We start from the raw sequence: 86,480 nt of genomic DNA, 5'->3' as shown, positions 1-86,480 counted from the left end.
CCACCCCCGTCCCCAGCATCAACGGCAAGGCCCCCAGCAAAGCCGCCAAGGTCGTCATCAGGATAGGCCGGAACCGCAGCAGGCAGGCCTGGTAGATGGCCTCGCGCGGCGTGTGCCCCTCCTCGCGCTGCGCCTCCAGCGCGAAGTCGATCATCATGATCGCGTTCTTCTTGACGATGCCGATCAGCAGCACGATGCCGATGATGGCGATGATGTCCAGGTCCAGCCCCGCCAGCAGCAGGGCCAGCAGCGCGCCCACGCCGGCCGAGGGCAGCGTGGACAGGATGGTCACCGGGTGGATGGTGCTCTCATAGAGCACGCCCAGCACGATGTACATGGTGATCACCGCCGCCAGCACCAGCAGCAGCGTGTTGGACAGCGAGGCCTGGAAGGCCAGGGCCGCGCCCTGGAAGGCGGCGTCCACCGACAGCGGCATATGGCCCTCGGTGCGCAGCTGGGCCATCAGGTCCTGCACGGCCTTGACCGCATGGCCCAGCGACACGCCGGGCGCAGTGTTGAACGAGATGGTGGCGGCCGGCAGCTGACCCACATGGTTCACGGCCAGGGCCATGGGCCGCTCGCTGACCGTGGCCACCGAGGACAGCGGCACGGGCGCGCCCGCGCTGGAGGCCACATAGATGGCCTGCAGCGACTCGGGCCCGATCTTGAACTGCGGCGCCACTTCCAGCACCACGCGGTACTGGTTGGACTGCGTGAAGATGGTGGAGATCAGCCGCTGGCCGAAGGCGTTGTACAGCGCCGTGTCGATGGCCGCGACCGTCACGCCCAGCCGGCTGGCCTGGGCCCGGTCGATCTGCACGAAGGCCTGCAGGCCCTGGTTCTGCAGGTCGCTGCCCACGTCCACCAGCTCGGGCAGGTCGTGCATGCGCTCGACCAGGGCCTGGGTGCTGGTGGTCAGCTGCGCCATGTCGGGCGAGGACATCAGCAGCTGGTACTGGGTGCGCGCCACGCGGTCCTCGATGGTCAGGTCCTGCACGGGCTGGGCGTACAGGCGTATGCCCGGGATCTGCAGCGCATCGTCGGACAGGCGGCGCAGCACGGCGGGCACGCCATCGCGCTGGCCATGGGGCTTGAGGTCGATCAGCAGCCGGCCCGTGTTCAGCGTGGTGTTGCTGCCATCGACGCCGATGAAGGACGAGATGCTCTGCACGGCCGGGTCCTTGAGCAGCAGCTCGGCCAGGGCCTGCTGGCGCTCGGCCATGGCGGCAAACGAGATGGACTGGTCGGCCTCGGTCGTGGCCTGGATGGTGCCCGTGTCCTGGTCGGGGAAGAAGCCCTTGGGCACGGCAAAGTACAGCAGCACGGTCACGGCCAGCGTGGCCAGGAAGACGATCCAGGTCAGGCCCCGGCGGTCCAGCACCCAGGTGAGGATGCGGCCGTAGCCGGCAATGGTGCGGTCGAAGAAACGGCCCGTGGCGTGGTACAGGCGGCCATGCCGCTCTTCCTCGGCCCCTTCGGGCTGGTGGCGCAGCAGCCGCGCGCACAGCATGGGCGTGAGCGTCAGCGAGACCACGGCCGAGATCAGGATGGCCACCGCCATGGTGATGGCGAACTCGTGGAAGAGCCGCCCCACCACGTCGCCCATGAACAGCAGCGGGATCAGCACGGCGATCAGCGAAATCGTCAGCGAGATGATGGTGAAGCCGATCTGCTTGGCGCCCTTGAGCGCGGCCTGCATGGGCGGCTCGCCCTTTTCCACGAAGCGCGCGATGTTCTCGATCATCACGATGGCATCGTCCACCACGAAGCCGGTGGAGATCGTCAGCGCCATCAGCGTGAGGTTGTTGATGGAAAAACCGGCCAGGTACATCACGCCGAAGGTGCCGATCAGCGACAGCGGCACGGCAAAGCTCGGTATCAGCGTGGCCGAGGCGCTGCGCAGGAAGACGAAGATCACCGCCACCACCAGGGCGATGGCCAGCATCAGCTCCAGCTGCATGTCGTTGACCGAGGCGCGGATGGTCACCGTGCGGTCGGTCAGCACCTGCACGTCCAGCGAGGCCGGCAGGGTCTCCTTGAGCTGGGGCAGCAGCGCCTTGATGCGGTCCACCGTCTCGATCACGTTGGCGCCGGGCTGGCGCCGGATGTTGAGGATCACGCCTGCGCGCGAGCCGCCTTCGGGCGTGCCGGCCCAGGCGGCCAGGCGCGTGTTCTCGGCATCGTCCACGGTCTGGGCGATGTCGGACAGGCGCACGGGCAGGCCGTTCTTGAAGGCGATGATGAGGTTGCGGTACTCGGCCGCCGACTGCAGCTGGTCGTTGGCATCGATGGTGGAGGCGCGCGCCGGGCCGTCGAAGCCGCCCTTGGCCTGCTTGACGTTGGCGGCGGCGATGGCGGTGCGCACATCGTCCAGCGTCATGCCCAGGCCGGCCAGCGCCGTCGGGTTGGCCTGGATGCGCACGGCAGGCCGGCGCCCACCGGCAATCGCCACCAGGCCCACGCCGTTGACCTGCGAGAGCTTGGGCGCCAGGCGGTTTTCCACCAGGTCGTTGACGCGGATCACCGGCAGCGAGGGCGAGGTGATGGCCAGCGTGAGGATGGGCGCATCCGCCGGGTTGACCTTGCTGTACAGCGGGGGCATGGGCAGGTCGCTGGGCAGCAGGTTGGAGCCCGCGTTGATGGCGGCCTGCACCTGCTGCTCGGCCACGTCCATGGCCATGTCCAGCGCAAAGCGCAGCGTGATCACCGAGGCGCCGCCCGAGCTGGTGGACGACATCTGCGACAGCCCCGGCATCTGGCCGAGCTGGCGCTCCAGCGGCGCCGTGACGTTGGAGGTCATCACGTCGGGGCTGGCACCGGGGTACAGCGTGGTGACCTGGATGGTGGGGTAGTCCACCTCGGGCAGGGCCGAAATCGGCAACAGCCGGTAGGCCAGCAGGCCGGCGATCAGCACCGCCACCATCAGCAGCGAGGTGGCGACGGGTCGCAGGATGAAGATGCGGGAAAGATTCATGGGGCCGCCTGGAAGGGCTTGCAGTCTTCAGGTGCCGGGGCGCTGCTCAGCGCCCGGCCGGAGCGGGAGCCGCCGGAGCAGCAGGCGCAGAAGGCGCGGCAGGCGTCGGGCCGGGCGAAGGCTGTGGCGATCCGGGCGACGGTGCCGGCGACTGGCCTGCGGGCGCGGAGCCTTCGGCCGCCGGCGCAGTCACGTTGCCGCCGTTGCCACCGTTACCGCCACTGCCACTGCCACCGTTACCCCCATTGCGCTGCCCACCGCGCTCGGCACGCAGCTTCTGCAGGTAGGCCTTGCGCTCGTCGGGGTTCATGGTCGCCAGCTTGGCGCGCACATCGGGCGGCAGGTTGCGCATTCCGCGCGGCTGGCCGGAGGCATCCTGCACGGCCTGGTCCACCTTCTGCACCTTGTCGGGCTCGATCACCGTGACCTTGGCGCCTTCGCGCAGGCGGTCAATGCCGTCCACCACCACCTGCTCGCCAGGCTTGAGTTCGCCCTTGACGCTCACCCGGTCGCCATCGGTCACGCCCACGGCGATGCGCCGCTGCGTCACCGTGCCATCCTCCTGGACCAGGTAGACGTAGTTGTTCTGCACGGCCGTGGTCGGCACGGTCAGCGCCTGCTCCAGCCGGTCCACTTCCAACTTGACGTTGACGAACTGGTTGGCGAACAGCCGGCCCTCGGCATTGTCGAAAGCGGCCTTGGCCTTGATGGTGCCGGTGGCGATGTCGATGCTGTTGTCCACCGCATTGAGGCGGCCGCGCCCCAGTTGCTGCTTCAGGTCCCGGTCCCACAGCTCCACGGGCAGCTCGCGGCCCTCGGCCAGGCGCCGTGCCAGCGTGCCCACATGGGCCTCGGGCACGGAGAACACCGCATCGATGGGCTTGACCTGGGTGATGGTGACGATGCCGTTGGTGTCCGAAGGGTTGACCACATTGCCCCGGTCGGCCTGGCGCAGGCCCAGCCGGCCCGCAATGGGCGCCGTGATGCGCGTGTAGCTCAGTTGCAGCTTGGCCGCATCGGCCTGGGCCTGGTCGGCGGCCACCGTGCCCTGGTACTGGCGCACCAGCGCAGCCTGGGTATCGACCTGCTGGCCGGCAATGGAATCCTGGGCCTGCAGCTCCTTGTAGCGCTGCAGGTCCAGCTGGGCGTTCTTGAGCAGCGCCTGGTCGCGCTGCAGCGTGCCCTGGATCTGGTTGAAGCTGGCCTGGAAGCTGCGCGGATCGATCTCGGCCAGCAGCTGGCCGGCCTTGACCTCGTCGCCTTCCTTGAAATGCAGGCGCAGCAACTCACCCGACACCTTGGCGCGCACCACGGCCGTGGCGCGCGGGTTCATGGTGCCGATGGCGCTGATCAGCACGCGCATGTCGCGCCGCTCCACCACGCCCACGGACACCGGCTGCGCCTGGGCACCCATGGCGCCGGGGCCGCCAGGCCCACCCGGCCCGCCGGGGCCGCGCCGGCCGCCTCCCGCACGCCCGCCACCCGGGCCGGGCGCACCGGCCGAGGCCTGCTCGCCCTGCGCCGGCGCCCGCTTGTTCCACCACCACAGCCCGCCCCCCGCCACCAGGGCCAGTGCCACCACGCCCCACATCAGGGCGGGCCGTACCCGGCCGCGCTGGCGTACGCCGTGGGCATCTGCAACAAAGGGGCTGCTTGACAGGCGTTTCATGGTCACTGCGGGAAGTCGTGGGAGGAAACCGTGGGTCCGGCCCCGGAACGGGGAACGGCGGCGGATGCGGCTATGGTAGCCAGTCCCATGCTCTCCAAAACGAGGCAGATCGCCGTTTTACGCAGGCATTACCCCCGCTTTACCCCGGCTTTACCCGCTCTGGCCAGAGCGTTTTTGGAACAGGTCGGGCACCCGTCGGCAGGGTCTCAGACAGGGCACGGCGCTCAAAACACTGTTGACCCAGGCACGGCCAATGCGGGGCGCATCAGCCCGAAAGTCCATAGAAAACAAGGCATTGCACCGCACCCCGGCGCGGCCCGCGCCTCGCCCCCCGTTGGACTGCCCCCCGCGCTTGTGGCTACGATGCGCGGCCGCTGGCCTGCAAGCGCAGGCCGCCATCCATCCGTCCCAGGAGAACACCATGACGACTGCCAACCCACGCCTGACCGACCACCCCGAAGAAGCCGCCGTGCGCGTGCCGCTGGAGCTGTACATGCGCGGCCATGCCGAGGACAACAGCGCCCACATGCGCGCCGCCTTCATGCCCACCGCCCGCATCGAAAGCGTGCGCGAAGGCCCGCTGACCTCCTGGGACATCGACACCTACTGCGCCCGCTTCAAGGGCCAGCCCGCCGCCGACGAGGCCACGCGCCGCCGCAGCATCGACGCCATCGACATCGGCGGCACGGCGGCCAGCGCCAAGATCACCCTGGTGCACGGCGCCATCACCTTCATCGACTACTTCGTGCTGCTCAAGACCGAGGCCGGCTGGAAGATTGCCAACAAGGCCTTCCATGCCCAGCCGCACTGACATCACCAGGGCTTGAAATGGGCCAGCAGGCCGTAGGTCAGCGCACCAGCCAAGGTCGGCATGGCAATGCCTCCACGCACCAGGCGTGCGAGGCAGATGGCCAGCAGCGCCAGGGCGATCACAGCCACCCGCCCCCAGTGGACATCGCTGACCAACAGCCCCCAGGTTGACACCACGAACAGGGCAGCGATGGCGGCGGGCCCGACACCCGCCAGCCACCTCTGCACCTTCCGAGACGCCCGTGCAGAGTGCCCTCTGCGGCGTGCCTGCCACAACGGCAACCAGCGCAGGCCAAAGGTGCCGGCACCGCACAACAGCAAGATCCAGAATGTGTACGACATGGTGGTCAGCCCCTGTCGGCCGTGGCCGCATGCGCCAGCGCACCGCACAGGATCGCCAGCGCCAGGGCGTGGTAGCCCGGAATGAAGCAAACCAGCACCGCAGCGACCACGGCGGCCGTGAGCACCGCACGCCACCAGCGCAGCACCCCCGCCTCCAGCAGCAGCGCAAAGAACAACGCCGGCAGAACGAAGGCCAGCCCCTCGCGGACGGCTGCCGGCCACCGATCCACCTCGCCCACCAGCGTCACCCCCATCACCGTACCTCCCACCCAGGCCGCGTAGGCGCCAAGTTGCAGGCCCAGAAACCAGTGCTCGCGCTCGGCCTCTGGCACGCCCTGCATCTTGCTCATGGCGGTGGCAAACACCTCGTCGGTCAGGCCAAAGGCCAACCAGGGCGTGGCCAGGCGCTGCCGCGGCCCCAGCACCACCTGCAGGGCCGGGCCATACAGCACATGCCGCGCATTCATCAACAGCACCGTGGGCAAAGCGGTCCACAGCCCGGCTCCCGAAGCCAGCAACGAAATCAGCAGGAACTGGCTGGCTCCGGCATAGACCAGCACGGAAGCCAGCACCGCAATGGATGGAGCAAGACCCGCCTGAACGGCCGCCACGCCAAAGGAAAAAGCAATCGGCAGATAGCCCGTCGCCACGGAGAGGCTGGCGGTCAGGCCGGCAGCCAGCGGACGAGCGCCGCTCACGCCGCGCCTCCGAACCATTTCGCCACAGGATTGCCGACAATCGTGCCGGGCAAGCCGGCCTCATTCCCAGCCAAACACATGATCGCCCCCCTCTATGAAAGAAGATCGATCAATATAGCGTCTCAACTCCCGTCACTGCAGGCCCGTGCCACCCGCCTGCGGCGCCCCGTCTACCCCACCCCGCACACCAAGGGCGTGATGCCTTCGGGCCCGTCATCCTCCAGCGGCTGCAGGGGCTGGGCGGCGGCAAGCTTGCCTTCTTCCACGGTCATGCCGCGCGGCAGGGCCACGCCGTTCTTGGCGGCCAGGACCTCGGCCATGATGCTGACGGCGATTTCGGGAGGCGTCTTGCTGCCTATGTACAGGCCGATGGGGCCGCGCAGGCGCGCCAGTTGCGCGTCGCCCAGGCCGAAGTGCTCGCTCAGGCGCTGCAGGCGCAGCGCGGTGTTGCGGCGCGAGCCGATGGCGCCCACGTAGAAGGCCGGGGATTCCAGGGCTTCCATGAGGGCCAGGTCGTCGAGCTTGGGGTCGTGCGTGAGGCCGATGATGCAGGTGCGCGCATCGGCGCGCATGGTGCGCACGAGGTCGTCGGGCATCTCGCGCGACAGCTGCACGCCGGCCACGCTCCAGTGGCGGCTGTATTCCTCGCGCGGGTCGCAGACGGTGACCGCAAAGCCGTTGAACAGCGCCATGGTGGCCAGGTATTCGGACAGCTGGCCTGCGCCGATGAGCAGCATGCGGTACTCGGGACCGAAGCTGTTGGCGACCTGCTGCCCGTCATGCACCAGCGGCTCGGGCGCATCGCTGACCTGCTGGACGACCTGGCCGGTGGCCTTGTCCACGGTGCGCCGCACCATGCGGCCTTCGTCCAGCCATTGGACGAGTTGCTGCAGCGCAGCAGCGTCGGGATTGAATTCGAGCAGCAGCTCCAGCGTGCCGCCGCAGGGCAGGCCGAAGCGGTGGGCCTCGTCGGCGCTGACGCCGTAGCGCAGCAGCCGGGGCGCGCCGTCTCGCAAGGCGTCGGCGTCCGAGGCGTGGCTGTAGCGGGCGATCAGGTCGTCCTCGATGCAGCCGCCGGACACGGAGCCGACCACGGCGCCCGAAGCCCCCAGCGCCATGATGGAGCCGATGGGCCGGGGCGACGAGCCCCAGGTGCGCACCACCGTGGCCAGCAGCGCGCGCTCGCCCTGAGCGCGCCATTGCGCGAGGTGGCGCAGAACATGAACATCCAGGTTTTCCATTGCAAATCTCCACGCCGGCACCTGGCTTGCCTGTGCAGCTGGGCGCCTGGCGTTTTTCGGCGGCTATTGTCTCTCTGCATCAAGAAGGGTGCAGCAGCATGTAAAAAGGGCTTGGTAGCGCAGGGCGAAGCATAGAAGCCACAACAAATCTGAGGCCAGAGACGCCGAGCAAGAGCCGCCTCGCGGCGAGGGCGTCGTCCCCCTCCCGCGAAGCGAGAGAGAGGGGGAAGCGGCGCAGCCGCTCAGGGGGAGCGCCCTAGTACCGCGAAAGCAGCCAGCCAGCCCCAAGGACGACGACGATGGCCAGCCCCCAGCACCACAGCGGGATGGCGCGGCGCGAGCGTTCCTCGGCCTCGGTGGCCGGTGCGGCATCCAGCGGCGTGGCCACGCCGGCTGCGGCGTCGTGCTCCCAGGCCTGGGCGTCCACGGTGGGCTCGATGTGGCCGGTTTCATCGGCCAGGCCGGCAGGCAGGTGGGACAGGTCGGCGGTGTCGCCTGCATCGGCAGGCGCTGCGGGCGCGCGCGGGTGGCGCTGCTGCATCAGCGTGTCGAATCGCGCGAAGAAGTCGTCGGCCATGTTGCGGGCGGCGCCGTCGATCAGCCGCTGGCCCAGCTGGGCGATCTTGCCGCCGACCTGGGCCTGCACGCTGTAGCTGAGCAGGCAACGCGGCTGGCCTGCGGCGTCAGCGGGCTCGGGGGTGAGGGTGACGTCGGCCTCGCCCTTGCCGAAGCCGGCCACGCCGCCCTGGCCTTCAAAGGCGATGCGGTAGCGCTCGGGCGGCGTGATGTCGGACAGCGTGACCTTGCCGCTGAACTTGGCCGATACCGGCCCCACCTTGACCGCCATGCCCACGGCGTACTGGTCATCGCCCAGGGGTTCGAAGCGGTCGCAGCCGGCCAGGCAGGCCTTGAGCGTTTCAGGATCGTTGAGCGCCTCCCAGGCCTGCTGCTGGCTGACGGCAAGGGAACGGCTGGCTTGCATTTCCATGGCAATTCCTTTCTGCGATGGGGGTGGCCGCAAGCGGCTCAGCGGCCTGGCGCCGCCAGCAGCCGCGCCAGGTGACCGGCCAGCTGCTGCAGCGATTCCAGGTTGTGTACCGCAAGCATGGCATGGGCATGACGATGCAGCACGGCTGCCCCCTGGGCCAGTGGGGCATACCCGTCAAAGCGCAGCAGCGGGTTGAGCCACAGCAGCCGCGCGCTGTGGCGGCGCAGCCAGGCCAGTTCGCGGTCCAGCTCGGCGGCATCGCCGGTGTCCAGGCCGTCGCTGATGATGAGCACCAGGGTGCGCCGGCCCACCAGGCCTGAAACCCGGTGGCGCGCATGCAGGCGGCGCAGTTCGCCCAGGCTGCTGCCCAGGCGCGTGCCGCCGCCAAAGTCGGCAATCGCGGCGTTGGCGCGCTCGAGCATGGCGTCGGTATCGGCCTGGGCAAAGGCCGGGCCCAGGTCGCGCAGCTCGGTGCCGAAGCTGAAGACCTGGCGGCGCAGGCCCGCATGGCGCTGCGTGCTGGTGGCCGCGTGCAGGAAGGCCAGCAGCAGCCGCGCATAGCGCTCCATGGAGCCCGAGACATCGACCAGGGCCAGCCAGGGCAGCGGCAGGCGCCGGCGTTCGCGCCGCAGCAGCTGCAGCATTTCGCCGCCATGGTGCGATGCCGCACGCAGGCTGGCAGCCCAGTCGGGCACCGCGCCGCGCTGGCCGGTGCGCGTGCGGCGGCTGCGGTAGCGGGGCAAGGGAAGGGCAATGTCCCGGGCCAGGCGCTGCACCAGCAGGTATTCGCTGGCGCTGAGCTGGTTGAAGTCGGCATGGCGCAGGCGGTGGCGCTCGCTGGCCGTCATGGCGGCGTCCAGCTTCAGCTCTTCATCGACGGTGGCCCTGCCCTCGCCGGCCTGGCGGGGCGACAGGGCTTCCTGCACGCGCGGGCGGTGGCGCGGCGCGGACGGCCGGGGCGCCTGCGGCAGCAACTGGGCCAGCAGTTGCCTGGCCACATCGGGATTGCGGAAGTAGGCGTCGAACAGTTCGCGGAACACGGCGCGGTCCTGGGCGTTGCTCACAAATACGGCCTCCAGCGCGGCGGCCATGTCCTCGCGCGCCAGGCCGACCAGGGACAGGGCCTGCTGGGCCAGCGCCATGCGCCCGCCATCCACGGGCACGCCCGCGCGGCGCAGCGCACGCGCAAAGCCGACCAGGTTGCCAGCCAGCTTGCCGCTGCGCGCATCGCCCAGCCAGCTGGTGCGCTCGCCCCCATCGGCGGCACCGGCGGCACCGGCTGCACCAGCCGTCACGGCGCGGGCTCCGGCGCCAGCAGTTGCTGCAGCCGCTCGGGCGTGAGCGCGGTCACGTCCTCGCGCTGCTTGAAGAGGATGCCGGCCGTGTCGTGCACGACTTCGGGATCGACCACCAGGGTGTCCAGAGCCACCAGGGCCTTGGCCCATTCCACGCTTTCGGCAATGCCGGGCACGCGCTGGAAGGCGTCGGCAAAGGGCTGGCTGCGCAGCCGTCCCACGAAGCTCGCCACCTGGGCCGTCAGGGCCTGCCCGGCCCCGGGCACCAGGGCGCGCACGATGGCCAGCTCGCGCTCGCGCCCGGGATAGTCCAGCCAGTGGTAGAGGCAGCGGCGCTTGACGGCGTCGTGCAGGTCGCGCGTGCGGTTGCTGGTGAGCACGGTCACGGGCGGCACGCGCGCCGCCACCGTGCCCAGCTCGGGAATGCTGACCTGGTACTCGCCCAGGTACTCCAGCAGGAAGGCCTCGAAGGGCTCGTCGGCGCGGTCGATCTCGTCGATCAGCAGCACGGCGCCGGGCTCGGGCTGCTGCAGGGCCTGCAGCAGCGGGCGGCTTACGAGGTAGCGCTCCTGGTAGACCTCCTGCTCTGCGCGCTGCAGTCGGTCCTGCTGCGGTGCGGCCGCGGGCTGCGCCGAGGCCAGCTCGGCCGCGCGCAGGTGCAGCAGCTGGGCCGCGTAGTTCCATTCATACAGCGCCTCGCGCTGCTCCATGCCGTCATAGCACTGCAGCCGGATCAGGCGGCGCGCCAGCACGCGTGCCAGCGCCTGGGCCAGCGCGGTCTTGCCCACGCCGGGCTCGCCCTCCAGCAGCAGCGGCCGCTGCAGCCGCAGGGCCAGGAAGACGGCCGTGGCCAGGCGCCGGTCGGCGAAATAGCCTTCGGCCTGCAGCGCGGCGACCAGGGCGTCTATGGAGGCAATGGCTTGCTCGGAAGGCATCCGCCGTGTCACCCCAGCATCTGCGATACCGCACGCTGCGTCTGCACGCTGATCAACTGCGCCCGGTAGCGCGCGCTGGCATGCAGGTCGCTGTTGAGGTCGGCATGGTCGATCAGCACCTGGGCGGCTGCGTCGGGCGTGAAGCTCTGGTTGAGCGCGGCCTCCAGCCCCGCATGGCGGAACACGCTGAGCCCGGCGCCCGTGATGGCCACGCGCACGCCGCTGTCGGTCTGGGCGACGAAGACGCCCACCAGGGCGAAGCGCGAGGCGGGCTGCTTGAACTTGAGGTACGCGGCCTTCTTCGGCACGGGAAAGCGCACGGCCGTGATCAGCTCGCCGCTGCCCAGCGCCGTGGTGTACATGCCCTGGAAGAAGTCGTCGGCCGCGATCTCGCGCCGGTCGGTGACGACGGTGGCGCCCAGGCCCAGCACGGCGCTGGGGTAGCAGGCAGCGGGGTCGTTGTTGGCCAGCGAGCCGCCGATGGTGCCGCGCGCACGCACCTGGCGGTCGCCGATGCCGCCGGCCAGCTCGGCCAGGGCCGGGATGGCGGCCTGGACCTGCGGGTTGGCGGCCACGTCGGCATGGCGCGTCATGGCGCGGATTTCCACGGTCTGGCCGTTGACGGCAATGCCGGCCAGGCCCTGGACGCGGTTCAGGTCCACGATCTGTTCGGGCCGCGCCAGGCGCAGGCGCATCGATGGCAGCAGGCTCTGGCCGCCGGCCAGGTACTGGCCGCCCTGCGCGGCCAGCGCGGCGGCGTCGGCCGTGGTGCCCGGGGCTTCATAGGTGAATGCGTACATGGCGCTCTCCTCAGGAGGTGGCTGCGGCGTCGATGGCCGACCAGACACGGTGCGGGCTGGCCGGCATGTCCAGGTCCCTGACACCCAGGGGATGCAGTGCGTCGAGCACGGCATTGATGACGGCGGGCGGCGAGCCGATGGCCCCCGCCTCGCCGCAGCCCTTGGTGCCCAGCGGGTTGTGCGTGCAGGGCGTGCAGACGGTGCCTAGCTTGAATTCGGGGAAGTCGTCGGCGCGCGGCATGGCGTAGTCCATGAAGCTGCCGGTGAGCAGCTGGCCGGTCTCGCGGTCGTAGACGCAGTTTTCCAGCAGCGCCTGGCCTATGCCCTGGGCCACGCCGCCGTGCACCTGGCCCTCGACGATCATGGGATTGATGATGGTGCCGAAGTCGTCCACGGCGCTGAAGCGGTCCACGCGCACCACGCCCGTGGCCGGGTCCACCTCGACCTCGCAGATGTAGGTGCCTGCGGGAAAGGTGAAGTTGGTGGGGTCGTAGAAGGCGGTTTCGTTGAGGCCCGGCTCCAGCTTGTCCAGCGGGTAGTTGTGCGGCACATAGGCGGTGAGCGCGATCTGGGCGAAGGGGATCTTCTTGTCCGTGCCACGCACCGTGAACTCGCCGCCCGCGAAGTCGATGTCGGCGTCGCTGGCCTCCATCAGGTGGGCCGCGATCTTCTTGGCCTTGGCCTCGATCTTGTCCAGCGCCTTCATGATGGCCGCGCCGCCCACGCTGATGGAGCGCGAGCCATAGGTGCCCATGCCGAAGGGCACACGGCCCGTGTCGCCGTGGACGATGTCCACGTTCTCCACGGGTATACCCAGGCGCGCGGCCACCACCTGGGCAAAGGTGGTCTCGTGCCCCTGGCCATGGCTGTGCGAGCCCGTGAACACGGTGACGCTGCCCGTGGGGTGCACGCGCACCTCGCCGCATTCGAACAGGCCGGCCCGCGCGCCCAGTGCGCCCGCGATGTTGCTGGGCGCCAGGCCGCAGGCTTCGATGTAGCTGCTGTAGCCCAGGCCGCGCCTGAGGCCCCGCGCCTCGCTGTCGGCACGGCGCGCGGCAAAGCCGGCCACGTCGGCCAGGGCCTCGGCCTTGTCCATGCAGGCGCCATAGTCGCCCACGTCGTACTGCAGGGCCACGGGCGTCTGGTAGGGGAAGCTGGTGACGAAGTTGCGCCGCCGGATCTCGGCCTGGGACAGGTTCAGCTGCCAGGCGCAGCGGCTGACCAGGCGCTCCAGCAGGTAGGTGGCCTCGGGCCGGCCCGCGCCCCGGTAGGCATCGACGGGGGCGGTGTTCGTGAACCAGGCATCGACCTCCACGTAGACCTGGGGCGTGGCGTACTGGCCGGCCAGCAAGGTGGCATAGAGGATGGTGGGCACGGCGCTGGCGAAGGTGCTCAGGTAGGCGCCCAGGTTGGCATCCGTGTGCACGCGCATGGCCAGGAACTTGCCGCTGGCGTCCATGGCCATCTCGGCATGGCTGACGTGGTCGCGGCCATGCGCGTCGGTGAGGAAGGATTCGCTGCGGTCGGCCGTCCATTTGATGGAACGATTGAGCTTGCGCGCGCCCCAGGTCAGGCAGACATCCTCGGCATACAGGAAGATCTTGGAGCCGAAGCCGCCGCCCACGTCGGGCGCGATCACGCGCACCTTGTGCTCGGGCAGGCCCATGACGAAGGCCGTCATCAACAGCCGCTCGACGTGCGGGTTCTGGTTGGCCACGTACAGCGTGTACTCGTCATTGGCGCGGCTGTAGCTGCCGATGGCCGCGCGCGGCTCCATGGCGTTGGGAATCAGCCGGTTGTTGACCAGGTCCAGCTGGGCGACGTGGGCGGCGCCGGCGAACACGGCATCCACGGCGGCCTTGTCGCCGATGGCCCATTTGTAGCAGTGGTTGTCGGGCGCGATGTCATGCACCACCGCGCCGGGCACGCTGCCGGCCGCCGCGTCGGCCACCAGCACCACGGCGGGCAGCGGGTCGTAGTCCACCTCCACCAGCTCGGCCGCGTCGCGCGCCTGCTCCAGCGTCTCGGCCACGACCATGGCGACCTGGTCGCCCACGTAGCGCACGGTGTCCAGCGCCAGGATGGGATGCGGCGGCTCCTTCATGGGCTCGCCGTTGGTGCTGGTGATCAGCCAGCCGCAGGGCAGGCCGTTGATCTTGTCGGCCGCCACATCGGCGCCCGTGAGCACGCCGATGACGCCGGGCGCGGCCTTGGCCGCATCGGTGGAAACGGAGCGCACACGCGCATGCGCGTGCGGCGAGCGCACGAACACCGCATGGGCCTGGGCGGCCAGCGCGATGTCGTCGGTGTACTGGCCCGCGCCCGTGAGGAAGCGGTAGTCCTCCTTGCGCTTGACGGGCTCGCCGATGTGGGGGAGCTTGGAAAAGTCGGATGCACCCATGGCTGTCTCCTTGTGGTGACCTGCGGCGCTCAGGCCGCAGGCCCTGCCATGGCTTGGCTGCCCTTTTTCACGGCGGCCACGATGTTCTGGTAGCCCGTGCAGCGGCACAGGTTGCCCTCCAGCGCCTCGCGGATCTCGCGATCGCCCGCGCACGGCTGGCGCTGGCACAGGTCCACGGCGCTCATGACCATGCCCGGCGTGCAAAAGCCGCATTGCAGGCCGTGGCACTCCTTGAAGGCCGCCTGCATGGGGTGCAGGCCGCCGTCGATATCCGCCAGCCCTTCGATGGTGCGCACCTCGCAGCCTTCGGCCTGCACGGCCAGCATGGCGCAGGACTTGACGGCGTGGCCGTCGACGATGACGGTGCAGGCCCCGCACTGGCTGGTGTCGCAGCCCACATGCGTGCCGGTCAGGCGCAGGTGCTCGCGCAGCGCATGCACGAGCAAGGTGTTGGGCGGAACGTCGATGCGCTGCGCGCGCCCGTTGACGGTGAGCTGGACATTCATCGTGCTGTCTCCTGCCTGTGATCGGCGGTGATCTGGAACGTGGGGGAACGCCGGGAACCTCGCCTGCCATGGTCGCCCTGCCCGCAGGCGCCCGTTCTAGGGTTGACCCGCAAGCCCGGGCCAGGCGGCGCGGATATTCTCAAAATGACACAGTCGTCACCGCAGCCGCAGCCGCAGCCCGCACCGCTTGCGCCTGCGCGCCCCGGCTTCGACCGTGCCAGCCTGCCAGCCCGTTCGCAATCCCTTGCCAGCCAGCCACAGGAGTTCCCGCCCCATGTTCGCCCTGAGCCCCGACGCCGCGCAGCCCTGCCCCGCCGATCCGCGCCACCAGCAGGTCGCCCGGGCCCGCAGCCTGGTTTTCGGCGATCAGGCGCTGGCCGGTTCACCGCCCGGCATCGCACCCTGGCTATGGCGCTCCTGGCAGCGCTGCCTGGCGGCAGGCCGCCGCCCGGACGAGCGCGTGGTCTACGAAGCATTGGGGCCGCATGCGCTGCGCCAGACCCGTGATGGCCATGAGGTGCTGCTGCAGGCCGCGCGCCCCGTGATGGCCCAGCTGGTGGGTGCCGTGGGCGCCATGCACTACTTCAGCCTGCTGACCGATGCACGCGGCACGGTGCTGGAGGTGCAGGGGCCGCTGGAGCGCAGCGACATCCGCGTGCAGGCCATCGCCCGCGTGGGCGTGGACCTGTCCGAGCAGGGCGTGGGCACCACGGCCATTGGCGCGGCCCTGGCCGAGCACAGCCCCGTCTGGCTGCACCGGGCAGAGCATTTCTTCGAGGCCAACCGCCACTACAGCTGCGCGGGTGCGCCGCTGTCCGGCCCGGACGGGAGCTGCCTGGGCATGCTGGACATCACGGGCGTGGATGTGCCGGAGCGGCCCGAACTCATGCACCTGGCGCTGCGCTGCGCCCGCGCCATCGAGGACCGGCTGCTGCGCGCCCTGCCCCATGCCCTGCTGCTGCACCTGAACTGGCCCGGCGGGCCGCTGGGCCAGGAGGGCGAAGGCCTGCTGGCCGTGGACGCCGAAGGGCATGTGGCGGGCAGCAATACCCTGGCCCGCCAGCTGGTGCCCCAGCCGCTGTCGCTGCCGGGCCAGCCGCTGCACTGCAGCGAACTGCTGGCCATGCCCTGGACGGCGCTGGTGGACCATGCGCGCCAGCGCCCCAACGAGCCGCTGCGCCTGCCGCTGTGGTCGGGCCTGCGGCTGCAGGCCCTGGTGCAGCCCGGCCCCCAGCTGCGCCAGCTGCTGCCTGCGCTGGGCACGGCGGCACTCGCTGCCGCCGCCCAGGCCAGCCCGCTGCGCGCCAGCGAGGGCGTGCTGATCGAGCAGGCCCTGCAGGACGCCCAGGGCAATGTGACCCGGGCCGCCCGCGCGCTGGGCATCAGCCGCGCCACGCTGTACCGCAAACTGGGGGCCCGCAAGCCTCACACCACCACTTGAACGGGACGTTTCCTCGGGTTCACACGGATTTCTTTTAGGGGGAGCAGGCCGCCTGCGACGGTCGGGTCTCCGTAGAATCGACGGCTTTGGTCCATGCGCCGACAAGAGCGCTGCGCGCCGGCCTACAGGCTGGCGTACGGCGACGGACCCAATACAGCCTACTTTTTGGAGACACCATGCAGGCTTTGCTCAAATTCTCAAGGGGGGTCGACTGGCTCAACAGCCTGGTCGGGCGATGGCTTATCTGGCTGATCCTGGCCTCCACGGTCATCAGCGGCATCAATGCCATCGTTCGCAAGGTGTTGCACACCAGCTCGAACGCCTACCTCGAAGTGCAGTGGTACCTGTTCGCGGCCTCCTTCCTGCTGGCCGCCGGCTACACGCTGCTGCAGGGCGAGCATGTGAAGGTGGATGTGATCGCCAGCCGCCTGTCCAAGCGCACGCAGATCTGGATCGACATCTTCGGCTTCGTCTTCTTCCTGACCCCCATGGCGCTGGCCATCCTGTGGTTCGGCACGCCGTTCGTGATCCAGGCCATGCAGACCGGCGAGATGTCGGGCAACGCAGGCGGCCTGGTGCGCTGGCCCGTCTACCTGATGATCCCCATCGGCTTCGGACTGCTGCTGCTGCAGGGCATGTCGGAGCTGATCAAGCGCATCGCCTTCCTGAAGGGCCTGATCGACGATCCCACGGCCAAGAAGGGCGAGAAGACCGCCGAGGAAGACCTGGCCGACGCCCTGCGCGGGCTGGCAGGTGCCAAGGACAAAAGCGGGCAAAGCGCCTGATCGGGGAAACAGACATCATGGAATTCGTAATCCACAACCTGGCCCCGATCATGTTCGCGGGGCTGATACTTTTCCTGCTCGTGGGTTTTCCCGTGGCATTCAGCCTGGGCGCCTGCGGCCTGTTCTTCGCCTTTGTCGGCATCGAACTGGGCGTGCTGCCCGAAGCCCTGCTGCAGGCCCTTCCGCTGCGCATCTTCGGCATCATGCAGAACGAGACGATGCTGGCCATACCGTTCTTCACCCTCATGGGGCTGATACTGGAGCGAAGCGGCATGGCCGAGGACCTGCTGGAGACCGTGGGCCAGCTCTTCGGCCCCGTGCGCGGCGGCGTGGCCTTTGCGGTGATCTTCGTGGGCGCGCTGCTGGCGGCGACCACGGGCGTGGTCGCGGCATCGGTGATCTCCATGGGCCTGATCTCCCTGCCCATCATGATGCGCTACGGCTATGACCGCCGGGTGGCCTCGGGCGTGATCGCGGCCTCGGGCACGCTGGCGCAGATCATTCCGCCGTCCCTGGTGCTGATCGTGCTGGCCGACCAGCTGGGCCGCAGTGTGGGCGACATGTACAAGGGCGCCTTCCTGCCGGGCCTGATGCTGACGGGCTGCTATGCGCTGTTCATCGTCGTGCTGGCCATCTTCAAGCCCGCCATGGTGCCCGCCCTGCCGCCCGAGGCGCGCACGCTGCGCGAGCCCAATGGCAATTCCGGCCTGCCTTCCACCCTGGTGCTGACCGTGCTGTGCGTGGCCGCCTCCATCGTGGTCGGACAGTACATGCCCCAGCTGCACACCTGGTGGTCCGGCGATGTGGTGGAGAAGGTCGCGCTGGACGAGACCATCGTGGTGTCCATGTGCTTCGGCGTGGCCCTGGCCTTCATCGCCGCCATGTTCAACAAGCTCACGGGCCTGCACCTGCTCAGCCGCATGGCCGAGCGCGTGACCTTCGTGCTGATCCCGCCGCTGCTGCTGATCTTCCTGGTGCTGGGCACCATCTTCCTGGGCGTTGCAACCCCCACCGAAGGCGGCGCCATGGGCGCGCTGGGCGCGGCCATCATGGCCTTCGCTCGCGGCCGCCTGAACATGGACCTGCTCAAGCAGGCGCTGATGTCCACCACCAAGCTGTCGTGCTTCGTGATGTTCATCCTGATCGGCGCGACCATGTTCGGCCTGACCTTCCAGGGCGTGGACGGCCCCAAGTGGGTGGAGGAACTGCTGGTGTCCCTGCCCGGCGGCGAGATCGGCTTCCTGATCGTGGTCAACATCATGATCTTCGTGCTGGCCTTCTTCCTGGACTTCTTCGAGCTGTCCTTCATCGTCGTGCCGCTGCTGGCCCCCGTGGCCGACAAGCTGGGCATCGACCTGGTCTGGTTCGGCGTGCTGCTGGCCGTGAACATGCAGACCTCGTTCATGCACCCGCCCTTCGGCTTCGCGCTGTTCTTCCTGCGCAGCGTGGCCCCGGCCAAGGCCTACGTGGACAAGGTCACCAAGAAGATGACCGAGCCCGTGACCACCATGCAGATCTATGCAGGTGCCATTCCCTTCGTGGTGCTGCAGCTGTTCATGGTGGCCCTGATCATCATCTTCCCCGGCATCGTCTCCAGCGGGCTGGACAAGAAGGTGGAGTACGACCTGGACAAGGTGCGCCAGGAGATGGAGGCATCCATGCCCGAGGCCATCGACTTCAACGACCCCATGTTCAACGGCGACGGCGCGAACCAGCCGCCTGCCCCCGGAGCAACGCCTGGCGAGCCTTCGGCCCCGGGCAGCGAGGACGATGCACTCAAGGCGCTGCAGGACCAGTTGCAGCGCGAGCAACCGGCCACGCCGGGCGAGAGCAAGTCCGGCAGCTGATCGCAGGCTTCCTCAAGGACAGCAAAGGCCCCGCAACCGCGGGGCCTTTTTTCGTTCGGGCCCCGGCGTGCGCCGGTCCCCTGCGCGCATGAAAAAAGCCGGGCAGTGCCCGGCTTTCCCGCATGACGCCCGAGGGCGCCGCGACTTCACAGCTTTTGCGCCGACATGAAGGCGTCGTAGCGCGCCTCGGCAAAGCGGAACCACAGCACCTCGTCGCGCTGGAAGTTGCGGTAGTCGCCGTAGATCTTCTTCCACGCAGGATTTTTCTCGGCCAGCTCCGCATAGACCGCCATGGTGGTCTTGTAGGAAGCATCGAGTACGGTCTGCGGGAAGGCCAGCACCTTGGCCTTGCTGGCCACCAGTTGCTTGAGCGCGCCGGGATTGCGCGCGTCGTAGCGGGCCTGGGTGACCACGTGGGCCTCGTGCGATGCAGCCTGCACCATGGCGCGCTGCTCGGGCGTCAGCGCGGCCAGCGCCTTCTGGTTCACGTAGAACTCGAGGTTCAGGCTGCCTTCCCACCAGCCGGGGTAGTAGTAGAACGGAGCGACCTTGTTGAAGCCCAGCTTGAGGTCGTCATAGGGGCCGATCCATTCGGCCGCATCGATGGTGCCCTTTTCCAGCGCCTGGTAGATTTCGCCGCCCGGGATGTTCTGGGGCACGCCGCCCATGCGCTCGATGATCCGGCCCGCGAAGCCGCCGATACGGAACTTCAGGCCCTTGATGTCCTCGGGTGTCTTGACCTCCTTGCGGAACCAGCCCCCCATCTGTGCGCCCGTGTTGCCGCCCAGGAAGTTGACGATGCCGTATTCGGCATAGAACTCGCGCATCAGCTTGCCGCCGTTGCCGTCCACGATCCACGCCGTGAGCTGGCGCGAGTTCATGCCGAACGGAATGGCGCCGCCAATGGCAAAGGCCTCATTCTTGCCAAAGAAGTAGTAAGGCGCCGTGTGCGCGATCTCCACCGTGCCGTTCTGCACGCCATCGACCACGCCGAAAGCGGGCATCAGCTCGCCGGCCGCATGGACCGAGACCTCGAACTTGCCGCCCGACATCTCCTTGATCGCCTTGGAGAACACCTCGGCCGAGCCGTAGATGGTGTCCAGCGAGCGCGGGAAGCTCGACGCCAGGCGCCAGCGTATTGCCGCCTGCGCGTGAACGGCCGGTGCCGCTGCGGCAGTCAACACACCGGCCAGACCGGCGTGCTTGAGTGCTTTTCTTCTGTCCATCACTGTCTCCTCCTGGTTCGCTCTGCTTGAGAGCATTCAAAAAAGGCCGGACTGCTCTTGGCAGCCCGGCCCACATACTTTCTCGGAACAACAAAAAAAGCCCGCTGTCCCCTGCTGCATTCAACAGAGGGGACGCGGGCTTGGCCTGCAGGCTTGGAAGGCATGGACCGTCCTTGTGCGTGCTGCTGGCTGGGGAGACCTGGCCTTACAGCTTGGCCGTGGTCATGTAGCTGTTGTAGCGGAACTCCGAGAAGCGCTCCCACAGCAGCTGGTCGCGCTGGAAGGTGCGCAGGCTCTGGTTGATCTTCTTGAACATGGGCGACTTGGCGTCATGCTCGGCCATGATCTCCATGACGGCCTTGTAGCCGGCATCCATGAAGTCCTTGGGGAAGGCCTTGAGCTGGGTCTTGTCGGCCACCAGCTTCTTGAGCGCCACGGGGTTGTTGGCGTCGTACTTGGCCGTCATGTCGCGTGCCGCCACGTTGCAGGCTGCATCGACCATGGCCTTGTACTCGGGCGACAGGGCCGCATACGCCTTGGTGTTGATGAAGAACTCCAGCTCGGCGCCGCCTTCCCACCAGCCGGGGTAGTAGTAGTAGGGAGCGACCTTGTTGAAGCCCAGCTTCTGGTCGTCGTAGGGGCCCACGAATTCCACGGCATCCAGCGTGCCCTTTTCGAGCGCCTGGTAGACCTCGCCCACGGGCATGTTCTGGGCGACCACGCCAAGCTTGAGCATAGCGTCGCCGAACAGGCCGCCGCCCAGGCGCATCTTCAGGCCCTTGAGATCGGCCACCGACTTGATTTCCTTGCGGAACCAGCCGCCCATCTGGGTGCCCGTGTTGCCTGCGCTCTGGCTCTTGATGTTGTACTGCGCATAGAACTCGTCCATGAGCTTGCGGCCGCCGCCGTGCTCCATCCAGGCATCCATCTGGCGGGCGGTCAGGCCGAAGGGCACGGCGCAGCCGAAGGCGAAGATGTAGTCCTTGCCGGTGAAGTAATAGGGCGCCGTCAGCGCCATCTCGATGGTGCCGTTCTGGATGCCATCGACCACGCCGAAGGCGGGCATCAGCTCACCGGCCGCATGCACCGAGACTTCGAACTTGCCGCCCGACATCGCCTTGAGCGTCTTGGAGAACATTTCGGCCGAGCCGAAGATGGTGTCCAGCGACTTGGGAAAGCTCGCGGCCAGACGCCAGCGGATCGCCTCCTGGGCATGGACTGCGGGTGCGGCTCCCACAGCCAGCACGCCAGCGATTCCCGCATGTTTGATGATCGAACGACGGTCCATGAATGTCTCTCCGCGATGTGTTGTGTCAGTCAGAAAAAGCCCCCGCGCCCCCTTGCTGCGCAAGGTCCGCGGCCACCCCGAGGGGGCCGCTTTTTGCCTTGGGGCGACCCGGCTGCAAAAAAAACGCACGTTCGCACGTGCATTCACACTGTATCAGGTGGTATCGATTCTAAAAACGCCGCAAAGCAAGCGCGGACGGGGTTTTCCCCCGCGTAGTTCTGCTCGGCTGGCCGGCTGCCCGGCGCCGCTCAGGCCACGGCGCGCTCGGGTGCCAGATGGGCGCGCACCGAGGCCTCGATGCCCGCCGCATCCAGGCCCTGCAGGGCCAGCAGCTTTGCGGGATCGCCGTGCTCGATGAACTCGTCGGGCAGGCCCAGCTGCAGCAGCTGGCGCGTGATGCCGGCGGCCTGCAGCGACTCGGCCACGGCGCTGCCTGCGCCGCCCATGATGCAGCCCTCTTCCACGGTGACGATGAGCTCGTGCGTGGAGGCCACCTGGCGCAGCAGTTCCTCGTCCAGCGGCTTGGCCCAGCGCATGTTGACCACGGTGGCGTCCAGCGCCTCGGCTGCGGCCAGGGCCGGGTACAGCAGGGTGCCGAAGGCCAGGATGGCGACCTGCTTCTTGGCAGACTCGCGGCGCACCTCGCCCTTGCCGAAGGGCAGGCCCTCCAGGCTCTCCAGCGGCGCCACACCCACGCCCGCGCCACGCGGGTAGCGCACGGCCACGGGATGGTCCTGCTCGTAGGCGGTGGTGAGCAGCTGGCGGCATTCGCGCTCGTCGGCCGGGCAGGCCATGCTCATGTGCGGAATGCAGCGCACGAAGGCGATGTCATACGCACCTGCGTGCGTGGCGCCATCGGCGCCGACCAGGCCCGCGCGGTCCAGCGCAAAGACCACGGGCAGCTTTTGCAGCGCCACGTCATGGATCAACTGGTCGTAGCCGCGCTGCAGGAAGGTGGAGTAGATGGCAACCACGGGCTTGAGGCCTTCGCAGGCCATGCCGGCCGCGAAGGTGACCGCATGCTGCTCGGCAATGCCCACGTCGTAGTAGCGGCCCGGAAAGCGCTTGTGGAATTCCACCATGCCCGAGCCCTCGCGCATGGCGGGGGTGATGCCCACCAGGCGCTGGTCCTTGTCCGCCATGTCGCACAGCCAATGGCCGAAGACCTGGGTGAAGGTCTGCTTCGGGGGCGTGGCCGGCTTGACCAGGCCCACGCTGGGGTCGAACTTGCCGGGGCCGTGGTAGGCCACGGGATCGGCCTCGGCCAGCTTGTAGCCCTGGCCCTTCTTGGTGACCACATGCAGGAACTGCGGGCCCTTGAGGCTCTTGATGTTCTCCAGAGTGGGGATCAGCGAATCGAGGTCATGCCCGTCGATGGGGCCGATGTAGTTGAAGCCGAAGTTCTCGAACAGCGTGGCCGGCACGACCATGCCCTTGGCCTGCTGCTCCAGCCGCTTGGCCAGCTCCAGCAGCGGCGGCACCTGCTTGAGCACGCTCTTGCCCATGTCGCGCGCCTTGGCGTAGAACTGCCCGCTCATAAGCTGGGCCAGGTAGCGGTTGAGCGCGCCCACGGGCGGGCTGATGCTCATGTCGTTGTCGTTGAGGATGACCAGCAGGTTGGCATCGGTCACGCCGGCGTTGTTCAGCGCCTCGAAAGCCATGCCAGCCGTCATGGCGCCGTCGCCGATGACGGCGATGGCGCGGCGGTCCTCGCCCTTTTGCTTGGCAGCCAGGGCCATGCCCAGGGCGGCCGAGATGCTGGTGGAGGAGTGCGCCGTGCCGAAGGTGTCGTACGGGCTCTCGGCGCGCTGCGGAAAGCCCGACAGGCCGCCGAACTGGCGCAGCGAGGCCATGCGCTCGCGCCGGCCCGTGAGGATCTTGTGCGGATAGGTCTGGTGGCCCACGTCCCAGACCACGCGGTCGTAGGGCGTGTCGAACACCGCATGCAGCGCCACCGTCAGCTCCACCGTCCCCAGGTTGGAACTCAGATGCCCGCCGGTCTTGGAGACGCTGTCGAGCACATAGGCACGCAGTTGCTGGGCCAGGGTCTTGAGTTCGGCACGCGACAGACGCCTCAGATCCGAGGGATCGTCGATGGTCTGCAGCAGGGAGTAGGTGTTCGTGGTCATGCTAGGTATCTTGGAGCGGCAAGGCCGCGGTCCGTATTGTCAGTGAGTGCGGCTCACGACCATGTCGGCCAGTGCCGCCAGGGCCCGCGTGTCCGGCAGGCCGCTGCGCGCAAGCGCCGCGTGCGCCAGGGCGCACAGCTCGTCGGCATGGGCGCGGGCCTGGTCCAGGCCCAGCAGCGAGACGTAGGTCGGCTTGTCGTTGGCCGCGTCCTTGCCGGCCGTCTTGCCCAGGGTGGCCGAGTCGGCCACCACGTCGAGGATGTCATCCACCACCTGGAAGGCCACGCCCAGCGCCTGCCCGTAGTCGGACAGCGCCTGCCAGGCCTGGGCATCCACGCCCTCATTGCAGGCTGCTCCCATGAGCACGCTGGCATGCAGCAGGGCGCCGGTCTTGAGGCGGTGCATCTCGCGCAGCTGGGCCTCGCTCAGTTGCAGGCCCACGCTGGCCAGGTCGATGGCCTGGCCACCGGCCATGCCCTGCGCGCCTGCGGCACGGCCCAGCAGCCGGCACAGCCGCGCCTGCAGGGCGTCCGGCATGCTGCCGGCCTGATCGGGCTCGGGAACGAGCAGCTCGAAGGCCAGCGCCTGCAGCGCATCGCCAGCCAGCAGGGCCGAGGCTTCGCCGAACTGCACATGCACCGTGGGCTTGCCACGGCGCAGCACGTCGTTGTCCATGCAGGGCATGTCGTCGTGCACCAGCGAATAGGCATGGATCAGCTCCACCGCGCAGCCGGCACGCACGGCGGCGGGCTGCAGGCCATCCACGGCCTCGGCGGCGGCCCAGACCAGCAGCGGGCGCAGGCGCTTGCCGCCATCGAGCACGGCGTAGCGCATGGCCTCGCCCAGGCCCGCAGGCGCATCCACGCCCACCCATTGCGACAGCGCGCTTTCGGTGCGCGCCAGGCGATCGGTCATCCAGCAGGGGAAATCCAGCGCGCCGGGGCCGGCCGGCTGGGAAACATCGGAAGCGCAAGTCATCACGGCACTCATGGCAATCTTCAATCCTGGCTCCACGGGGCCAGCGTCCCCTCGTCAAGCACCTTGACCTGTTCCTGCACCGCGTCGAGCTGGCCGCGGCAATAGCCGAGCAGCTGCGCCGCTCGCTGGTAGCCTGTCAGCATCTGCTCCAAAGGCAGCTGGCCCGACTCGATCTGCGCGATGAGCTGCTCCAGCTCCTGCAGCGCGGATTCGTAACTGGTGGGCTCGGCAAGAGCCTTGGGAGCAGCCTTGGGCATGGTGCGATGGCGGTGCGTTGTGGGGAACCGACGATTCTAGGCGCCCCTCCATGACCGTGCCGCCAATAACCGGACAGCCCTTGACAGGCGGCATCCGGCGCGCGCAATACACGTACCGGGCATCCGGAAATAACCCCACGGGCTATAATCCCATTCCCCGTCAAACCGGCCCCTTGCCTGGGCATACGGTCGGGCTCATCGACAAGAGACAGCGCCTCGGGCGCCGCGTCTTTTCACGTCGTGAAGCCTGCCTCCATGTCCAGGAACGGCCGGTTTTGCTTTTTCCAATCCCGTGCGCACGCGCACCCTCCCTGTGGGGAGTCTTTAGGTCAGGTCACCCATGTCTGATTTAAGTCTTCAACTGCAGCAGGCCGCAAGCCAACTACCAGTTTCCAGTTACTTCGACCCTGCGTTGTTCCAGCGCGAGTTGGAGACCATCTTTCAACGCGGCCCGCGCTACGTGGGCCACCAACTGGCCGTTCCCGAGATAGGCGACTACTACGCCCTGCCCCAGGAAAAGGAAGGCCGCGCTCTGGTGCGCAATGCCAGGGGGCAGGTGGAGTTGATCTCCAACGTCTGCCGCCACCGCCAGGCCGTGATGCTCAAGGGCCGGGGCAATCTGATGACCGAAGGCAAGGGCCATGCGGGGGGCAACATCGTCTGCCCGCTGCACCGCTGGACCTACAGCACCAGCGGCGAGCTGCTGGGCGCACCGCACTTCAGCCACGATCCCTGCCTGAACCTGAACAACTACCGGCTGCGCGAGTGGAACGGCCTGCTGTTCGAGGACAACGGCCGCGACATCGAGTCCGACCTGGCCGGCATGAAGCTGCGCGAGCAGCTGAGCTTCGAGGGCTTCGTGCTCGACCATGTCGAGATGCACGAGTGCAACTACAACTGGAAGACCTTCATCGAGGTCTACCTCGAGGACTACCACGTGGGCCCCTTCCACCCGGGCCTGGGCAACTTCGTGACCTGCGACGACCTGCAGTGGGAGTTTGCCAAGGAGTACTCGGTGCAGACCGTGGGCGTGGCACCCGGCTTTGCCCAGCCCGGCTCGGACACCTACAAGAAGTGGCACGACGTGCTGCTGGCCTACCGCAACGGCGAGCTGCCCGAACGCGGCGCGATCTGGCTGACCTACTACCCCCACATCATGGTGGAGTGGTATCCGCACGTGCTCACGGTCTCGACCCTGCACCCGCTGGCGGTTGACCGGACGCTGAACGTGGTCGAGTTCTACTACCCCGAAGAGATCGCGGCCTTCGAGCCTGAATTCGTGCAGGCGCAAAAGGCCGCCTACATGGAGACCTGCATCGAGGACGACGAGATCGGCGAGCGCATGGACGCCGGCCGCAGGGCGCTGTACGAGCGCGGCGACAACGAGGTCGGCCCCTACCAGAGCCCCATGGAAGACGGCATGCAGCACTTCCATGAGTGGTATCGCGGCGTGATGGGTGACGCAGTCCCCGCACGCTGATCGGCACCGGCTCTCCCGACGGCCCGCATTCGTGCGGGCCGTCTGCATTGGGTCGTCTGCATCGGGCCGCTTGCAGCGGGCCGTCTGTATTGAGCGGCAGGCCAACTGCACAGCTCCTCTGAATGCAAGCGCCCTGATGTGCCCAATGGGCAGGGCTGGCGGCGGCAATGCATCCCGAGGCAAGTCCAATGTCTTGGCTTATGCAATACAGTTCCTTGCGCGTGTCCCTGCCACGGCCCTGGGCCGTACGCAGCCAGGCGGCATGCGCCAAAAACAAAACCCAACCCTTTTCTCGTCCAGCGCCGCGGCCCTTGTGCGGCTCTATTCGGTCATTTATATGCAAGCCCTGTGGATGGTGGCGGCCGCATTCGTTTTTGCGGTCATGAGTGTGTGTGTGAAGTTCGCCTCCCAGGATTTCAACGCGGCGGAAATCGTCTTCTACCGCGGGCTGGTCAGCATGGTGGCGCTGTGGTGGCTGGCGCGCCACCAGGGCATCTCGCTGGCCACACGCTACCCGCGCGAGCATGCCTGGCGCAGCTTCGTGGGCGTGACGTCCATGGGCGCCTGGTTCTACTCCATCGGCCATCTGCCGCTGGCCACGGCCGCCACCTTCAACTCCATGAGCAGCATCTGGATGGCGGTGTTTCTGATCGGCCAGGGCCTGCTGCTGCGCCACCAGCTGCGTCGCCAGCCCGAATCGCATGCGCTGCGCGCGCTGCCGCCGTTTCCCTGGAGCCTGGTCGCCACCGTGGCCCTGGGCTTCGTGGGCGTGATCCTGGTGCTGCGCCCCAGCGCGGCGCCGCAGGAATTCGTGGCCAGCGCGGGCGGCCTGATCGGCGGGGTGTTCGCCGCCATGGCCTATATGCAGGTGGCCACGCTGTCGCGCATGGGCGAGCCCGAGGCGCGCGTGGTCTTCTACTTCGCACTGGGCTCGGCCGTCGCCGGTGCCCTGGCCATGTGCTTCACGGGCGTGTCCGCCTGGCCGGGCTGGCGCGCGCTGTGGCTGCTGCCCGTGGGCGTGCTGGCCGCCGTGGCCCAGGTCTGCATGACGGCGGCCTACGCCTCGGCCAGCAACAGCCGCAACACCCTGGTCGTGGCCAACCTGCAGTATTCGGGCATCGTCTTCGCGGCCCTGCTGAGCCTGGCGATGTTCGGCGAAAGCGTGCCGCTGATCGGCTGGGCCGGCATTGGCCTGATCGTGGCCAGCGGCGCCCTGGCCACGGCCCTGCGTTCGCGCGGCTGACGCCGCCGGCCCGCCTGGGGCCGTCGCATAATGGATCGGATCTTTTGCCGCAGGCGCACCACCGCCTGCACAGGCCTTCGGAGTTCCGCATCCATGACTTCCAACACCACCTACCAGACCCACCAGACCCTGATCTCCGTCCAGGAGCTGGCCGCGCTGCAGGCCAGCGGCCGTCCGCTGATGGTCTTCGACTGCAGCTTCGACCTGACCCAGCCTGCGGCCGGCAAGGCCCAGTACCTGCAGGCCCATGTTCCAGGCGCCGTCTTCGCCGATCTGGACCATGACCTCAGCGCAAAACACGGCGTGCCCGGCGCCCATGGCAGCGTGGCGGCCAGCGAGCAGGCCGCCTCGGGCGGCCGCCACCCGCTGCCCAACCGCGAACGCTTTGCCGTGTGGCTGTCCAGCATCGGTTTTTCCAACGACATGCAGGCCGTGGTCTATGACCGCAACGGCGCCAACTACTGCGGGCGCCTGTGGTGGATGCTGCAATGGGCCGGCCATGGCGATGTGGCCGTGCTCGACGGAGGTCTCCAGGCCTGGCAGGCCGCAGGCCAGCCCGTGGCATCGGGCGAGGAAAGCGCGCGTTTCCAGTCCAACTTCGAGCTGCGCGAGCCGCTGCAGCAACTGGCAACGGCGCAGCAGGTGCTCGATGCACTGGGCAGCGCAGGCCAGACCGTGGTCGATGCCCGCGCCCCGGCCCGCTACCGCGGGGAGGTCGAGCCGCTGGACCCTGTGGCCGGCCACATCCCGGGCGCGCTCAACCGGCCCTTCACCGAGAACATCGCTGCCGACGGCCGCTTCAAGCCTGCCGCCCTGCTGCGCGCGGAGTTCGACCAGCTGCTGGCAGGCCGCGATCCTTCCAGCGTGGTGCACCAGTGCGGCAGCGGCGTGAGCGCGCTGCCCAACCTGCTGGCCATGCGCATTGCGGGGCTGCCGCCTGCAAGGCTGTTCGCGGGCAGTTGGAGCGAGTGGTGCAGTGACCCGAAGAGGCCGGTGGAGCGCGGCTAATTCGGCTTATGCCTCCCCTTGGGGAGGCTGCACAATGACAGCACTGTGTCAAAAGGCCGACATGCAACAACACCACTGCAGCGGCCTGCTCCCAAGCCCCCAGACGGCGGGGCCCGAGCGAAATCGAGTCATCCAAACCTTGCTACAGGTGTAAGGTAAATCTTACAAACGCCGTCTCACAACCAGACATCCGGCGCAGACCTGCCCCGACTTCAACGGCGAAGGGCCCTCCTCCACAATCCATCTCAACAGATCGCAACAGGTTGAACATCTTGTTTCTACCCGGGCGTTGCGGCTGCCGAGATGCAAAGGATGGTCCTATGAACAATGAACAGCTGCTTGCCGAAATCCGCGAAGCCAACCTCACTTACCTGATGCTGGCCCAGACCCTGATCCGCCAGGACAAGGCCGAAGCGGTGTTCCGCCTGGGACTGAACGAAGAATCGTGCGACCTGCTGGCCGCACTGTCGGCAGCCCAGGTGCTGAAGCTGGCCTCGCGCAACACCTTGCTCGCCAGCTTCCGGGTGGACGACGAAATGGTCTGGAGCTTGCTGACCAACCACAGCAGCAACAAGATCGGCAACGGTGCGACCAACACGCTGCACGCCAACATCCTGATGGCCAGCCGCGTCTCCGAAGTCCTCTGATCCGCCTGAAGAACTCTGGAGCCCGCCATGTCCACCCCCGCCAAAAGTGTCCTGAACGAGTCCAAGCAGATCGAGCGCGCCGCCATGCTCATCGAGATGGGTGCACGCATGCAGGTGCTCGAATCCGAGACCACGCTGTCCTACGAGCGCCTGATCCGCCTGTACAAGGAGATCGCCGGCAAGTCGCCTTCCAAGGGCCAGCTGCCGTTCTCGACCGACTGGTTCCTGACCTGGCAGGAGAACATCCACAGTTCGCTGTTCCTGAATATCTACGAATACCTGTCCAAGGGCGCCGAGCTGGATGCCGTTGAACAATTGACCAAGGCCTACCGTCTCTATACCGAGCAGATCCAGGCCGCCGAGCTGGAAGCGCTGCTGTCCTTCACCCGCGCATGGCGCCTGGTGAAGTTCGTCGACGCGCAGATGCTGACCCGCACCCAGTGCACGGTGTGCAAGGGCCAGTTCGTGACCGAGCCCTACGAGAACGAGCGCCACTACCAGTGCGGCCTGTGCAATCCGCCCGCACGCGCCGGCAAGAGCAAGAGCGCCGGCTCGCTGATGCTGCACTGATGATCTGCACTGCGCATCGCACCCGCGATGCCGCCGCAGGAATCCAGGAATCTAGACCGTCCCGCCGCCTGCCCTGGCGGCGCAGTCCCTGGCGAACTGCGGCAGTTTCTCGCCCGGCAGGGCGCGGCTGAAGTACCAGCCCTGCACCAGCAGATCGCCCTCGAAGCCCAGGGCCTGCAACTGCGCCTCGGTCTCCACGCCCTCGGCCACCACGTTCAGCTGCAGCGCCTCGCAAAAGCGCAGCAGGCCGTCCAGCACCAGCTCGCCCTTGGCATGGCCGCTGGCCACGACGAAGCTGCGGTCGATCTTGATGGCATCCACATCGAACTGGTGCAGGTAGCTCATGGACGAGAAGCCGGTGCCGAAGTCATCGATGGACACCTTGGCGCCCAGCGCATGGATCTGCCCTATGGCGCGGCGGATCGCCTCCACGTCGCCCACCATTTCTTCCTCCGTGATCTCCACGCCGACCTGCCCCCTGGCCTGGGCCAGCAGCAGCATCAGGCGCGAGCAGTGCTCGGGCGAGGTCAACGTGGCACCCGACACATTGATGCTGATCGGCATGGCAAAGCCCTCCTGGCGCCAGTGCCGGCTCTGGCGCACGGCAGCGCCCGCCACCCACAGGTCCACCTCGCGCATCAGCCCCGCATCGGCCAGCCAGCGCAGGAAACTGCCGGGCTGCTGCAAGCGGCCCTGCGCGTCCCGCGCGCGCAGCAGGGCCTCGCAGCCCAGGCACAGGCCGCTGCGGTGCGAGACCTGGGGCTGGAATTCCAGGTGGAACTCGTACTCGCTGATGCGCCGGATATGCGCCAGCATGGTCTCGCGCCGGGCCTGCGCCTGGTGCGCCTGCACCAGCGGATCGCGCACGATCAGGCCGGCCTCTTCGGGCAGGCGCGAGAACGTGGTGTCCAGCGCATGCAGCACGATGGCACCGTCGTCCTGGCCCAGCCGGTCGATGGCCCGCACGTAGGGCGCATAGATCAGCGCTCCCAGGGCCGTCAATGCCAGTTGCAGCACCACGGCCGCCATGTCCCCGCCCGTGCTCACATAGGCATTGAAGACCACGGGCGCAGTCAGCGGCAGCACCATGGAGGCCGGTGCCACCCAGCCGGCCTGCACCACCGTGACGGCCACGACCAGGTTGATGGCGGGTACCGCGAGAAACGGCACGAGCAGGCGCAGGTTCAGGATGATCGGCAGCCCGAACAGCAGGATCTCGTTGACGTTGAGCAAGGAGATGGGCAGCGCCGCCAGCGCCAGAACGCGCAGGCCCCGCCCCCGGCAAAACAGCAGCACGGCCAGCGCCAGCGACAGCGTTGCACCGGAGCCGCCGATGAAGACGAAGGAGCCCATCAGCCCGCCGCTGAGCGCCCAGGGCGCCTGCAGCCCCTGCGCCATCGCGGCGGCATTGGCCACCACCGCCTGATCCAGCACCTGGAAGAAGGGCTGCATGGCGTAATACCCCTGGACGCCGAAGAACCAGAGCACGGAATTGAGCAGTGCCAGCGTCAGCCCGCTGCGGTAGGGGTTCTCGGGGCCCGCGATGGCCAGCGGCAGTTCGGCCCGCGTGATATCCGGCAGCACCTGCTGCAAGCCCAGCAGCAGCAGCACGAGCAGCACGGCGACAAGGGCACCGGGAACGACGAGGTTCATGACCTCGCGCACGTTCTCGCTCACGAAGCCGGTGCGCGCGATGCGCGTCCAGCGCAGCCGGCTCAGGCGCGCCATCAGGGGCACGGTGATCAGGGGGGAGGCGATGGAGATGAACAGCACCAGGGTGGCCGCCGCGCGCGGATGCTCGCTCAGCAGATAGATGGCCATCTGCACATGCGCGAAGCACAGAAAGGTCACCGGCAGGCGCGGCAGCCGGTGGCGTATGGAGAGCATGTAGCCGATGGACGCGGCCACCAGCAGCGGCAGGATGCTGCCGATCTCCGCGTGCAGGCCCGCAAGCACCCGCACCACGGGTTCGGGCTGGCCGGACATCTGCGCCAGCGCCGACAGAATGAGGAACAGGGCCGAGACCAGCAGACAGGGAACCAGCCAGAGCAGGCCCTCGCGTATGGCCCGCATGGAGTTGGCGCCGGCCAGCCTGGCCAGGCGCTGTGTCAGGAACAGTTGCACGTCCGGAAAGCCGGCCCGTGACGTCTTGTTGCCCATGGCTCCCACCCTTTTCTTCCCGGCAGAAGTCAGGCGCTCCTGTCCGGAGCACATCGTACAACGCCGGCCGCAAAGGGCTGTTGCGGCCTCCAGAGAGCAGGATCAGCCCGTGTTGCGCACCCCGGCCGCGATGCCGTTGATGGACAGGTGGATGCCGGTCTTGATGCGCTCATCGGTCTGACCTGCGCGCCAGCGGCGCACCAGCTCCACCTGCAGATGGTGCAGCGGATCGATGTAGGGGAAGCGATGGCGTATGGAGCGCGCCAGCGCTTCGTTGTGGGCCAGGCGCTGCTTGTCGCCCGTGATGCGCGCCAGCGCATCGACGGTGCTGTGCCACTCGGCCTCGATGGCGCTGAAGATGCGCCGGCGCAGGCGTGCGTCCGGCACCAGGTCGGCATAGCGCGAGGCCAGGTTCAGGTCGCTCTTGGCCAGCACCATGTCCATGTTGGACAGCAGGGTACGGAAGAACGGCCACTGGCGGTACATCTTCTGCAGCAGGGCCAGCTGGGCCTTGCCATCCTTGCCCGGCTGGTCGATGAAGGCCTTGACCGCGGCGCCAAAGCCGTACCAGCCCGGCAGCGTGAGCCGGCACTGGCCCCAGCTGAAGCCCCAGGGAATGGCGCGCAGGTCCTCGATCTTCTGCGAGGGCTTGCGCGAGGCCGGGCGCGAGCCGATGTTCAGCTCGGCAATCTCGCGGATGGGCGTGCTGCTGAAGAAGTAGCTGGTGAAGCCGGGGGTCTCGTACACCAGGGCGCGGTAGGCGCCCATGCTGGCGTCGGACAGGAAGGCCGCCGCATCCAGGAAGGCGCGCGTGGCCGGCTTGGTCGGCTGCAGCAGCGTGGCCTCCAGCGTGGCGGCCACCAGGGTCTCCAAGTTGCGCCGGCCGATCTCGGGGTTGGCGTACTTGGAGGCGATGACCTCGCCCTGCTCGGTGAGGCGGATCTGGCCGCGCACCGTGCCAGGGGGCTGGGCCAGGATGGCCTGGTAGCTGGGGCCGCCGCCCCGGCCCACCGTGCCGCCGCGGCCATGGAACATGCGCAGGCTGATGCCATGGCTGTCGGCCAGCTCGTCGAACAGCTCGACCAGCGAGATCTCCGCGCGGTACAGCTCCCAGTTGCTGGTGAAGATGCCGCCGTCCTTGTTGCTGTCGCTGTAGCCCAGCATGATGTCCTGCTCGCCGCCGCTGCGCTGCACCATGGCCGCCACGCCGGGCAGCTGGAAGTAGCGGCGCATGATGGGCGAGGCGCTGCGCAGGTCGCCAATGGTCTCGAACAGCGGCACGACGATCACATCGCAGATGGCGCCGTCGTCCAGCGTGCCGCGCAGCAGCCCGGCCTCCTTTTGCAGCAGCAGCACTTCCAGCAGGTCGCTGACCGATTCGGTGTGGCTGATGATGCAGTGGCGTATGGCCTCGGCGCCCAGGGCCGCTCGCAGGCGGCGCGCGGTCTCGAAGATGGCCAGTTCGCCGCGCGCATGCTCGGAATAGTCGGCGCCCACCACGCGCAGCGGCCGCGCCTCTTCCAGCAGGCGCACCAGCAGGGCGCACTTGGCGTCTTCCTGCAGGCCCGAGTAGTCGGGCTCCAGGCGCGCGGCAGCCAGCAGCTCGGCCACCACTTCCTCATGCTTGTCCGAGCTTTGGCGCAGGTCCACCGTGGCCAGGTGGAAACCGAAGACCTGCACGGCGCGCATCAGCGGGCGCAGACGCTGGGGCGCCAGCACCTCGCCGTGGTTGCGGCTCAGGGAATCATCGATGACGCGCAGGTCGGCCAGGAACTCCTCGGGCGAGGCATAGGCGTTCTGCGGCGCCACGGCATGGCGCGCGGCCTCGCCGCCGGTCAGCCCCTTGAGCGTGGCCGCCAGGCGCGCGTAGATGCCGGTGAGCGCGCGGCGGTAGGGCTCGTCGGAACGGTGCTCGTTGGTGTCGGGCGAGCGCTCTGCCAGCGCCTGCATCTCGGTGGACACATCGGTCAGGCGCTGTGACAGCGACAGCTCGCCGCCCAGGTAGTGCACCTCGCGAAGATAGTGGCGCAGCGCCACGTCGGCCTGGCGCGACAGCGCCAGCTCCAGGCTCTGGGCCGTGACATTGGGGTTGCCGTCACGGTCGCCACCGATCCAGTGGCCCATGCGCAGGAAGCTGTGCACGGGCAGGGTGTTGCCCAGCTCCTGCTCCAGTTGCGCATACAGCTTGGGGATCTCGCGCAGGAAGGTGGCTTCGTAGTAGGACAGCGCGTTTTCGATCTCGTCGGCCACGGTGAGCTTGGAGTAGCGCAGCAGGCGTGTCTGCCACAGCTGGCTGACGCGGGCGCGCAGCTGGGCCTCGTTGCGTTCCAGCTCGCGCGGGGTGAGCGCGTCCTTGGCGCTGTTGTACAGCTGGGCGCGGGCCACGATGTCCTCGCGCGCGGCCAGCAGTTGGGAGATGTCGCGCTCGGCCACCAGAATGCTCTGGCGCTGCACTTCCGTGGGGTGGGCCGTGAGCACGGGCGCCACATAGCTCTTGGCCAGCGTCTGCGCCACGGTACCGGCCGAGATGCCGGCCCAGCGCAGGCGCGCCAGCGCCACTTCGATGCTGCCTTCCTGGGTGTTGCCCGCGCGCTCGTGCACGGCGCGGCGGCGGATGTGGTGGCGGTCCTCGGCCAGGTTGGCCAGATGGCTGAAATAGGTGAAGGCGCGGATCACGCTCACCGTCTGGTCCGTCGTCAGGCCCTTGAGCAGGCGCTTGAGCGCGCGGTCGGCGGTCTCGTCGGCATCGCGGCGGAAGGTCACCGACAGCTGGCGCACCTGCTCGATCAGCTCGAAGGCCGCCACGCCTTCCTGCTCGCGGATCACATCGCCCAGAATGCGCCCCAGCAGGCGTATGTCCTCGATCAGCGGCAGGTCCTTGTCCGTCTTGCGGACAGGCTTGTCATCACGCCTGTCATCTCGCGCATTGCTCTTGCGGGGGGCGGTGGCCATCAACGAATCTCCTGGAATCGGTCAGCGTATCGGTTTGCTTGGGCTTCGGTCCTGGTGCCGGTTTTACTGCGGCGCAGCATGCTAGCATCCCGCGCTCCCCCCGAGGCACCTGATGAACACCAAACCACTTCTCCCCCACTCCATCGTGATCGCCACGCGCGAGAGCCAGCTGGCACTGTGGCAGGCCGAGCATGTCCAGGCGCTGCTGCGCGCCCGGGGGCATGAAGTGGAATTGCTGGGCATGACCACCAAGGGCGACCAGATCCTGGACCGCACGCTGTCCAAGGTCGGCGGCAAGGGCCTGTTCGTCAAGGAGCTGGAAGTGGCGCTGGAAGAAGGACGCGCCCACATCGCCGTGCACTCGCTCAAGGACGTGCCCATGGAGCTGCCCGAAGGCTTTGTGCTGGCCTGCGTGATGGAGCGCGAAGACCCGCGCGACGCTTTTGTCTCCAATCGCTACACCACGCTGGCCGAGCTGCCGCAGGGCGCCGTCGTCGGCACATCGAGCCTGCGCCGCCAGGCACTGCTGCAGGCCCTGCGCCCCGACCTGAAGATAGAGCCGCTGCGCGGCAACGTGAACACCCGCCTGCGCAAGCTGGACGAAGGCCACTACGACGCCATCGTGCTGGCCGCCGCAGGCCTGATGCGCCTGGGCCTGGCCGACCGCATCCGCGCCAGGTTCGAGCCCACCGGCATGCTGCCGGCCGCAGGCCAGGGCGCGCTGGGCATCGAGGTGCGCGCCGACCGCCAGGACCTGATCGACGCGCTGGCCCCGCTGGCCCACCAGACCACCTGGCTGACCGTGACCGCCGAGCGCGCCGTCAGCCGCTGCATGGGCGGCAGCTGCTCCATGCCGCTGGCGGCGCACGGCACATTCGACGGCCAGCAACTGCGCCTGGACGCAGCCTGGGGAGACCCGGAAGGCCGGCTGCCGCTGGTGCAAGTGCACGCCGATGCCACCGTCACCGACTTCGCCAGCGCCGACGCGTTGGGCCAGCACGTGGCTGCGCTGCTGCAGGCGGCAGGCGCCCAACCGGCCCCAAAGCTCTAGACGGCACACCCACATGCCACCGCGCATACTCGTCACCCGCCCGGCCCATGACGCAGCCGCGTGGGTGGATGCGCTGCAGGCCCGGGGCCTTCCGGCCCAGCCGCTGGCGCTGATGGCCATAGGCCCCTGCCGCGATGCGGCCACGCAACAGGCCTTGCAGGCCGCCCGCAACGCGCTGCGCGAAGGCCCGGGCTACCGCGCCGTGATGTTCGTCAGCGGCAATGCCGTCCAGCATTTCTTCGGCACCGCCCCCGCACGGCTTGCGGCCTCCACCCGCGCCTGGACGCCCGGCCCCGGCACCGCCCAGGCGCTGCTGGCCCTGGGCATTGCGCCAGCACAGATCGACGGGCCGCCACCGGACGCCGCCCAGTTCGAATCCGAAACGCTATGGCAGCGCGTGCATGACCAGATCCATGCGGGCGACCGCGTGCTCATCGTGCGCGGCGACAGCCAGGCAGGAGCGCCCAGGACCGTGCCGGCCACGGCAGGCGCCGGCCGCGATTGGCTGGCCGCCCGACTGCGCGAGGCGGGTGCCCAGGTCGAAATGCTGGCCGTCTACCAGCGCGAACTGCCTGCCTGGGATGCAGCCCAGACGGCACTGGCACGCCAGGCGGCCGAAGATGGCTCGCTCTGGCTGCTCAGCAGCGCCGAATCCGTTGCCAACCTGCAACAGCTCCTGCCGGGCCAATCGTGGCAAAAGGCGCGAGCGCTTGCTACGCACGAGCGAATCGCCGCCCAGGCCAAACAACTGGGATTCGGATATGTCAAGCAATGTCGGCCGGCTCTGGAGGACGTGGTTGCGTCGATAGAATCGACGCCATGAGTTCCGACGCAGCGCAAGACCGCCCCACCCCGCAGGACCTGACGCCCCCAGCCTCCGCCGCAGCATTCGCTGCCGGCTCCGCCCAAAGCAGCCCCGCTGCAGACCTGCGCAGCGGCTCCTCCGCCCTGGTCCTGGGCGTGGGCGCCGTGGCCGTGGCGGCGCTCATTGCCTGCGGCATGCTCTGGCAGCGCCTGGGCAATATCCAGGAACAGTTGGCCCGCCAGTCCGCGCAGTCCGGCTCCCAGTCGGTCGAGGCCCGCACCCTGGCGCGCGACGCCCAGGACCTGGCCCGCGACAGCGCGGCGCGCACCTCGGTCATGGAGGCGCGCATTGCCGAGCTGTCGCTGCAGCGCACGCAGCTCGACGAACTCCTGCAAAGCATGTCGCGCTCGCGTGACGAGAACCTGGTGGTGGACATAGATTCCTCCATCCGCCTGGCCCAGCAGCAGGCCGAGCTGTCCGGCAGCCTGCAGCCGCTGGTGGCCACGCTCAAGAACGCCCGCCAGCGCATAGAGCGCGCCGCACAGCCCCGTCTGGCTCCCGTGATGCGCGCGCTGGACCGCGACCTGGAGCGGCTGGCCCGCATGAGCGTGACCGACACGGCCGGCCTGCTCACCCGCATCGAGGACCTGGTGCGCCTGGTCGACGAGATGCCCCTGCTCAACGCCGTGGCCCAGCCACGCGCCAGCCGCCATCGCGGCGTGGCCGGCCAGACGGCCCGCCAGCCCGAACCCGCCCCCATCGAGGGCAGCCCCACCGAGTGGAGCTGGTGGCAGTCCTGGGGCGAGCGCGGCTGGACGGCCGTGCGCGAAGAGGCCCAGGACCTGCTGCGCGTCAGCCGCATCGACCACCCGGACGCCATCTTGCTGGCGCCCGAGCAGGCCTATTTCCTGCGCGAGAACCTCAAGCTCAAGCTGCTGAACTCGCGCCTGGCCCTGCTGTCGCGCCAGTGGGATGCGGCGCGTGCCGACCTGGCCGCCTCGGGCATGGCCGTGAACAAATACTTCGATCCTGCCGCGCGCCGCACCCAGATCGTGCAGGCCCAGCTGCAGCAGATCCAAGCCAATCTGCGCACCACCGAACAGCCGGCGCTGCAGGAAACCCTGGCGGCGCTGGCAACAGCCGCCGCAGGCCGCTGAGCAGCCGGGAGACAGACGAATGCGTGCTGCACTGTGGTTGATCGGTTTGTTCGGCATGGCCGTTGCGGCCGCCTTGTTCGCGGGCTCCAACCAGGGCACGGTGACCCTGTTCTGGGCGCCCTACCGGCTGGACCTGTCCCTGAACCTGGCCATTGCCATCATCGTGCTGGCCTTCGTGCTGCTGTACGCCGCGCTGCGCGCCCTGGCCGCGCTGCTGCAGATGCCGCACCAGGCGCGGCGCTGGCGCAGCCAGCAAAAAGAGCGCGCCATGCACCACAGCCTGCTGGAAGCCCTGTCGCACCAGCAGGCCGGCCGCTTCCTGCGCGCACGCAAGTCGGCACTGGCCGCCCTGGCGATGGAGGAATCCCTGGCCGAGGCCCATGCCGCCGTGCCACACGGCACGCGACTGCGTGCGGCCGCCCACATGGTGGCCGCCGATGCCTCCCACGCCCTGCAGGACAGCCCGCAGCGCGACCACCACTGGCGCGAAGTCCTGGCCAATGCACCGGCCCAGGGCAATGCCCAGGAGCAGGAAATGCGCGAAGGCGCCCAGATGCGCGCCGCGCGCTGGGCCCTGGACGACCGCGACGCAGCTGATGCGCTGCGCCGCCTGGCCGAACTGCCCCAGGGCGCGGCACGCCGCACGATTGCGCTGCGCATCCGCCTGAAGGCCTCGCGCCTGGCCGGCCAGACATCGACGGCGCTGGACACGGCGCGCCTGCTGGCCAAGCACCGCGCCTTCTCGCCAGCGGCCGCCGCCAGCGTGGTGCGCGGCCTGGTGCTGGAGAGCATCAACGAGGCACGCGACACCACGCAGCTGCAGCACTTCTGGCTGTCACTGGACACGGAAGAGCGCGCCATGCCCGAGATTGCGCTGCCGGCCGCATCGCGCCTCATGGCCCTGGGCGGCGAGGCCGCGCAGGCCCGCGCCTGGCTGCTGCCCGTGTGGGAACGCCTGCTGTCCCATGCCGGCCCGCGCAGCGAATCGCATCTGCCGCGCCTGGTCCAGGTGCTGGAGCCCTGCCTGGACGGCCTGGACGGCACCTGGCTGGCACGCATCGAGGCGGCCACCAACAGCCATCCGCGCGAACCCCGCCTGCAATACCTGGCCGGCATGGCCTGCGTGCAGCGTCAGCTCTGGGGCAAGGCCCAGCAACTGCTGCTGCGCGCTGCGCCCCATCTGCAGGAAAGCGCACTGCGCACCCGTGCCTGGCAGCGCCTGGCCCTGATGGCCGAGCACCGGGGCGATGCCGACGCAGCCGCCGCCGCCGGGAAGCAGGCGGCGCAGGCCGTGGTCATGCTGCCCGCCGATCCCGCCCGGCCCTGAACTCCTGCAGCCCGCGCGTAACGGTACTGCGGGCACGGGTGCTGCGGCCTTCATCTTTTTTGAATTGAGCCGTCAATACCGCTGAACTCTTTTGGATTTGCCGCTTCCTACACTGCACGTTGTCCGCAGTGCACGAAGTTCTCGCAGAGCGCACCGCACCCTTTTTGCCATCCAGGGCCCCTTCACAGGGGCCCTGAACGGTTCCAAAGCCTGCCGCCATCCATGACAGAGTCCTCAGCCCGCGCCAACGCGCCAGCAAAATCCTCCTCCAGAGCCACGCGCTATACCGGTGTGGCCATGGCCGCCCACTGGGTGCTGGCACTGGGCCTGATCGCCGCCCTGGGCCTGGGCTGGTACATGACCGGCCTGCCGTTCTCCCCCTCGCGCCTGAAGCTGTACAACTGGCACAAGTGGCTGGGCGTCACGCTTTTGTCGCTGAGCCTGCTGCGCCTGCTCTGGCGCGTCACCCACCGCCCGCCCGAGCTGCCGCCCGCCGTGGCCCGTGCCATGCCGCAATGGCAGCACTGGGCCCACAACGGCACCCACCACGCCATGTACCTGCTGTTCTTCGCCGTGCCCCTGCTGGGCTGGGCCTACAGCTCGGCGGCCGGCTTTCCCATCGTCTTCCTCGGCATGCTGCCCCTGCCTGACTTCGTGAGCGCCAGCCCCGAACTGGCGGAAACCCTCAAGCCCCTGCACGGCTGGGCGGCCTGGGCCCTGGTCGTGCTGATTGCCATGCATGTGGGCGCCGCCCTCAAGCACCAGTTCATCGACCGCGACGGCCTGATCTCCCGCATGCTGCCGGGCCGCGCCTGAACCTTTCGCCAACCTATCGCCAGCCAGGGCCGGTGTCCATCCGGCCCCAGCCACCCCTGACCGGACCTTCCCGACCCCTAGGAGTCTCGCCATGCGCTTTTCCTCCACGCTGACCACCATCGCCCTGGCCGCTGCGGCCCTGGCTTCCCAAGCGGCACTGGCCGAGCAAAAGCTCGTCCCCGCCCAGAGCGCCGTGAACTTCACGGCCAAGCAGATGGGCGTGCCCCTGCAGGGCCACTTCAAGAAGTTCGATGCCCAGGTCCAGTTCGACACGGCCAAGCCCGACACCAGCAAGATCCGCTTCACCGTGGACACCGGCAGCGCCACCATGGGCGCCAAGGAAACCGACGCCGAACTGCCCAAGGCGGACTGGTTCAACGTCGCCAAATTCCCGCAGGCCGTGTTCGACTCCACCGCCGTCAAGGCACTGGGCGGCGGCAAGTACCAGGTGGACGGCAAGCTCAGCATCAAGGGCCAGGTCCAGAACGTGAGCATTCCCGTGCAACTGGCCCAGTCCGGCACCACGACCACGGCCACCGGCACGCTGCCGCTCAAGCGCCTGCAATTCAAGATCGGCGAAGGCGAATGGGGCGATACCTCCATGGTGGCCGACGAGGTGCAGGTGCAGTTCAAGCTGGCACTGACCGGCGTGGGCAAGCTGTAAGCCGCGTCCCTGCCCAAGATCGGCCATTTTCTTTCCCGTTTCGTGCAACCCCAACCTAGGAGTTCTTTCATGCGCACTTCCGTGTTTGCCCTGGCCATTGCCGGCCTGTTCGCCACCGCTGTCCAGGCTGCTCCCGCAACCTACGCCATCGACCCGACGCACACCTTCGCCACGTTCGAGATCGACCACAACGGCGCCTCGACCAACCGCGTGCGCTTCGACAAGAAGAGCGGCACCGTGGAATTCGACCGTGACGCCAAGGCCGGCAAGGTCGAAGTCGTGCTGGAAATGGAATCGCTGAGCTCGGGCACCGCCGCCTTCGACAAGCACCTCAAGAGCGCCGACATCTTCAACGTGGCCAAGTTCCCCCAGGCCAAGTTCGTCTCCGACAAGTTCGTCTTCGACGGCGACAAGCTCAAGGAAGTCACCGGCCACCTGACCATCCTGGACAAGACCCAGCCCGTGACCATCAAGGCCAACAAGTTCACCTGCTACCCCAACGCCATGCTGCAAAAGCGTGAGACCTGCGGCGGCGACTTCGAAGCCGTGATCGACCGCACCGCCTTCGGCGTGAACTACGGCGTGGACTATGGCTTCCCCAAGCAAGTGCGCCTGGTGATGTCCATCGAAGCGGTCAAGCAGCAGTAAACCCGTATTCGCCGCAGTGCCTTTCAGGGCGCTGCCGCCCAAAGCCCGTGATCCGCAAGCCGGTCACGGGCTTTTTTTTGCCTTTTCTGAATTCCCGGAAAAGACCTTGCCAATGCCCTCCATTCGCACCTGCTCCACAGAGGCACAGCGAGCACATTGGCGGCCTTTGCAAATGCATCAAATTGATAGCGATTTCACGGTCATCGAGAAGTCGCAGCATAACGATTCCTCGATATCGATAGATACAAATAGACATACTCCAAAAAACTTACTTTAAATTTCATTTTCCGATCACTCCCTGGCATTCACCCCATGAAGCAGATCTCCATTGCCCCCGCCGTTGTCGCCGCCATTGCCGCCTATTCATTCCCAATGGCCGCCAATGCCCAGAGCATCACGGTCGCTCCGGCTGCCGCCGTCGCGGCAACCGCGATTCCGGTGGACAACCCTTGGAGTCTGTTGGCCCTTGCCATAGGGCTGGCCATGGCCGCCTGGCTGGTGCTGCGCAACCGGCAGCACCGGGCGTTCTTCATGGCGCTGTGCACCAGCGCCATCGTGTGCGCCACGCTGTGGCACAGCCCCGATCTGCGTGCCCAATTGACGGGCAGCTTTACCAACCCGGCGGGCGAGACACGGCCATTGCTCGTTGCGCAAATTGTCAATGGCGGCAATATCAATGGATTTTCTGCAGAAGATTTCACCAATGATTCCGGTGTGGCACTGAAAATCACCGCCATTCAGCCACCGAATTTGAATCAGTGTTTTCCCTCGGGCTTCACCCATCTCATGCCGCCAGGGGCACCGCCCGCATCGCCCCCGCCTCTTTGCGCCGTGGGCAACACCATTGCGCCCAATGGCACATGCCGGGTGAATGTGGAAACCATTTGCCGCGCCGAGGCAGCCCAGGCCACGGCTGGCGCCAGCCCCACCACGCTCAGCGTTCCCGGCGCCGGCCTGTCATTTGCCGCAGGCAGCACCGGCACGGTGAACGTCAGCAACAGCGGCGGCTCGGCAGCGCTCAATGTGCAGGCCACCATTCCCGCAGGCAGCGGCATCACCATCTCCTCCAACAGCTGCGCGGCAACGCTGCCTGCGGGCTCCAGCTGCGCCATCACCCTGACGGCACCCGCGGCGGAAGGCCCGACCACCGTCAGCATTGCCGGCAGCAACGCCGCAGCCACCACCACCCCGGTCACCGTGACAGGTGGCCCGGCCCCGACCACCACGCTGAGCATTCCCGCCACGCCGCTGTCGTTTGCGGCGGGCAGCACGGGATCGGTGACCATCACCAACAGCGGCGGCGCAAATGCGCTCAATGTGCAGGCCAGCATTCCTGCAGGCAGTGGCATCACGGTGTCCAACACCACCTGCCCTGCCGCCCTGGCACCCTCTGCCAACTGCACGATCACGTTGACCGCGCCCTCGGCGGAAGGCCCGACCGCCATCGGCTTCGGCGGCAGCAATACAGCGTCCACTTCCGTGCCGGTCACGGTGTCGGCAACCGGCACGCCCACCACGCTGAACATTCCTGCGACGTCCGTGTCCTTCGGAGCGGGCGGTGCCGGCTCGGTGAGCATCACCAACAGCGGCAGCGCACCTGCGCTCAATGTGCAGGCCAGCATTCCGGGGGGCAGTGGCATCACGGTGTCCAACACCACCTGCTCCGCCATCCTGGCTCCCTCGGCCAGCTGCACGATCACGCTGACAGCCCCCTCGGCGGAAGGCCCGACCTCCATCGGCTTCGGCGGCAGCAACACGGCTTCCACGTCCGTGCCAGTCACGGTGACGACTGCCGTCCTGCCCGCCACGCTGACCATTCCCTCGGCGTCCCTGTCCTTTGGAGCGAACGGGGCTGGCTCGGTGACCATCACCAACAGCGGCAGCGCACCTGCGTTCAATGTGCAGGCCAGCATTCCGGCGGGCAGCGGCATCACGGTGTCCAACACCACCTGCGCCGCCATCCTGGCTCCCTCGGCCAATTGCACGATCACGTTGACTGCCCCTTCGGCCGAGGGCCCGACCAACATCGGCTTCGGCGGCAGCAATGCGCCCGCCGCTACCGCACAGGTCACGGTCACCGCACCCGTCGCGCCAACCGCGCCTACCGTTCCCCCGGCACCCGTGCTGTTCGGCGCCTACGGCGCAGGCTCGGTGACCATCACCAACAACGGAACGGCGCCTGCGTTCAATCTGCGGGCCATCATTCCGGTCGGCAGCGGCATCACGGTGGCCTCCTCCACCTGCCCGGCGTCACTGCCGGTGGGCGCAAGCTGCACCATCACACTGACGGCGGCAGGACCGGAAGGACCCACGAACATCGGCGTTGGCGGCAGCAACACGCCGGCCACGACGGTGCCTGTCACGGTGACGACCCCTGTCACGCCGACTACGCTGAACATTCCCACTGCCCCCGTGTCCTTCGGCACTGGCGGCGCCGGTTCGGTGACCATCAACAACAGCGGAAGCGCACCCGCGTTCAACGTACAGGCCACCATTCCGGCCGGCAGCGGCATCACGGTGTCCAACACCACCTGCGCCGCCATCCTGGCCCCCGCTGCCAGCTGCACGATCACGCTGACGGCCGCTGCGGCCGAAGGCCCGACCGACATCAGCTTCGGCGGCAGCAACACGCCGGCCACGACCGTGCCTGTGACAGTGACTGCCCCCGTCGCGCCGACTACGCTGGACATTCCCACCGCCCCCGTGTCCTTCGGCACCGGCGGTGCAGGTTCGGTGACCATCACCAACAGCGGAAGCGCACCCGCGTTCAACGTACAGGCCACCATCCCGGCCGGCAGCGGCATCACGGTGTCCACCACCACCTGCCCCGCCATCCTGGCCCCCGCTGCCAGCTGCACGATCACGCTGACGGCCGCTGCGGCCGAAGGGGCGACTGCCATCAGCTTCGGCGGCTCCAACACACCGGCGACGACGGTGCCGGTCACGGTGACGGCCCCCGTCACGCCGACCACGCTGGACATTCCCGCCGCACCCGTGTCGTTTGGCACCAGCGGAGCGGGCACGGTGACCATCACCAACAACGGGCCCGCACCGGCGTTCAACGTGCAAGCCACCATTCCGGTCGGCAGCGGCATCACGGTGGCGTCCAGCACCTGTCCCATCTCCCTGGCCCCCGGGGCCGACTGCACGATCACGCTGACGGCTGCGGCCGCAGAAGGCCCGACCGCGGTCATCTTTGGCGGCAGCAATACGCCCGCCACGACCGTGCAGGTCACGGTGACGGTGCCCGTTCCCACGGCCACGCTTTCGATACCCAGCGCTCCGCTGTCGTTCGCTGCGGGCGGCTCGACAACGGTCCTCATCAGCAACACCGGCGCTTCTGCAGCCTTCAACGTGACCGCCACGGCGCCGGCCGGTAGCGGAATCACCGTGCAGTCGAACACGTGCGGTGCCGCACTCGCCTCTCTGGCCAGCTGCGGCATCACCCTGACTGCGGCCGCCGCCGAAGGCCCCACGGCCATCAGCTTCGGCGGCAGCAATACGCTGGCCACGACCGTGCCGGTCACGGTGACGGCGCCCGTCACCCCGACCACGCTGGGCATGTCCACCACGCCCGTGTCGTTCAACACAGGGACAACGGGCTCGGTGACCATCACCAACAACGGTGGGGCCCCTGCGCTCGACGTTCAGGCCACGATTCCAGCAGGCAGCGGCATCACGGTGTCGGCCAACACCTGTGGTTCATCGCTGGCAGCGGGGGCCAATTGCACGATCACGCTGACTGGAGCCACGCCGGAAGGTCCGACGGCCATCAGCTTCGCTGGCAGCAACACCACGGCAACGTCAGTGCAGTTCACCGTGACGGCGCCCAGCACCACGACCACGCTGGGAATCTCCGCATCGACCCTGACGATTGCTACTGGCGGCACGGGCTTCGTGACCATCACCAACACGGGATCGAATGCCGCCGCCAATATCGGCGCCACCATCCCCGGCGGCAGTGGGCTGTCCGTTTCCGGCAACACCTGCGGGCTGTCGCTGCCGGCCGGGGGGACTTGCACGGTGACCTTCACCGCAGGTTCGGACGAGGGGCCGACCAATGTCACCATCCAGGGCAGCAACACCGACACCGCAGCCTTGTCGATCACGGTCTCGGGTTCCATCGACATTGGCGCCTACCACCTCGATGGCAGCTGTGGTGTGCTTGGCGTCCTTGGCCCCGGCTTCACCCTCACGGCAGGCTCTGCGCCGCTTCCCGTCGGCACCACGGTGACCATCATCGGTTCGGGAGTTGCCAACATCGGTGTGTTCAGTGTGACGGGAGGCACAGCCAACGTGTCGGTACTTTCCGCAACATCCCGCCAGGTCACCCTGACCTCGGCACTGCCGGCAGGGGCCACGATCGCGTTCCGAACCACGCTGTCCATCAGCGTCGCCTTCACGCTGAATGGCTCGACGACGCTGCCCAACGGCTATGCGGGCACAGGCGGGAAGCCCGCTGGCAGCGTGAGTTCCACGCTCATTCTCTGCAGCGCCACCTGATTGCAGGCGCTGCGGCAGTACCCGGAAACCTCAGCGTCGGCAAGGCGGGGCCTCGAAGGCCCCGCCTTTTTTCTGTCCATCCCGCACCACGCCTGCCAGCCTGCGCACCCCTTGCTCGATGGCCTGCGGCTGCAGGCTCGCATAACCCAGGACCAGCCCGGCGCAGGACTGGCGGCGATGGGCATCACCGGCCGCATAGAGCGGCGAGATGGGGCGAACGCCCACGCCACGCTCTCTCGCCAACCGCACCAGGGCAATCTCATCGCGCTGATGCACGGCAGGCACCCAGGCCACCACATGCAGGCCGGAGGCCGAGCCTTCGACCTGCACCGCGCCCGGCAAGTGCCGCTCCAGCGCCTGCAGCAATGCCGCCCGCCGGCCTTCGTTGCGACGGCGGGCAGCGCGCACATGGCGCTCGTAGCTGCCGTCCTCGATCAGCGCGGCCAGCACCAGCTGGTCCAGGCGCGGCGCATGCCGGTCGGCCAGCCGCCGGGCTTCCCGGAACACGGGCACCAGGGACGGCGGCAGCACCAGGTAGCCCATGCGCATCTGCGGCGATAAGGCCTTGGAGAAAGTGCCGACATGGATGACGCAACCCACCTCGTCAATGGACTGCAGGGCGTCGATGGGGCGCAGCCCGTAGCGGAATTCGCCGTCATAGTCGTCTTCCAGAATCCAGGCACCCGTGGCGCGCGCCCAGGCCAGCAGTTGCTGCCTGCGGCCTATGGGCAGCACGCCGCCCAGCGGAAACTGATGCGAGGGCGTGACATAGGCCAGCCGCGCCTGGCGCCCGGCCAGCGCCGAGGTATCCAGACCCTGTTCATCGACGGCCATTTCCTGCAGGCATGCGCCCTGGGCCTCGAACACGCGGCGCGCCATCAGGTAGCAGGGCTCTTCCATCAGCACGGTCTCGCCCGGATCGACCAGCACGCGCGCGCACAGGTCGATGGCCTGCTGCGAGCCCTGCACCACCACGATCTGATCGGCCGAACAGACAAGCCCCCGCGCCCGGCGCAGATAGCCTTGCAGCGCCATGCGCAGCGCCGGCTCGCCTTCGGGCGCGTCGTAGGACAGGGAAGGCTGGCGCTGCACGATGGCGCGGTTGTAGGCGCGCCGCCAGGCCAGCGTGGGAAAGTCGTCAAAGGCCAGGGCGCCGTAGAGAAAGTCGATCGGGGCCGGCCCACCATCGCCTGCTGCCGGCGGCAGGGCTGACGCCAGCGCATCCACCCGCTGCCCATAGGAAGACAGCCGGGGACGGCCATGCTGCTGGGCCGCTGCCGGCATGCTGCGCGCACGGCTGCGCTGCGCCGCGCCAGCCGCCACGCGCGCCCTGCTGCCTGGAGCGGTCTCCAGATAGCCTTCGGCCGCAAGCTGCTCGTAGGCGGCTGTGACGGTGGTGCGCGACACGCCCAGGTCCAGCGCCAGGGCGCGGGTGGAGGGCAGGCGTGCGCCCACGGCCAGGCTGCCGTCGGCCACCTGTGATTTCAGCCATTCGTGGAGGGTGCGGGCGCCGGGCGCTGCGCCGGCATGGCGGGTGAAAGCGGATTTCAACTGGTCTGCCAAAAAATCACAAAACTGGATTTTTCATTGTGCCAGGGATGGTGGATAGTCCGGTTTCCCCCGATGCCGGCACACCAGCCCAGGAAGCGCCCATGTACACGCCCGCCCATTTCTCCCTCACCGATTCCGACAGCCTGCACGGCCTGATCCGCAGCCACCCCCTGGGCACGCTCGTCACCCAGGCCAACGGCGTGCTGGACGCCAACCACCTGCCGTTCCTGCTGGATGCGGACCCAGGGGAGATGGGCACGCTGAGCGCCCATGTGGCCCGCGCCAATCCCATCTGGCAGCAGTGCCGCGACGGCGCCGAGGTGCTGGTCGTCTTCCGTGGCGCCGAAGGCTATATCTCGCCCAGCTGGTATCCAAGCAAGCACGAGACGCACCGCCTGGTGCCCACCTGGAACTACGAGGCTGTGCATGTGCACGGGCAAATCAGCATCCATGACGACGAGAAATTCGTGCGCGGGCTGGTCGGGCGGCTCACGCGGGCCCATGAGGCATCGCAGGCCCAGCCCTGGAAGATGTCCGACTCGCCGCGTGAATTCATCGACGGCATGCTGCAGGCCATCGTCGGCCTGCAGATCCGCATCACCCGCCTGGAGGGCAAGGCCAAGCTCAGCCAGAACCGGCAGGCCCGCGACCTGGAAGGCGCCATCGGCGCGCTGCGCGAGCGCGGACAGGAGCCGCTGGCCGGTGCCATGGATGCGGCGCCGCGCCTCTAGCGCCTGCCACCCTCACACAGATTGCCAACCACCGATGTACACATCCACCTTTACCTTCGCGCCGGGCGAATATGACGCGCCATTCCATGCCCTTGACGGCCGGATCGCCGAGATCGCCCGCGCCATCCCCGGCTACCTGGGCGAAGAGGCCTGGGAGAACCCCGCCACAGGCCTGGTCTCCAACGTCTACTACTGGCAGACCTGGGAGGCGCTGCAGCAACTGATGCGCCACCCTGCGCACCTCGAAGCCAAGCAGCAACAGGCGCGCTGGCTCAAGGGCTACCAGGTGGTGATCGCCCAGGTGGTGGGCAGCTACGGCGATGGCGGGATAGCGCACCCGCTGGCCACCACTGCGCAAGGCACTGCGCACCCGGCTCGCTGACCGGACCCGCTTTTGGCCCGATGATGGCGGCCATGCGATGGCGTTTTGATCCTGTTTCCCTGGCGTGGGCGGTGGCCCTGTTTGTCTTGCTCGTGCTGCTGGCCACCGTCGGCGCACGCTGGGGCTGGGTGCGCAGCTTCTTCGGCGACGTGATGGCCGTGGCCTGGGTCTATGCCGTGTTCAAGACCGTGATCGCCGCGCGCGTGCTGACGCTGGCATCGGCCGCGCTGTGCGTGGGCCTGCTGGTGGAGCTGGGCCAGTTCCTGGCATCGACCTTCCAGTTGCACATTCCCAACCGAGCGCTGCGCATCGTGCTGGGCAGCACGGCCGACTGGTGGGATGTGCTGGCCTATGTGATGGGTTTTGCAGCCGTGCTGGCGGTGGAGGCTGCGTTCCAAAGCCGCAGAGCCAGGCCTGTGCTCTGATCAGGCCCGTACAGCGCAACCGCCGGCCTTGAGCACCCGCTTCGTCGAGGCCGGATACCGCTCCAGCTTGTCCGCCGGCCGGCGCGGCCTGGCCACCAGCTCGCCACTGCAGTTGGGGCAGGCGCCGTGCAGCACATGATCCGCACAGCCGGCACAGAACGTGCACTCGAAGGTGCAGATGCGAGCCTCGGCAGACTCTGGCGGCAGGTCCTTGTCGCAGCATTCGCAGTTGGGTCGAAGCTCAAGCATCGGTGCACTCCGGGTGTGGTCCATGAAGACTGGGCATCCTAGTGGATGTGCTCTGCCGGGGAGCGGTCCTCGCGCTCCATCTGCAGCGTCGTATGGTGCAGGTCGAAGCCCGCCTGCAGCCTGTCCTCGATATTGCGGCGCACCTGCTCGCCGTCCGCGCCGGGCAGCAGCACCACATGGCCGGTCAGCATGGGCTTGCTCTGCGTGACCGCCCACAGGTGGACATCGTGGATCGCTGCCACCCCCGCCGTGCCCGAAATCGTCTCGCGCACCGCCTGCAGGCTCATCCCCGAGGGCACGCCTTCCAGCAGGATGTTGATGCACTCGCGCAGCAGGGTCCAGGTCCGCGGAAACACCATGAAGCCGATGCCCACGGCCACCGCCGAGTCGATCCACCGCCAGCCCGTCAGCCAGATCAGCGCGGCACCGGCGAGCACGCCGACCGAGCCCAGCATGTCCGCCCACACCTCCAGGTACGCGCCTTTCACGTTCAGGCTCTCGTCCTTGCCACCCGACAGCAGGCGCATCGAGAGCAGGTTGATCACCAGGCCCACGGCCGCCACCGCCATCATGCCCAGGGACTGGATTTCTGCAGGCGCCGACAGCCGGCGGTAGGCCTCATACAGGATGTAGAAGGCCACGCCCAGCAGCACCAGCGCATTGACGGCGGCGGCCAGGATCTCGAAGCGCGCATAGCCGTAGGTGCGCAGCAGGTCGGCTGCCTTGCGGCCGGCGCGTATGGCCACCAGGGCCAGCAGCAGCGCCATCGCATCGGTCAGCATGTGCATGGCGTCGGAGATCAGGGCCAGGCTGCCCGTGACCATGCCGCCGATGATTTCCACCACCATGAAGGTGCCGGTCAATCCGAAGGCAAACCAGAGACGGGATTCCGGCAGGGCACGCACGTCGCCGTGCTGATGGCTGTCGCTCATGAGATTCCTTGACTTGAAAACGGTTGTGAACAGAGGGCCGCTGCACCGATGGCTTCCATGGCAGGCAGGGGCACGGACCTCCATGAGAAAGCGTGAAGTGACTTGAAGGTCAAGTGCTGGAGGCAACTCGCACCGCAGGTCGCCCGGACACCGCAGCGCGCATATCCCTGCATCCATCGCAACATTTCATTTAGGTAAATTGATTACGAATAGTAGAATCAAGACATCCACCAAGGAGACATTCGATGAACACAAGCGCCCGTCCCGACCTGTCCACACTGCCACCGCCCGCCGCCGTGCAGCAGCTGCACCACTACGCCTACAAGGCCCGCGATGCCGAGGAGACCCGCCACTTCTACGAGGACATCCTGGGCCTGCCGCTCTATCACATCATCCAGAGCGACTACGTGCCCAGCACGGGCGAGTACTGCCCCTACACGCATTTCTTCTTCCGCCTGAAGGATGGTTCGTTCATCGCCTTCTTCGACATCGGCGACGACGAAAAGGCCCTGCCCTCGCCCAACACGCCGCTGTGGATCAACCACATCGCCTTCCGCGTGGACACCGTCGAGGAACTTGAGAACACCAAGGCCCGTCTGGTGGCGCATGGCATCGAGGTGCTGGGCGTGACCGACCACCACATCTTCAAGAGCATCTATTTCTTCGATCCCAACGGCATCCGCCTGGAGCTGTCGGCCCAGCTGGCCGACGAAGTGCAGATGGCGCGCGAAAGCACCACCGCCCACGCCCGCCTGAACGAGTGGACGGCACGCAAGGAGCAATGGCGCAAGGAACGCGCCGAAGGCAAGGCAGCCCAGCCGCTCAAGCCCCAGAGCAACGACCGGCCCGAGTTCGTGCCCGACGCGGGCGCTTAAAAGTGCACAACACGCTCTCAATAAAACCCGGCGAACAGGCAGGCGGACGGGGTCGGTAGAATCCCCGTCAAACCGTCATCCATTTCGCATATGCAGACGGCATCCCTTCAACGGATGCCGTTTTCATTTGCCAAACGCCATTCGCACAATTCCCCGCAAGCAAGCCATGAGCGACACCATTGCCCAGCCAGGCCTCGACAGCCTGTCCAAATCGTTTGAACCCGCAGCCATCGAGGCCCAATGGGGCCCTGAATGGGAAAAGCGCGGCTACGGCGCAGCCGGCGTGCGCGGCACGGGCCAGGCAGATGCATCCCAGCCATCGTTCTCCGTCCAGCTGCCGCCGCCCAATGTGACGGGCACGCTGCACATGGGCCATGCGTTCAACCAGACCATCATGGACAGCCTCACGCGCTACCACCGCATGAAGGGCCACAACACGGTCTGGGTGCCCGGCACCGACCACGCGGGCATCGCCACCCAGATCGTGGTGGAGCGCCAGCTGCAGGAGCAGGGCATCGCCAGCCGCCACGACATGGGCGCGACGCCTCCCGAGGCGCGCAAGAACTTCGTGAGCAAGGTCTGGGAGTGGAAGAACCAGAGCGGCAACACCATCACCGGCCAGATGCGCCGCATGGGCGACAGCGTGGACTGGAGCCGCGAGTACTTCACCATGGACGACAAGCTGTCGTCCATCGTCAACGAGACCTTCGTGCGCCTGTACCAGCAGGGCCTGATCTACCGTGGCAAGCGCCTGGTGAACTGGGACCCCAAGCTGATGTCCGCCGTCTCCGACCTCGAGGTCGAGAATGAGGAAAAGGACGGCTCGCTGTGGCACATCGCCTACCCGCTGGCCGACGGCTCGGGCCAGCTCGTGGTGGCCACCACGCGCCCGGAAACCATGCTGGGCGACGCAGCCCTGATGGTGCACCCCGAGGACGAGCGCTACCAGGCGCTGATCGGCAAGACCGTGATCCTGCCCCTGGTGGGCCGCGAGATCCCCATCATTGCCGACGACTACGTGGACCGCGAGTTCGGCACGGGCGTGGTCAAGGTCACGCCTGCGCATGACAACAACGACTACGCCGTGGGCCAGCGCCATGGCCTGCCGATGATCTGCGTGCTGACGCTGACGGCCACCATCAACGACGAGGCGCCCGAGAAGTACCGCGGCATGGACCGCTTCGTGGCGCGCAAGGCCATCGTGGCCGACCTGGACGCGGCCGGCCTGCTGGTCGAGACCAAGAAGCACAAGCTCATGGTGCCCATCTGCACGCGCACGGGCCAGGTGATCGAGCCCATGCTGACCGACCAGTGGTTCGTGGCCATGAACAAGGTGGGCGAAGGCGATGCCACGGGCAAGTCCATCGCGCAGAAGGCCATCGATGCCGTCTCCAGCGGCCAGGTGCAGTTCGTGCCCGAGAACTGGGTCAACACCTACAACCAGTGGATGAACAACATCCAGGACTGGTGCATCTCGCGCCAGCTGTGGTGGGGCCACCAGATTCCCGCCTGGTACGACGAGGACGGCAAGGTCTACGTGGCCCGCACCGAGGAAGAAGCCCGCGCCCAGGCCCCCGGCAAGACGCTCACGCGCGACGAGCACGTGCTGGACACCTGGTACTCCTCGGCCCTGGTGCCGTTCTCCACCATGGGCTGGCCGAACCAGACCGAGGCGGCCGACGATGACTACAACCTCTACCTGCCCAGCTCGGTGCTGGTCACGGGCTACGACATCATCTTCTTCTGGGTCGCCCGGATGATCATGATGACCACGCACTTCACGGGCCGCGTGCCCTTCCGCCATGTCTACATGCATGGCCTGGTGCGTGACGCCCAGGGCAAGAAGATGAGCAAGTCCGAGGGCAACGTGCTCGACCCCGTGGACCTGATCGACGGCATCGACCTGGACACCCTGCTGGAAAAGCGCACGCAGGGCCTGCGCCGCCCCGAGACCGCGCCCCAGGTGCGCAAGAACACGCAAAAGGAATTCCCCGAGGGCATTCCCGCCTACGGGGCCGACGCGCTGCGCTTCACCTTCGCGGCCCTGGCCTCGCTGGGCCGCTCCATCAACTTCGACAGCAAGCGCTGCGAGGGCTACCGCAACTTCTGCAACAAGCTGTGGAACGCCAGCCGCTTTGTGCTGATGAACTGCGAAGGCCATGACTGCGGCCTGCTGCCCCACACCAAGGAGCAATGCCAGGCCGGCGGCGAGTTCGCGGGCTACATGCAGTTCAGCCAGCCCGACCGCTGGATCGCCTCGCAGCTGCAGAAGGTCGAGGCCGAAGTGGCCAAGGGCTTTGCCGAATTCCGCCTGGACAACGTGGCCAACGCGCTGTACGACTTCGTCTGGAACGAGTTCTGCGACTGGTACCTGGAAATCGCCAAGGTGCAGATCCAGACCGGCAACGAGGCCCAGCAGCGCGCCACGCGCCGCACGCTGATCCGCACGCTGGAGGCCATCCTGCGCCTGGCCCACCCCATCATCCCGTTCGTGACCGAAGCCCTGTGGCAGAAGGTCGCCCCGGTCGCCGGCCTGCCCGGCGAGTCCGTGGCCGTGGCCCGCTACCCCGAGGCCCAGCCCGAAAAGATCGACGAGGCCGCCATCGCCTACGTGGGCCGCATCAAGCAGATGATCGACGCCTGCCGCACGCTGCGCGGCGAGATGGGCGTGTCGCCGGCCCAGCGCCTGCCGCTGCTGGCCGTGGCCAGCTCGGCCGATGAGTCGCAGTTCCTGCGCACCAATGCCGCCGTGCTGCAAAACCTGGCCAAGCTCAGCGAGGTCAAGGTGTTCGACGACGAGGCCGCCTGGGCCGAGGCCGCCCAGGCCGCCCCGGTCTGCGTGGTGGGCGAGGCGCGCCTGGCGCTGTTCGTGGAGATCGACGTGGCCGCCGAAAAGGCCCGCCTGTCCAAGGAAGCCGCACGCCTGGAAGGCGAGATCACCAAGGCCAATGTCAAGCTGGGCAACGAGGCCTTCGTGGCCAAGGCGCCCCCGGCCGTCATCGACCAGGAAAAGAAGCGCGTGGCCGACTTCGGCGCAACGCTGATCCGCATCCAGGAACAACTCGCCCGCCTGGGTTGACATGGAATCTCCCCCTGAGCGGCTGCGCCGCTTCCCCCTCTCTCGCTTCGCGGGAGGGGGACGACACCCTCGGCGCGGGGCGGCGCGGCCGGCTCAGGCCCTTCCTCGGTGTCCCTGATCTTAGGCTGCGCCAGTTTCATCGTCCGAGGGCATCAAGTCGCACAATGAAAGCTGAGACACTTAGCGAAGAAGACGCAAAGCCGCACGCTTTTTCCATCACCTGAATCCCAAGATTTTCATGAGTAATCAGACCCGTGTCCGCAAAGCCGTGTTTCCCGTTGCCGGGCTCGGCACGCGCTTTCTGCCCGCCACCAAGGCCTCTCCCAAGGAGATGCTGCCCGTGGTGGACAAGCCGCTGATCCAGTACGCCGTGGAAGAGGCCTACGAGGCCGGCATCCGCGACATGATCTTCGTCACCGGCCGCAGCAAGCGCGCCATCGAGGACCATTTCGACACCGCCTACGAGCTGGAAAACGAGCTGGAGAACGCCGGCAAGCAGGCCATGCTGGAGCTGGTGCGCAGCATCAGCCCCGCCGACATGAACTGCCTGTTCGTGCGCCAGCCGCGCTCCCTGGGCCTGGGCCATGCCGTGCTGTGCGCCGAGCCGCTGGTGGGCAACGAGCCCTTTGCCGTACTGCTGGCCGACGACCTGATGGTGGGCGAGCCTGGCGGCCCCGGCGTGATGGCGCAGATGACATCGGCCTTCCACAAGCAGGGCCGCTCCCTGCTGGCCGTGCAGGAAGTGCCGCTGGAGCAGACCAAGCGCTATGGCATCGTGGCTGGCGAGCCGGCCGGCGGTTCGCTGATGCGCATCGAGAAAATCGTGGAAAAGCCCGCGCCCGAAAAGGCGCCCTCGCGCATGGGCGTGGCTGGCCGCTACGTGCTGACACCGGCCATCTTCGAGGAGATCCGCAACCAGCCCAAGGGCGTGGGCGGCGAGATCCAGCTGACGGACGCCATCGAACGCCTGATGGCCCATGAAGCCGTCTACGCCTTCCAGTACCAGGGCAAGCGCTACGACTGCGGCAGCAAGGAAGGCTTTTTGCAGGCCACGGTGGAACTGGCGCTGCAGCATGAGGATGTGGGCGCGAGCTTCCGCGAATACCTGCAGGGCCTGAGCATCTGAGGCCCGGCCTCAAGGCCGCCCCTGCCCCATGCAAAAGGCCTGCGAAAGCAGGCCTTTTTCTTTGGAGCGAACCGCGTGCAGCCGCTCAGCGCCGGCGCAGGATATGGATGAACTCCGCACCCACGGTCTGCTGCTCCACCAGTTCATTGCCGGTCTGCTTGGCAAAGGCCTGGAAGTCGCGCAGCGAGCCCGTGTCGGTGGCCACCACCTTGAGCAGCTGGCCGCTGTCCAGTTCGGCCAGCGCCTTCTTGGCCTTGAGAATGGGCAGCGGGCAGTTGAGCCCGCGCGTGTCGATTTCCTTGTGAATTTCCATCGGATGCACCTCTTGAGCCTGGGATTCTAGGCGGCATCGCGGCGGAGGCCGGCAGCAGTGTCTTGATCGGCGCGACTCGCTTCAGCCTCCTGGGCCTGCTCGGCACGCTTCCAGAAGTCACGGATCACAGGATCATGCCCCCGGCTGCGCAGCCACTTGGCCAGCGCCATGCCCGTGCCCGAAGGCCAGGCCTGGACTTTCTCGGGCTCCAGCAGCCGGTACTCCAGCAGCTCGGGCGACAGCCGCACCTGGCCGCTGGCGCGCACATGGAAGGCGATGATCACCTGGTTCATGCGCAGGAACTCATGCACGCTGATCAGCTCCAGCGACTCGGCCTGCAGGCCGGTTTCCTCCGCCACCTCGCGTGCCACGCCCTCCTCGGGCGACTCGCCGGCTTCCATGAAGCCCGTGATCAGGCCGAAGACCTTCTCGGGCCAGGCCGCATTGCGCGCCAGCAGCACCTTGCCGTCCAGCTCCACGATGGCGGCCAGCACCGGCGTGGGATTGTTCCAGTGCGTCCAGCCGCACTCGGCGCAGCGCAGGCGCGATACATCGCCGCCGTCCTCGGCCTGGATCACCCACTGCAGGGGCGTTGCGCAGTGCGTGCAATAGCGGGTTTCATAGTGCATGGGGCTGTTCCTGGTTTTTTGCTGTCCTGGCTCTATGCAAACAGGAAGGCCCGCCGGAAGGCGGGCCTGTCGCTGCGTCAGGCGGGGAAGACACCCGTGGACAGATAGCGGTCGCCGCGGTCGCAGACCACGAAGACGATGGTGGCGTTGTTCTCGCGCTCGGCAATCTGCTGGGCCACCCAGCAGGCGCCCGCCGCAGAGATGCCGGCAAAGATGCCTTCCTCGCGCGCCAGGCGGCGCGCCATGTCCTCGGCATCGTCCTGACCCACGAGCACGGTCTCGTCGATCAGCGAGGCGTCGTAGATCTTGGGCATGTACTCCTCGGGCCACTTGCGGATGCCGGGGATGCGCGAGCCCTCGGCCGGCTGGGCACCCACGATGCGGATGGCCGGGTTCTTTTCCTTGAGGAACTTCGCCACGCCGGTGATCGTGCCCGTGGTGCCCATGGCGCTCACGAAATGCGTGATCTCGCCACCGGTCTGCTCCCACAGCTCGGGACCCGTGGTCTCGTAGTGGATGCGCGGGTTGTCGGGGTTGCCGAACTGGTCGAGCACCACGCCCTTGCCCTGGGCCACCATCTGGTCGGCCAGGTCGCGCGCGTATTCCATGCCGCCGCTCTTGGGCGTGAGGATCAGCTCGGCGCCATAGGCCTTCATCGTCTGGGCACGCTCGATGGACAGGTCCTCGGGCATGATCAGCACCATCCGGTAGCCCTTGATCGTGGCGGCCATGGCCAGCGCAATGCCGGTATTGCCCGAGGTGGCCTCGATCAGCGTGTCGCCGGGCTTGATGTCGCCGCGCTCTTCGGCGCGGCGGATCATCGACAGGGCCGGCCTGTCCTTGACCGAACCGGCCGGGTTGTTGCCTTCCAGCTTGCCCAGCACCACGTTGCCACGTTCCTGGCGAGACTGCGCACCGATGCGCTGCAATGCCACCAGGGGCGTGCGGCCGATGGCGTCTTCGATGGTCGGATAAATTTTCATAGCCTCACACTGTGCCATAATTCGCCCCTGCGCTAAGTAGCCCGGGTGGTGAAATTGGTAGACGCAGGGGACTCAAAATCCCCCGCCGCAAGGCGTGCCGGTTCGATTCCGGCCCCGGGCACCAGAGATTACGTAGCCGAAAAAGCAGTCCCCTGCTTTTTCGGCTATTTCTTTTCCGGCCGCTGTCTTCACAGCGTCCGCACAAACCTCAAGCCCCTTTGCATCCAGCCGTGTTCAACGGCTGCACTGCATTTCAAGGCCTTCCAGCCTGCACCGATCCTGCGTCCTCATGCCTTGGGCGGGATGACGCCTGCGCGCTTTTCGCCGCACCGGGCCCAACCTGTGTACAACTTTGGCATCAACCGCCTCTCAAGGCCTGCCAAGCCTGGACCTTGGCCCATGCTGAAGCCTGCTTGAAGCAGCACCATCCCAGCCCGCAGGCAGGGCTGCAGCCCTGCGTCAAATTCAGCACCTTCCCTCTGAAAACCACCACTTGCACCACCGTCATGCAGCCCTTGCCCAGCGCGGGCACCAGCCCGGTGCGTCCACGGCTCGGGCCTGTAAAAGCCCATGAAAAAAGCCACCCTGGGGTGGCTTCCTTTCTCCACAGATCCGTTGAACAACCCTGTGGATAATCAGTGAACAGCAAGTGAACGAGGCGTCCAAGTGCTTGCATTCACTGGCCGCAGGCTAAGCTGCCTGCAAATCAGGCAACCTCCAGATCCAAGGGAAAACCCTCGATTCGGAAGGCGCCTGACACACCTCGCCTCAGGCATCCGTGCGGCGGATCTGCGCACGCCCTGCCGCCGTGATGTGCCATTGATGGCTGCTGTCCACTTCGACCAGTCCACGCTCGCGCAGCCTCTTGGACAGATGCTCGCGCGCCGCGCTTTCCAGCGACACGGGCTCGCCCATCTCCAGCTTCTTGAGCACTTCGAGTTCATCCACCGTCGGCTCGTACACGGGTGCGTGATATGTGGTTTCGGCCATCGCTACTCCTTCGCTATTCAAAATCTCATGCCCCAGGACTCTAGGGGGCACGGATGCAAACATAGCCTTGGCCCGGGAGCCGCGCAATCGGTGGCCGCACCTTTTTTCGAGTTGTGGGCGATGATTGCACGCTTTGCGGCGGCGTCCCACAGGCGCCAGGGCCAGGCCCCGGCCTGACAACGGGCGATCCACGCTCTTGCCGCACCCGCCCCATTGGCCGCTCCCTCACCCATCTGACCCAGGAATTCAGGTTTTCATGCTGTACGCCATCACCGCCTTGTTCACCTTCCAGTTGCTGGGGGAGGCCATCGTCCAGCTCACGGGGCTGCCGCTTCCGGGCGCGCTCGTGGGCACGCTGCTGCTGCTGGCGGCGCTGCTGCTGCACGGCCGCCTGCCCGAGTCGCTGGAGAAGGCCGCCGGCGTGCTGCTGCAAAACATGATGCTGCTGTTCATTCCCGTCATTGCAGGCGTGATGCTGGAGTTCGACCGGCTGTCGCGCGAATGGCAGCCCTTCGTGATCGCCTGCGTGGCGGGTGCGGCCATCACCTTCCTGGCCACGGCCTTCACCTTCCGCTGGTGCCTGGAGCGCCAGCGCGCCCGCGAAGCGGCTGCCAGCCGGGGAGACAAGGCATGAGCGCGCTCACCACCCACTGGCACAGCGCCTGGCAGTCGCTGTCCGGCAATGCCTCCACCGCCCATCTGCCCTGGCTGGTGCTGACCATGGCCGTCTACCTGGCGGCCATGGCGCTGTACCGCAGAAGCGGCAACCATCCGCTTCTGATTCCCGTGTTCACGGCCGTGGTCGTCATCGTGGGCGTGCTGCTGGCCACGGGCACCTCCTATGCCAGCTACCGCAGCGGCGTTTCGCTGCTGGGGCTGCTGATCGGCCCGGCCACCGTCGCGCTGGCAATTCCGCTGTACGCCCAGCGCGAGCGCATCCGCGCGCTGTGGCTGCCCATCAGCGTGGCCCTGGCCGTGGGCTGCGTGGTGGCGTTGCTGTCGGCACTGCTGATCGGCTGGAGCCTGGGAGCGACGGTGCAGACGCTGGTGGCGCTGGCGCCCAAGTCGGCCACCATTCCCATCGCCCTGCCCATGGCCGAGCGCTTTGGCGGGCCAGCCTCGCTGGCGGCCGTGGCGGTGGCCATCACCGGCATTGCGGGCACGATGATGGCGCCGCTGCTGATCCGCCTGGTGCGCAGCGATGACCCGGCCGTGCAGGGTTTTGCCCTGGGACTTACGGCCCACGCCATCGGCACGGCACGCGCGCTGCAGGTGAATCCGACCATGGGCGCCTTCTCGGCCCTGGCCATGGGCCTGAACGGCGTGGCCACGGCCGTGGTCATGCCGCTGTGCCTGGCCGTGCTGCCCTGGTTTTGAGCGCGATTACGGGTTTTCCCCAGAGACACCCCCACAAGCCTGTGGACAAGCGCCACCAGCAGCAAGGATAAGTCAGTTAAGTGACTGTCATCGTTGAACAATCCAAAGCCTGCTTAATTTTCAGGCAGGCCGGTGCTCCCTGGCGCGCTGCTGCAGCCATGAAGAGAACACGCGCAGGGCGGGCGCGGGCTGCGCATCGGGCGCCAGGGCCGGCGTGACCAGGTAGTAGGCGCGGTTGCCGCGCAGCGGCTGGGGGCAGGCAATGATGAGGTCGCCGCGCGCCAGTTCCTGCTCGATCAGCATGGGTGGCATCAGCGCCACGCCCAGACCCTGGCTGGCGGCCACGGCCAGCATGGAGAACAGCTCCAGCCGCATGCCGTCCAGCGCGCGCGGCGCGGCCACGCCCATGGCATCGAACCACTGCTGCCAGCCGTAGGGCCGCGTGCTTTGCTGCAGCAGCGGCATCCGGGCCACGATGTCCGCCCCCACGGGCAGCCAGGCGCGGCCCGGCTCGCGTGCCTGGGCCGTGGCCAGCAGTTGCGGGCTGCACACGGGCACCACCTCTTCATCCATCAGCCATTGCGCCTGCACGCCGGGCCAGCGTGCCACCTGCTCGGGCGTGCCTGCATAGAGCGCGGCGTCGAACACGGTATCGGCAAACAGGAAGGGCCGCGTCTGCACGTCGATGTGCACCGTGACCTCGGGATGCTCGCGCGCCAGCTGCGGCAGGCGCGGCAGCAGCCAGCGTGTGGCGAAGGTGGGCACGGCAGCCAGGTTGAGCGGGCCGCCTTCGCCCTGGTGGGCCATGATGTCCAGCGTGTCGCGCTCCAGGCCGTGCAGCCAGCGCGAGACCTGCTGGGCGTACTGCGTGCCCGCCTCCGTCAGCAGCACGCCGTGGCGCGTGCGCCGGAACAGCTGCACGCCCAGGAACTCCTCCAGCGCAATGATCTGGCGCGATACCGCGCTTTGCGTGAGCGACAGCTCCTGCGCCGCACGCGTGTAGCTGATGTGGCGGGCGGCCGACTCGAAGCAGGCAAGGGCTTGGGTGGATGGCAGGGCTCTACGCATATCTCATGAATTCAACGCACTCCAATGGCACATATCATAGGGAATAACCCGCAACATGGAATCCATACATGCGCTTTACGCATTCATGGATGAACAAACATCGTTTGCGCCACGCGCAGGCCCGCTTCTAAGATGCAGCGCAACAACGCTACACGGCGGTGGCCTGCCCGGCACCGCGTTGACACCGCACGTGGCAGCGGCTCCTGCCCTTGACCTCTTTGTTTTTGGAGATACGACACCATGGCCCGCAACAGCTTCCAATGGGATGACCCCTTCCAGCTCGACCAGCAACTGAGCGAAGACGAGCGCATGATCCGCGACGCGGCCCATGCCTACTGCCAGGAGAAGCTGGCCCCCCGCGTGCTGGAAATGTTCCGCCACGAAAAGTCCGACGTGAGCATCTTCCGCGAGATGGGCGAGCTGGGCCTGCTGGGCCCCACCATCCCCACGCAGTACGGCGGCGCGGGCCTGAACTACGTCAGCTACGGCCTGGTGGCGCGCGAGATCGAGCGCGTGGACTCGGGCTACCGCTCCATGGCCAGCGTGCAAAGCTCGCTGGTGATGGTGCCCATCAATGAATTCGGCACCGAAGACCAGAAGAACAAGTACCTGCCCAAGCTGGCCAGCGGCGAATTCATCGGCTGCTTCGGCCTGACCGAACCCGACCACGGCTCCGACCCCGGCAGCATGTCCAGCCGCGCCTACAAGGTGGACGGCGGCTACCGCCTCAAGGGCAACAAGATGTGGATCACCAACAGCCCCGTGGCCGACGTGTTCGTGGTCTGGGCCAAGGAAGTGACCGAGGACGGCCATGTGGGCGAGATCCGCGGCTTCATCCTCGACAAGGGCATGAAGGGCCTGTCGGCCCCGGCCATCCACGGCAAGGTGGGCCTGCGCGCCTCCATCACGGGCGAGATCGTGATGGACGACGTCTTCGTTCCCGAGGAAAACGCCTTCCCCGAGGTGCGCGGCCTCAAGGGCCCCTTCACCTGCCTGAACAGCGCACGCTTCGGCATCGCCTGGGGCGCCCTGGGCGCAGCCGAGTTCTGCTGGCACACGGCGCGCCAGTACACGCTGGACCGCAAGCAGTTCGGCCGCCCCCTGGCTGCCAACCAGCTGATCCAGAAGAAGCTGGCCGACATGCAGACCGAGATCACCCTGGGCCTGCAGGCCGCGCTGCGCGTGGGCCGCATGAAGGACGAGCACCAGAACGTGATCGAGATCACCTCGCTGATCAAGCGCAACAACTGCGGCAAGTCGCTGGACATCGCCCGCATGGCGCGCGACATGATGGGTGGCAACGGCATCAGCGACGAGTTCGGCGTGGCCCGCCATCTGGTCAACCTGGAAGTGGTCAACACCTACGAGGGCACGCACGATGTGCATGCGCTGATCCTGGGCCGGGCTCAGACCGGCATCGCAGCTTTTGCCAACTGACCCCCTGAGGCGCTTCGCGGAGGGGGACGACGCCCTCGCCGCGAGGCGGCTCTTGCTCGGCGTCCCTGGCCTGCTCCACGCCCATGTCACACGCTATGGGTGATGGAAGCTCAAGCCCTGAGCTGAACTACCAGCGGCATCGGGCGCGCTCATATTTCTTCCCTCTCATGTCCTCCACATCCTCCGCGCCGGCCGCATTGGCTGGCATCAAGGTGCTTGATCTTTCCCGCGTGCTGGCCGGGCCCTGGTGCACGCAGACGCTGGCCGACCTGGGTGCCGATGTGATCAAGGTCGAGCGGCCCGTGGCCGGCGATGACACGCGCCACTGGGGGCCTCCGTTCCTGCCGCACGACGATGGGCAGGCCACGCAGGAGGCCAGTTATTTCACGGCCTGCAACCGCAACAAGCGCTCGGTCACCATCGACATGTCCACCCCCGATGGGCAGCAGCTGATTCGCCAGATGGCGGCCGGGGCCGATGTGCTGGTGGAGAACTTCAAGGTCGGTGGCCTGGCGCAGTACGGGCTGGACTACGAAAGCCTCAAGGCGCTCAACCCGCGCCTGATCTATTGCTCGGTCACGGGTTTCGGTCAGACCGGCCCGTATGCCGAGCGCGCGGGCTACGACCTCATGGTGCAGGCCATGTGCGGGCTGATGAGCATCACCGGCCATGCCGATGAGGCGCCCGGAGGCGGCCCGCTCAAGGTGGGCGTGGCCGTGATCGACGTGTTCACGGGCCTGTATGCCAGCAATGCCATCCTGGCCGCGCTGCATGCGCGCCAGGCCTCGGGCCGGGGCCAGCACATCGACATGGCCCTGCTCGACGTGGGCATGGCCGTGCTAGCCAACCAGGCCGCCGGCTTTCTGGCAACGGGCGAATCGCCGGGCCGCGCCGGCAACATCCACCCCAGCCTGGCGCCCTACCAGGACTTCGCCACGGCCAACGGCAACGTGCTGCTGGCCATTGGCAATGACGGGCAGTTCGCGCGCTTTTGCGCCGCCGTCGGCGAAGCCGGCTGGGCGCAGGACGAGCGCTTTGCCACCAACACCGCGCGCGTGCGCAACCGCCAGGCGCTGCTGGAGCGGATGGTGCCCCTCATGAAGACACGCGGCACGGCCGAATGGATTGCGCTGCTGGAAGACAAGGCCGTGCCCTGCGGCCCCATCAACACCATTGCCCAGGCCTTCGATGACCCGCAGGTGCGCGCACGCGGCATACGCGTCGAGCTGCCGCGCGAGGCCGGCGACGGCATCTCACGCATCGCCGGCGTGGCCAGCCCCATGCGGCTGAGCGATACCCCGCCCGTGCTGCGCAGCGCACCGCCCTCCCTGGGCCAGCACACCGATGAAGTGCTGGGCGAGTTGGGCATTGCGCCCATGGCCATCCAGGCGCTGCGCTCGCGCGGCGTGGTCTGATCGCCAGCGCCGCGCAACACCGCCTCCACATTTCTCAGCCCAAGCACCGCCATACGAATGTCCTAAAGAATCACGCCCTCCCACCCGTCGGTGCCTCACAACAAACGTCCACAACATCCATTCAAGGAGACAACACCATGACTCACACCTCCCGCATCGCGCTCGCCGGCATCCTCGGCGCCCTCGCGCTTTCGGGCGCAGCCCATGCCCAGGGCTACCCCACCAAGCCCATCAAGCTGCTCGTGCCCTTCGCGGCCGGCGGCACCACCGACCTGATCGCGCGCATCGTGGCCGAGCCGCTGGGCCGTGCCCTGGGCCAGCCCGTGGTGGTCGAGAACAAGGGCGGCGGCGGCGGCAGCATCGGCGCGGCCGAGACGGCGCGCTCCCAGCCCGATGGCTACAGCCTGGGCATCGCCACCGTGTCCACCACGGCCACCAACCCGGCGATCAACCCCAAGATCCCGTACAACGTGCTGACCGACTTCACGCCCATCGTGAACATCGCGGCCACGCCCAACATCATTGCGGCCAACCCCAAGTTCGCGGGCAAGAACTACCAGGAGTTCCTGGCCGAGGTGAAGAAGAACCCCGGCAAGTACTCCTACGCCTCGCCCGGCAACGGCAGCATCACCCATCTGATGATGGAGATGTTCAAGCTGTCCACTGGCACCGACATCACCCACGTGCCCTACCGTGGCAGCGGCCCCGCGCTGAACGACGCCGTGGCCGGCCAGGTTCCGCTGATCTTCGACAACCTGCCCTCCGCCCTGGGCTTCGTCAAGGAAAAGCGCCTGGTGCCCATCGTGGTGGCCGCGCCCCAGCGCCTGGCCGCCCTGCCCGATGTGCCCACCTTCAAGGAAGTGGGCCTGGCCCCCGTCAACCGCATGGCCTACTACGGCATCGTCGGCCCCAAGAACCTGCCGCGCGACATCGTGGACAAGGTCAACGCCGCCACGCGCAAGGTGCTGCAGGACCCGGCCATCAAGAAGCGCATCGAGGAAACCGGCTCGCTGATCGTGGCCGACACGCCCGAGCACTTCTTTGAAGAGATCAAGGCCGAACTGGCGGTCTACAAGGACGTGGTGCAAAAGCAGAACCTGACGATGGATTGAGCCTGCGCGTCACCCGCTGACCATCCCCGCCACGGCGGGGATTTTTGTTGGAGGGCTCGAAGGCGGGAGCCGCCAAGCGACATCCCAGCAACCTGCCTCCTTACCTGTCTTTTGCCCTGCGAGATACAATGTATCTCACCCCTTTTTGCAAAAGCACACCATGGCAACCACCACCATGATCCACGTGCGCGTGGATGAAGAGATCAAGGCACAGGCCGCCGAAACCCTGGCCGGCATGGGCTTGACGGTGTCGGATGCCGTACGTGTCTTCCTGATGCGCGTGGTGGCCGACCAGCAATTGCCCTTCGACCTCAGGGCACCCAACGCCGAGACGCGCGCAGCCATGCAGGAGGCACGCACCATGCGCAAGGCACGCTTTGCCACCGCGGACGATTTGCTCCATGACCTCGAAAAAGGCAGCGAGCAGTAAGCGCGCAGTCCTTCCCCGCGCATCGGACCGGACCAAGGCTTTCGCCAAGGACTGGGTCCGGCTGTCGCATTCCGGCCGCCATGACATGAAGCGGTTGAAGGAGGCCATGCTGCTGCTGATTGCCAACGACGCCCCCCTTGAGCCTCAGTGGCTGGACCATGCCCTCACCGGCGACTGGGCCGATCACAGGGAGTGCCACGTGGGGGGCGATTTCCTGCTGATCTACCGGCTCGATGGCCAGGGCGCCAACGAATCGATCGTTTTCGTGCGAGCCGGCACGCACGCCGAGCTGTTCGACTAAGACACACCCAGCAACGCCTCGCACACCTCGCACAGGCGCTCAGCCAGACGCCGGCCCGGCGCCGACAGCTGGGCCCGCACGTGCAGTGCCACTTCCACATCAGGCACGGGGGCGAAGCCGGCCATGCCGTCGAGCAGGCGGTGGCCGGGCCCGACCAGCCGGCGCGGCAGCAGGCTGATGCCCAGGCCCTGTTCCACGGCGGCTTCCAGGCTGGCCAGGCTGGCGCTCACATAGGCCAGGCGCCAGCGCCGGCCGGCGGCATCCAGCGCATGCGTCATCTCGCTGCGGTACAGGCCGCCCTGCGGAAATACCACCAGGGGCAAGGGATCCATCCCGTGGCAGGGATGCCGCGCACTGTCTATCCAGGCCAGCGGTTCGGGCCAGCGTGCCATGCCGGGCGTGCTGCCGCTGCGCTGCTTGACGATGGCCAGGTCCAGCTCGCCGGCCTGCAGTTGCTGCCATATCGCCTGCGACAACCCGCTGGTCAGCTCCAGGCGCAACTGCGGCTGGCTGCGCGCCAGCGCGCCCAAGGCGGGCATCAAGGCATGGCCGGCAAAGTCCTCTGGTACGCCGATGCGCAGCACGGCTTCGGTGGCGCCAGCCAACTGCTCCACGGCCTCGTCCATGAGCGCGAGGATGCGTTGCGCATAGGCCAGCAGGCGCTCTCCTTCCAGCGTGCATTCCACATGGCGCCCGCTGCGGTCCAGCAGCGTGCAGCCCATTTGCTCCTCCAGCCTGCGGATCTGCTGGCTGACCGTGGACTGGGTCAGGTGCACGCCCTGCGCCGCGCGCGTGAAGCTGCCGGTTTCGGCCACGGCGCAGAAGCTGCGCAGCAGGGTGGGGTCTATGGAAGAGGGTTGCATGGGGCTTGGGCGAGTTTCAGTGGCTTTGTCACTGCCTGGCATTTGATCATTTAATTTTCCAATTGATGGGCCCCGTCCTAGACTGCGGCCTCAGCTCCCGATTGCCCAGCCATCCCCATGCAAGAACAAGAACACATCCGCCTGCTGCGCCATGCCGTGCAGCTGGCCCATGACAACCGCCTGCGGGGCGGCCGGCCCTTCGGCGCCCTGCTCGCGCGCGAGGGGCAGATCCTGTCCACGGGCGTCAACGAAATCGTGCAAAGCCATGATCCCAGCGCCCATGCCGAAATGCAGGCGCTGCGTGCAGGCACGCGCGCCCAGGCCAACCCCAGCCTGGCTGGCTGCACCATCTACGCCAGCGGCCACCCCTGCCCCATGTGCCTGGCGGCGCTGGTGATGGCCGGGGCCGAGCAGGTTTTCTTCGCCTTCGACAACGCGGACGCCCAGCCTTACGGCCTGTCCAGCGAAGGCGCCTACCAGCGGCTGCGCATGCCGCTGCAGCCGCCACCGCTGCCCCTGACGCGGCTGGACACGGGCATCACGGCGGCCCAGCTGTATGGCAACGCCCCCTGGGCCTGAAGCCATGTCGTCCATTGCGCCTGCACGCACCGAGGCGCCTGCCGCAGCGCACGCCATTCCAACGGCGCTGTGGCTGGCCACCGTGGTCCTGGTCACACTGAACCTGCGCCCGTTTCTCACGGCCATCGGCCCGCTGGGCCCGCAGATACAGTCCGCCACGGGCATGGATCTGTCCACGCTGTCCTGGCTGACGCTGCTGCCCATGGCGCTGATGGGGATCGGCGCCTGGCTGGCCCCGGCCGCGCTGCGGCACCTGGGTCCGCGCCGCGCCGTGGTCGGGTCCTTGGCGGTGATTGCGCTGGGCTGCGTGCTGCGCGTGGCGGGCTCCAGTGCGACCACCCTGCTGGCCACGGCCGCGCTGTGCGGCGCTGGCGTGGCCCTGGTGCAAGGCGTGCTGCCGGGCCTGATCAAGCGCCAGTCGCCCGCACGCATGGCACAGATGATGGGGCTGTACTCGGCCGCGCTCATGGGCGGCGGGGCGCTCGGTGCCCAGATTTCGCCGCTGGCCGTGCAATGGGGACTGGACTGGCGCTTTGCACTGGCGCTCTGGACTGCGCCCGCCCTGCTGGCATTGGCGCTGGCGCGGCATGCGCTGAGCACATTGCCGGGTCCGGCGCCCATGGCAGCCCATGCCTCGCAAGACACCGGATGGCTGCGCCGGCGCCCGCGCACCTGGATGCTGATGGCCTGCTTCGGCCTCATCAATGGCGGCTATGCGGCCATGGTGGCCTGGCTTGCGCCCTTCTACCAGACGCACGGCTGGAGCCCCGCGCAAAGCGGCGGCCTGGTCGCCCTGCTGTCGGTGGCCCAGGCCAGCGCCGCGCTGGGACTGCCCGTGCTGGCTGCGCGCCATGCCGACCGGCGGCCATGGCTGGGGTTCACGCTGCTGTGCCAGATCATCGGCCTGGCCGCGCTGGCCTGGTGGCCTGATGCAGCGCCGCTGCTCAACATCGTCATCCTCGGCATCGGCCTGGGTGGGTGCTTCGCCTTGATGATGGTGGTGGCGCTGGACCACCTTCCCCATCCCACCCAGGCCGGGGCGCTCAATGCCTTGATGCAGGGCGGCGGCTTTTTGATTGCGGCGCTGGCGCCCTATGTGATCGCCCGGCTGCACCAGTTCACGGGCGGATTCGGCGCCGGCTGGTTGGCCCAGATGGCCGCCGTGCTCGTGGTCTGCGTGCTGGTGTCCCGCCTGGCGCCGCAGCGCTACGCCCAGGCCATGCGGGCACCCGGCGACTGACCCGCTTCAGTGCGCCGTTGCCTGGAAGCCGGCCGACCAGCGCACGAAGGCCCAGATGCACCAGGCCAGGCCCAGCGCCACCAGGCCGCCGCCGATCCAGCCGATGTTCTGCATGCCCGCGTGCATGCTGACCTGGCTGCCCAGCAGCGCACCGCCGCCAATGCCGATGTTGAAGATGCCCGAGAACATGGACATGCCCACATCGGTGGCGTCGGCCGCCAGCTTGAGCACCTGGGACTGCATGGCCAGGGCAAAGCAGATCATGGCGACACCCCAGACCGAGCTCATCACGTAGAGCGATGCCTCATGGCCCGAGGCCGGCACCAGCATCAGCAGGCTGGCCGACAGCACGCCAATGGCGGCCAGCAGAAAGCCGCGCGGATGGCGCAGCCCCCACCAGCTGAACATCACGCTGCCCACGATGCCCATGCCGCCGTACAGCAGCAGCACGGCCGTGGTCACCTTGCCCTCGAAGCCCGCGATGTCCTGCACGAAGGGCTCGATATAGCTGTAGGCCGTGAACTGCCCGGTGATCACGACCACCAGCAGGATGTAGATGGACAGCAGCGCCGGGCGGCGCAGCAGCATGGGCACGCTGGCCAGGTTGCCCGCGTTCTCGCTGGGCAGGCGCGGCAGCAGCCGGGCCAGGGCCACCATGACGATGGCGGCCACCCCGCCCACGGCCAGGAACGTCGTGCGCCAGCCCAGCCATTCGCCCACGATGCGGCCCAGCGGAATGCCCAGCACCATGGCCATGGAGGTGCCGGTGGCCAGCAGGCTCAGCGCCACGGCCTTCCTGCCGGGCGGCGCCACGCGCACGGCCAGCGAGGCGGTGATGGACCAGAACACCGCGTGCGACAGCGCAATGCCGATGCGGCTGACCATGAGCGAGGCAAAGCTCCAGGCCACGCCCGACAGCACATGGCTGGCCACGAACAGCGCGAACACGCCCATCAGCAGCTTGCGCCGCTCCACATTGCGCGTGAGCAGCATGAAGGGCAGCGAGGCCAGGGCCACGATCCAGGCATAGATGGTCAGCATCAGCCCGACCTGCTCGGTGGGCATGCCAAAGCTCGCGCCAATGCTGCTGAGCAGGCCCACGGGCACGAACTCGGTGGTATTGAAGACGAAGGCGCCCAGCGCCAGCGCGATCACGCTGAGCCACGCCTGGGCGGCCGTGGGTGTGGATGACGCGGAAACGGAGCCGGCCGCAGCGGAGACGGAAGGGGGCATGGGGAACGTGGGGCCTTTTTTGTTGCAGCGCAATATTGTGCTGCGCCATGCGACCGCCTGATGTCAGCTGCCGCGCAGGCCCCAGTGCCGCCAGGGGGACTCAGGCCGGAGGCAGGTGGCAGACGGCCTCGATGTTGTGGCCGTCGGGGTCGAGCACGAAGGCCGCGTAATAGTCGTCGTGGTAGTGCGGTCGCAGGCCGGGCTCTCCATTGCAGCGCCCGCCTGCCGCCAGGGCCGCCGCATGGAAGTCATCGACCATGTGGCGGTTGTCCACGCGGAAGGCCACATGGATGGGCGGCTGGTTGGGCGTGCCCCCGCTGATCCAGAAATCGGGCTTGGGCGGCTCGCCGAAGCCCGCAGTGTCCGTATGGCCCGTGACTTCGGCAGAAAGCTCCATGAGGATTTCATAGCCCAGCGGCGCCAGGGCGCGTGCATAGAAATCCTTGCTGCGCTCGAAATCCGATACGAGGATTCCCGTGTGGTCGATCATGGCTGTGCTCCTGCCTGTTCATGACGGACACCAGCATGCCATGGAGACCGCTGCGGCACCAGTGGACTGGCGCAGGTGTTCAGTAAGCGACGGTGAAACGCTGGTGCAGGTGCAGGCCCTTGTCCAGCGCGTCGACCAGGGCCACGGCCAGGTCCGCTGCCGAAATCGTGCCGGGCTGGCCATCGGCCTGCATCAGCGGCTCATCCTTGCCCGTGCGGTATTGGCCTGTGCGTTCGCCATGGTCGCCCAGGTGCAGGGCAATGGGCGGGCTCAGCATCGTCCAGTCCAGGCCCTGCTCCTTTTGCAGATCGTTGAGGGCATCGCGGGCAGCCGAGGCGCCAGGCTTGATGGCGGCCGGGAACTCGGGCGTGTCCACCAATTGCTTGCCGGGTGCGATATAGAGGCTGCCTGCGCCGCCGACCACCAGGTAGCGCTTGATGCCGGCCGCCTTGGTGCCCGCCACGATGGCGCGCGAGCCGCGCATGAAGTCCTCATAGATGTCGGGATTGCCCCAGCCCGCGTTGTAGGCGCTGACCACGGCGTCCGCGCCCGCCACGGCGCGCTGCACGGCGGCGGCGTCCAGTACATCGGCCTGCACGGCCTGCAGCCGCGGCTGGGCCGCCAGCTTGGCGGGGTCGCGCACCAGGGCCACGACCTCATGGCCGCGCTGCAGCAGCTCCTTCAATACCGCCGAACCCACAAAGCCGGTTGCGCCAATCAATGCCACTTTCATCTTCGGTCCTTTATGGCGCCAGGGCGCCTGTTCACGATGGCATTGAGATTACGCCGTTCACAATGCATGCGGTAGACGGCAATTTTTACCAAGACCTTGAAGTGCAGCTTCACAATACAGCCCATGGATGACTACAAACGCATGGCTGTTTTCGCCGCCGTGGTGCAGCACGGCTCCATGAGCGCCGCCGCGCGTGCCCTGGGCATGAGCCCCTCGGCCGTGAGCCAGCAGGTGCGCCAGCTCGAACGCGATGGCGGCGTCACCCTGCTGCACCGCTCCACCCGGCAGATCGCGCTGACCGACACCGGCGAGCGCTACTACCAGCAGTGCGCCGCCATGGCCCAGGCCGCCAGCCAGGCGCGGGCCGAACTCGCGGCCGCGCGCGACGAGCCCGGCGGCGAGCTGCGCCTGTCAGCCACCGTGGGCTTTGCCCGCCACATCGCGCCGGCCCTGGGCCACTGGCTGGCCCGGCACCCCGCGCTGCGCCTGCACCTGGATGTGGACGACGCGCCCATCGACCTCATACAAAGCCGCATCGACCTGGCCTTGCGCTTCGGCCGGCTGGCCGATTCCGGCTGGGCCGCCCGGCGCCTGGGCGCCATGCGCAATTGGCTGTGCGCCTCGCCCGCATGGATACAGGCCCAGGGTGGCGGCGTGGCCTGGCGCCACCCAGCACCGCTGGCCAGCATGCGCTGGCTGGGCCTGGCGCGCGAGGGCCAGGGCCAGGCCCTGCGTGCCGAGGCGCGCCACCCTGACACGGGCGAGACCTACAGCCTGCAGGTGCTGCCGCATGTGGCCAGCAACAACCAGCTGTCCATCCAGCAGATGTGCGAGGCGGGCCTTGGCCTGGCCCTGCTGGGCAGCATGGACGTGGCCGACACGGTGGCCGAAGGCCGCCTGGTGCGCCTGCTGCCCGACTGGGACTTCGGCGGCCTGGACATCTGGGCCGTCACCCCGCAGCGCCAGGCCCAGCCCGCCAAGGTGCGCCAGGCCATCGCTGCCTTGCAGGCCTATCTGGCCCGGTTGCCGGGCGTGGTCGATGCGCCGGCCCCGGCCTGAGGATCATGGACAGCGCACGAAAAAAAGCCCGCACGGGGCGGGCATGAAAACGAAGGAAGGACGGGCTCTCAGTCGAGGGCTGTCTTCTGGCCGTTCTTGAACACGCTCAGCGTGTACGAGGGGTTCTTCATCTCGCCGTTCTTCTCGAAGGCGATCTTCGAGGTCACGCCAGAGTAGTCGGCCTTTTGCAGGAAGGGGATGTAGACCTTGGGGTCCCAGGAGTTGGCGCGCTTCATGGCGTCGGCCAGCATCATGGTGGCGTCATAGAAGTACGGGCTGTAGACCTGGAACTGGCCGGGGTACTTGGCGTCGTAGCGCTTTTTCCATTCCGTGCCGCCGGGCATCTTGGCCAGCGAAGCGCCGCCATCGGCGCAGATCACGTTGTCCAGCGGCTTGGCACCGGCCGCCACCTTGGCCAGCTCGGGCACGCACAGGCCGTCGCCGCCGAAGTACTTGGCATCGTTCAGGCCCAGCTGGGCCATCTGGCGCAGCATGGGGCCGGCCTGGCCGTACATGCCGCCGTAGAAGATGCCATCGGGCTTCTTGGCCTTGATCGAGGTCAGGATGGCCATGAAGTCCGTGGCCTTGTCGTTCGTGAACTCCGAGGCCACGACCTTCACGCCCAGCTTTTCCGCATCCTTCTTGAACACATTGGCCAGGCCCTGGCCATAGGCCGTGCGGTCATCGATGATGGCCACGGTCTTGAGCTTGAGCGTCTGCGCCGCGTACTTGGCCAGTGCCGCGCCCAGCGCGTTGTCATTGGCGATCACGCGGTAGGTGGTGTTCCAGCCGGGCTTGGTCAGGTCGGGGTTGGTGGCCGCGCCCGTGATCATGGGAATGCCGCAGTCCTGGAAGACCTTGGACGAGGGAATGGCCACGCCCGAGTTGAGGAAGGCCACGGCGCCGGCGACCTTGTCGTCGCACAGCTTCTGCGAAGCGGCCGTGCCCTGCTTGGGATCGGCCACATCGTCCTCGGCCACCAGCTGGAACTTGACCTTCTTGCCGGCGATCTCCATGCCCTTGGCATTGAGCTCGTCGATGGCCATGCGCACGCCGTTTTCGTTGTCCTTGCCGAAATTGGCCTGGGGACCGGACACCGGGCCGATGTGGCCGATGCGGATCACCTGCTCCTGGGCCATGGCCACGCCACCCATGCCGGCCACGACGGCCGCAATACACAACTTCCGGGACATCTTCATCGCGCACTCCTCAGTTGAAACAGGCCGTCACGTTATTCCCGTCATCGCGGCTTGGCAATGCCGCGTGACGGGGCCGCGACACTCGGCACCAACTCAGTGTTTACGAGCATCCGTCCCCACCCAAAGCTGTGCTGGGTGGCGCGCCGCAACCGGCGACGCAGGCGACGCTTGCAACTCAGGCCGCGCGGGCCTGGCCCAGCGCCTGCACCTGGGCCAGCTGGTCCAGGGCCGCCAGGCAGGCATGGGCCACCTCCACGCCCTTCTTCACGAAGTGGGCGCGGAAGAACTCCACATGGTCGCCGTGCTCGTGGAAGTCGCGCGGCGTGAGCACGGCCGAGAACACGGGCACCTCGGTGTCGAGCTGCACGCGCATCAGCCCGTCGATCACGGCCGAGGACACGAACTCATGGCGATAGATGCCGCCATTGACCACCAGAGCGCAGGCGACGATGGCGTCGAAGCGGCCAGTGTCGGCCAGCTTCTTGGCCAGCAGCGGGATCTCGAAGGCGCCGGGCACATTGAAGTGGCTGATGTTCTGCGCGGCCACGCCCTGGGCCTGCAGCTCGGCCGCCATGGAGTCGCGCGCCTGGTGCACGACATCGGTATGCCAGCTCGCGCAGATGACGGCCACGCGGCTGCGGCCCGCGACGGCCCTCCACGGCGTGCCCGAGGCCGTGCCGTGTGCGGAGAAATTCAAGGAGACAGGAGTCTGATTCATGGTGCTCTTTCAAGATGAGACAAATGAATCAGGGCGCGCGCCATGGCGCCGCATGGCGCGGCGCAGCCCATGGGAAAACCATGGGCATGGCGCCTGCCATGCAGGTGCTGCGCGATCTCTTTCATCCGGACTGTGACCGTCGGCTCTGGCATCTCACCAGATCTGCTGACCCCGGCCGGCCTTGCGGCTTGCCGGGCGCTCGCGGGCTCCTGGACACATGCCGAAAGACAGATCCAGATACCGCCGGTGGGGAATTTCGCCCCGCCCTGAGAACGCTGCTTTGCGGCGCACGGACTGCGCACCGCCAAAGACAGAGGCCATTCTAGCCGCGCCCGCAAGCCATTGCCGCGATCGGGGCGGCAGGCGCCCTTGCGCACCACGCCTGCGCAATTCATCTGGCAACACCTACAGAATATGGGCGAATTGCTATCAAAATAGAAGCTCCGCTGTCGCCCTTGTTGCCTTGCAAGGACGACCCAGGTCAACCAATACGGCCTGTCAAACGTCATAGGAAGAGATCCAGACAGGAAACACGCCTTTGCCCGGACCCCATACCATGCCCCGTTCCAACGCCCCCACCGCGCAGTCACACCAGCAGCGTGACCTGCGCCCCCTGCGCACGCTGCGCCTGCTGGCCGGCCTTGGCCTTGCCGCCCTGGTCACCGCCTGCGCCGTGCCGCCCGATGGCTACTCGGACATGGGCTCCGGCTACCCCAGCTATCCCAGCTATCCGACCTACCCCAGCTACCCCTCTGGCGGCGGCGTCATCTACCCCTCCTATCCCACGCAGCCCGCCTATCCCGACAACGGCTGGTACGAGCGCCAGCGCCTGCAGCGCGAGCGCGATCGCCTGCAGTACGAGCGCGAGCGCATTCAGCAGGAGCGCAACCGCGACGCCTGGCGCGACCGCCAGGAGCGCGAGCGTGAAATGCGCGAGCGCGACCGGGACCGTGACCGCCAGGCACAGGACCGCGACCGCCAGTTGCGCGAACGCATGCAGGAGCAGCAGCGCCGCGAAGCCGAGCGCCAGCAGCGGGACCGTGAGCGCGACCAGGGCCAGCAGCAACGCGATCGTGAACGCCAGCAACGCGACCGGGAACAGCAGCAGCGTGACCGCGAGCAGCAGCAACGCGCCATCGAGCGCATGCAGCGCGAAAGCCAGGGCGGCGGCAACCCCTACCCCACGCAGGATCCGCGCCACTGGCGTTGAACGGCTGACCAGCGGCATATCCAGCCCCCTGCGCTGCGCACCATAATCGGCAATGCACCACATCCCTGTGCCGTTTGTGATGGGAAAGGAAACCGCCATGCACCGCACCCAAGACCTTTGCCAGCGCCGGGCGCTGGCGGCGCTTGTACCGATGCTTGCAACGCTGGTGGTGGCACTCACCGCAGGCGCGGCCTCGGCCCAGGTCATCCGCTGCACGGACGCCAAGACCGGCCGCGTCACCTACACCAACAGCAGTTGCAAGGACGGCGAAAACCGCGTGCAGGTGCAGGAAGCCCCCAGCCCCGAAGAGCTGGAACGCGAGCGCGCGCAGTCCGCCGCCGCCATAGAGCGCAAGAACCAGCAACTGACGCGCGAAGAGGCCGAGCGCCGCGCGCGCGCCCAGCAGCAGGAGCGCGAGGCGCGCAGCCGGCGCGAGCGCGAGAACTCGGCCCAGCGCGACAGCGGCGACTCCCCTGCCTGCCAGCAGGCGCGCCGCCGTCTGGACACCATCCTGGCCGAGTCCAACCCTGATCCCGCCACCTGGGGCCCGCGCAGTCAGGCCGCCCAGCAGCAAATGGAAATGGCCTGCCTGGGCCCCAAGGCCTATGAGCAGCTGCAGCAATCGCGCGCATTGCAGCCCAATGCCATCAACCGGCCGTGGATCGTCGGGCGCCCCGTGCCGCCGCAGCCGCTGCCGCCTTCGGCGCCCATCTCGCACTGCAACGTGTTCCGCTGCTACGACACCAACGGCGGCATCCATCCGCGCTGATTCACGCGCGCAGGCCCTGCTCCACGGTGGGGTAGCGCAGGCGCAGGCCCAGCTCGGCCTTCAGGCGCTGGTTGCGCAGGCGGCGTGACTCCCCCATGAAGCTCAGCAGGCTGGCCGGCAGCTCGCGCTGTGCCTGCTCGCGCGTGATGCGCGCGGGGCGCGGCAGGCCGTAGAGATCGGCCGCAAAGTCGAAATAGTCCCCCATGCGCAGCTGCGTATCGTCGCTGGCGTGGTAGATGCGCTGCGGCCGACCGCGCCACAGCGCCCGCACGCAGGCGCGGGCCAGATCATCGGCATGGATGTGGTTGGTGTAGACATCCTCTGCGGCACACAGCAGGGGCGTGCCGCGCAGCAGGCGCCCGCGCGGCGTACCGTTTTCCCGGTCCGGCGCATAGATGCCCGGGATGCGCAAAATGCTGGCGCGCAGCCCGCCGCGCCCGGCAAAGCGCACGGCACGCTCGGCGTTCACGCGGCGCTGGGCACGCGCCGTGGCCGGTGCGGGCGGGCGGCTTTCGTCGATCCAGGCGCCCTCGCAGTTGCCATAGACGCCGGAGGTCGAACCATAGACCAGGCTCGCCGGCCGGCCGCGACGGCGCAGCACGCGCAGCAGGGCCGTGGTGCGCGGGTCCAGCCACCAGCCCTCTTGGCCAGCGGGCGGATTGGGTGGCGGCGCCAGGTGGACGACGCGCGTGGCCAGGCCGGCCAGACGGCGCAGCGTGGCAGGTGCGTCCAGATCGCCCAGCAGCGGCGTGATGCCGCGCCCGCGCAGATCCTGCAGGCGCTCGGCGCCACGCGTCAGGGCCAGCACGCGCGGGCCCCGTCGTGCGGCACCGGAGCGCGCTCCGGGCGCGCCCGCCAATGCACCAGCCACGCGCAGCCCCACGTCGCCACAGCCGACGATGAGCACGCGTTCGCGTCGAAAGCGCGCCGGCAGCGCGCCCAATGGGTTTTGGTTTGAGGGCAAAATCCTGGCCTGTTGCGAGGGCGGCCACCCGCGCGCCGCCGGTCGCGGCAGCGGCATGTCCGTCCGGGAAAGAAGATCGCCGGCGCGCTCCACGCGCCCGCCAGCGCCCCCGAGGATACCGAGAACATGACCGAGATAGCCAACGCTTCCCACGAAATCACCGTACAGCCCAGCGGCCGCGCCTTCGCCACGCAGGGCAGCGAGACCATCCTGGCCGCCGCCATCCGCGCCGGCGTGGGCCTGCCCTATGGCTGCAAGGACGGTGCCTGCGGTTCCTGCAAGTGCAAGAAGCTCAGTGGCGATGTCACCCATGGCCCGCATGCCGACAAGGCGCTGACCGCCCAGGAAGAGGCCGACGGCTATGTGCTCACCTGCTGCGCCCGGCCGGCCACCTCGGTGGTGCTGGAGTCCCGCCAGGTCACCGATGCCAGCGCCTTCCCCATCAAGAAAATGCCCGTGCGCGTGGCCACGCTGGAGAAGAAGTCGCACGACGTGATGCAGGTGCGCCTGCAACTGCCCGCCGCAGACAAGTTCCGCTACCACGCAGGCCAGTACGTGGAGTTCATCCTGCGCGACGGCGCCCGCCGCGCCTACTCCATGGCCACGGCCCCCCACTTGCAGGACACGGCACCGGGGCTGGAGCTGCACATCCGCCACATGCCGGGCGGCAAGTTCACCGACCATGTGTTCGGCGCCATGAAGGAAAAGGAAATCCTGCGCGTGGAAGGACCGTTCGGCAGCTTCTTCCTGCGCGAGGACAGCGACAAGCCCGTCATCCTGCTGGCCTCGGGCACGGGCTTCGCGCCCATCAAGGCGCTGCTGGAGCACATCCGCCACAAGGACATCCACCGCTCCGTCACCCTGTATTGGGGCGGCCGCCGCCCCGAAGACCTCTACATGGACGCCTGGGTGCGCGAACAGGCCGAAGCCATGCCGCAGCTGTGCTACGTGCCCGTGGTCTCGGATGCCCTGCCCGAAGACGCCTGGACCGGCCGCACGGGCTTCGTGCACCAGGCCGTGCTGGACGATTTTGCCGACCTCTCGGGCCACCAGGTCTATGCCTGCGGCGCGCCCATCGTTGTCGATTCCGCGCACCAGGCCTATGTGCACCAGCGTGGCCTGCCCGACGAAGAGTTCTACGCCGACGCATTCACCACGGAAGCCGACAAGGCAGCCTGAAGCCAGGACAGATCAATCAATACGCAGAAAAACTGCTCTGCATACCTGCGCGCAGCCAGGTGTCGCAATTTTTTTGCACAATAGCGCCCCTATGAACCGTAGAAACAGCCTTCTCTCGGTCATGGCGGCCGCTGCTGCCCTGGCCTCCCCGCTTGCCCTGGCGCAAGAGCCCATCCGCCTGATCGTGCCCTATGCGCCCGGCGGTCCGCTGGACATCACCTCGCGCGCGCTGGCCGAGCGGGTGCGTGACTCCCTGGGAGTGGTGATCATCGACAACAAGGCCGGCGCCGGCGGCAACATCGGCGCCGACGCCATTGCCCGCGCCACGCCGGACGGCATGACCATCGGCCTGGCCGCCACGGCCACCCATGCCGTCAATCCCTGGCTGTACGCCAAGATGCCCTATGACGCGGGCAAGGACTTCGCCGGCATCACCCAGATGGTGCGCGTGCCCAATGTGCTGGTGATGAACGCGGCCCGTGCCGAGCAGCTCAAGATCCACAGCGTGGCCGACCTGATCGCCTACGCCAAGGCCAACCCCGGCAAGCTCAACTACGGCAGCGGCGGCAACGGCAGCGCGGGCCACCTGGCCGGCGAAATGCTCAAGCAAAAGGCCGGCATCTTCGCGCTGCACGTGCCCTACCGCGGAGCCAACCCGGCCCAGCTGGCCCTGCTGTCGGGCGAGGTGGACTTCAACATCGACAACCTGGCCGCCGCTGCACCCAACATCCGCTCGGGCAAGCTCAAGGCGCTGGCCGTGACCACGCTGAACCCCACCACGCTGCTGCCCGGCGTGCCCGCACTGTCCAAGACCTTCCCCGGCTTTTCCATCGACACCTGGTGGGGCCTGGTGGCCCCGGCCGGCACGCCCAAGCCCGTGCTGGACAAGCTGAGTAAGGCCTTTGGCGATGCACTGGCCGCGCCCGAGACCAAGACCCGCTTCGAGACCCTGATGGCCGAGCCCGTGTCCTCCACGCCCGCCGAGTTCGACAGGTTCATGGCCGCCGAGCGCGCCAAGTATCAGCCCATCGTCAAGGCCTCCGGAGCGAAGGTGGACTGAGCCGATCCATCGCGTCCCGCCTGGCAAAAAGCCGCAGCCGCCCTCAGGGCGCTGCGGCTTTTTCATTCAGGCCACTGTCGGGATTCAGGCTTGTTGGAGATGCCAGCCAGGCTTGTGCGCCAGGCGGATGCCCTGCCCCGCCACGGCCTGCAGCTGCGCGGGTGTGACGCGCTCAGGCGCGATCTCGGCCAGCGGCACGAGCACGAAGGCGCGCTCGTGCATGCGCGGGTGCGGCACGCTCAGGCGCGGCAGCGCGATGCGCTCGTCGTCCCACAGTTCGATGTCCAGGTCCAGTGTGCGCGGCGCGTTGCGGTAGGGACGCTCACGACCGGCCGCCAGTTCGATGGCCTGCAGCGCATCGAGCAGCGCCAGCGGCTGCAGCGTGGTGTGCACGGCGGCCACGGCGTTCAGGTAGTCCGGGCCGCTGGAGTCGACGGGCGCCGTGCTGTAGAGGGAGGACACGGCCACAAGGCGCGTGCCCGGCAGGCCGCCAATGGCCTGCAGCGCCTGGGCCAGCGCCTGGCCCCGGTCGCCCAGATTGGCGCCCAGGCCAATGGCGACCCAGTGCCCCGGCTCAGTCATCCCCGCCCACGGCGCCATCACCACCGCCCTGTGGCTTGCGGCGACGGCGGCGGCGCTTCTTGGGCGCTGATCCTTCCTCACCCTCCACCTGGGGCAAGGCGGCAGCAGGTGCGTCGGCCTGCTGCGCTTCGCCAGCGCCGGCCTCCTCGCGCGCAGGGCGAGCCTTGGCCACGCGGTGCACCTTGGGCTCGGCGCTGCGCTGGCGGGCGCGCTGCTCGTCGCGGGCCTGGGCGATCAGGTCGTCGCGGCGCGCGTCGTCGGCGTTCTGGAATTCCTGCCACCAGCTGGCCAGGCTTTCATCGACCTCGCCGATGTCGGCGCGCAGGCGCATGAAGTCGAAGCCCGCGCGAAAGCGCGGCTGGGCCACCAGGCTGAACGGCGTGGCGCCCGTGCGCTTGTCGAAGCGCGGCTGCATGACCCAGATCTCGCGCATGTCGGCGGCCAGCTTGCCGCGGCCCGAGACATCGCCGATGCGCTGGTCGAACACTTCGTCGATGGATTCCTGCAGCGCGGGGAAGGGGTGCTGGCGCTGGTTCAGGCGTCGCTCCCAGCCGGTCTTGACGTCATGCCACAGCACGCAGGCCAGCAGGAAGCTGGGCGCCACGGGCTTGCCTTCCTCGACACGGCGGTCGGTGTCGGTCAGCGCGGCGCGCACAAAGGGCTGCTCCGCGCGCTCGACCACCACATCCAGCAGCGAGTAGATGCCGCGTGCCAGGCCCAGGCCACGCAACTGCTCCACCGAGGCCAGCGCGTGGCCGGTCTGCAGCAGCTTGAGCATTTCATCGAACAAGCGGCTTTGCGGCACATCGGCCAGCAAGGGCTCGCATTCCACCAGGGGCTTGGCGGTCTTGGGCTCGATCTTGAAGCCCTTGCCCGCCAGCTTGGCCGCGAAGCGCACGGCGCGGATGATGCGCACCGGGTCTTCGCGGTAGCGCGTGGCCGGGTCGCCGATCATGCGCAGCATGCGCTTCTTGGCGTCGTCGATGCCCTTGTGATAGTCCACCACGATCTGCGTGCGCGGGTCGTAGTACATGGCGTTGATGGTGAAGTCGCGGCGCGTGGCGTCCTGGTCCTGCGGGCCCCAGACGTTGTCGCGCAGCACGCGGCCGCTGGCGTCCACCGCATGGTGCATGCCGGCGAGCTGGGCCTTGCTGGTGCGCTCGTTGCCGCTCACGGCCTCGGCTGCGCTGTTGTCCAGGAAGGCGCGGAAGGTGGAGACTTCGATGACCTCGTTCTCGCGCCCGCGGCCATAGACCACGTGCACGATGCGAAAGCGCTTGCCGATGATGAAGGCGCGGCGGAACAGGCCCTTGACCTGCTCGGGCGTGGCATTGGTGGCCACGTCGAAGTCCTTGGGGCGCAGGCCCAGCAGCAGGTCGCGCACGGCGCCGCCGACGATGTAGGCCTCGTAGCCGGCGTCCTGCAGCGTCTCGACCACGTCGATGGCACGCCGGTCCACCAGGTTGGGGTCGATGCCGTGCACCTGCACGGGCACTTCCTGGCGCTTGCCGAAGGGGGACTTGCGGGCGCGGGGGGCAGCCGAGGTCTTGCCCAGCAGCTTGTCGATGATGTTCTTGATCATGGTGCTTCGCCAAACAGGTCCAGAATGCGCCAGCCACGTTCCTGGGCCAGGGCGCGCAGCCGTGCGTCGGGGTTGGTGGCCACGGGATGGTCCACGCGTTCGAGCAGGGGCACGTCGTTCCAGGAGTCGCTGTAGAAGAAGCTCTCCACGCCGCCCCAGTCCAGGCCACGCGCATCCAGCCACTGTTGCATGCGCCGGACCTTGCCGTCGCGCATGCTGGGCGTTCCACGGATCTCGCCCGTGAACCAGCCCTGGGCGTCGCGCTCCAGTTCCACGGCAATCAGCTCCTGCACGCCCAGTGCGGCGGCAATGGGGCGCGTCACGAACTCGTTGGTGGCCGTGACGATGATGATCTGGTCGCCCGCCTGCTGGTGCGTGCGCAGCAGCTCCAGCGCCTGGGGACGGATCGCGGGGGTGATCACCTCGCGCATGAAGCGCTCATGCGCCTCGCCGGCCTGTTGCGCGCCACGGCCGCAGAATGCCTCGGTGGCAAAGCGCACATAGTCGTGCACGTCGAGCGTGCCGGCCTGGTAGTGCGCGAAGAACTCGGCGTTGCGGCGGCCGAACTCGGCCGGATCGGTCCAGCCGATGCGCGTCGTGAACTCGCCCCACTCGTAGTCCGAATCGAGCGGCAGCAGCGTATGGTCCAGGTCGAACAACGCCAGCCGGGGCCGGAGTTGCTTCTGATCAGAGGTCATGCATATCCTAAAAAAATGGGTCCCGCGCTGCCCTTGCAACGCAGGCTCCGCCGGCTCCCGCAGTCCCTGCCCACACGAGAATGTGGGCTCATTCGGTTTCCAGCATCGTCTTGAGCAACGGGATGGTGATGGCGCGCTTGTTGCGAAGCGCAAAGCCGTCGAGCATGTCGAGCAGCTGCATCAGGCTGCCCAGGTCGCGTGAGAAGCGCTTGAGCATGTAGTCCATCACATCGTCGCCCAGAAAAACGCCACGGGCATCGGCCTCCTGGCGCAGCACCGCGCGGCGCGCGGTTTCATCGAGCAGTTGCAGCTGGAACACATGGCCCCAGCCCAGCCGCGTGCGCAGATCCTCGCGCAGCTTGAGGTCGGCCGGCGGCAGGGGGCCGGCTCCCAGCACCCAGCGCGGCGAGCCCGTGGCCGGGCTCGTCGCATTCACGAACCAGTTGAAGGCTCGCGCCTGCTGCAGCGGAGTGTAGATGTCCACGTCGTCCATCAGCACCGCCGCCCAGCGCTCGTCGAACGGCGGCGGGAACAGGGTGGATGCATCCATCCAGCCCACCATGGCGCCCTGCTCGCGCAGCGCCTCGCGCACGGCCTTGAGCAGGTGGGTCTTGCCCGAGCCCGACTCGCCCCAAAGATAGGTGGGCACCGGCGTGCGGGCGGTCTGCATGCGGCCGTCGCCCACCCAGTGGCGCAGATGATCGATCACTGCGGCATTGGGACCGACGAAAAAGCGCGACAGCGTCGGACTCGACGCCATGCTGATATCCAGAGCCAGCTGCTTCATCTGCGACATACGCGCAGCGCCCCCTTTCCTGTGTCCAGGCGGGTCCATGCGGCAAAAGCAGGCAGAGGAATCGGCAACGGCATTGGGTTGAGAGCAAAGACAGGCCCGCCTCGGCGCAGCGCTGCGGCAAGGCGGACAACGCCCGGGAGCTCCCGGGCGGACGAGGGATTTTAGTCTGCGCGGCGCCCGGCACGGCGGCAGCCGGCCCGCATGTGCAACGAAAGCCCCCTCGAAGCCCACTGGCGCGCGCGCCTGCCGGCGGCCGGCGCCGTAGAATCCCGGGGTTCCAGCCCGGCATCGGGCCTACCGCACCGTACCCATCCATGAGCTCTTCTGCCCCCTCCTCTACCCCGATTTCCTACAAAGACGCCGGCGTCGACATCGTCGCTGGCGATGCGCTGGTCGAGCGCATCAAGCCGCTGGCCAAGAAGACCATGCGCGAAGGCGTGATGGCCGGCATCGGAGGCTTCGGCGCGCTGTTCGAGGTGCCCAAGCGCTACAAGGAACCCGTGCTGGTCTCTGGCACCGATGGCGTGGGCACCAAGCTCAAGCTGGCCTTCGAGTGGAACATGCACGACACCGTGGGCATCGACCTGGTGGCCATGAGCGTCAACGACGTGCTGGTCCAGGGCGCCGAGCCCCTGTTCTTCCTCGACTATTTCGCCTGCGGCAAGCTGGACGTGGACACGGCCGCTGCCGTGGTCGGCGGCATTGCACGCGGCTGCGAGCTGTCGGGCTGCGCACTGATCGGCGGCGAAACCGCCGAAATGCCCGGCATGTACCCGGCCGGTGAATACGACTTGGCGGGCTTTGCCGTCGGCGCAGTCGAAAAATCCAAGATCCTCACGGGCCAGAGCGTGGCCGCAGGCGACGTGGTGCTGGGGCTGGCCTCGGCCGGCGTGCACTCCAATGGCTTCTCCCTGGTGCGCAAGTGCATCGAGCGCGCCGAAGCCCAGGGCAGCCTGCCCGAATCGCTGGACGGCAAGCCGTTCAAGCAGGCCATCATGGAACCCACGCGCCTGTACGTGAAGAACGTGCTGGCCGCACTGGAGCAGCATCCCATCAAGGCGCTGGCCCACATCACCGGCGGCGGCCTGCTGGAGAACATCCCCCGCGTGCTGCCCGAAGGCCTGGCCGCCCACCTGGATGCCGGCAGCTGGCCCCAGACCGAGCTGTTCGCCTGGCTGCAGAAGACGGCGGGCATCGACGCCGTGGAAATGAACCGCACCTTCAACAACGGCATCGGCATGGTCGTTGTCGTGCCCGCCGAAGCTGCCCAAGCCACGGCCGCCACGCTCAAGCAGCTGGGCGAGACGGTCTACACCATCGGACGCATCGCCGCACGCGGCGAGGGCGAGCCTGTCGAGGTCCGCTGACCACGGGCCCGCAGCGCATGACCCAGCACCTGCCCTCGCCCATCATCTCCCCGCAGCCCGCGCCCACGCGCGGCGTGACGCTTTCCAGCTATGTGCTGATGGCAGGCGCCCTGCTGCTGATCATGTGGCAGGGCCTGTTGCCGGGCATGCTCTGTGTCTGCGTGGGCTTTCTGGTCACGCGCGCCCTTGCCGGGCTGCTGGCACGTGCCCAGCCCAAGGCCCGGCGCGGCTCGCTGCCGCGCTGGACCCAATTGGTGGCAGCCACCATCGTCATTCTTGCGCCGCTGGCCCTGCTGAGCGGCGCGCTCTCGCATACACGCACCTACATCACCGACGCGCCGCAGCAGTACCGCGAGCTGCTCGACTATCTGGCCCACACGGTGCTGGAGCTGCGTGACAAGCTGCCCGCCGACATGGCCGACCAGTTGCCGGACGGCGCGCAGGAAATCCAGCACCTGCTGGCCAGCTACCTGGCGGCCAAGGCCGGCGCCCTGGCCCATGCGGGCCGCGCCTGGCTTACCGGCCTGCTGTACGCCTATGTGGGCCTGATCATCGGCGCGCTGGCCGCCGTGCGCCCCATCACCACGCGCCGCCCGCCCCTGGTGGCTGCGCTGCGCGAACGCATCCGGCTCATGGGGCTGGCCTTCCGCCAGATCGTGGCGGCGCAGTTCTGGATTGCGGCCTTCAACACCTTCCTGACGGCCATCTTCCTGCTGGGCGTGCTGCCGCACTGGAACCTGACCCTGCCCTACACGCCAGCGCTGATCACGCTGACCTTCATCGCGGGCCTGGTGCCCATCGTGGGCAACCTGCTGTGCAATGCGGTGATCACCATCGTGGGACTGTCGGTCTCCCCGGTGGCCGCCGCGGCCTGCCTGGGCTTTCTGATCCTGATCCACAAGGCCGAGTACGTGATCAACGCCAAGGTGGTGGGCCAGCGCACGCACATGGGCGTGTGGGAGCTGCTGGCCGTGATGTTCGTGGCCGAGTCGGTGTTCGGCCCCGCAGGCCTGGTGGCGGCGCCACTGTTCTACGCCTATCTCAAGAAAGAGCTGGAAGCCGTCCGGCTGGTCTGAGCAGCGCTCCGACCCTGGGGGCTGCCCCCGCTACAGCCCCCTGAGCCGCCGGATCACCTCGCGCACGGCCACGGCCTGCGTGCCCTGCTGGGAATGCAGGAAGCGCTCCAGGTCTTCGAGCGCACGCTCGGTCACTCCCCATTGCGCATAGGCCAGCCCCCGGTCCCGGAAGATCTCCGGCATGTCGGGCCGCAGCACGGCCAGCCGGTTGAGCACGGCCACCAGCAGCGGCCAGTCGCGCCGCGCGTGGTGGATCTCCTGCAGATTGCGGAGCATGCGCTCCAGGATGTCACGCGGCGATGCGCCCTGCAGGTACATGCCCAGCGGAGCCGCCTCCTCGGCGGACAGGCCGGCGTTCTGCCAGAAGGGCTCCAGCCGCTCGGCCAGGCTGTTGGCCGAGAAGGATTCACCGCTCAGCGGGTCCATCACCACCTGCCCCTGGGGCAGGCGCAGCTTGACCAGGAAATGCCCGGGAAAGCTCACGCCCTGTGCCGGCAGATCGATGGCCGCAGCCAGCTCCAGCCAGATCAGCGCCACACTGATGGGAATGCCGCGCCGCGTCTGCAGCACGTGGTGGATGTAGCTGTTGGCCGGGTCGTAGTAATCGTTGAGATTGCCGCCAAAGCCCAGCTCGCCATAGAAGAACTGGTTGAGCACGCGCAGGCGCTGCAGCGAATCGGTTTCGCCGGCCAGGCGCTGGAGCAGGCGCACCTGCAGCCGGTCCAGCTCGGCGCTGGCCGCCTGCAGGTCGAGATCGGGCACGGCATCCTGGGCGATGCTGATTGCCGCCTCCATCAACGGCAGGTGGTCATCGCTTTGCACCAGCGCTGCAAAGTATTGCAGGGCCGTTGGCGTGTCTTCGTAACTCCAGCTCATGATGCTTTGTATATTGCAGCGCCCAAGCCTGCAATTATGCGGGTTTGGGCGATGCCTCTCAGCGCCGCAGCAGTGCGCGCAGCTTGAGCCCCGCCGCCCACAGCGCACCGAAGTACAGCAGCACCGAGGCGGCCATCAGCGCGGCGAGCAGGCCCACACGCTGCCAGCCGTTGGCGCGCAGCGCGATCCAGTCGAAATGCTGGCTGCCCCAGGTCAGCAGCACGGCCAGCAGGCTGCTGGCCGCGACCACCTGCAAGCCCAGCCGGCCCCAGCCCGGCTTGGGACGGTAGACGCCCCGGCGCAGCAGACCCCAAAGCAGCCAGCCCGCATTGACCAGGGCCGCCAGGCCGATGGACAGCGCCAGGCCGGTATGCGCCATGAAGGGCACCAGGACCAGGTTGAGCAGCTGGGTGATGACCAGCACCACGATGGCGATCTTGACGGGCGTGCGGATGTCCTGGCTGGCGTAGTAGCCTGGCGCCAGCACCTTGATGGCCACCAGGCCCACCAGGCCGGCGCCGTAGCCGACCAACGCCAGGGCGATCTGGCCCACGTCGCTGTCCTGCAGCGCACCGCGGTGGAACAGCGTGGCCACCAGCGGCTCGGCAAAAGTGAGCAGGCCCACGGCGCACGGCACGGACAGCAGCACCACCAGGCGCAGCCCCCAGTCCAGCATGGCCGAGTAGCGCTCCGAGTCGTCGGCCGCCTTGGCAGCGGCCAGCTGGGGGGTGAGCACCACGCCCAGCGCCACGCCCAGCAGCGCCGTCGGAAACTCCATGAGCCGGTCGGCATAGAACAGCCACGTCACGCTGCCCGGTTGCAGATAGGAGGCGATCTGGGTGTTGATCATCAGCGAGACCTGGGCCACGCCCACGCCCAGCAGGGCCGGCGCCATCAGCTTGAGGATGCGGCGCACGCCGGCCTCGGCCCAGGCTTGGCGCAGCGCAGCTGGCGAAAAGCCGATGCGCGGCAGCAGGCCCAGGCGCGCCAGCGCAGGCAGTTGCACCGCCAGCTGCAGCACGCCGCCCAGCATCACGCCACCGGCCATGGCATAGATCGGCTCGATGCCACGCGCCTGCAGCCAGGGCGCGCCCCAGAAGGCGGCGGCGATCATGGCCAGGTTCAGCAGCACCGGCGTGGCGGCCGAGACGGCAAAGCGAC

Annotated in this window: 79 protein-coding genes, 1 tRNA gene and 1 riboswitch (1 of these 81 running past the window's edge); of the genes, 40 read left to right on the top strand and 40 right to left on the bottom strand. The window is 67.8% G+C overall.

All coding sequences use genetic code 11. The features are described 5' to 3' along the window. On the bottom strand, positions 1 to 2,974 hold a 2,974-nt coding region (locus IAE24_RS09460), incomplete at its 3' end, for an efflux RND transporter permease subunit (RefSeq protein ID WP_200016366.1). A 46-nt stretch (positions 2,975 to 3,020) separates the two neighbouring features. Further along, positions 3,021 to 4,643 (bottom strand): efflux RND transporter periplasmic adaptor subunit, encoded by a 1,623-nt coding sequence (locus IAE24_RS09455; RefSeq protein WP_199961459.1) that lies wholly within the window; start codon positions 4,641 to 4,643, stop codon positions 3,021 to 3,023. A 421-nt stretch (positions 4,644 to 5,064) separates the two neighbouring features. Between IAE24_RS09455 and IAE24_RS09450 the strand changes: the two genes are divergently transcribed. Beyond that, positions 5,065 to 5,454 (top strand): nuclear transport factor 2 family protein, encoded by a 390-nt coding sequence (locus IAE24_RS09450; protein WP_013803605.1) that lies wholly within the window; start codon positions 5,065 to 5,067, stop codon positions 5,452 to 5,454. Between the two features lie 2 nt (positions 5,455 to 5,456). Here IAE24_RS09450 and IAE24_RS09445 read toward each other — a convergent pair whose 3' ends face one another. From IAE24_RS09445 to IAE24_RS09405, 9 genes are all read right to left on the bottom strand, one after another. Further along, complete coding sequence (locus IAE24_RS09445) at positions 5,457 to 5,795, bottom strand: AzlD domain-containing protein (RefSeq protein ID WP_199961458.1); 339 nt, start codon at positions 5,793 to 5,795, stop codon at positions 5,457 to 5,459. 5 nt (positions 5,796 to 5,800) lie between these two features. Beyond that, positions 5,801 to 6,493 carry an AzlC family ABC transporter permease gene (locus IAE24_RS09440; RefSeq protein ID WP_133072818.1) on the bottom strand — a complete coding sequence of 231 codons (693 nt, stop codon included), beginning with the start codon at positions 6,491 to 6,493 and terminating at the stop codon, positions 5,801 to 5,803. Between the two features lie 170 nt (positions 6,494 to 6,663). Continuing rightward, entirely contained in the window at positions 6,664 to 7,734 is a 1,071-nt protein-coding gene (locus IAE24_RS09435) for an XdhC family protein (protein WP_199961457.1), read from the bottom strand. A gap of 256 nt (positions 7,735 to 7,990) precedes the next feature. Beyond that, positions 7,991 to 8,722, bottom strand: coding sequence for a CoxG family protein (locus tag IAE24_RS09430; RefSeq protein ID WP_047325844.1), 732 nt, complete (start codon positions 8,720 to 8,722; stop codon positions 7,991 to 7,993). A 38-nt stretch (positions 8,723 to 8,760) separates the two neighbouring features. Then, the gene (locus IAE24_RS09425) at positions 8,761 to 10,017 is read right to left on the bottom strand and encodes a vWA domain-containing protein (protein WP_199961456.1); all 1,257 of its coding nucleotides are present in this window, start codon (positions 10,015 to 10,017) and stop codon (positions 8,761 to 8,763) included. Next, complete coding sequence (locus IAE24_RS09420; protein WP_071954693.1) at positions 10,014 to 10,952, bottom strand: AAA family ATPase; 939 nt, start codon at positions 10,950 to 10,952, stop codon at positions 10,014 to 10,016. Before IAE24_RS09420 ends, IAE24_RS09425 begins: the two co-directional genes overlap by 4 nt. Before the next feature lie 8 nt (positions 10,953 to 10,960). Continuing rightward, the gene (locus IAE24_RS09415; protein WP_013803613.1) at positions 10,961 to 11,752 is read right to left on the bottom strand and encodes an FAD binding domain-containing protein; all 792 of its coding nucleotides are present in this window, start codon (positions 11,750 to 11,752) and stop codon (positions 10,961 to 10,963) included. Positions 11,753 to 11,762: 10 nt separating this feature from the next. Next, positions 11,763 to 14,153 carry a xanthine dehydrogenase family protein molybdopterin-binding subunit gene (locus IAE24_RS09410; RefSeq protein WP_199961455.1) on the bottom strand — a complete coding sequence of 797 codons (2,391 nt, stop codon included), beginning with the start codon at positions 14,151 to 14,153 and terminating at the stop codon, positions 11,763 to 11,765. Between the two features lie 29 nt (positions 14,154 to 14,182). Further along, a complete protein-coding gene (locus tag IAE24_RS09405) occupies positions 14,183 to 14,659 on the bottom strand; it encodes a (2Fe-2S)-binding protein (RefSeq protein WP_013803615.1) in 477 nt (158 codons plus the stop codon). A gap of 274 nt (positions 14,660 to 14,933) precedes the next feature. Between IAE24_RS09405 and IAE24_RS09400 the strand changes: the two genes are divergently transcribed. From IAE24_RS09400 to IAE24_RS09390, 3 genes are all read left to right on the top strand, one after another. Then, entirely contained in the window at positions 14,934 to 16,100 is a 1,167-nt protein-coding gene (locus IAE24_RS09400) for a helix-turn-helix domain-containing protein (protein ID WP_199961454.1), read from the top strand. A 176-nt stretch (positions 16,101 to 16,276) separates the two neighbouring features. Then, complete coding sequence (locus IAE24_RS09395; protein ID WP_034391292.1) at positions 16,277 to 16,885, top strand: TRAP transporter small permease subunit; 609 nt, start codon at positions 16,277 to 16,279, stop codon at positions 16,883 to 16,885. A 17-nt stretch (positions 16,886 to 16,902) separates the two neighbouring features. Continuing rightward, positions 16,903 to 18,732 carry a TRAP transporter large permease gene (locus tag IAE24_RS09390; protein ID WP_199961453.1) on the top strand — a complete coding sequence of 610 codons (1,830 nt, stop codon included), beginning with the start codon at positions 16,903 to 16,905 and terminating at the stop codon, positions 18,730 to 18,732. Positions 18,733 to 18,878: 146 nt separating this feature from the next. Here the strand turns inward: IAE24_RS09390 and IAE24_RS09385 are convergent, their stop codons facing one another. From IAE24_RS09385 to xseB, 5 genes are all read right to left on the bottom strand, one after another. Then, positions 18,879 to 19,958 (bottom strand): TRAP transporter substrate-binding protein, encoded by a 1,080-nt coding sequence (locus IAE24_RS09385; protein ID WP_034391287.1) that lies wholly within the window; start codon positions 19,956 to 19,958, stop codon positions 18,879 to 18,881. A 205-nt stretch (positions 19,959 to 20,163) separates the two neighbouring features. Next, on the bottom strand, positions 20,164 to 21,246 hold the full coding sequence (locus IAE24_RS09380; RefSeq protein ID WP_012204166.1) for a TRAP transporter substrate-binding protein: 1,083 nt from the start codon (positions 21,244 to 21,246) through the stop codon (positions 20,164 to 20,166). Between the two features lie 248 nt (positions 21,247 to 21,494). After that, the gene (dxs, locus tag IAE24_RS09375) at positions 21,495 to 23,375 is read right to left on the bottom strand and encodes a 1-deoxy-D-xylulose-5-phosphate synthase (RefSeq protein ID WP_043783320.1); all 1,881 of its coding nucleotides are present in this window, start codon (positions 23,373 to 23,375) and stop codon (positions 21,495 to 21,497) included. Positions 23,376 to 23,414: 39 nt separating this feature from the next. After that, positions 23,415 to 24,365, bottom strand: a complete 951-nt coding sequence (locus tag IAE24_RS09370; protein ID WP_096916875.1) for a polyprenyl synthetase family protein — start codon at positions 24,363 to 24,365, stop codon at positions 23,415 to 23,417. An 8-nt stretch (positions 24,366 to 24,373) separates the two neighbouring features. Continuing rightward, positions 24,374 to 24,610, bottom strand: a complete 237-nt coding sequence (gene xseB / locus IAE24_RS09365) for an exodeoxyribonuclease VII small subunit (protein ID WP_012204163.1) — start codon at positions 24,608 to 24,610, stop codon at positions 24,374 to 24,376. A 340-nt stretch (positions 24,611 to 24,950) separates the two neighbouring features. Here xseB and IAE24_RS09360 point away from each other — a divergent pair, with 340 nt between their 5' ends. The 5 genes from IAE24_RS09360 to flhC all read left to right on the top strand — a co-directional run bounded on the left by IAE24_RS09360 (position 24,951) and on the right by flhC (position 29,558). Next, positions 24,951 to 26,090, top strand: a complete 1,140-nt coding sequence (locus tag IAE24_RS09360) for an aromatic ring-hydroxylating oxygenase subunit alpha (protein ID WP_099751925.1) — start codon at positions 24,951 to 24,953, stop codon at positions 26,088 to 26,090. Between the two features lie 337 nt (positions 26,091 to 26,427). After that, a complete protein-coding gene (locus IAE24_RS09355) occupies positions 26,428 to 27,333 on the top strand; it encodes a DMT family transporter (protein ID WP_034391274.1) in 906 nt (301 codons plus the stop codon). 93 nt (positions 27,334 to 27,426) lie between these two features. Next, positions 27,427 to 28,341: a sulfurtransferase gene (locus IAE24_RS09350; RefSeq protein ID WP_199961452.1), complete on the top strand. Its 915-nt coding sequence runs from the start codon at positions 27,427 to 27,429 to the stop codon at positions 28,339 to 28,341. 320 nt (positions 28,342 to 28,661) lie between these two features. Beyond that, positions 28,662 to 28,988 carry a flagellar transcriptional regulator FlhD gene (gene flhD / locus IAE24_RS09345; RefSeq protein WP_012204159.1) on the top strand — a complete coding sequence of 109 codons (327 nt, stop codon included), beginning with the start codon at positions 28,662 to 28,664 and terminating at the stop codon, positions 28,986 to 28,988. A 27-nt stretch (positions 28,989 to 29,015) separates the two neighbouring features. Then, entirely contained in the window at positions 29,016 to 29,558 is a 543-nt protein-coding gene (flhC, locus tag IAE24_RS09340) for a flagellar transcriptional regulator FlhC (RefSeq protein WP_012204158.1), read from the top strand. Between the two features lie 51 nt (positions 29,559 to 29,609). On the opposite strand, the gene IAE24_RS09335 is transcribed toward flhC, so the two are convergent. Continuing rightward, positions 29,610 to 31,718, bottom strand: coding sequence for a PTS sugar transporter subunit IIC/EAL domain-containing protein (locus IAE24_RS09335; protein ID WP_199961451.1), 2,109 nt, complete (start codon positions 31,716 to 31,718; stop codon positions 29,610 to 29,612). A gap of 102 nt (positions 31,719 to 31,820) precedes the next feature. Beyond that, a complete protein-coding gene (gene ppc, locus IAE24_RS09330) occupies positions 31,821 to 34,670 on the bottom strand; it encodes a phosphoenolpyruvate carboxylase (RefSeq protein WP_013803627.1) in 2,850 nt (949 codons plus the stop codon). A 112-nt stretch (positions 34,671 to 34,782) separates the two neighbouring features. Here ppc and hemC point away from each other — a divergent pair, with 112 nt between their 5' ends. The 7 genes from hemC (at position 34,783) to IAE24_RS09295 (ending at position 41,138) form a co-directional block, all read left to right on the top strand. Next, positions 34,783 to 35,721: a hydroxymethylbilane synthase gene (gene hemC / locus IAE24_RS09325; RefSeq protein ID WP_199961450.1), complete on the top strand. Its 939-nt coding sequence runs from the start codon at positions 34,783 to 34,785 to the stop codon at positions 35,719 to 35,721. A 13-nt stretch (positions 35,722 to 35,734) separates the two neighbouring features. Continuing rightward, positions 35,735 to 36,544 (top strand): uroporphyrinogen-III synthase, encoded by an 810-nt coding sequence (locus IAE24_RS09320; protein WP_199961449.1) that lies wholly within the window; start codon positions 35,735 to 35,737, stop codon positions 36,542 to 36,544. Then, positions 36,541 to 37,683, top strand: a complete 1,143-nt coding sequence (locus tag IAE24_RS09315) for a uroporphyrinogen-III C-methyltransferase (protein ID WP_063326880.1) — start codon at positions 36,541 to 36,543, stop codon at positions 37,681 to 37,683. The genes IAE24_RS09320 and IAE24_RS09315 overlap by 4 nt, the downstream gene beginning before the upstream one ends. Positions 37,684 to 37,702: 19 nt before the next feature. After that, the gene (locus tag IAE24_RS09310; RefSeq protein ID WP_200016365.1) at positions 37,703 to 39,010 is read left to right on the top strand and encodes a heme biosynthesis HemY N-terminal domain-containing protein; all 1,308 of its coding nucleotides are present in this window, start codon (positions 37,703 to 37,705) and stop codon (positions 39,008 to 39,010) included. Positions 39,011 to 39,232: 222 nt separating this feature from the next. Further along, positions 39,233 to 39,826, top strand: coding sequence for a cytochrome b (locus IAE24_RS09305; protein WP_043824099.1), 594 nt, complete (start codon positions 39,233 to 39,235; stop codon positions 39,824 to 39,826). 91 nt (positions 39,827 to 39,917) lie between these two features. Continuing rightward, positions 39,918 to 40,490 (top strand): YceI family protein, encoded by a 573-nt coding sequence (locus tag IAE24_RS09300; RefSeq protein ID WP_034391259.1) that lies wholly within the window; start codon positions 39,918 to 39,920, stop codon positions 40,488 to 40,490. A 69-nt stretch (positions 40,491 to 40,559) separates the two neighbouring features. Continuing rightward, positions 40,560 to 41,138, top strand: a complete 579-nt coding sequence (locus tag IAE24_RS09295; protein WP_012204149.1) for a YceI family protein — start codon at positions 40,560 to 40,562, stop codon at positions 41,136 to 41,138. On the opposite strand, the gene IAE24_RS09290 is transcribed toward IAE24_RS09295, so the two are convergent. Next, entirely contained in the window at positions 41,125 to 41,358 is a 234-nt protein-coding gene (locus IAE24_RS09290) for a hypothetical protein (protein WP_199961448.1), read from the bottom strand. The two genes, IAE24_RS09295 and IAE24_RS09290, sit on opposite strands and share 14 nt — an antisense overlap. 92 nt (positions 41,359 to 41,450) lie before the next feature. On the opposite strand from IAE24_RS09290, the gene IAE24_RS09285 reads away from it, so the two are divergent. Continuing rightward, positions 41,451 to 45,641 (top strand): midcut-by-XrtH protein, encoded by a 4,191-nt coding sequence (locus tag IAE24_RS09285; RefSeq protein WP_200016364.1) that lies wholly within the window; start codon positions 41,451 to 41,453, stop codon positions 45,639 to 45,641. Between the two features lie 30 nt (positions 45,642 to 45,671). Here IAE24_RS09285 and pdxR read toward each other — a convergent pair whose 3' ends face one another. Beyond that, the gene (pdxR, locus tag IAE24_RS09280) at positions 45,672 to 47,192 is read right to left on the bottom strand and encodes a MocR-like pyridoxine biosynthesis transcription factor PdxR (RefSeq protein ID WP_233626191.1); all 1,521 of its coding nucleotides are present in this window, start codon (positions 47,190 to 47,192) and stop codon (positions 45,672 to 45,674) included. A 101-nt stretch (positions 47,193 to 47,293) separates the two neighbouring features. On the opposite strand from pdxR, the gene IAE24_RS09275 reads away from it, so the two are divergent. From IAE24_RS09275 to IAE24_RS09265, 3 genes are read left to right on the top strand one after another with little or no spacing between them, the layout of a single operon-like run. Next, entirely contained in the window at positions 47,294 to 47,923 is a 630-nt protein-coding gene (locus tag IAE24_RS09275) for an FMN-binding negative transcriptional regulator (RefSeq protein WP_199960608.1), read from the top strand. Between the two features lie 34 nt (positions 47,924 to 47,957). Next, positions 47,958 to 48,305, top strand: coding sequence for an antibiotic biosynthesis monooxygenase family protein (locus IAE24_RS09270; RefSeq protein WP_065346822.1), 348 nt, complete (start codon positions 47,958 to 47,960; stop codon positions 48,303 to 48,305). 20 nt (positions 48,306 to 48,325) lie between these two features. After that, a complete protein-coding gene (locus tag IAE24_RS09265) occupies positions 48,326 to 48,730 on the top strand; it encodes a ribosomal maturation YjgA family protein (protein ID WP_199960607.1) in 405 nt (134 codons plus the stop codon). Here IAE24_RS09265 and IAE24_RS09260 read toward each other — a convergent pair whose 3' ends face one another. Together IAE24_RS09260 and IAE24_RS09255 are read right to left on the bottom strand one after the other, a co-directional pair. Then, positions 48,731 to 48,979 carry a DUF1272 domain-containing protein gene (locus IAE24_RS09260; RefSeq protein ID WP_199960606.1) on the bottom strand — a complete coding sequence of 83 codons (249 nt, stop codon included), beginning with the start codon at positions 48,977 to 48,979 and terminating at the stop codon, positions 48,731 to 48,733. Positions 48,980 to 49,017: 38 nt separating this feature from the next. After that, entirely contained in the window at positions 49,018 to 49,911 is an 894-nt protein-coding gene (locus tag IAE24_RS09255; RefSeq protein ID WP_199960605.1) for a cation diffusion facilitator family transporter, read from the bottom strand. Between the two features lie 245 nt (positions 49,912 to 50,156). On the opposite strand from IAE24_RS09255, the gene IAE24_RS09250 reads away from it, so the two are divergent. The 3 genes from IAE24_RS09250 (at position 50,157) to galU (ending at position 54,991) form a co-directional block, all read left to right on the top strand. Next, complete coding sequence (locus IAE24_RS09250; protein ID WP_199960604.1) at positions 50,157 to 50,786, top strand: VOC family protein; 630 nt, start codon at positions 50,157 to 50,159, stop codon at positions 50,784 to 50,786. 166 nt (positions 50,787 to 50,952) lie between these two features. After that, positions 50,953 to 53,865 (top strand): valine--tRNA ligase, encoded by a 2,913-nt coding sequence (locus IAE24_RS09245; RefSeq protein ID WP_199960603.1) that lies wholly within the window; start codon positions 50,953 to 50,955, stop codon positions 53,863 to 53,865. A gap of 238 nt (positions 53,866 to 54,103) precedes the next feature. Further along, positions 54,104 to 54,991 carry a UTP--glucose-1-phosphate uridylyltransferase GalU gene (gene galU / locus IAE24_RS09240; protein WP_012204138.1) on the top strand — a complete coding sequence of 296 codons (888 nt, stop codon included), beginning with the start codon at positions 54,104 to 54,106 and terminating at the stop codon, positions 54,989 to 54,991. Between the two features lie 85 nt (positions 54,992 to 55,076). Here the strand turns inward: galU and IAE24_RS09235 are convergent, their stop codons facing one another. The 3 genes from IAE24_RS09235 to cysM all read right to left on the bottom strand — a co-directional run bounded on the left by IAE24_RS09235 (position 55,077) and on the right by cysM (position 56,916). Beyond that, positions 55,077 to 55,304, bottom strand: coding sequence for a sulfurtransferase TusA family protein (locus tag IAE24_RS09235; RefSeq protein WP_012204137.1), 228 nt, complete (start codon positions 55,302 to 55,304; stop codon positions 55,077 to 55,079). Between the two features lie 26 nt (positions 55,305 to 55,330). Continuing rightward, positions 55,331 to 55,933 (bottom strand): NUDIX hydrolase, encoded by a 603-nt coding sequence (locus tag IAE24_RS09230; RefSeq protein WP_199960602.1) that lies wholly within the window; start codon positions 55,931 to 55,933, stop codon positions 55,331 to 55,333. Between the two features lie 77 nt (positions 55,934 to 56,010). Further along, positions 56,011 to 56,916, bottom strand: a complete 906-nt coding sequence (gene cysM / locus IAE24_RS09225; protein ID WP_017407070.1) for a cysteine synthase CysM — start codon at positions 56,914 to 56,916, stop codon at positions 56,011 to 56,013. Between the two features lie 39 nt (positions 56,917 to 56,955). Between cysM and IAE24_RS09220 the strand changes: the two genes are divergently transcribed. Beyond that, positions 56,956 to 57,040, top strand: a tRNA-Leu gene (locus IAE24_RS09220). A 644-nt stretch (positions 57,041 to 57,684) separates the two neighbouring features. Here IAE24_RS09220 and IAE24_RS09215 read toward each other — a convergent pair. Beyond that, positions 57,685 to 57,906 (bottom strand): hypothetical protein, encoded by a 222-nt coding sequence (locus IAE24_RS09215; RefSeq protein WP_012204134.1) that lies wholly within the window; start codon positions 57,904 to 57,906, stop codon positions 57,685 to 57,687. 256 nt (positions 57,907 to 58,162) lie between these two features. Between IAE24_RS09215 and IAE24_RS09210 the strand changes: the two genes are divergently transcribed. Beyond that, on the top strand, positions 58,163 to 58,540 hold the full coding sequence (locus IAE24_RS09210; protein ID WP_199960601.1) for a CidA/LrgA family protein: 378 nt from the start codon (positions 58,163 to 58,165) through the stop codon (positions 58,538 to 58,540). Beyond that, positions 58,537 to 59,283, top strand: coding sequence for an LrgB family protein (locus tag IAE24_RS09205; protein WP_047217793.1), 747 nt, complete (start codon positions 58,537 to 58,539; stop codon positions 59,281 to 59,283). The genes IAE24_RS09210 and IAE24_RS09205 overlap by 4 nt, the downstream gene beginning before the upstream one ends. A gap of 120 nt (positions 59,284 to 59,403) precedes the next feature. Here the strand turns inward: IAE24_RS09205 and IAE24_RS09200 are convergent, their stop codons facing one another. After that, positions 59,404 to 60,351: a LysR substrate-binding domain-containing protein gene (locus tag IAE24_RS09200; RefSeq protein WP_012204131.1), complete on the bottom strand. Its 948-nt coding sequence runs from the start codon at positions 60,349 to 60,351 to the stop codon at positions 59,404 to 59,406. A gap of 240 nt (positions 60,352 to 60,591) precedes the next feature. Between IAE24_RS09200 and IAE24_RS09195 the strand changes: the two genes are divergently transcribed. The 5 genes from IAE24_RS09195 (at position 60,592) to IAE24_RS09175 (ending at position 65,046) form a co-directional block, all read left to right on the top strand. After that, the gene (locus IAE24_RS09195; RefSeq protein ID WP_199960600.1) at positions 60,592 to 61,788 is read left to right on the top strand and encodes an acyl-CoA dehydrogenase; all 1,197 of its coding nucleotides are present in this window, start codon (positions 60,592 to 60,594) and stop codon (positions 61,786 to 61,788) included. A gap of 167 nt (positions 61,789 to 61,955) precedes the next feature. Further along, positions 61,956 to 63,203 carry a CaiB/BaiF CoA transferase family protein gene (locus IAE24_RS09190; RefSeq protein ID WP_199960599.1) on the top strand — a complete coding sequence of 416 codons (1,248 nt, stop codon included), beginning with the start codon at positions 61,956 to 61,958 and terminating at the stop codon, positions 63,201 to 63,203. Between the two features lie 137 nt (positions 63,204 to 63,340). Beyond that, positions 63,341 to 64,315: a tripartite tricarboxylate transporter substrate binding protein BugE gene (locus tag IAE24_RS09185; RefSeq protein ID WP_012204128.1), complete on the top strand. Its 975-nt coding sequence runs from the start codon at positions 63,341 to 63,343 to the stop codon at positions 64,313 to 64,315. Between the two features lie 160 nt (positions 64,316 to 64,475). After that, complete coding sequence (locus tag IAE24_RS09180) at positions 64,476 to 64,745, top strand: type II toxin-antitoxin system RelB/DinJ family antitoxin (RefSeq protein ID WP_099735190.1); 270 nt, start codon at positions 64,476 to 64,478, stop codon at positions 64,743 to 64,745. Then, entirely contained in the window at positions 64,717 to 65,046 is a 330-nt protein-coding gene (locus tag IAE24_RS09175) for a type II toxin-antitoxin system YafQ family toxin (protein ID WP_199960598.1), read from the top strand. The genes IAE24_RS09180 and IAE24_RS09175 overlap by 29 nt, the downstream gene beginning before the upstream one ends. On the opposite strand, the gene IAE24_RS09170 is transcribed toward IAE24_RS09175, so the two are convergent. Next, the gene (locus tag IAE24_RS09170) at positions 65,043 to 65,909 is read right to left on the bottom strand and encodes a LysR family transcriptional regulator (RefSeq protein WP_199960597.1); all 867 of its coding nucleotides are present in this window, start codon (positions 65,907 to 65,909) and stop codon (positions 65,043 to 65,045) included. The two genes, IAE24_RS09175 and IAE24_RS09170, sit on opposite strands and share 4 nt — an antisense overlap. A 117-nt stretch (positions 65,910 to 66,026) precedes the next feature. Here IAE24_RS09170 and IAE24_RS09165 point away from each other — a divergent pair, with 117 nt between their 5' ends. Further along, the gene (locus tag IAE24_RS09165) at positions 66,027 to 66,488 is read left to right on the top strand and encodes a nucleoside deaminase (protein WP_012204126.1); all 462 of its coding nucleotides are present in this window, start codon (positions 66,027 to 66,029) and stop codon (positions 66,486 to 66,488) included. A 4-nt stretch (positions 66,489 to 66,492) separates the two neighbouring features. Next, positions 66,493 to 67,728, top strand: a complete 1,236-nt coding sequence (locus tag IAE24_RS09160; RefSeq protein WP_199960596.1) for a cyanate transporter — start codon at positions 66,493 to 66,495, stop codon at positions 67,726 to 67,728. A 6-nt stretch (positions 67,729 to 67,734) separates the two neighbouring features. Here the strand turns inward: IAE24_RS09160 and IAE24_RS09155 are convergent, their stop codons facing one another. The 3 genes from IAE24_RS09155 to IAE24_RS09145 form a co-directional block, all read right to left on the bottom strand. Next, positions 67,735 to 68,961, bottom strand: coding sequence for a sugar transporter (locus tag IAE24_RS09155; protein WP_034391221.1), 1,227 nt, complete (start codon positions 68,959 to 68,961; stop codon positions 67,735 to 67,737). A 100-nt stretch (positions 68,962 to 69,061) separates the two neighbouring features. Then, the gene (locus tag IAE24_RS09150) at positions 69,062 to 69,451 is read right to left on the bottom strand and encodes a VOC family protein (protein ID WP_012204123.1); all 390 of its coding nucleotides are present in this window, start codon (positions 69,449 to 69,451) and stop codon (positions 69,062 to 69,064) included. A 79-nt stretch (positions 69,452 to 69,530) separates the two neighbouring features. Beyond that, positions 69,531 to 70,184: an NAD(P)-dependent oxidoreductase gene (locus IAE24_RS09145; protein ID WP_199960595.1), complete on the bottom strand. Its 654-nt coding sequence runs from the start codon at positions 70,182 to 70,184 to the stop codon at positions 69,531 to 69,533. A 123-nt stretch (positions 70,185 to 70,307) separates the two neighbouring features. Here IAE24_RS09145 and IAE24_RS09140 point away from each other — a divergent pair, with 123 nt between their 5' ends. Beyond that, complete coding sequence (locus IAE24_RS09140; RefSeq protein ID WP_197942753.1) at positions 70,308 to 71,243, top strand: LysR family transcriptional regulator; 936 nt, start codon at positions 70,308 to 70,310, stop codon at positions 71,241 to 71,243. A gap of 68 nt (positions 71,244 to 71,311) precedes the next feature. On the opposite strand, the gene IAE24_RS09135 is transcribed toward IAE24_RS09140, so the two are convergent. Then, entirely contained in the window at positions 71,312 to 72,442 is a 1,131-nt protein-coding gene (locus IAE24_RS09135) for a branched-chain amino acid ABC transporter substrate-binding protein (RefSeq protein ID WP_013803650.1), read from the bottom strand. Between the two features lie 175 nt (positions 72,443 to 72,617). Further along, positions 72,618 to 73,160 (bottom strand): 6,7-dimethyl-8-ribityllumazine synthase, encoded by a 543-nt coding sequence (locus IAE24_RS09130; protein ID WP_013803651.1) that lies wholly within the window; start codon positions 73,158 to 73,160, stop codon positions 72,618 to 72,620. 109 nt (positions 73,161 to 73,269) lie between these two features. Next, a riboswitch (FMN riboswitch) is annotated at positions 73,270 to 73,438 on the bottom strand. A 278-nt stretch (positions 73,439 to 73,716) separates the two neighbouring features. Here IAE24_RS09130 and IAE24_RS09125 point away from each other — a divergent pair. Both IAE24_RS09125 and IAE24_RS09120 read left to right on the top strand, forming a co-directional pair. Then, complete coding sequence (locus IAE24_RS09125) at positions 73,717 to 74,370, top strand: hypothetical protein (RefSeq protein ID WP_013803652.1); 654 nt, start codon at positions 73,717 to 73,719, stop codon at positions 74,368 to 74,370. Positions 74,371 to 74,467: 97 nt separating this feature from the next. After that, positions 74,468 to 75,139, top strand: coding sequence for a DUF4124 domain-containing protein (locus IAE24_RS09120; protein ID WP_199960594.1), 672 nt, complete (start codon positions 74,468 to 74,470; stop codon positions 75,137 to 75,139). Between the two features lies 1 nt (position 75,140). Here the strand turns inward: IAE24_RS09120 and IAE24_RS09115 are convergent, their stop codons facing one another. Beyond that, complete coding sequence (locus IAE24_RS09115; protein WP_199960593.1) at positions 75,141 to 76,160, bottom strand: SDR family oxidoreductase; 1,020 nt, start codon at positions 76,158 to 76,160, stop codon at positions 75,141 to 75,143. Positions 76,161 to 76,229: 69 nt separating this feature from the next. Between IAE24_RS09115 and IAE24_RS09110 the strand changes: the two genes are divergently transcribed. Continuing rightward, positions 76,230 to 77,282: a CDP-6-deoxy-delta-3,4-glucoseen reductase gene (locus tag IAE24_RS09110; RefSeq protein WP_199960592.1), complete on the top strand. Its 1,053-nt coding sequence runs from the start codon at positions 76,230 to 76,232 to the stop codon at positions 77,280 to 77,282. Positions 77,283 to 77,373: 91 nt separating this feature from the next. Next, positions 77,374 to 78,342 carry a Bug family tripartite tricarboxylate transporter substrate binding protein gene (locus tag IAE24_RS09105; RefSeq protein ID WP_043781175.1) on the top strand — a complete coding sequence of 323 codons (969 nt, stop codon included), beginning with the start codon at positions 77,374 to 77,376 and terminating at the stop codon, positions 78,340 to 78,342. Positions 78,343 to 78,426: 84 nt separating this feature from the next. Here the strand turns inward: IAE24_RS09105 and folK are convergent, their stop codons facing one another. The 4 genes from folK to hda all read right to left on the bottom strand — a co-directional run bounded on the left by folK (position 78,427) and on the right by hda (position 81,991). Then, entirely contained in the window at positions 78,427 to 78,942 is a 516-nt protein-coding gene (folK, locus tag IAE24_RS09100) for a 2-amino-4-hydroxy-6-hydroxymethyldihydropteridine diphosphokinase (protein WP_099752137.1), read from the bottom strand. Then, positions 78,917 to 80,506, bottom strand: coding sequence for a polynucleotide adenylyltransferase PcnB (pcnB, locus tag IAE24_RS09095; protein WP_043824061.1), 1,590 nt, complete (start codon positions 80,504 to 80,506; stop codon positions 78,917 to 78,919). The genes folK and pcnB overlap by 26 nt, the downstream gene beginning before the upstream one ends. Beyond that, entirely contained in the window at positions 80,503 to 81,204 is a 702-nt protein-coding gene (locus IAE24_RS09090) for an HAD family hydrolase (protein WP_043824060.1), read from the bottom strand. Before IAE24_RS09090 ends, pcnB begins: the two co-directional genes overlap by 4 nt. Positions 81,205 to 81,292: 88 nt before the next feature. Continuing rightward, positions 81,293 to 81,991: a DnaA regulatory inactivator Hda gene (gene hda / locus IAE24_RS09085; protein ID WP_026062235.1), complete on the bottom strand. Its 699-nt coding sequence runs from the start codon at positions 81,989 to 81,991 to the stop codon at positions 81,293 to 81,295. Between the two features lie 323 nt (positions 81,992 to 82,314). Between hda and purM the strand changes: the two genes are divergently transcribed. Both purM and IAE24_RS09075 read left to right on the top strand, forming a co-directional pair. Beyond that, positions 82,315 to 83,367, top strand: a complete 1,053-nt coding sequence (purM, locus tag IAE24_RS09080) for a phosphoribosylformylglycinamidine cyclo-ligase (RefSeq protein WP_013803658.1) — start codon at positions 82,315 to 82,317, stop codon at positions 83,365 to 83,367. A gap of 17 nt (positions 83,368 to 83,384) precedes the next feature. Then, a complete protein-coding gene (locus IAE24_RS09075) occupies positions 83,385 to 84,443 on the top strand; it encodes an AI-2E family transporter (protein WP_012204107.1) in 1,059 nt (352 codons plus the stop codon). 30 nt (positions 84,444 to 84,473) lie between these two features. Here the strand turns inward: IAE24_RS09075 and IAE24_RS09070 are convergent, their stop codons facing one another. Together IAE24_RS09070 and murJ are read right to left on the bottom strand one after the other, a co-directional pair. Next, on the bottom strand, positions 84,474 to 85,319 hold the full coding sequence (locus tag IAE24_RS09070; protein ID WP_199960591.1) for a SirB1 family protein: 846 nt from the start codon (positions 85,317 to 85,319) through the stop codon (positions 84,474 to 84,476). A 58-nt stretch (positions 85,320 to 85,377) separates the two neighbouring features. Next, positions 85,378 to 86,480, bottom strand: partial view of a murein biosynthesis integral membrane protein MurJ gene (gene murJ / locus IAE24_RS09065; protein WP_063326900.1) — the 3' portion only. It continues 463 nt past the right edge of the window; only the last 1,103 of its 1,566 coding nucleotides appear in the window; its start codon lies beyond the right edge, outside the window; it ends in the stop codon at positions 85,378 to 85,380.

Origin of the sequence: Delftia sp. S65, assembly GCF_016516495.1 — a bacterium.
In the GTDB taxonomy this organism is placed as follows: domain Bacteria; phylum Pseudomonadota; class Gammaproteobacteria; order Burkholderiales; family Burkholderiaceae_C; genus Comamonas; species Comamonas acidovorans.
Note: the sequence above shows the minus strand (reverse complement) of the source record. Positions and strands in the feature narration are given on the sequence as shown.

Coding starts and splice junctions, on each gene's coding strand:
- IAE24_RS09455 (WP_199961459.1), bottom strand. CDS start 4,643: ATGAAACGCCTGTCAAGCAGCCCCTTTGTTGCAGATGCCCACGGCGTA.
- IAE24_RS09450 (WP_013803605.1), top strand. CDS start 5,065: ATGACGACTGCCAACCCACGCCTGACCGACCACCCCGAAGAAGCCGCC.
- IAE24_RS09445 (WP_199961458.1), bottom strand. CDS start 5,795: ATGTCGTACACATTCTGGATCTTGCTGTTGTGCGGTGCCGGCACCTTT.
- IAE24_RS09435 (WP_199961457.1), bottom strand. CDS start 7,734: ATGGAAAACCTGGATGTTCATGTTCTGCGCCACCTCGCGCAATGGCGC.
- IAE24_RS09430 (WP_047325844.1), bottom strand. CDS start 8,722: ATGGAAATGCAAGCCAGCCGTTCCCTTGCCGTCAGCCAGCAGCAGGCC.
- IAE24_RS09420 (WP_071954693.1), bottom strand. CDS start 10,952: ATGCCTTCCGAGCAAGCCATTGCCTCCATAGACGCCCTGGTCGCCGCG.
- IAE24_RS09415 (WP_013803613.1), bottom strand. CDS start 11,752: ATGTACGCATTCACCTATGAAGCCCCGGGCACCACGGCCGACGCCGCC.
- IAE24_RS09410 (WP_199961455.1), bottom strand. CDS start 14,153: ATGGGTGCATCCGACTTTTCCAAGCTCCCCCACATCGGCGAGCCCGTC.
- IAE24_RS09405 (WP_013803615.1), bottom strand. CDS start 14,659: ATGAATGTCCAGCTCACCGTCAACGGGCGCGCGCAGCGCATCGACGTT.
- IAE24_RS09400 (WP_199961454.1), top strand. CDS start 14,934: ATGTTCGCCCTGAGCCCCGACGCCGCGCAGCCCTGCCCCGCCGATCCG.
- IAE24_RS09395 (WP_034391292.1), top strand. CDS start 16,277: ATGCAGGCTTTGCTCAAATTCTCAAGGGGGGTCGACTGGCTCAACAGC.
- IAE24_RS09390 (WP_199961453.1), top strand. CDS start 16,903: ATGGAATTCGTAATCCACAACCTGGCCCCGATCATGTTCGCGGGGCTG.
- IAE24_RS09385 (WP_034391287.1), bottom strand. CDS start 19,958: ATGGACAGAAGAAAAGCACTCAAGCACGCCGGTCTGGCCGGTGTGTTG.
- IAE24_RS09380 (WP_012204166.1), bottom strand. CDS start 21,246: ATGGACCGTCGTTCGATCATCAAACATGCGGGAATCGCTGGCGTGCTG.
- dxs (WP_043783320.1), bottom strand. CDS start 23,375: ATGACCACGAACACCTACTCCCTGCTGCAGACCATCGACGATCCCTCG.
- IAE24_RS09370 (WP_096916875.1), bottom strand. CDS start 24,365: ATGAGTGCCGTGATGACTTGCGCTTCCGATGTTTCCCAGCCGGCCGGC.
- xseB (WP_012204163.1), bottom strand. CDS start 24,610: ATGCCCAAGGCTGCTCCCAAGGCTCTTGCCGAGCCCACCAGTTACGAA.
- IAE24_RS09360 (WP_099751925.1), top strand. CDS start 24,951: ATGTCTGATTTAAGTCTTCAACTGCAGCAGGCCGCAAGCCAACTACCA.
- IAE24_RS09355 (WP_034391274.1), top strand. CDS start 26,428: ATGCAAGCCCTGTGGATGGTGGCGGCCGCATTCGTTTTTGCGGTCATG.
- IAE24_RS09350 (WP_199961452.1), top strand. CDS start 27,427: ATGACTTCCAACACCACCTACCAGACCCACCAGACCCTGATCTCCGTC.
- flhD (WP_012204159.1), top strand. CDS start 28,662: ATGAACAATGAACAGCTGCTTGCCGAAATCCGCGAAGCCAACCTCACT.
- flhC (WP_012204158.1), top strand. CDS start 29,016: ATGTCCACCCCCGCCAAAAGTGTCCTGAACGAGTCCAAGCAGATCGAG.
- IAE24_RS09335 (WP_199961451.1), bottom strand. CDS start 31,718: ATGGGCAACAAGACGTCACGGGCCGGCTTTCCGGACGTGCAACTGTTC.
- ppc (WP_013803627.1), bottom strand. CDS start 34,670: ATGGCCACCGCCCCCCGCAAGAGCAATGCGCGAGATGACAGGCGTGAT.
- hemC (WP_199961450.1), top strand. CDS start 34,783: ATGAACACCAAACCACTTCTCCCCCACTCCATCGTGATCGCCACGCGC.
- IAE24_RS09320 (WP_199961449.1), top strand. CDS start 35,735: ATGCCACCGCGCATACTCGTCACCCGCCCGGCCCATGACGCAGCCGCG.
- IAE24_RS09315 (WP_063326880.1), top strand. CDS start 36,541: ATGAGTTCCGACGCAGCGCAAGACCGCCCCACCCCGCAGGACCTGACG.
- IAE24_RS09310 (WP_200016365.1), top strand. CDS start 37,703: ATGCGTGCTGCACTGTGGTTGATCGGTTTGTTCGGCATGGCCGTTGCG.
- IAE24_RS09305 (WP_043824099.1), top strand. CDS start 39,233: ATGACAGAGTCCTCAGCCCGCGCCAACGCGCCAGCAAAATCCTCCTCC.
- IAE24_RS09300 (WP_034391259.1), top strand. CDS start 39,918: ATGCGCTTTTCCTCCACGCTGACCACCATCGCCCTGGCCGCTGCGGCC.
- IAE24_RS09295 (WP_012204149.1), top strand. CDS start 40,560: ATGCGCACTTCCGTGTTTGCCCTGGCCATTGCCGGCCTGTTCGCCACC.
- IAE24_RS09290 (WP_199961448.1), bottom strand. CDS start 41,358: ATGCTGCGACTTCTCGATGACCGTGAAATCGCTATCAATTTGATGCAT.
- IAE24_RS09285 (WP_200016364.1), top strand. CDS start 41,451: ATGAAGCAGATCTCCATTGCCCCCGCCGTTGTCGCCGCCATTGCCGCC.
- IAE24_RS09275 (WP_199960608.1), top strand. CDS start 47,294: ATGTACACGCCCGCCCATTTCTCCCTCACCGATTCCGACAGCCTGCAC.
- IAE24_RS09270 (WP_065346822.1), top strand. CDS start 47,958: ATGTACACATCCACCTTTACCTTCGCGCCGGGCGAATATGACGCGCCA.
- IAE24_RS09265 (WP_199960607.1), top strand. CDS start 48,326: ATGATGGCGGCCATGCGATGGCGTTTTGATCCTGTTTCCCTGGCGTGG.
- IAE24_RS09260 (WP_199960606.1), bottom strand. CDS start 48,979: ATGCTTGAGCTTCGACCCAACTGCGAATGCTGCGACAAGGACCTGCCG.
- IAE24_RS09255 (WP_199960605.1), bottom strand. CDS start 49,911: ATGAGCGACAGCCATCAGCACGGCGACGTGCGTGCCCTGCCGGAATCC.
- IAE24_RS09250 (WP_199960604.1), top strand. CDS start 50,157: ATGAACACAAGCGCCCGTCCCGACCTGTCCACACTGCCACCGCCCGCC.
- IAE24_RS09245 (WP_199960603.1), top strand. CDS start 50,953: ATGAGCGACACCATTGCCCAGCCAGGCCTCGACAGCCTGTCCAAATCG.
- galU (WP_012204138.1), top strand. CDS start 54,104: ATGAGTAATCAGACCCGTGTCCGCAAAGCCGTGTTTCCCGTTGCCGGG.
- IAE24_RS09235 (WP_012204137.1), bottom strand. CDS start 55,304: ATGGAAATTCACAAGGAAATCGACACGCGCGGGCTCAACTGCCCGCTG.
- IAE24_RS09230 (WP_199960602.1), bottom strand. CDS start 55,933: ATGCACTATGAAACCCGCTATTGCACGCACTGCGCAACGCCCCTGCAG.
- cysM (WP_017407070.1), bottom strand. CDS start 56,916: ATGAAAATTTATCCGACCATCGAAGACGCCATCGGCCGCACGCCCCTG.
- IAE24_RS09215 (WP_012204134.1), bottom strand. CDS start 57,906: ATGGCCGAAACCACATATCACGCACCCGTGTACGAGCCGACGGTGGAT.
- IAE24_RS09210 (WP_199960601.1), top strand. CDS start 58,163: ATGCTGTACGCCATCACCGCCTTGTTCACCTTCCAGTTGCTGGGGGAG.
- IAE24_RS09205 (WP_047217793.1), top strand. CDS start 58,537: ATGAGCGCGCTCACCACCCACTGGCACAGCGCCTGGCAGTCGCTGTCC.
- IAE24_RS09200 (WP_012204131.1), bottom strand. CDS start 60,351: ATGCGTAGAGCCCTGCCATCCACCCAAGCCCTTGCCTGCTTCGAGTCG.
- IAE24_RS09195 (WP_199960600.1), top strand. CDS start 60,592: ATGGCCCGCAACAGCTTCCAATGGGATGACCCCTTCCAGCTCGACCAG.
- IAE24_RS09190 (WP_199960599.1), top strand. CDS start 61,956: ATGTCCTCCACATCCTCCGCGCCGGCCGCATTGGCTGGCATCAAGGTG.
- IAE24_RS09185 (WP_012204128.1), top strand. CDS start 63,341: ATGACTCACACCTCCCGCATCGCGCTCGCCGGCATCCTCGGCGCCCTC.
- IAE24_RS09180 (WP_099735190.1), top strand. CDS start 64,476: ATGGCAACCACCACCATGATCCACGTGCGCGTGGATGAAGAGATCAAG.
- IAE24_RS09175 (WP_199960598.1), top strand. CDS start 64,717: ATGACCTCGAAAAAGGCAGCGAGCAGTAAGCGCGCAGTCCTTCCCCGC.
- IAE24_RS09170 (WP_199960597.1), bottom strand. CDS start 65,909: ATGCAACCCTCTTCCATAGACCCCACCCTGCTGCGCAGCTTCTGCGCC.
- IAE24_RS09165 (WP_012204126.1), top strand. CDS start 66,027: ATGCAAGAACAAGAACACATCCGCCTGCTGCGCCATGCCGTGCAGCTG.
- IAE24_RS09160 (WP_199960596.1), top strand. CDS start 66,493: ATGTCGTCCATTGCGCCTGCACGCACCGAGGCGCCTGCCGCAGCGCAC.
- IAE24_RS09155 (WP_034391221.1), bottom strand. CDS start 68,961: ATGCCCCCTTCCGTCTCCGCTGCGGCCGGCTCCGTTTCCGCGTCATCC.
- IAE24_RS09150 (WP_012204123.1), bottom strand. CDS start 69,451: ATGATCGACCACACGGGAATCCTCGTATCGGATTTCGAGCGCAGCAAG.
- IAE24_RS09145 (WP_199960595.1), bottom strand. CDS start 70,184: ATGAAAGTGGCATTGATTGGCGCAACCGGCTTTGTGGGTTCGGCGGTA.
- IAE24_RS09140 (WP_197942753.1), top strand. CDS start 70,308: ATGGATGACTACAAACGCATGGCTGTTTTCGCCGCCGTGGTGCAGCAC.
- IAE24_RS09135 (WP_013803650.1), bottom strand. CDS start 72,442: ATGAAGATGTCCCGGAAGTTGTGTATTGCGGCCGTCGTGGCCGGCATG.
- IAE24_RS09130 (WP_013803651.1), bottom strand. CDS start 73,160: ATGAATCAGACTCCTGTCTCCTTGAATTTCTCCGCACACGGCACGGCC.
- IAE24_RS09125 (WP_013803652.1), top strand. CDS start 73,717: ATGCCCCGTTCCAACGCCCCCACCGCGCAGTCACACCAGCAGCGTGAC.
- IAE24_RS09120 (WP_199960594.1), top strand. CDS start 74,468: ATGCACCGCACCCAAGACCTTTGCCAGCGCCGGGCGCTGGCGGCGCTT.
- IAE24_RS09115 (WP_199960593.1), bottom strand. CDS start 76,160: ATGCCGCTGCCGCGACCGGCGGCGCGCGGGTGGCCGCCCTCGCAACAG.
- IAE24_RS09110 (WP_199960592.1), top strand. CDS start 76,230: ATGACCGAGATAGCCAACGCTTCCCACGAAATCACCGTACAGCCCAGC.
- IAE24_RS09105 (WP_043781175.1), top strand. CDS start 77,374: ATGAACCGTAGAAACAGCCTTCTCTCGGTCATGGCGGCCGCTGCTGCC.
- folK (WP_099752137.1), bottom strand. CDS start 78,942: ATGGCGCCGTGGGCGGGGATGACTGAGCCGGGGCACTGGGTCGCCATT.
- pcnB (WP_043824061.1), bottom strand. CDS start 80,506: ATGATCAAGAACATCATCGACAAGCTGCTGGGCAAGACCTCGGCTGCC.
- IAE24_RS09090 (WP_043824060.1), bottom strand. CDS start 81,204: ATGACCTCTGATCAGAAGCAACTCCGGCCCCGGCTGGCGTTGTTCGAC.
- hda (WP_026062235.1), bottom strand. CDS start 81,991: ATGAAGCAGCTGGCTCTGGATATCAGCATGGCGTCGAGTCCGACGCTG.
- purM (WP_013803658.1), top strand. CDS start 82,315: ATGAGCTCTTCTGCCCCCTCCTCTACCCCGATTTCCTACAAAGACGCC.
- IAE24_RS09075 (WP_012204107.1), top strand. CDS start 83,385: ATGACCCAGCACCTGCCCTCGCCCATCATCTCCCCGCAGCCCGCGCCC.
- IAE24_RS09070 (WP_199960591.1), bottom strand. CDS start 85,319: ATGAGCTGGAGTTACGAAGACACGCCAACGGCCCTGCAATACTTTGCA.